Below are 115,343 nucleotides of genomic sequence, written 5' to 3'. Positions count from 1 at the left end.
GGTGCGTGCTGCTGCCAGTGTGGTGGGCGAGGACATCGATTTTTCGCGCATCCGTCGCATGCCCAATACCGGCAATGCCCACCGCTTGATGCAACGGGCCGGCAGCCTGCTCAGCGCGCCGCAGCAGGAAGCGTTGCTGGCGCAACTGTTCATTGCCTATTTCCACCAGGGCCGCGACCTGGGTGATACCCGCACATTGCTCGGCATCGCCCAGGGTTGCGGGCTTGAGCCCGGGCAGGTGATCGACTGTTTGCGTGACGATGGCAGCCCGTTCCTTGACGGTGCAGGGCGAGCGGGCAGCGCCGTACCACGCTATCGCTTCAACCAGGGCCCGCTGCTTGCCGGGGTGCGGCCAGCCGAGGCGCTGTTTGCCGCCATGAATGACGCCTTGCAAGCGGTGGTGCAGGCATGAACCGGCGTATCGCACTGAGCCCTCAGCAACTGCCGGAGCGCAATGGCCGGGTGCTGCTGGCCTGCGAGGGCCGCAGCGTGGCCTTGTTCAATGTCGCCGACACGCTATACGCCATCGACGACAGTTGCCCGCACCAGGGCGCGTCGTTGTGCGGTGGGCGCCTGGAAGGGCGGGTCATTCAGTGCTGTGCGCATGGTCTGCGCTTCGACCTGGCCAGCGGCTACCTGATCAACTCCAAGGCCTTGAAAGTCGCCAGCTACCCGATCGAGCAACAGGATGGGCAGGTCTTTATCGTGCTGGACGGCGAAGCGGCGTCTTGAACCGCCGCCAAGACCACCATGGGCTCATGGCTGCGGCGTGTGCTGAACCCGCCAAACAGCCGGTGGCATGCCGAACTGGGCGATGAACCAACGGGTGAACGAACTGGGCATCGAGTAACCGAGCATGTCGGCGATGCGCCCCAGCGAGTAGCCGGGGTTTTCCAGGTAGCGCATCACCAGGTCGCGGCGCACGTTGTTGATCAGGTCCTTGAACGTCAAACCATTTTCTTCCAGCCGCCGCTGCAATGTACGCACGTTCATGCCCTGGGTCTGCGCCACCTGCTCGATGGTGGCACGGCCCATGGGCAGCAGCAGGTAGATGGTTTTACGCAGTTCCAGTTCCAGCGACGGTACGCCGCTGGCCGGCAGCGTGTCGAGGTAGCGCCGTGCCAGGCGGGCCATGGCTTCGTTGGCCTGCGGGCTGGCGCTGTCGAGGTCGGCGGCGGGGCAGACGATACCGTTGAACTCGCTGCCGAACACCAGCGTGCAGCCGAAGATGCGCCGATGAATGGCGGGGTCGGCGGGGGCCGCATGCGTGAAGTTGGCACTGATCGGGTGCCAGTGGGCGCCCAGCAGTGCCGCGCACAAGCGCATCATCACGCCGATGGCCAACTCGGTGGCCTGGCGGCTGCAGGGCGCGCGTTCGTTGATCACCTCTTCGCGAATGATCACGGTCTTGCCGGCTTCTTCGATATGAATGGCCAGCGCGTCATTGAGCAGGTGGCGGTATTGCACGATCACCTGCAGCGCATCGCGCAGGTTGCGTTGGTGGCTGAGCAACAGGCTGATTTCGCCGAAGTCCGATAGCTGGCGCAGCTCGGCCATGCGCAACCCAAAACTCTCGCACTTCGTGGCGCTGGCGGAAGCTTCCAGCAAACTGATGACGCTGGCCACCGGGATACGCCGGTTGGGGTCGTCGAGCAAGGCGGCGTTAAGGCCGACCTGCGCAAGCAGTGCATGGGGGTTGAGGCCCAGATGGCGGGACACTTCCAGGTAGTTGGTCAAGCTGGCGGCACGAACGAGAGCAGGCATTTTTTATTGTTGTCCCTAAAGCCGGGGTTTGCAGGGCCACTGGTTTTATAGCCTGCGTGTCATCAATTGAAAAGCAAAGCCCTGTTTATGTGGTTGTCATCAAATGAAAAGCGCCTGACGCCCAATGTAAAGCACCCCGGTGGAGGCCTGTTTACTGTGAACTTCAAGCGCTAAACCGCACACGAGGTTCACCGTGGAAAAACTGCAAACCACAGCCACCGTGCTGATTGTCCCTGGCCTGCGCGGCCACGTGGCCGAACACTGGCAGACCCTGCTTGCCGGCCGCCTGGCAAAGGTGCGCAGCGTACCGCCGCTGGAAGTCGACGGCCTGTGCTGTAACGCCCGGGTCGAGGCAATCCAGCGCGAGCTGGAACAGGTCGATGGCCCGGTGCTGCTGGTGGCACACAGTGCCGGCACTTTGATGGTCGCCCACTGGGCGGCGCGCTACGGGCGGGCGATCAAGGGCGCATTGCTGGCGGCCCCACCTGACCTCGACGCCCACTGGCCCGAGCATTACCCAAGCCCGGCCAGCCTGGCCGAGATGGGCTGGTCGCCACTTCCACCTACGCCGCTGCCCTTTCCCAGCATTGTCGCGGCCAGCAGCAATGACCACCTCGCCAGCTACGCCGCTGCCGGTGAGCTGGCCCGGCGTTGGGGCAGCGAGCTGGTCAACCTGGGCGCCGTTGGCCACCTCAACCCGGCTTCCGGTTTCGGCCCTTGGCCGTTGGCCGAGGCGTTGATCCGCCGACTGGACGCCGCAAACCTGCAGTAACGCATGGACGCCCCAGCCACGCCCGCAACAGACGGGCGGCTAAAAAACAATAACAATACGTGGAGCCATCGTAATGCCAGAACACCGCATTCACCGTGCTGTGAAACCACAGCGCTGCCTGCTCGCCTGCGCCATCGGCCTGCTCACGCTGCCCGCCGCCCAGGCGTTCGAAGTCGATACCGGCCATGAAGACTGGGCCGTGCGCTTCGACAATACCGTCAAATACAACTACGGCGTGCGTACCGAGAGTGCCGACAAGCGCCTGCTGGGCACGCCCAACAGCAACGACGGCGACTACAACTTCCGCAAGGCCGGCACCAACATCACCAACCGGGTCGACCTGCTGACCGAGCTGGATGTGGTGTACCAGGGCAACAGCGGTTTTCGCGTCAGCACTGCCAGCTGGTACGACAAGGCCTATGACAACACCGGCTCCAACAGCAACCCATTCGTCAACGGTAACGGTGACCAATCGGGTATCAACCCCAGCCTCAATGGCCTGCCTGGGACCGGCATCCCGCTAGGCAGCCCACACCTGAGCAACTACGCCCAGCGTTACTACAGCGGCCCGTCTGGCGAAGTGCTGGATGCCTTCGTGTTCATGAGCCGTGACGTGGGCGAAGCGTCGCAGGTCAGCGCCAAGCTGGGCCAGCACAACCTGTTCTGGGGTGAAACCTTGCTCAACCCGGTGCATTCGCTGAGTTATGGCCAATCAGGCCTGGACCTGGCCAAGCTGGCGGCCTCGCCGGGCACCGAGGCCAAGGAGCTTTTCGTACCCCGCAACCAGCTGTCGACCGCGTTCCTGGTCAACTCCGAGCTCACCCTGGGTGCCCAGTACTTCTTCGACTGGGATGCCGCCCGGCTGCCTGAAGCCGGCACGTACTATGGCGGCTCTGATGTGGTGGGTGAGGGCGCGCAGAGCTTCCTGTTGGGCCACACCGGTACGCCGGGGTTGATCCCGGTGCGCGGTGCGCTCACCACCATTCGCCGCGGTCATGACCTGACCCCCGGCAAAAGCGGTGACTGGGGCATCATGGCCAAGTGGTCGCCAGAGTGGCTGGGCGGCACCCTCGGCTTCTACTACCGCAAGACGTCCGAGATCCTGCCCCAGGCCTGGCTCGATGCGCGCGGCATGACCGTGGCCAACGGCCCATTCGGCAACCCACCGGGCAGCCGCCAAGGCGCGATCGGCAACCTCTACAACTCGCTGCAAAGCACCACTTACCAGTTTGCCTACGCCGACAACATCGACATTTATGGGCTGAGCCTCTCCAAGGATGTGGCGGGCATCAGCGTCGGCAGCGACCTGAACATCCGCCACAACATGCCGCTGGCGAGCATTCCGGCAATCGTCAGCGCCCCCGGCCAAGGCGGCCTGGGCGGCGGCTTTGGCCTGCTGCCGGCACGGCTGCCCAGCAGCGGGGTGATCTACGACGTGCCCAAGGATGGCGACAGCCTGAGCGCCACCGGCGACACCTTGCACTTCACCCTCAACGGCCTGATGACGATTGGCGACACACCGCTGTTCGACTCGGCAACCCTGCTGGGCGAGCTGTTCTACAGCAACCTGCTCAAGCTCGATAGCCACAACGAAGCTTTGTACAAAGGCAAGAGCAGCTACCGCGGCATCGACAAGGCCACCCGCGACAACTGGGGCATCGCCGTCAATTTCACCCCTACCTGGTACCAGGTGTTTCCGGGCATGGACCTGAGCATGCCGCTTTCGGTCAACGTCGGCATCGACGGTGTATCGCCGGTGCAGGGTGGCGGTGCCGAGAACACTGGCAACTACGCGGTGGGTTTCAGCGCTGCGATCTACAACCAGTACTTCGTCGACCTCAAGTACGTCGACAGCTTCGGTGAGACCAAGGCCTGCAAGGACGGCCAGACCGACGGCAGCACCCCCAATGCCCTGGACGGCGAACAGGATTACACCTGCTACGGCGGCGGCTACGCCTCCTTCTCGGGGGGTGGTGCCACCACTGAAGACCGTGGCGCCCTGTACCTGACCGTCAAGACGACCTTCTGAGTCATGTTTCCTACCGCCTACACAGGAAGACAACCATCATGAATTTCGTACGTACCCTGCTTGCCTCGTGCCTGTCGCTGGCCGCGCTCAATGCCGCCCAGGCGGCCGTTTCCCCTGACCAGGCTGCACACCTGGGCAGCAACCTGACCGCCATCGGCGCCGAAAAGGCCGGCAATGCCGACGGCTCGATCCCGGCCTACCAGGGCGGCCTGCAAACGCCCCCGGCCAGCTACCAGAGCGGTGCCAGCATGCGGCCGGACCCGTTTGCCAGCGAGAAGCCGCTGCTGGTGATCGATGGCAAGAATGCCGATCAGTACAAGGCTCAGCTGACCGCCACCACCCTGGAACTGCTCAAGCGCTATCCCAGCTACCGCGTCGACGTGTACCCGACGCATCGCAGCGTAGCGCTGCCGCAGGCGGTGCTCGACAACACCCGCAAGAACGCCACCGCTGCCAAAAGCCAGGAGGGCGGCACTGCGGTAGACAACGTGCTGCCGGGTATCCCGTTCCCCATTCCGCAGAACGGCGCCGAAGCCATGTGGAACTTCCTGCTGCGTTACCAGGGCGTGAGCATGACCGCCAAGTACGACTCGTGGAACGTCGACGCCGCCGGCAAACCGTCGCTGTCGACCACTGGACAGGCCAACATCAGTTACCCGATTTACGAGGACATGGCCAAGCCGATCGGCGCCAAGGACACCTACTACCAGATGAAACTGGTGTACACCGGGCCCGCACGCCGTGCCGGTGAAGCGATGATGCTGCGCGACGCCGCAAACCCGCTGGTGCAGCCACGCAACGCCTGGCAATACCTGCCAGGCCAGCGCCGGGTGAAGCTGGCGCCCAACCTGGCCTACGACACGCCCAACCCGGGCACCTCCGGCTCTGGCACCTACGATGACGTGTTCGTCTTCAACGGCGCGCTGGACCGCTACGACTGGACCCTGGTGGGCAAGCAGGAAATGTACGTGCCGTACAACACCTACCAGCTGACCTACAACACCGACGTCAAGCAGGTGATCACGCCCAACCACCTGGCACCGCAGTTCGTGCGCTGGGAAAAACACCGCGTCTGGGTGGTGGAAGGCAAGCTCAAGGACGGCGCACGCCACATCTACCACAAGCGCCGCTTCTACCTTGACGAAGACAGCTGGATCGCCCTTGCCTCCGACCAGTACGACGCCCGTGGCCAGCTGTACCGGGGCTCGTTCGCCTTCCTGACCCAGAGCTACGACAAGCAGACCCCGGACGCCACGCCGTTCATGATCTACGACCTGATCGGCGGCACCTACAACCTCAACGGCGTGGTCGGTGCCTATGGTGGCATCCGCTACATCGAGCCGCTGTCGAAAACCCAGTGGTCGCCCGAGTCACTGGCCGGCAATGGCATTCGCTGAACCATGGAACAGAGGTTGCCAATGTCTGTCTTCAAACGATGCAGCGTGGTGATGTTGGCCCTGGCCGCGCTGCAGGGCGCGGCACAGGCGGCGCCATTCACCGATGTGCTGGATGTGCCCGCCATGCCCAGCACCCTGGCCAGCAGCAGCGCCCTGCGTGATGTGACCTTGGCCGGGCAGCGCCTGGTCGCGGTCGGCCCACGCGGGCATATCCTCTATTCCGACGACCACGGCGCGCACTGGCAGCAGGCCCAGGTGCCGGTCAGCGCCGACCTGAATGCGGTGAGCTTTGCCACGCCTGAACTGGGCTGGGCGGTCGGCCATGATGGTGTGGTACTGCACTCCCGTGATGCTGGCGTGCACTGGCAAAGGCAGCTGGATGGTCGAGCGTTGGCTGAACAGCTGCCCGGCGCTGGCACCGACAATGCCTTGCTCGATGTGTGGTTCAGCGATGCTCGTCATGGCTACGCGGTGGGCGTGTTCAACCTGCTGCTGCGCACCACGGACGGCGGCGAGCACTGGCAGCCCTGGCTCGACCACAGCGACAACCCGCAAGGCCTGCACCTGACCAGCCTGGCCGCAGTGGCTGACAACCTGTACATCACGGGCGAGCAGGGCTTGCTGTTGAAGTGGAACGGCGAGCGCTTCAGCCGCGTCGATACCCCCTACGCCGGCACTCTGTTCGGCGCCATCGGCAAGCCCGGTGTGCTGCTGATATACGGCCTGCGCGGCCACGCTTATCGCAGTACCGATGGCGGCGAGCAGTGGCAGCCGGTCGACACGGGCGTCAATACCAGCCTCACCGCCGCCGGTATCGATCGCGACGGGCAGCTGTGGCTGGCCAGCCAGGCCGGCGACCTGTTGCTCAGCCGCGACGACGGCGCCAGCTTCCGCCCGGTGCCACAAAGCGCCCGTGGCCCGGTGACCGCACTCGCCAGCGATGCCGACAACGGCCTGGTGCTGGTGGGCGAGCGGGGCGTGCGCAACCTGTTCGGTAACCCCACGCCGCACCCATAACAAGAGAAGACCCTGATGGCCGCTAACCGCCAAGATACCCTTCCGGTAATCCGCAACCTTGCCGATTTCGACACGCGCTCGGGCAATGGCCTGGAACGCCTGGTGTTCAACCACCGCCTGCCATTTCTGCTGTGCATGCTGTTGGCGACACTGGTGCTGGGCTTCATGGCGCTGACCCGCCTGGAGCTGCGCCCCAGCTTCGACAAGATGCTGCCGCAGAGCCACCCCTACATCCAGAACTACCTGGCCAACCGCACCTCGTTGCGCGGCCTGGGCAATGCGGTGCGGGTAGTGGTGGAAAACACCCAGGGCGATATCTTCGACCCCGGCTACCTGCAGACCCTGCGCCACATCAACGACGAGCTGTTTCTCAGCCAGGGCGTGGACCGGGCCTGGGTGAAGTCGCTGTGGAGCCCGGCGGTGCGCTGGACCGAGGTTACCGAGGAAGGTTTTCAAGGTGGCCCGGTCATGCCCGACGGCTATCAGGGCGCGGCTGGCGACATCGAACAGCTGCGGCAAAACATCGAGCGCGCCAACATCGTCGGCAGCCTGGTAGCGCGCGACTTCAAGTCGAGCATGCTGGTGGTGCCGCTGCTCGACCAGGACTCAGCCACCGGCAAAGGCCTGGACTACCATGCCTTTTCGCAAAAGCTCGAACAGTTGCGCAGCCAGTACCAGGCCAGCGGCCAGTACCGCATTCATGTGATCGGCTTTGCCAAGCTGATGGGCGACCTGATCGACGGATTGATCCAGGTGATGGCGTTCTTTGCCCTGGCGGTGCTCACCAGCCTGGTGATCATCTACTGCTACACCCGCTGTGTGCGCAGCACCTTGCTGGTGGTGCTGTGTTCGCTGACTGCTGTGGTATGGCAGCTGGGTATCGTCGCCTGGTTGGGTTATGCCATCGACCCGTACTCGATCCTGGTGCCGTTCCTGATCTTCGCCATCGGCGTGTCGCATGCCGCGCAAAAGATGAATGGCATCCTCCAGGACATAGGCCGTGGTACCCATCGGCAGATTGCCGCCCGTTATACGTTCCGCCGCCTGTTCGTGGCAGGTGTCACCGCATTGCTGGCCGATGCCGTGGGCTTTGCCGTGCTGATGCTGATCGACATTCCGGTGATACAGGACCTGGCAATTACCGCCAGCATTGGTGTGGCGGTGCTGATCTTCACCTCATTGCTGTTGATGCCCGTGGCACTGTCCTATGTCGGTGTGGGCCGCCAGGCTGCCGAGCGGGCGCTGCGCATCGATGCCCGCGCGGATCAACACCGTGGCTTCGGCCGGCTGTGGGACCTGCTTGACCGCTTCACGCAACGCAGGTGGGCCAGCGCTGCGCTGCTGGTTGCCCTGGCCTTGGCCGCCCTTGGTATCTGGGGCAGTCTGCAGTTGAAAATCGGCGACCTCGACAGCGGCGCCCCCGAGCTGCGCGCGGATTCGCGCTACAACCTCGACAACGCCTACATCACCCAGCATTACGCACTGTCCAGCGACACCTTCGCGGTCATGGTCAAGACCGCCCCCGAAGGCTGCCTGCAATACCAGACCTTGATCCTCGCTGATCGCCTGGCCTGGGAGCTGCAACAGTTGCCGGGTGTGCAGACCACCGTGTCGCTGGCCAACGCCGTGCGCCAGATCACCGCCGGTACCTATGAAGGCAACCCGCGCCTGAACAGCCTGCAGCGCAACCAGGACGTGCTCAACTACGCCGCGCAGCAAGCCTCGGTCAACGCACCGGAGCTGTTCAACAACGATTGCTCGCTGATGCCGGTGATCGCCTACCTCAAGGACCACCGCGCCGACACGCTGGCCCAGGTCGCCGCAGCGGCCGAGCGCTTCGCCCAGGCCAACGGCAGCGCCGAGCATCAGTTTCTGCTGGCGGCCGGCAGCGCCGGTATCGAAGCCGCCACCAACGTGGTGGTGCGCGAGGCCAACCACCGCATGCTGTTGCTGGTTTACCTGGCGGTGACGCTGTTCTGCCTGATCACCTTCCGCAGTTGGCGTGCCACGCTGGTGGCGATTCTGCCGTTGATGCTCACCTCGGTGTTGTGCGAGGCGCTGATGGTGGCCATGGGCATTGGTGTCAAAGTTGCCACCTTGCCGGTCATCGCCTTGGGCGTGGGTATTGGCGTGGATTACGCGCTGTACCTGCTTAGCGTGCAGCTGCATTACCAGCGCGCCGGCCTGAGCCTGGCCCAGGCTTATCAGAAAGCCGTGGCTTTCACTGGCCGGGTGGTAGGGCTGGTCGGTATCACCTTGGCGGCCGGCGTGGTCGGCTGGGCCTGGTCACCGATCAAGTTCCAGGCCGACATGGGCTTGCTGCTGACCTTCATGTTCCTGTGGAACATGCTCGGCGCGCTGGTGCTGATACCGGCGCTGTCGCACTTCCTTCTGCGCGGCGTGGGCCCCCAGGCAACTGCCGAAGCCCAGGCCAAAGCCCATTCGAAAACCCAAGAAAGCGAGTGTTCGCCTCATGTCTGATTACCTTCCGCCACTGCGTGACATGGATTTTCTGTTGAACGAAGTGTTCGACATCCCGACCTGGTGGGCGCAAACGCCCGCACTGGCCGAGGTGGTCGACGGCGACACGGCCCGGGCCATACTCGAACAGGCCGGCAAGCTGATCGCCGAGCGGGTAGCGCCGCTCAACCGCAGTGGCGACGAGCAGGGCTGCCGCTGGGAGGCTGGCCAGGTACGTACTCCCGATGGTTTCGCCGATGCCTATCGGGCATTCGCCACCGACGGCTGGGTAGGTGTGGCCGGGGCCCCGGAATACGGTGGCATGGGCATGCCGAAGGTGATCGGTGCTCAGCTCGAGGAGATGCTCAATGCCGCCAATCTATCGTTCGGCCTGTACCCAATGCTGACCGCCGGGGCCTGCCTGGCACTGCTCAACCATGCCAGCGAGCCGCTGAAGGCGCTGTACCTGCCGCCGATGTACCAAGGCCGCTGGACCGGCTCCATGTGCCTTACCGAACCGCACGCTGGCACCGACCTGGGGCTGATCCGCACCCGCGCGGAGCCCATCGCCGAAGGTTGCTACCGCCTCAGCGGCACGAAGATCTTCATCACTGGCGGCGAGCAGGACCTGACCGAAAACATCATCCACCTGGTGCTGGCGCGGCTGCCCGATGCGCCCGCCGGGCCCAAAGGTATCTCGCTGTTTTTGGTGCCCAAGGTGCTGGTCGACGCCGACGGTGCGCTGGGCGAGGCCAACGCGGTAAGTTGCGGCTCTATCGAGCACAAGATGGGCATCAAGGCCTCGGCCACCTGCGTGATGAACTTCGATGGCGCCACCGGCTACCTGGTCGGCGAGCCGAACAAGGGCCTCAATGCCATGTTCACCATGATGAACTACGAGCGCCTGGGCGTGGGCATCCAGGGCCTGGCCCTGGGCGAGCGCTCCTATCAGGGCGCCATCGCCTATGCCCGTGATCGCCTGCAAGGCCGCGCGCCGACAGGCGCCGAAGCACTGGCGCAGCATGCCGACCCGATTGTCGTCCACCCGGACGTACGCCGTATGTTGCTGACCATGAAAGCGCTGAACGAAGGTGGGCGGGCGTTTTCAACCTACGTGGCGTTGCAGCTGGACCTGGCCAAGTACAGCGATGACCCGGCTGCCTGCGCCAAGGCCGAAGCCAAGGTGGCGTTGCTTACACCGGTGGCCAAGGCCTTCCTCACCGACATGGGGCTGGAGACCACCGTGCACGGCCAGCAGGTACTGGGTGGCCACGGCTATATCCGTGAGTGGGGCCAGGAGCAGTTGATACGTGACTGCCGCATCACCCAGATCTACGAAGGTACCAACGGCATCCAGGCCCTCGACCTGGTCGGGCGCAAGCTGTTGGGTGATGGTGGCAAGGCTTACCTTGGCGTGTCTGACGAAATGGTCGCCTTTGCCGAGGCGCTGCCGGTGGAGCACGCCGAGTTCGCTGCGCCACTGCTGGCTGCCGTGCACAACGTCGACGAACTGAGCGCTTGGTTGCTCGACCGTGGCCAAGGCAACCCGCGCGAGCTTGGCGCGGCGGCGGTGGAGTACCTTCAGGTGTTTGGCTACACCCTCTACGCCTACCTGTGGGCGCGCATGGCTGTGGTGTGCCTGGCCCATGCGGCACCTGAGCCGTTCCACCTGAGCAAGCTCGGCACCGCGCGCTTCTACTTTGCCCGCCTGCTGCCACGCATCCACTCGCTCAGCGCCAGCGTGAGGGCCGGCAGCGATAGCCTGTACCTGCTCGAGCCGGGCAACTGTGAAGGCCACCCACATGATCACTACCCGCGTCATGCCCCCGGCCGAGCAGGCCTATGCGTACCCGCTGCTGATCAAGCGCCTGCTGTTGTCGGGTGTGCGCTACCAGCCCAACCAGGAAATCGTCTACGCCGACAAGCTGCGCTACACCTACACCACGTTGCTGGAGCGTATTCAACGGCTGGCCAACGTGCTGAGCGCTGCCGGGGTCCAGCCTGGCGACACCGTGGCCTTGCTCGACTGGGACAGCCACCGCGCATTGGAGTGTTTCTTCGCCGTACCCATGCTGGGCGCAGTGTTGCATACGGTAAACGTGCGGTTGTCCAGCGAGCAGGTGCGCTACACCATGAACCACGCCGAGGACCGGCTGGTGCTGGTGCACGACGACTTTCTGCCGTTGATGCAGCAGCTGCGCGCCGACCTGCCGACAGTGAAGGGCTTCATCCGCCTGAGTGACGGCGGTCACGCCGCGCAAGGCGTGCCTCTGCTGGGCGAGTACGAAACCATGCTGGCGGCTGCAGAACCGTACTTCGAATTCCCGGACTTCGACGAAAACTCGCTGGCCACGCTGTTCTATACCAGCGGTACCACCGGCAACCCCAAGGGTGTGTACTTCAGTCACCGGCAACTGGTGCTGCATACCCTGGTCGAGCAGGGCACTTTGGCCGCGTGCGGTGAGGTACCGCTGCTGCGCACCGGCGATGTGTACATGCCGATCACGCCCATGTTCCATGTGCATGCCTGGGGCGTGCCTTACGTGGCGACGGCACTTGGCATCAAGCAGGTCTACCCGGGGCGCTACGAGCCCAACCGCCTGGTGCGCCTGTTCCATGAGGAGGGGGTGACCTTCTCCCATTGCGTGCCAACGGTGCTGCAGATGATGCTCGACAGCGAGCAAGGGCGCCGCACCGACCTTGCCGGCTGGAAAATGCTGCTGGGCGGCAGCGCGCTGACCCTGGGCCTGGCCCAGCGCGCCAGCGAGCGCGGCATCAGCGTGCACTGTGGTTACGGCATGTCGGAAAGCTGCCCGCTGCTCAGCATCACCTACCTGAGTGCCGAGCTGCTGGCAAAGCCCATCGCGCAACAATTGCCGCTGCGCATCGATGCCGGTGTGCCGATTGCCATGGTGGACCTGCGTATCGTCGACAGCGAGGGCCGGGAGGTGCCGCACGACGGTGAAAGCCTGGGTGAAGTCGTGGTGCGCGCGCCTTGGCTGACCCAAGGCTACCTGCACGAACCGGAGCAAGGCGCAGCACTGTGGTTGGGGGGCTGGATGCACACCGGTGACCTGGCTTGTATCGATGCGGCGGGCGTGGTGCGTATCCGCGACCGGATCAAGGACGTGATCAAGACCGGTGGCGAGTGGGTCAGCTCGGTAGCGCTGGAAAACCTGATCAGCCAGCACCCGTTTGTCGCCTCGGTGGCTGTCGTCGGTGTTCCTGATCCACAGTGGGGGGAACAACCCTTGGCCCTGGTGGTCTGCTGTGAGGGTGTGCAACTGGACCAGCCGTCATTGGCCAGGCACCTGCAGCCGTTTGTCGACAGCGGGCACTTGAACAAGTGGGCGATACCACGGCAGTTGCGTTGTGTGGACGAGATCCCCCGGACCAGTGTCGGCAAGATCGACAAGAAACGTATCCGCCAGACGGAAGTCTAGCGTTGGCTTGCGTTTTTCTGGGGCTGCGCAGCGGCCCCAAAACCCCGCCAAACAAGGGATGGCGGTTGACTGATGTTCAGCTAGGTAAAGTTAGGTAAAAGCGGCCACGGCATATACACGGATCAGTATTGTGGTTTGTACTGTCCAGTTAAAGATGCCATTGATGAACACACTTCCGTCGCAGCCAAGCGCTGAACGCGGGGCGTTCTCCCATTTCGAGGCGTGTCGCAACACCCAGCAGGGCCCCGTGGTGATACTTGCCTCCGGTGCGTCTGCCAAGCATTTTCCATTGGGCGAATTCGCCCATTTGCCCATCATCGCCATGAACGGCTCGGTTGCCATGACCGCCGAACACGGTATCAAACCGTTCTTTTACGTGTGCACCGACAAAAGTTTTCGCCTGCAACAGCCGGCCTTGTTCGCCACGGCCTTGCGCGACAGCGAGCGCCTGGCACTTTGGCCCGAGCAGTATGCGGGTGCCAATGTGCCAGCGGATACCGAGTGTTATGCCTTGCACAAAGCCGACACGCCAGGCCTGCTGGACGGTTTGCGTGGCCACGGTGACAGCTGCGTGTGCAACCGCGCACTGTGGAGCAAACGTAGCCGTTCGATTGCCTTCAGCAAAGACCTGGCCCATGGTTTCTTCGATGCTCGCACAGTGGCGTACGTGGCCTTGCAGCTGGCTTACCACCTGGGCTTCGAAGAGGTGCTGCTGGTAGGGGTAGACCTCGATCAGAGCGTCGGGCGCTTCTACGAGAACGGCAACGGCGAGTGTTCGCCGTGCGGGCTGGACCAGCATTGGGACAGCCGCATTCTGCCGTCGTTGACACTGATGGCCAGAGAAGTGGTCAACGAACATTTTCATGTCTACAACCTGTCGGCGACTTCGCGTATTCCTGACGATCTGATCCCCAAGGTCAACCTCAGCCAGGCGCGGTGCATTGCCGGCTGCGCAATGACTTGAGCAAGAAAGCGGGTGCATCAGTAACTGTGGATGCGTACAGTAAGTTGATCGCAACCAGCAGGAGCCCGCTATGTCCAGCGCTTTCACTTTCATGCAATCGCCCGTCGGCACGCTGACCCTGGTGGCCCGTGGCGACAGCCTGGCAGCTGTGCTGTGGGAAGAGGAGCGGGAAAACCGCGTACGCCTGGGCGCCCTGCACCGTGATGACCAGTGCCCGGTACTGGTGGAAACCGCTCGCCAGCTCGGCGAGTACTTTGCCGGCAAGCGCCAGCGTTTCGAACTGGCGCTGGACTTTGCCGGCACCGAGTTCCAGCGGCAGGTGTGGGCCGCGCTGCTGGCGATACCGTTCGGCGAAACCCGCAGCTACGGCGATATCGCCCGGCAAATCGGCAACCCCAGCGCGGTGCGTGCCGTAGGCGCCGCCAATGGCCGCAACCCGATTTCGATCATCGCCCCGTGCCATCGGGTAATCGGCGCGTCGGGCAGCTTGACTGGCTTTGCCGGTGGCCTCGCGGCCAAGCAGTACCTGCTGGCGCTGGAGGGCCGGCAAAGCCTGGCGCTGGACTTCTAAGGCTTCAGCCGAACCAGCTGGCGACCAGGCAGACCAGTACGGCCAGCACCGAGCCGGCCATCAGGGTGTAGTGCCGATGCGCTCGACGCGCAAGGGGCTCGACCTCCCGCAGGTACTCGCCGGGCGTAGGTGCATCGGGCCGATGGCGCAAACCCTCGGCCACATCGGCAAGTTGGCCCTGAATCAGCAAGCCGACCAGGTAGTAGGTGCAGGCATAACTCAGCAACGCAAGAAACAGATAGATCATGCAGGGTGCGGGTCCAAAGGCAGCGCGCTTGCGCTGGCATTACGGGTGTCGAGTACGATCAGCCCTTCACTGTGCTCATCCAGGCTGGCCAGCAAGCGCCCCTGGCTGTCCCACGCAGCGGAGCCGCCGGCGCCGATGAAGGTGTCAGCCGGCCCCACGCAGTTGGCCATCAATACCGGCATGCCAAGCTCACGCGCCACTTCTGGGTAATGCGCGTGTCCCTCGCGGATGCCTTTGGCGGTTTTCGCCACGCTGACCAGGTACAGGTCGGCACCGTGCTCGCGGGCCATGGCCGCATGTGCCATGAACATCGATTCGTAACAGATTGCCGGCGCCACCCGGTGCTCCCCCATCTCCAGCAGCAAGGCCTGATCGCCTGGGGTGAAGTAGGGCAGTTCATCATCGTGCAAGCGCCGCTTGGCATAGGCCTGGCGGGGTGCCCCAGGGCTGAAGATCGGCATGCCGATGCGTATGCCGTCCGGCGTTGGCAGTGGTAGGCCCACGGCAATAGTGATGCCCAGGCGGTCACAAGCGGCTTGCAGCGGGTCCAGCCGTGTGGAGGCCACCGGCAGGGCGGCCTGGCGCGCCACACTCGGCTCGTAGCCGGTCAGCGACAGTTCGGGAAACACCACCAGTTCGGCACCCAGGGCCGAAGCCTGCTCGATGCAGGCCAGGTGACGCTGGAGGTTGCCTGGCAAATCGCCCTTGAGCGATGCCAGTTGTACGGCGCACAGTTTCATGAGAACCATTCCCTGGTACAGGTTGAAGGGCCGAGCATACTATCGGCACCAACACCTGTACCAGTGAAGGGTTTTTCAGGAAGCCGAGTGCGTCGCGAAGCGTTGGCGGAACCAGTCGCTGAGCATGGCCTTTTCGGCATACAGGCGGTCACTGCTGCTGGCGACCCGGCCCGGGCGGCTCAGGTACATCTTGTCGCTGACCCGCTCCTGCGCCTGCTGATCGGGTTTGCCAGGTTGGCTGAGGGTGTAGGTGAGGTCGATGGTCGGCCAGGTGATCTCGCGCATGAAGCGCACATCGTAGGCCTGGCTGTGCCAGGGCTCGAAGCGCCCGGCCAGGTCGATGTCGCGGATGTCGATGACCAGTTGCTGGCCCGGTTGCAGGTAGCGCTGGCCGAGCTGCTGCAGGTATTGGCTGAGGGTTTTCATGACATAGGCGTCGGCACCACGTTCATAACCGTGGCTGTCGAGGCTGGCATCGCGGAATTTTTCCGGGTGGTCGAAACGCACCTCGACCTGCGCGGCCGGGGCACCTTGTGCCATGCTGTCCAGTGACAGCGCCATGAGCACGGCACACACGAGGGCGGTACGCATGATGCACCTCCGGGGCAGATTGCGTGTGCTCCCATTTTACCCCTGGCGTGGCGCTACCAGCAGAGGAAGATTGTAATGGGACGGTTTCGGCGGCTGATCGCCAATATCCGGGGACGGGACCTGGCGGTCGGCGATATCCATGGTCACTTCCAGCGCCTGCAACAGTGCCTGGATGCGGTCGGGTTCGATCCAGCGGTGGACCGCCTGTTCAGCGTGGGTGACCTGGTCGACCGTGGGCCGCATAGCGAGGCAGCACTGGAGTGGTTGGCGCAGCCCTGGTTCCATGCCGTGCAAGGCAACCACGAGGCCCTGGCAATTACCCGCGTGCGCGGTGGGCGGCTGGACCTGGACATGTACCGCGCCGCTGGAGGTAGCTGGTTTCTCGACCTGCCACGGGGCGAGCAATTGCGCTTCGTGGAGCGCTTCGAGCAACTGCCGATTGCGATAGAAGTAGAAAGTGCGGCCGGGCTGGTGGGCCTGCTGCATGCCGACAGCCCGTTTGCCGACTGGGCAGTACTGCGCACCTGGCTGGAACTGGAGGACGACCCCAAGGTGCGGGAAGTGTGCCAGTGGTCGCGGCGGCGGCTGAAGGAAGGCGACACCCAGCCGGTGCAGGGCCTGCGTGCCTTGCTGGTCGGCCACACGCCGGTGCTGGAGGCCAAGCAGTTGGGCAATGTCTGGCACCTGGACACGGGCGGGTGGGCCAGTGGCCATTTCACCTTGATGGACATGCGTACCCTGAAACTGATCAGCCCCGCGCCAGGTGCAGCAACAACGCCCCCGCCAAAACCACCAGCATGACCCCCGAGGCCCGCTCCAGCCACGGCAGGCTGCGGGCGAAGCGCCGCAATACTCGCTGGTTGCCAATGGCCACGGCAACCGCTAGATCCCAGAGCAGTACGATGCTGAACATCCACGCGGCGTAGGCCGTTTTCCAGCCGACGCTGGCACTGGCGACCATGCTGGCCAGGCTGGCATAGAACAGCGCGTTCTTGGGGTTGAGGACGCCGGACAAGAAGCCCATGCCCACATTGCGCCACCAGCCTTGAGCCCGCTGGCTGCCAGCGACTGTGCCCAGGCTGGTTTGCCCGGCATGGCGCAGAAACAGCACGCCGATGTACAGCAGGTAGCTGGCGCCGGCCAGCTGCAGCGTGGTGAACAACAGGCTGCCTTCCTGCAGTACCGAAAGGCCGGTGAAGGCCATGGCGATGAATGCGCCGTTGGCCAGGGCGATGCCCAGGCAAGCACCGCTGGCAGTGCACCAGCCGCTGTTGATCGAGCTGCGCGCGACCAGGAAGAAGTCCGGGCCGGGAGAAAGCAGGGCGAGAAAGTGGGCGAGGGCGATGATCAGAAACTGTTGCATGGGTGGGGCTGCTCTGCGGAAAAAACCGCAGTCTGCTGCCCCGCGTGTTGGGCGTATTGAAGAATATTGCAAACCCCAAAAAGCCAACGCGGCCCCTTGGGGACCGCGCACGCCTTCAATCGCCTCGGTACTGCCCCGGTGTCACCCCCACATGGGCCTTGAACACCCGCTGGAAATGGCTTTGGTCGGCAAACCCAAGCTGGTAGGCCACCTCTGCCAGTGCCAGCCCTTTACTCAACAGCTTTCGGCCGCGATTGACCCGGGCATTGAGTAGATAAGCATGGGGCGTAAATCCGGTCGCTGCGCGAAATGCTCGGATCAGCTGATAGCGCCCAAGCCCAGCCTCCCGCGCCAGTGCTTCCAGGCTCAATCGCGCTGGGTTGAGGTGCTCGATACGCTCGAGCACCTCACTCAATGTCGCGGCTTCCAGGGCAGGGGCCGCTACCAGTGGTGGGTGCGCGGAAAAATCCAGGTCCCCCAGAAAGGCAACCAGCGCCGCATCCTTCTCACTGTTGCTGGCGCGGGAAAACAGCAAACTGTTCAGCTCGCAGAACTGCCGATAGACCTGCGGCGCCCGGCAAATGCGTGCTGGCTCGCCGGCCTCGGTGCCGCTCAGCCCCGACTCCAGGCGCAGCTGCGTCAGCCAGTCGGCATCCACATGCAGCATCTGGTAGCTCCAGGCCTGCCCAGGCTCGGGGTTGCAGGCATGCACACGGCGGGCCGGGACCAGTACCAACGTGCCGGGTGTCAGGCGCTCTTGCCCACCGGCAGCCCCGGTGAAATGGCTGTGGCCGGCATCCACCGCACCGATGGAAAACGTCGGGTGGCTGTGGGCCTTGTAACAGGCGCGGCTATTACAGGCGCGGCGGCTTTCGACATGCGCCAGGGCCGGGTCGCGCCACACGACGGCGTGGGAACGGGGCATTACAGGCTCCTCGGTAGTGTCGGCAGGGTAACAGCTGGCGCATACCCGTACAGTTTTTATCGCTGGCTGTAACTTGACCGCAAGGCGCGACACACGCCGAAATAGGCGCCTGTTGTCAGAGGAAAACAAGAATGGACCTTTCAAGCCTGCTGCTTTTCATCCCTGCCTGCTTCGCTCTGAACATGGCGCCGGGGCCGAACAACCTACTGTCGCTGCACAATGCCAGCCGGTACGGCCTGCGCACCGCCTGTGTGGCTGGTGGGGGGCGCATCCTCGCCTTCAGCGGCATGATCGCCCTGGCCGCCATGGGCCTGGCGGTGGTGCTGCATACCAGCGAATACCTGTTCCTGACCATCAAGGTAGTGGGCGCGGCGTACCTGTTCTACATCGCCTGGCAACTGTGGCGCGCACCGGTGGGCGAGGCCGTGGTGGCCAGCGATCACCCACGCGGCACCTGGCGCCTGGCGCGGCAGGAATTCTGGGTGGCGGCTGGCAACCCCAAGGCCATCCTGATATTCACCGCCTTTCTGCCGCAGTTCGTTTCGGTTGGCAGCACTACGCCTGTGAGCGAGCAGTTCCTTTGGCTGGGCGTATTGTTCCTGTTGCTGGAATGGGCGGCGATCGCCATCTACTCGGGCCTGGGCGCCTACATGCAGCGCTGGTTCAGCCAGCCCGGGCCACGGCGCATGTTCAACCGGGTCAGCGCCTCCCTGCTAGGTTGCGCTGGCCTCGGTTTGCTGGCGGCGCGGCGCTAGAACTGCCAGCGAACACCCAGGTTCACGCCGCTGGCTTCCTGCTGGCGGCTGTCCAGGTTGGCGGTGTACTGCACGCCGCCATGCAGGCTCAGTGCTTCGCTGACCTGCGCCACCACGCCACTTTCCAGTTGCACCGCGGTATAGCGGTAGTCGGTCTTGATCTTGTCTACCCCATCGAAGGTCAAGGTGTCGCGGCCACCGTCGCCGTGCCATAGGTTGACCTGCGCATAGGGCTGCAACAGGCGGCCGCTGCTTCCTGTGAACGCACCTTCCATACGCACACCCAGGCGGCCGGTCAGCTCAACCTGGGCGTCATGGCTAATGCGCGAGACGCTGTCTCTGGCGCTGTCGAGCGATACCTTTTGCGCGATCAACTGAGCTTGCGGCTCCACGGTCCAGCGTTCGGACAGGGCGATAGGGTAGCCAGACTCCAGCGAAGCGGTCCAGGCATGGCCATCGATGTTCAGCTTGTCGCCACGGTCGGAGCGCGCCCGGCCATCCAGGCGGGTGTACTGCAGCACCGTATCCAGGTATTCGCCTTGCGGCCCAACCAGCGTCCAGTAGGCGCCCACACTGTCGCCATCGAGCTTGAGGTCTCCCACCCGGCGGTCCTGCACGGCCAGGGCGAAACCTTTGACGTCGGCGTCCAGGCGGCTGTGGCTGACGTACAGGCCGACATGCTGGCGGTAGCCGTTGTCGCCCACCTTGGCATACAGGTCCTGGCCCACCTTGAAACCGTACAGGTCGCCATCCAGGCTCGGGTTGACCGTACCGCTCCATTGCTGGCGCAGTGCGCCGCCATAGGCCTGGCCCCAGCTGGCGGGCAGGGCGCCGTCAGCTTTGAGCAACTGCTGGTCACCCTGGCGCTGGTGGAATGTTCCTAATGCCTGACGGGCGATGATCGCGGCACCTCTTGGCGCCGCGGCATACACCGGGACTTCTGGGCGATACAGCGGCAGGCTTTCGCCCTGCACTGGAGCAGGCAGGTCGACCTGGCCGGGCGCTGGCGCAGCAACGGGTAGAGTGGCGGCTGGGGCGACCACCGGTGGCGTGCCCGGTTCGTTTGGCTGGCTGGGTTCGGTTGGCTGTGTAGGTTCGCCAGGTTCCGGCACGGGTTCCGGTAAAGTAGCCGGAGCAGGTGGCGCGACCAGGGTGGAGCGCAGGTACCAGCTGTTTTCGCTACCTGCCGTCACGCCCCCTTTGAACAACCGGTAGTCGAAGGCACCGGCCGAAAGCGTCTGGGTCTGCACGAATGCGGTGGCCGTGCTGGTAGCGCCATCGCGGGCTTCGACCACCTGGATGCCGTTTTGCGTGGTTGCCGCACCTGCACCCTTGAAGTTGTTGATGAACATCTGGGTGGAGCCACCAATGGCCCCCCGGCTGACCACCAGGCGGTCGGAAGCTGCGTCATCGCCTGCCAGCACGCTGTTCAGGCGCAGGGTGCCGTTGTTGCCGGTGTAGTCGCCCTGGAGGGTCAGGCGGCCCCGCGCGTCGTTGCCACTGCTCAGGTCGATGGTGCCGGCGTTCACGACCGATGCCTTGTTCTCAACTTGAATACTGACGATGCTGCCCTGGCGGCTGATCAGCGTGCTATTTGCATCGATTTGCAAGGTGCCGGTGCCCGTGGCGGGGATCACGCGTGGCTGGGTGGCGCCCACGTCTCCCAATGTCAGCGTGTCGTTGAGGGTAAGCTGGCTGCCTTGCTTGAGGGCGATGGACTCCCAGTTGACGTACAACGCACCTTTGCCGACCTGAGCCTGCTCGAACGTCAACGTGTCGGTACCGGTGCCGCCGTCCAGGGTAACTGTTGAGTTGCCGAGGTCCAGGGTGCGTACCGTGGCTGTGTCATTGCCGTTCTCCAAGATGATTCTTTTACCGACCTGTCCCCCCGTCCAGGTAAACACATCGTCATCGTTGCCAGTCCGTATTTCGCCTTTGAGCGTGCCGCCGCTGATGGTTATCTTGTCAACGCCGCTGCTGGTACTGATATCACCGCCGATGGTGCCGCCAGTCATAATGATCGTGTCGTTGCCAAGCCCGCTGACAACATTGCCAACAACGAGGGTTTCGACCCCGAGATCCTGGGATATTTCAAGGAAGTTGTCAGCGAGCTTGAGGTCTATTCGGCCAATGCTGCCGCCTTTGAAAAAGGCCGAGTCACCGTCTTCGAATGCGCCCGTGATGGTGCCGCCGGTCATGCTGAACGTGTCGAAGTCACCGCCTTGATTCAACGACCCTAGCGTGCCGCCAGACATGTTGAATGTGTCTTGGCCATTACCTTGCTGCAATGACTGAACCGTTCCGCCCGTGGGGTAAATTCATCAGCGGCATTCGTCTGCACAAGGGCGCCAAGGTTTTCACCGGCTGAAACCGTCAGGGATTGGGAGTGAGCCAACAAAGGCAACGTCAGTAGGGGCAATGCGACAGGCAGCAGCAAGCGGTGGCATCGCATACACAGGTCTCCGTGCCCATTGAAGGAGCCACAACCTGAAGCGACGCTTCGGCCCTGCCTGTGTTGTATGTAATGTGACGTGATGGCACAACTGGCAAAAATGCTAGGTGCCCGTTGCTGTCAATCGCGGTAGAAGGTTTGCACCAGGTGGTAGCCAAACTTGCTTTTGATTGGCCCGTGGACCACGCGTAAAGGCTTTTTGAAGATCACCTGGTCGATAGCGCCGACCATTTGCCCAGGGCGCACTTCGCCCAGGTCACCGCCGCGCTTGCCCGAAGGGCAGAGAGAGAACTTTTTCGCGAGCACATCGAAAGCCTCGCCATTGGCGATGCGCTGCTTGAGCTTTTCGGCTTCGTCAGCGGTCTTGACCAGAATGTGGCGGGCTTGGGCTTTCATGGGCTACCTGTGCATCGGAAAAAAGGACGGCATTATGCCTGCTCGCGCAATTCCACGCGATCACGAAACTGCTCCAGTGCCTCTGGGTTGGCCAGGGCATCGGTGTTCTTCACCGGCAACCCGTGCACCACGTTGCGTATCGCCAGCTCCACCAGCTTGCCGCTGATGGTGCGCGGTATGTCGCTGACCTGGGCGATCACCGCAGGTACGTGGCGGGGTGTGGTGTACTGACGTATCACCTGGCGAATGCGCTGGCGCAGGGCGTCATCCAGTTGCAGGCCTTGGTGCAGGCGCACGAACAGCACCACCCGCACATCCCCGTGCCAGTCCTGGCCGATGGCCACGCTTTCCATTACCTGCTCGACTTTCTCCACCTGGCGGTAGATTTCCGCCGTGCCAATGCGCACGCCGCCAGGGTTGAGCACGGCGTCGGAGCGACCGTGGATCACCACGCCCCCGCTGGCACGTTGCTCGGCATAGTCGCCCTGGGCCCACACCCCCGGAAACTGGCTGAAGTAGGTGTCGTGGTAACGGCTACCGTCCGGGTCATTCCAGAACCCCAGCGGCATGGAGGGAAAGTGGTGCGCGCACACCAGTTCGCCTTTTTCGTCCACCACGGCATGGCCTTGCTCGTTCCACACTTGCACCGCCATCCCCAGGCCCTTGCACTGAATTTCGCCACGGCGCACCGGCAAAGTCGGGTTGCCCAGCACGAAGCAGGAAACGATGTCGGTCCCACCCGACATGGACACCAGCCACAGGTCGGCCTTGATCTTGCCGTACACGTAGTCATAGCTGTGAGGTGACAACGGCGAACCGGTGGACAGCAGCAGCCGCAGGCTGCCCAGGCGGTGGCTGGCGGCAGGTTCAAGGCCCGCCTGCTCCAGTGCTGCCAGGTACTTGGCACTGGTGCCAAAGGCGTGGATGCCTTCGGCGTCGATCAGGTCCAGCAGGCGCTCGGGGCCAGGGTGGAACGGTGAGCCGTCGTACAGCACCAGCGTGGCCCCCACCGCCAGGCCGCTGGCCAGCCAGTTCCACATCATCCAGCCGCAGGTGGTGTAGTAGAACAGCACGTCATCGGCCTTCAGGTCATTGTGCAGGCCGTGTTCCTTGAGGTGCTGCAACAGCACGCCACCGGCACGATGGACAATGCACTTGGGCACGCCGGTGGTACCACTGGAGTAGAGAATGTACAGCGGGTGATCGAAAGGCAGCGGGGTGAAGCGGGGCTCGCCGCCGGGTTGGAAGAAGTCATCCCACAGGCTGACGTTGGTTGCCTGGAACTCGTCGGCGCGTGTACCGCTGCGGGTATGGGGCACCACGATCAGCTGCTCCAGGCCGGGCAACTGAGCGCACACCTGGTTGACCTTGGCTACTTGCTCGATGGCCTTGCCGGCGTATTGGTAACCGGCGCAGACAATCAGCAGCTTGGGTTCGATCTGGCCGAAACGGTCGATGATGCCGTGCACGCCAAACTCGGGCGAAGAGGTGGACCAGACCGCGCCAATGCTGCTGCAGGCGAGCATGGCGACCAGTGTTTGCCAGGTGTTGGGCATGACGGCGGCCACCCGGTCGCCGGGGGCGATACCAATGGCCTTGAGCGCCGTTTGCAGCCCGGCGACCTGTGCGGCCAGTTCAGCATGGGTGAACACTTCACGTTGGCCGTCTTCGCGCACGGCGACCACGGCCGGGCGGTCGTCACGGCGGCGCAGCAGGTGTTCGGCGAAGTTCAGGGTGGCATTGGCGAACCACTGTGCATCGGGCATCTGCGGCCCTTCGCTTAGCACTTGGCTCGGCGGAGTATGCCAATGAACGTGGAAATACTCGGCAAGGGTTTGCCAGAAGGCGGGCCGCTGCTCGATGCTCCAGCTGTGCAGCGCATGGTAGTCGTTCAGTTGCAGGTTGTAGCGCAGGTTGACCCGGCGGCGGAAGGCATCCATCCGGCTGGCCTCGATTTGCGCCGTAGAGGGGCGCCAGAGCACATCGTTCATGCCGAACCTCCTGAAGCCTGCAAAGCCCTCATCGCCGGATTGCCGGCGATGAGGGCACCCTCAAGATTTACTCTACGTTGGCCTTTTGCACATCCTGCGACGCCGACCACACGCGGTAGCGCACTTCGACATCCTTGGGCACATAGACCACCACCGGCAGCTTGCTGTTGTAGCGCAGCAGGAAGCCGTCACCGACCACCGGTACGAAGGCTTCGGTCTTTTTGCCATCTGGGCAGGCCATCAGCGTACTGGCCGGGCCGCTGACTTTGTCCAGGCGGTAGTAGTTGTAGCCCCAGCCTTCCAGGGTGCGTTCTTCCAGGCTGCCGCCCAGGCGCTGGCGATTGCAGTCGACCTTCAGCGTTTTGCCAGCGAGGATTTCGAGTTTATAGGCCGATTCATCGGCCTGGGCCGGCAGGTGGATGACCTGCCGGGTGAAGCCTTTTTCCGCTTCTGGGTAGGGGGCGACGTCCTTCAGGCTGGCAGCCATCGCAGGTGCGGCGGCAGCCAGGGTCAGGGCCAGAATCGCGGTCATCGGGGTTGGGCGCATAGGGCCTCCTTGCAGATAAACGAATGCGAGACCACCGCCAGGCCCAGGCCGCCCGTCACTGGGCCAACCAGCCACCATCGACGTTCCAGGCGGCGCCGCGAACCTGGCTACCGGCCTCGCTGCACAAGAATAGTACCAGTTCACCCAAGTGCTCGGGGGTAACGAAGGCCAGGGACGGTTGCTTTTCTGCCAATAGATCGTGTTGCGCTTGCAGTGGATCGCCACCGTTGGCGGCACGATCGTCGATCTGTTTCTGTACCAGCGGGGTCAATACCCAACCTGGGCAGATCGCGTTGCAGGTGACCTTGCTGGTGGCGGTTTCCAGGCCTACCACCTTGGTCAGCCCGACTACACCGTGCTTGGCCGCCACGTAGGCTGCCTTGCCGGTCGAACCCACCAAACCATGCACCGAAGCGATGTTGATGATGCGCCCCCAGTTGCGCATGCGCATGCCCGGCAGCGCCAAACGGGTGCCATGGAATACGGCCGACAGGTTCAGGGCAATGATCTTGTCCCAGCTTTCGGTGGGGAACTGCTCCACCGGCGCCACATGCTGAATACCGGCGTTGTTGACCAGAATGTCGACGCCGCCGAATTGGCCTTCTGCTAGGTTGAACAAGGCCTCGATCTGGGCCACGTCCGACAGGTCTGCCGGGTGATGGACCACCTTCACCCCGTGCCGGGCAATCTCGGCCATGGCCGGTGCCGGGTCGCCAAAGCCGTTGAGCACGAGGTTGGCACCCGCGCGGGCCAACACCTGGGCGATGCCCAGGCCGATGCCGCTGGTGGAACCGGTGACGAGTGCAGTCTTGCCGTTGAGGGTCATGCGAAGCTCCTTAAACGATGCCGGTGGCATAGAACGTGGCGATGACCACGAACACCGCCAGGGTCTTGATCAGAGTAATACCGAAAATGTCCTTGTAGGCCTCGCGGTGAGTCAGGCCGGTAACGGCCAGCAAGGTGATCACCGCGCCGTTGTGTGGCAGTGTGTCCATACCGCCACTGGCCATGGCGGCCACCCGGTGCAGCACTTCGAGCGGGATGTTGGCGGCATGTGCGGCGGCGATGAAGGTATCGCCCATGGCCGCCAGGGCGATGCTCATGCCGCCCGAAGCAGAGCCGGTGATGCCGGCCAGCAAGGTCACGGTGATGGCTTCATTGACCAGTGGGTTGGGGATGCCGCGCAGGGCATCGGCCAGTACCAGAAAGCCCGGCAGCGAGGCGATCACTGCGCCAAAACCGTATTCCGACGCGGTGTTCATCGCCGCCAGCAGCGCGCCGCTCACCGCGCTTTTGGTGCCTTCGGCCAGGCGTGTGCGAATGGCGCCGAAGGCGCACACCAGCACCATCAGGATGCCCACCAGCAACGCCGCCTGCACGGCCCAGATGGCGGTGAGCTTAGCCACGTCGCTTTGTACCGGCGCGCTCATGCCTGGCAGTTGCAGGCTGTGGCTGGGGCCGTACCACTGGGGGATCCAGTGGGTGAACAGCAGGTTCATCACCCCCACCAGTATCAGCGGCGAGAGTGCCAGCCAAGGGTTGGGCAGGGTCAGGTCGGCAGCGGTTTCTGGCTCGTTGCGCAAGTCGGTGCCATAACCTTCACCGGCGCGCTGGGCCTTGTTGCGTTGGCGCTGCAGGTAGGCCATGCCGGTAAAGAACACAAACAGCGTGCCGATCAGGCCCAGCCAGGGCGCAGCCCAGGCGGTGGTGTTGAAAAAGGTGCTGGGGATGATGTTCTGGATCTGTGGGGTGCCGGGCAGGGCGTCCATGGTGAACGAGAAGGCGCCCAGGGCGATGGTGGCCGGGATCAGGCGTTTGGGGATGTTGCTTTGGCGGAACATTTCGGCGGCGAACGGGTACACCGCGAACACCACCACGAACAGCGACACACCGCCGTAGGTGAGCAGGGCGCAAACCAGCACGATCACCAGCATCGCCTGGCGCGTGCCGAGCAGGCGGATGGCCGCCGCGACGATCGAGCGAGAGAAACCGGACAGCTCGATCAGCTTGCCGAACACCGCGCCCAGCAGGAATACCGGGAAATACAGTTTGATGAAACCGACCATTTTCTCCATGAACACCCCGGTGAATGCGGGGGCCACGGCGGATGGGTCGGTAAGCAGGACGGCGCCGAGGGCGGCGATGGGGGCGAACAGAATTACGCTGTAACCGCGGTAGGCAGCCAGCATCAGCAGGGCCAGAGCGGCGAGAGCGATGAGCACGGTCATCGGGGTGGGTCTCCTGGGTGAGTCTTGTTTTTATCGGTTTGCAGGAGGTAGCGGGAATCGTGCCAGTTTTTAAGTCATTGAAATATAAAGAAAAATTGTTTTTGTTGAGCGTTTTGTCTCTCTTTTGAGATTTTGAGGCCGCTTTGCGGCCCATCGCGACACAAGGCCGCTCCTACAGAAGGGCGCGTTTCCCTTGTAGGAGCGGCCTTGTGTCGCGATCGAGGGCGAAGCCCTCGCGACAATCTCAAAATTGAAACATAAATCTCCAATCAGAGACCGAGTGCCACCATTTTCTTGTACAGCGTTGACCGACCCAGCCCTAGCGCTGCCGCAGCTTGCGGCACAACGCCCCCATGCTCTGCCAATGCCTGGCCAATCAGCTGGCGTTCAAACGCTTCGCACGCCTCGCGGTAGGTCTGCCGCACAGGCGCAGGCGCATCCGCCAGCGGGCTCAAAGGCCCCAGCGCCGCCCGCAAATCCGCCGCTTCCAACCGGGGCTGATCCGCCAGCAATGTTGCGCGCTCCAGTACATTGCGCAGTTCGCGAATGTTCCCCGGCCACGCATGCATCGCCAGCAGGTGCTGCGCGTCTGCCTCCAGTTCGTACCGGCTACCCAGTTCACCCAGTATGGCCTCGCACAGCGCCGGCAGGTCCTCCAGCCGCAACCGCAGCGGCGGCACATCGATCGGCAGCACATTCAGTCGGTAATACAGGTCGGCCCGGAACGCCCCACGGGCCATGGCGGCCTGCAAGTCGATGGAGGTGGCGGCGATGATGCGCACGTCACTGCGCAGCATCTGGTTCGAGCCTACCGGCTCGTATTCCTTCTCCTGCAGCACCCGCAGCAGCTTGCTCTGCAGGGCCAGCGGCATGTCGCCGATCTCGTCGAGGAACAACGTGCCGCCCTCGGCCAACTGCAACTTGCCACTGCGGCCTTTGCGGTCGGCACCGGTAAATGCACCTGGCGCAGTGCCGAAGAATTCGGCTTCCAGCAGCGTTTCGGGGATTGCCGCGCTGTTGATACTGACAAAGGCTTTGTGTGCCCGCGCTGATGCGGCATGGATGGCGTGGGCCAGCAGCTCTTTGCCGGTGCCGGTTTCGCCCAGCAGCAACACCGGCGAATCGCTGGCCGCGCCACGCCGGGCGCGGCGCTTGGCTTCCAGGCAGGCAGCGCTGCTGCCAACGAACTGGGCGAAGCTGTACTTGGCCTGGCGGGCGCGCAGTTGCGAGCGGGTCGAGGCCAGTTCCTGCTGCATGCTGGAGTAGCGCTTGAGCAGCGGTGACAGGCTGCGCAGTTCGTCGAACAGGGCAAAGCCGATAGCGCCGATCAGCGTGCCTTGGTCATCGTGGATGGGCAGGCGCATTACCACCAGCGGCTCATTCGGGGTGTCGAGCATGTCCAGCAGAATCGGCCGGCCATTACTCACCACCTCGCGCATCAGGCTGCCGGGGATCACTGTTTCACACGGCTGGCCGATGGCACTGGCCGCGTCGGCCAGGCCAAAGCGTCGGGCGTAGCGCTCGTTCATCCAGACGATGCGTGCCTGGCGGTCGACGATCACCGTGCCTTCACTGGACTGCTCGATGATCTCGAACAGCGAGCGGATCGCCAGTTGCCGTACTTGTGGGTAGTCCTTGAGGCTGTCGCTGTCGTGCATGGGTAAAAATCCTGAAAAATCATCCTCGAGGATCGAACGCCTCGCGCAGGGCATCCCCGATAAACACCAGCAGCGACAAGATCACCGCCAGCGCAAAGAACGCGGTAAAGCCCAGCCATGGCGCCTCCAGGTGCTGCTTGCCCTGGGTCACCAGCTCACCCAGCGAGGCGCTGCCCGCCGGCATGCCAAAGCCAAGAAAGTCCAGCGCGGTCAGTGTGGTAATCGCCCCGGTCAGCATGAACGGCACATAAGTCAACGTGGCATTCATGGCATTGGGCAAGATATGCCGCAGCATCACCTGGCTGTCCGGCAGCCCCAGCGCCCGGGCGGCCTTTACATACTCAAGGTTGCGCCCACGCAGGAACTCGGCGCGCACCACGTCGACCAGGGTCAGCCAGGAAAACAACGCCATGATCCCCAGCAGCCACCAGAAATCCGGCTCGACAAAGCCGCTGAGGATGATTAGCAGGTACAACACCGGCAACCCCGACCATACCTCCAGCAAACGCTGGCCGAGCAGGTCGACCCAGCCGCCGTGGTAGCCCTGCAGAGCGCCGGCCACCACACCGATGAGCACGCTGACCACGGTCAGGGCGAAGGCGAACAGCAGCGATACCCGCGTGCCGTACAGCACCCGCGCCAGCACGTCACGGCCCTGGTCGTCGGTGCCCAACCAGTTGCTGGCACTGGGCGGGCTGGGGGTGGGTACCAGCAGGTCGTAGTTGGGGGTATCGGCGCTGAACGGGATAGGCGCGAACAGCATCCAGCCGCCCTGGCCTTCGATCAGTTGGCGCACATAGGCGCTGCGGTAATCGGGCTGAAACGGCAGTTGCCCGCCAAACTGCTGCTCGGTGTAGCGTTTGAGCGCCGGTACATACAGCTGGCCTTTGTAGCCCAGCAGCAGTGGCTTGTCGTTGGCCACAAGCTCCGCCCCCAGGCTCAACAGCAGAAGGCCGGCGAACAGCCACAGCGACACCCAGCCCAGGCGGTTGCGGCGAAAGCGTTGCAGGCGACGGCGCGATATGGGCGAGAGCATCAGTGCGCCCTCGTGTCGAAGTCGATGCGCGGGTCCAGCAGGGTGTACGACAGGTCCCCGATCAGGCGAATCAGCAGGCCAGCCAGGGTGAAGATGAACAGCGTGCCGAACACCACCGGGTAATCTCGCGACACGGCTGCTTCATAGCTCATGCGGCCCAGGCCATCGAGCGAGAAGATCACTTCGATCAGCAGCGAACCGGCGAAGAATACCGTGATCAATGCCTGCGGCAGGCCAGCCACCACCAGCAGCATGGCATTGCGCAGCACATGGCCATACAGCACACGGTGCTCGCTGAGGCCCTTGGCCCTGGCAGTCACCACATACTGGCGGGAAATCTCGTCGAGGAAGGCGTTCTTGGTCAGCAGCGTGAGGGTGGCGAAACCACCGATCACCAGGGCGCCGACCGGCAACACCAGGTGCCAGAAATAGTCCGCGACCTTGCCCAGCAGGCTGAGCTCGTCGAAATTGTCCGAGACCAGGCCACGCACCGGGAACCAGTTGAGCGAGGTGCCGCCGGCGAACAGCACGATCAGCAACAGGGCGAAGAGGAACGAGGGCAGGGCGTAGCCAATCACGATCAGCGCGCTGCTCCAGGCATCGAAACGGCTGCCGTGGCGCACTGCCTTGCGAATACCCAGCGGGATCGACACCAGGTAAGTGATCAGCGTGGCCCAGAAACCCAGCGACAAGGTAACCGGCAACTTGTCGAGGATCAGGTCGGTCACCTTCGCTCCGCGAAAGAAGCTGTTGCCAAAATCCAGCCGGGCATACTGACCCAGCATCAGCCACAGGCGTTCGGGGGCGGACTTGTCGAAACCGTACTGGCGCTTTATCTCATCGATCAGTTTTGGGTCCAGGCCACGGGTGGCGCGGGATTCACCATGCACAACCTCAGCCCGCGCGCCGGGTGCGCTGCCACCGAGGCCCTGCAGGCGCGCCACGGCCTGCTCCACCGGGCCACCCGGCGCGGCCTGGACGATGGCGAAATTGACCAGCAGGATTGCCAGCAGCGTCGGAATGATCAGCAACAGGCGGCGCAGCAGGTAGGCGGTCATGGCGAGGCCTTCCGGCGTTCGGCCATTTGCTCATTGGTCAGCGCGGTGGGGCTTGCCTCCCACCAGGTGTCCAGGCCTTCGTCATAGGCGGCCTGTACCTTGGGCAGGCCGAAGCGGTTCCACCAGGCGGTGGAGCTGCCCGGTGGGTAGTAGTTGGGGATCCAGTAGTAGTTCCATTGCAGTACCCGGTCCAGCGCATGGGCATGATGCAGCATGTCGGCCTGAGTTTCGGCCCGCACCAGGCCGTCGATCAGGCGGTCCACGGCGGGGTCCTGCAACACCATCAGGTTGTTCGAGCCAGGGTCGTGCGCGGCCGTCGAGCCGAAGTAGTTGTACAGCTCGGCACCCGGCGACAGGGTGACCGGGTAGCCGGTGACGATCATGTCGTAGTCGCGCGCCATCAGCCGGTTGACGTACTGGGCCGAATCGACGTTGCGGATGTTCAGGGTGACGCCGATCTGGGCCAGGTTGCGCTTCCACGGCAACAGCAGGCGCTCCATGCCCGACTGGCCGTTGAGGAAGGTAAACGCCAGCGGTGTGCCCTGGCTGTTCACCAGGCGGTCGCCTTCAGGGTGCCAGCCGGCTTGTTCGAGCAGGGCAAGGGCCTGCAACTGCTGCTGGCGGATGATGCCCGAACCATCGGTAACCGGGGCGGTGAACACGGTGGTGAAGACTTCGTCCGGCACCTTGCCGCGCAGTGGCTCAAGCAGCTTCAGCTCGCTGGCATCGGGCAGCTTGCGGGCAGCCAACGGGGTGTTGGAGAACACACTCTGTTGGCGGATGTACATATTGCGCATCATCTGCCGGTTGCTCCACTCATAGTCCCACAACATGCCCAGCGCCTGACGCACACGGCGGTCCTTGAACTGCGGCTGGTCGAGGTTGAACACGAAGCCTTGGGCCACCTGCGGCTTGGCCGGGCCCAGGTGAGCGCGTTGCAGACGGCCGTCGTCCAGTTGCACGCCGTTGTAGCCCAAGGTGTAGGCGGTGGCGGAGAACTCGCGGTTGTAGTCGTAGCCACCGCCTTTGAGCACTTGGCGCGCCACTTCGGTGTCGCCGAAGTACTCGATGCGCCACTTGTCGAAATTGTAGCGGCCTCGGCTGGCGGGCAGCTCACGCGCCCACCAGTTCGGGTCGCGCTCGAAGGTGATGCTGCGGCCATTGTCGATGCGCCCGATGCGGTACGGCCCGCTGCCGACCGGTTTGTCGAAGCCGGCACCGTTGGCGAAGTCGCGCTGTTGCCAGTCGTGCTCGGGCAGCACCGGCAGGCTGGCGAGGTCCAGCGCCAGGGTGCGGCCGTGCTTGGGTTTGAAGTCGAAACGCACGCTGCGCGGGCTTTCCACGGTAACGCCGGTGACGTCGGCGAACTGGGTGCGGTACTTGAGGCTGCCCTTGCTCATCAAGAGTTCGAAGGTGAAACGTACATCGTCGGCACGCACCGGCTTGCCATCGGCGAAGGTGGCGCGCGGGTCTATTTCGAAACGCAGCCAGACGTCATCGGGCCCGCGCTCCATGCGTCGGGCAATCAGGCCATACACGGTGTAGGGTTCATCGAACGAGCGCACGGCCAGAGGCGCGTAGAGCAAGCCATCGACTTCGCTGACGCCGATACCCTTGTCGATGTAGGGGAGGATGTGGTCGAACTGACCAATCTCGATGGCCGAGCGGCGCAGGATGCCACCTTTGGGGGCGTTGGGGTTTACATAGTCGAAATGCTGGAAGCTGGCGTTGTAGCGGGGGGCTTCACCGTAGACGGTGAGGGCGTGGGAGGGGGCGGCCTGCGTGTTGAATGCGAAACAAAGCAGGAACAGGCAACACAGAACCTGTAGGAGCGGGTTTACCCGCGAATGCGTCCATCCATGCAACCTTGTTGCCTGATCTGGCGCATTCGCGGGTAAACCCGCCCCCACAGGGGACATGAGCAGCTACTGGCTACTTAGTCCTGGCGGCTGGTCACTTCCAGCAGGTGGTAGCCGAACTGGGTCTTCACCGGGCCTTGCACGGTGTTGACCGGGGCGCTGAACACCACGGTGTCGAATTCCTTGACCATCTGGCCTGGGCCGAACGAGCCCAGGTCGCCGCCCTGGCGGCTGGACGGGCAGGTAGAGTTGGCTTTGGCGATTTCAGCGAAGTCGGCGCCTGCTTCGATCTGGGCTTTCAGTTCGTTGCATTTCTCTTCGCTGCTGACCAGGATGTGGCGGGCGGTTGCACGGGCCATGGGTACTGCTCCTTGGGGTAAAAAAGCAAGCCTAGCGCACTTGCTTGGGGTATGTCTCGCCAGGCTTGCAACCATCGGCCTAGAGTTTTTGTGCCGCCTCGCGCAACAGGGATTCGGTCGAAGCCCAGCCCAGGCAGCCATCGGTAATCGACACGCCGTATTTCAGTGCGCCCTTGCCCAGCGCCTGGCAACCCTCGAACAGGTGCCCCTCGATCATCACGCCGACCAGCGAACGGTCGCCGGCCAGACGCTGCGCCAAAACATCATTGAAGACGGCCGGCTGGCGCGCCGGGTCCTTGCCGCTGTTGGCGTGGCTGCAATCGACCATGATCCGTGCCTGCAGGCCGGCTTTGGCCAATGCCTGGCGGGCCATGGCGATACTGTCGGCATCGTAGTTCGGGCCTTTGTGGCCGCCACGCAGCACCAGGTGTGTGTCCGGATTGCCCAGGGTATCGATGATTGCCGGGTGGCCCTGCGCATCCATGCCGAAGTGGCGGTGCGAGTGGGCAGCGCTGCGCATGGCGTCGCTGGCGATGGCAATACCGCCGTCGGTGCCGTTCTTGAAGCCCACCGGCAGCTCCAGGCCACTGACCATTTCGCGGTGGATTTGCGATTCGGTGGTGCGTGCGCCAATCGCGGCCCAGGCCAGCAGGTCATCGAAGTAGCCGGCGGCCATCGGTTGCAACAGCTCGGTGGCGATGGGTAGGCCGCGCTCGATCATGCTCAGCATCAGCCCACGGGACAAGGCAAGCCCCGAGTGCATGTCGTCGCTGCCATCCAGGTGCGGGTCGTAGGCCAGGCCTTTCCAACCCACTGTGGTACGCGGTTTTTCGACGTAGGCGCGCATCACCAGCAGCAGCTTGTCATCGACTTCGCGGCTGAGGGCGGCCAGGCGGTCGGCGTATTCCAGGGCTGAGCGAGGGTCGTGAATCGAGCAGGGGCCGACGATGACCAGCAGGCGCTGATCGCGGCCTTCGAGGATGTTGCGGATAGCCTGGCGATGGGCCTGGACTTGCTGGGCCAGTTCGCTGGGCAGTGGCATCTGCTGCTTGAGCAGGTGCGGGCTGGGCAGGCGTTTGCTGACGGTGGTGTTGGCCGCTTGCGGCTGGGTCAGGGGCAGGGCGAGGTTGGAAGCTTGCATGGCGTTTTTCCCTGGGCGGACGGCGGGTTCAAGCCCGCGTGGTCGGCCCTATCGAGGTGTTCGACAGATCGTTGAATTCGTATTGGCTGCTGCATTGCCACCTGTAGAGGACCGATCGGAGGCGGCAGGCTGGCCCGAACGGGATTGGCTAAATCGCCAGGCATAGGTGTTTGCGTAGTAGTAAGTGGCGTAGTTCATGAATCTGTCCTCAATGTGAATCGGTGTTGTTCAAAGGCCTGAAAAGCAAAACCCCCGGTCGGGGAGCCGACCGGGGGTTTGAGTATTCTCATGTTCGGCGGCCCCTCGAAGGTGGGCGCCGTGTGGGTATCGGCGCCTAGTGGCTAAACCAATACCCAAAGTAATAGCTGGCAGGTGCCACGCAGCCGGCAACGGCAAGCACAGGGCGCAGGCTGCGACCGGTGTGGTTGGCGTGGTTGCGGGTGTGTTTCGGCATGTTGCTCTCCAGTGAATGACCCCGAGCTTACTTCAGTTGGTGCGGGCCATTCAATGGATAAATGCTATGGAGCTGATCATTTATTTTTGTACTGAATGGTTCAATGGCCGTAGCGCCCGACCAGGCTCTGCGCCCCCAGTGCGTGGCCTTGCAGCAGCTCCAGCAGGCCGTTGCGGTCCAGGTCTTCGGGCAATGTACCTAACGGCAGGTCGGTGGCGATCAGGGTCAATGCATAGTGGTGCGGGTTGTCGCCGGCGGGTGGGCAGGGGCCACGGTAGCTGCGGGTGTCCCTCGAGTTTCGGCCCACGGTCAGGTACTGCCCGCTCAGCCCGGCCATACCTTCCTTGAGCCCATCCTGTTCGGGGTCGATGTTGTAGGCAACCCAGTGCACTACGCCGACACCCTTGCCGCCGTCTGGGTCGAACATGATCAGGGCCAGCGATTGGGTGCCTTCGGGCAGGTTGTCCCAGCTCAGTTGCGGGGTGCGCTCCTCGCCGGCACCGCAGGCCGGGTCCAGGCCAACCTGCTGCAACGCAATCACGCCACCATCGGTGAACGACGAGGAGCTGATCGACAGCGCGCCTTGGTTGCTGCTGTTAGCCAAGGCCGCGCAAGGCATCAGGGCGGCGAGCAGCCAGGGTTTGAGGTTCATGGCAACTCCTTGGCAGGGCGTTGGAGCGCAGTGTAGCCCAGGCCCGCGTCAGTGGCTGTCCTGGTCCTCGGCGGTGCCACCGCTGTACCCGGCGCCGGAGCCCGTGGCTTCGCCAGTGCTGTTGGAACCGCCGCTGGCGCCGTCGGCGGCATCGGTATTGCTGCCGGTGTCGCTGCTGTCGTTGCTTTTGCCACTGCCGGGGCTGTTGACGCTGCTGTCATCACCGGCGGTCTTGCCGCCAGACTGGTCGGTTTGCGGGCGGCTGTCGGTATGGGTATCGGTGGCGGCGAACGTAGTGCCGGCGAGGCTGGTCAGGGCCAGCGCCAGACACAGGGAGAGCGGGCGAATGCGGATCATGGGACGTCTCCTTTGCGGATGATCTGTCATTCGTTTGGCTGGGGGTGTGAGGAGGGGTGCCTTCTGGGCGACGAGTGGTCGCAGGGGAGGGGCCGCTGTGCGGCCCCTGGGGTCAGTGCGTTTCGCTACGGGCAGCCTGCACGGGCTCCACTGGCTCCAGCGGCGGATGCTCCTGGGCCGCATGCATCAGGTCTTCGGTCACCCTCAGCTCGGCGCCGGTTGGCGAGAAGGTCGTCGAAGCGGTGAACGGGGCTGGGTGCTCCGCGGCCGGGCGCTTGCCACGGCGCCACATGAAGAAGCACACCATGGCCAGGTTGACCACGGCAAAGGCCCAGAACAGCCCGGCCTCGCCAAATTCGCTCATCATCGGCGAAATGGCCACCGGCGCCATGGCCGAACCCAGCGAGTTGATCAGCAGCAGGCCCTGAATCATCGGTACCAGCGCATCGGAAGGCGCGCGGTCGGCCGCGTGGCTGACCGCCACCGGGTACAGGGTGAACACGCCGCCACCGAGCAGGAACAGCATGGCCGGCAGCAGGAACGAGTCCGACGGCAGGAACACCGTGATCAGCGACAGCACCACGCACAGGGCAGCCAGGGCAATCAGCACATCTTGGCGGTCCTTGCGGTCGGACCAGCGCCCGACCGGGTATTGCAGCAGCATGGCACCCAGGATCACCCAGGCCATCATGTTGCCAACTTCCCCTACCTCCAGGCCGATGCGTTGCAGGTACAGCGGCAGCAGCGCATAAATACCGGCAATGGCCACGCCCGAGCCGAAGCAACCGACCAGGCCCGACGGCGCCACACCCAGCAATTGGCGGGGCTTGAGGGGTTCGACCTGGTCCAACAGCGGCGACACCCGCGGCAGGATCACGATTGGCAGCACCGACAGGGCGGCCAGCACGCCAGCCAGCATGAAGGGTGCGGTTTCGCCCAACTGGGTAATTTCGCCAAGGCCGGCCTGGGCGATTACCCCGGCACCATAGAAGGCGATCATGTACAGCGCCAGCAAGCGACCACGGATTTTCGCGTCACCGGCCAGCAGCAGCCAGCTTTCGATCACCAGGAACACGCCGACGGCCGCCCAGCCATTGATCAGGCGCAGCACAGACCACCAGGTGACGTCATAGAACAGCCCCTGCAGCAGGATGGTCACGGCGATCAGCGAGGCGAAGCTGGTATAGGCGCGGATGTGGCCGATGCGCAGGATCAGCCGGTCGTTGAAGATGGCACCAAGGGTCAGGCCGATGAAGTAGGTCGACGAGACGATACCAATGGTGGTGGCGGACTCACCGGCAGCGCCCAGGCGCAGGGTGGTCAGGGAAGACATGAAGCCGTTGCCCAGGGCGATGATGAACAGCCCGAGCAGGGGCGCCAGCGCCATGGCCAGCAAACGCGGAGACATACGTACCTCTAGTTGGATGAGCGGAATGAGCGCCTTCTCGGACGCGCACACCGGCTCAGCCCAACAAGGGGCGAGTGGCGACACGGATGCGACCTGGGCAAGACTCAACCGCTGGGCCTTTTGGGAAGGGGCCGGGCGGGGAGGGTTGAGCCTATTTCACATGTGCGTTCATGTGTTCAGGCGCTGACTCTGTCTTTGCTGCTGGTTGCCACCGTTCAAGGCGACGGGCGAAAAGGAAGCGGGATTCTACGGGCTTGGAAGCTTTTGCCCAAGGGGCAACGGTATGCGACGAGACGCCGCAGTCTGTGGGCGACATGAAAGTGTCTTTTACAGACAATCTTGAGGGCTGCTCCGGCAGGGGTGAGGTTATCTGGGCAATCTTGCAGACTGCTGCATAATGCTGAACCCACACCAAGGAAGGCCCCCATGTTCGCGTCGTTGTTTGCAGTCCTGGCCCCGGTATTCATCGTCGCCGGCATCGGCTATATCTGGGCCCGCAAGGGCCTGGACTACCCCACCGAGTTCATCGCTCGGGTGGTGATGACCGTTGGCACACCGTCATTGGTACTGTCCACCCTCAGCCGCACCGAGCTGGACCCCGCCGCCTTCACCAGCATGGCCATGGCCTGTCTGCTGTGCACCCTGGGCATGGCCATGGCCGCTTTGCTGGTGTGCCGCGTTTCGGGGATGCACTGGCGGGTACTGCTGCCGGCGTTCATGTTCCCCAACACCGGCAACATGGGGCTGCCGATCAGCCTGTACGCCTTTGGTGAACATGGCCTGGCCCTGGCCGTGGCGTTCTTTCTCACCCTCTCGATCGTGCAGTTCACTATTGGTATGGCCATTTCCGGCACTGCCGCTTCGCTCAAGGCTTTGCTGCGCAACCCCATCGTGATCAGCCTGGCCGGTGCCATGCCGATCATATTTCTGGACTTCGAGCTGCCGCGCTGGCTGGCCAATACCGCGGACTTGCTGGGTGGCATGACCATTCCGCTGATGCTGCTGACCCTCGGGGTATCGCTGGCCAGCATTCGCCTGCGCCATGTTGGCAGTGGCATGCTGCTGGGTGGTTTGCGCATTGGCCTGGGGGCCGGGGTGGGCTGGGCGGTGGGCGCAGCGCTGGGTATGGAGAGCCTGGAGCGTGCAGTGCTGGTGGTGCAGTCGGCGATGCCGGTAGCCGTGTTCAACTACCTGATGGCGGTACGGGCCAACCGTGAGCCGGAGCAGGTGGCAAACCTGGTGATGTGCTCGACAGTGCTGTCGTTTGCCTGGTTGCCGGTGGTGTTGGCCTGGTGGATGTAGGGCAGTGGCCACGACATCTTCCGGCCCTTTCGCAGCACAAGGCTGCTCCTACACGCACTGCCTCGTATTTGCAGGCGATGCCGTCGCTGTAGGAACAGCCCTGTGCCGCGAATGGCTCAGAAGTCTACACTGGCCGACAATCGCAGCACTCTCGGCGTACCTTGGGTCAAGTAGTTGTTGGAAGTCGACGCCGAAGCCCAGTACGCCTTGTTCGCCACGTTCTCCACGTTGGCGCGCAATGTCACTTGCTTGTCATCGACCTTGAAACGGTAGCGTGCGCCCAGGTCCACTCGGGTCCAGGCCGGAATGCTCAGGCTGTTGGCCGCATTCACATACTGGCCACCCGTGCGCAGCAAGCGGGCACTGAGCGCGGCGCCTTGAATGCCAGGCACGTCCCAGTCGGCACCCAGGTTGTACTGGAAGCGTGGCACGCCAGCGGCGCGGTTGCCGTCGTTGCTGCCATAGGCCGTGTGCTTCTGCTCGGTGTGCATGAATACCGCGCCTGTCAGCAGGCGCAAGCCGTCGACGGGCTCACCAAACAGGTTCAGTTCCACGCCTTTGTTGACCTGCTCGCCGTCCATGCTGAATGTGTCCAGCGCAGCGCCCGGAGCGCGGTAGGTGACGCTGTTGGGCTGTTCGATGCGGTACACGCCCAAGGTGGCGCCAAAACTGTTCCAGTCCAGTTTCACCCCAGCCTCGACCTGCTTGCTGCGCTTGGGCGGGAACACCTCGTTGGCATTGCTGACACTCGACGGTGCCGTCGGGCCCTGGGCCAAGCCCTCGATGCGGTTGGCATAGAACGACACATGCTCCCAAGGCTTGATCACCAAGCCATACACCGGTGTGGTGATCGACTCGTCGTACGGCGTGTTGCGCACCCCCGTGGCGGTCGCCCAGCTGTCGACGCTGATCGATTGCCGGCGCACACCCACGGTCAACAGGACGCGGTCATCAAGAAAACCCAGGGTGTCGGACAATGCGACGCTCTTGTTGCGGTTTTTGCCGACGATGCGCGGGTCGTGCAGGTCGCTGCCAAAGTAGGTGTCGGTGGGGCGCGGCACTTTCACCGGGTTGTACAGGTTGCTGTCATAACGCTTGCTGGCAGCCAGTGCCTCGTAGGCCGAACGCTGTTCACCCCACATGGCTGACAGGCCGAAATTGACCCGGTGGCTGACCGGGCCGGTGGCAAAGCGGCCATTGAGCCCGGCGACGGCGCTTTTGTTGTCCTCGTCGTGGGGCGAATACAGAAAACCGCCGCGCGCGGTGCCGTTCGCGTCGCTGACGTACAGCGAGGAGTATTCGCCGTTCTCACGCGTGTGCTTGGCGCCGGCGCCGGCATACAGCATCCAGTTGTCGTTCAGGTCGTACTCGGCGTTGAGCATGCCGTAGGTGTCTTCCAGCTGCGACCAGCTCCAGGCTTGCGAATAGTTGTCACGCGCTGAAGGCGCGTGGGGCACCTTGCTGCCGGTGGGGTAGATCACCGCGCGGCCCTGGTTGATGCGTTCCTTCTGGTAGCCCAGATCGGTGGACAAGCGCAGCCGCTCGCCACGGTAATCAAGGGCCACGGCAACCAGGGTGGAATGCTGGGCTTCGTCGTCCACGCCAGTGCCGCCGTCATGCTGGGCCAGGTTGATGCGGGCGCCGAAACGATTGTCCTCACCAAACCGCGTGCCCAGGTCGAGATGGCCGCCAATGTTGTCGCCAGTGGCATAGTCGAGGGTAACGTGCCGTGTGGGGGTATCTTCGGCGCGCTTGGGCACCAGGTTGATTGCACCCCCAATGCCGCTGCCTTGCGGTGCGACCCCATTGAGGAAGGCACTGGACCCTTTGAACACCTCGACTCGCTCGAGCGCTTCGGTGGTCACGATCTGCCGCGGCAGTACGCCGTAAAGGCCGTTGTAGCTGATGTCGTCGGTGTTCAGCGGCAAACCGCGAATGGTGAACACTTGCGAGAAGTTGCCGAAGCCCGCCGACTGGCGCACCGACGCGTCATTGAGCAACACGTCACCTAGGGTGCGGGCCTGCTGGTCGGCGATGGTCTTGGCGGTGTAGCTGGTAACGCTGAACGGCACGTCGCTGATGGCCTGGTCGCCGAGCACGCCCAGGCGCGCGCTGCGGGCTACCTGGCCACCTTGCCAGGTGTCGCTGCTGGCGGCCAGGTCGCTGTTGATGGTGGTCGCACCCAGTTCCAGGGCATTGCCCAGGTCGACCGTCGGCGCCAAGGTATAACCGCCGCTGTCGGTGGTGATCAGGCTGTAGCCACTGCCGGCCAGCAGGCGGGTGAAACCTTCCGGGACGCTGTAGTTACCCTGCAGGCCCTGGCTTTGTAGGCCGTTGAGCAGGGCCGGGTCGAACGACAATGGTACTCCGGCGCTGGCGGCGAAGCGCGCCAGCACGTCGGCCAGTGGGCCAGCGGCCAGGTGATAGGTGCGCGGGGTGGTGTCGGCGGCCATCGCCGTGGGGGCCAGGGCGGCCATGGCGATGGCAAGGCTCAGTGCCTTGAAGGGCAGGCGGTACGGCTGGCGGGGCGTCATGCAAGCATCCTGTGGGTGCAGAAAATGAAGGTTCTGCACTCATCACCGGACGACGCAGGTAAAGGTATCACTGACTTTTTCGCGGTCCCTGTAGGGGCGTGTCAGCTTAGGGGCTCCACCGTCACCCAGTAACGGGTCAAACCCTGGATTGATACAGGTAGGGTGTCACCCAGCAGCCGCAAGCTGGCGTCGGTGTCTGCCACTGGAAAGGCGCCCGATACCTTCAGCTCGCGCACTGCCGGGTGGCAGCGCAGCACGCCTGGGCGATAGCGACCTAACTCCAGCAACAGGTCGGCCAGGCGCATGTCGCGCGCCAGCAGCATGCCGTGCTCCCAGGCCAGGTCACCGGTTTCCAGCGCTGAGGCGGGCAGTACTCGGTCGGCATCGAAAGCGCTGCGCTCGCCAGCCTTGAGCAACAGGCTTGCGGCATGCAGCGGGCGTGTAGCCACTTCGCCTTCAAGTACGGCCACCCGGGTCAGCGCGCCATCGATACGCACGCTGAAGCGTGTGCCCAGCGCAGTCGCCTGACCATGCAGGGTGCGCACTAGCAGCGGCCGCGCCAGGGTGGCAGGGTCCTTGGCGCTGGTGAGCAGAATCTCGCCCGCCAGCAGGTCGATGCGGCGCTGTTGGGCGTCGAAGGTGATATCGATGGCTGTGTCGGTGTTCAGCAGCACCTGGCTACCGTCGGCAAGTGTCAATGCGCGTTGCTCACCGACCGCGGTGCGCGCATCGGCGGTCCATTGCTGCCAAGGCGTTTCACGCCAGGCCAGCCAGGCCGTGGGTGCTGCCAGCAGCCACAGCCCCAGGCGCTGCAGGGCCTGGCGACGGCTTACCGCCCCGTTGCGGCTCAGGCGGCGCAGGGTTTCACCGGTAACCGGGTTGGGCAGGCGGCGGAAATCACCGAGGATGGCTTCGGCACGCTGCCACGCCTGGGCGTGCTGGGCGCTGCGTTGGCACCAGGCCTGGACCGCACGGCGATCGTCCTCGGTGGCGTTGCCCGACTGCAGCTGCACCAGCCAGTCAGCGGCTTCGCCAAGGATCAGTGGGTCGATGCGCTGCACCATCAGTCGATGCTCAGGCAGGCAAGGAAAGCCGTGCGCATGTCGCGCTTGATGGTGATCAGCGAAACCTGCAGCTGTTCTGCAATTTGTGCGTAGGTCAGCCCGTCCAGCTGCGACAGCAGGAACACCTGACGTACACGGGCCGGCATGTCGCGCAGCATGGCGTCGATGCGGTACAGGGTTTCGAGGATCAGCCAGCGCGTTTCCGGCGAGGGCACCTCGGGTTGCGGCAAGTGTGCGATGGCTTCCAGGTAGGCGCGCTCGACTTCCTGGCGGCGCCAGCGGTCGATCACCAGGCCCTTTGCGATGTGGGTCAGCAAGGCCCGGGGTTCATTGCCGAAAAAGCTGTTGCCCTGCCGGCTGAGCAGGCGCACGAACGTGTCATGAGCCAGGTCGGCGGCATCGCAGGCATTGCCCAGTTTTCGCCCCAGCCAGCCCTGCAGCCAGCCATGGTGCTCGGTGTACAGCGTCTGGACTTGCAGGTTCAGGGTAGGGTCGGCGGGCGGCATGACGGGCGCGAGGCTCCGGGCGAAGGGTGCAATTAAGAATTGATCGCATTCTAAGCGCCATCCACGGAGCCTGGCAATGCGCAGGCACTACAAGGCTTTGGCCAGAAACGCCGCTGTACGGCTTTCGCTACAGCCAGCCACGACTTGCGGGATGCCGTTGACCACCACCTTGCCCCCGGCATCGCCAGCTCCCGGCCCAATATCGATCACCCAGTCGCTTTGCGCCACCACACGCATGTCGTGCTCGACCACTACCACGCTGTGCCCGCCCTCGACCAGGCGGTTCAACTGCACCAGCAGCCGGTCGATGTCCTGCGGGTGCAAACCGTTGGTGGGCTCATCCAGCACATACAGCGTTGCCCCGCGGGCGATGCGTTGCAGTTCGGTAGCCAGCTTGATCCGCTGCGCCTCGCCACCGGACAGCTCGGTGGCCGGTTGGCCCAGGCGCAGGTAGCCCAGGCCGATATCCTGCAGCACTTGCAGGCAACGTCGCACCGGTGGCTGTTCGGCAAATACCTGCAGGGCTTGGTCGACGGTCATCTGCAGCACTTGCGCGATGTTCATGCCTTGCCAACTCACCGCCAGGGTTTCGGGGTTGTAGCGGGCGCCATGGCAGGTTGGGCAGGGCGCGTAGACACTGGGCATGAACAGCAACTCGACGCTGACGAAACCTTCACCCTCGCAGTTGGCGCAGCGGCCCTTGGCAACGTTGAAAGAAAAACGCCCAGCGTCGAAACCCTGCGCCTTGGCCTGCTCGGTGGCGGCGAACAGCTTGCGTACATGGTCGAACAGGCCGGTATAGGTGGCCAGGTTGGAGCGCGGTGTGCGGCCGATTGGCTTCTGGTCGACCTGCACCAGGCGCTTGATGCTGCCAAGCCCCGCACTCACCTGGCCGCTACTGGCCTGATCAGGTTCGTCTTCCAGGCTGTGTTCTTCGGGCTCGCCACGTTGCTCGGCATGACCCAGGTGTGCCCCTACCAGTTCCAGCAGGGCCTGGCTGACCAGGCTGGACTTGCCAGAACCGGAAACACCGGTAACGGCGGTGAAGCAGCCCAGCGGGAAGGCAGCGCTGAGGTTATCGAGGTTGTTGCGCGTGATGCCTTCAAGCTTCAGCCAGTCGCAGGGCTGACGGGGGGCGCGTTTGGTCTGGGGCGGGGCGCTGAACAGGTAGGCACGGGTGCATGACTGCTCGACCTCGGCCAGGCCCGCAGGCGGCCCGCTGTAAAGAATGGTACCGCCATGCTCGCCGGCAGCCGGCCCTACATCCACCAGCCAGTCGGCGCGGCGCATGGTGTCCAGGTCGTGCTCCACCACATACACCGAATTGCCTGCATGCTTCAGGCGTTGCAAGGCTTCGAACAGCGCTTCGCTGTCGGCTGGGTGCAAACCGGCCGATGGCTCGTCGAGCACGTAGATCACGCCGAACAACTGTGAATTCAGTTGGGTAGCCAGGCGCAGGCGTTGCAGCTCGCCGGAGGACAACGTCGGGGTGCTGCGCTCAAGTGCCAGGTAACCAAGGCCCAGGCCGAGCAATGTGTCGATACGCTCCAGCAGTTCGTTGGCGATGCGTTGGGCGGCCAGGCGCTTTTCCAGCGTCAGCTCATCCTGCTGCAGTGTCAGGTAGTCTGCCGCCGCCACCTTGCGCAACACTTCGGCCAGCGCCTGCAACGGCAGGTGCGACAGCTCGGCGATGTCCAGGCCGGCGAAGGTCACGCCCAGCGCGTCGCGCTTCAGGCGCTTGCCCTGGCACAGCGGGCAGGGGCTGGGGCGCATGTACTGAGCCACGCGCTTGCGCATCTGCGCGCTTTGCGAGTGCATGAACGTATGCAGCACGTAACGCCGTGCACCCATGAACGTGCCTTGGTAGCTGGGCTCCAGTTTGCGCTTGAGTGCGTCGCGGGTCTGCGCTGGGGTCAAGCCGGCATACACGGGCGCGGTAGGCGTTTCTTCGGTGAACAGGATCCAGTCGCGTTGCGCCTGGGGCAGGTCGCGCCAGGGAATGTCCACGTCATAGCCCAGCGTCACCAGGATGTCGCGCTGGTTCTGCCCCTGCCAGGCCATCGGCCACGCGGCCACCGCCCGCTCGCGGATAGTCAGCGACGGGTCGGGGACCATGGTCGCTTCAGTCACTTGGTAAACCCGGCCCATGCCGTGGCACTCCGGGCAGGCGCCCTGAGGTGTGTTCGGTGAAAAGTCCTCGGCGTACAGCATTGCTTGCCCGGCCGGGTAGTGGCCCGCGCGCGAGTAGAGCATGCGGATCGAGCTGGACAGGGTGGTGACGCTGCCCACCGAAGAGCGGGCACTTGGCGTACCACGTTGCTGTTGCAGGGCCACTGCCGGCGGCAGGCCGTCGATGGCATCCACGTCGGGCACGCCAACCTGGTCGATCAGGCGCCGGGCATAGGGCGCTACCGATTCGAAATAGCGGCGCTGGGCCTCGGCATAAAGCGTGGAGAAGGCCAGCGATGACTTGCCCGAACCGGACACGCCGGTAAACACCACCAAGGCGTCGCGAGGGATATCGACATCGATGTTCTTCAGGTTGTGCTCGCGGGCGCCACGGACGCGGACGAAACCGGTGGGAGAGGGTGAGCGTGGCGGCATCTGAGCGGTCCTTGGCAGTTTGGAGCGCTCACGTTAGCAGCATTTGCCGAGGCTGTACTGGCCTGCGCCCTGGCAAGTCGGTGCGCGAAGAGGCCGGGTCGGCCCGAACGAGTATCAGGACCTTGGTTCGCGAGTGCCTAGCACATCACGAATGTTGTCCACCACGTTGCTGTCTTTGATCACATCGCTCAGCCAGCCCTCCAACGGCATGTTGCCCCACTTGATCGCACGTTCGATCAAGTAAGGTACCGGGCTCTGCGGCTCGCTTTGCTTGAAAAACTGGGCGATGCCCGCAAGCATGGTGAAAGCCTCGTCGCGGGTCAGTGGTGTCGTGCGCATAGGGGCAGGCGCAGAGGCCTGGACGGGCGTGTTCATCGGTTCACCTGCTGCGTCAGTAGAGACAAAGATGGCCTCGGGTTCTGCTACCGCCACCGCTGCGGGGTGCAGCTCGACGCCGCGATCCTTGAGCAGTTTCTCCGCCAGCTGGCTGGCGCGCGACAGCATGTCGGCAAGGCTGGCGAAGCTGGGCGCCTCGTGGCCGAACAGGCGGTCGGCGCTGGCCTGCAGGCGTTTGCACGCATTCAGGCTGGTGCCGATCTGCAGCGCCTTGGCACGCAGGTGATCAGTGTCGCTCAGCGCTACCGAGCGCTGGAAAATCTCGGCGTTGATCTTGCCTTCGTTCAGTGCTGTCTGCATTGCCTTGGGGTTCTGCAGGGCGAGGTTTTCGACGTGGCGTGACTCGTCATAGCGCAACACGCCAAAATGCTGCCCTTGGGTAATGGGCAAGCCACCGGCAATGTCGGTGAGCGTGGTCTTCAGCCAGGACAGCCGCGCCGCGCGCTCGTCCAGGCCGTCTTCAAGCGTTGGGAACAGGGTGTCCCAGAAGGTATCCAGAAGCTGTTCGGTCAGCTCTAGGCCAAAAGTGATGCCTTCGAAGTGCTCACGCTGGGCCAGGCCCTCGCTGAGCCAGGCCACCAGCATCAAGTCTTTGCTGTGCTGCGCCAACCCTTGAGCCGACAGGTTGATTACCTGCTCCCAGTCGGCAGTCTTCAAGTCGGTTTGCCAGTCGCCCTGGGTCAGGTAGTCAGGGTCCGCCCGGCGGGCTTCCTTGATCTGGTCGAACAAGGCAGAGAAGCTCAAGTCTTCGCCACTGCCACCTTCGATGGGTGCGGCCAGTGTGGCCAGCGAGAGGTCATTGAGGATTTCAGGCATATAACACTCTGGACATGGCTGATGAACAGCGTGCCAGAAAACCTGGCACGCCGCGCAGTACAGGCCGCCGAAGCGGCCCATGGCTTAGGCGAACACTTTGTTCGCGGTACGGTCCCAGCCACCGACGATGTTGCCGCCGGCCTGGCCGTCGGTGCGGTTCTGCTGGGTGTAGGTGGTCTTGATACGGGCAAAGTTGAAGCTGATTTCTTCTACAGGCAGGTCGCTGACCGCCTTGTCTTCACCGCCTTGGTTGCCACCGGCGATGAACTTGACCGACGACACCACGACTTCTTCCATGTCGATGGTCAGGTAGGTGACCTTGTCGCCACCGGCGCGGTTCACGTTCAGCTTCAGCTTGGCGATGTGCTTGCCGGTGCAGCAGTGCTCGAACAGTTTGGCCGAAGCCTTGTCGACGGCCTTGCGGATCTTGAAGTCGCTCAGGGCAACACGCTCGGAAGACGCACCACCCGAGGAGCTGGCGGTAGCCGAGGTTGCCTGGGTGGCGCCGTACTCGTAGCCCAGCACTTCGATCCAGTCCTTGTGTTTTTCATCCAGTACTTCGCCTGGGATGCCGTCGATTTGGATATACGCGTCAAATGCCATTGTGAAACTCTCCATTAACAACGTGTAAAGGGTTGCTCATGCGCCCCTTGGTTTTGACCTCGCCGGGCATACCGGCAGAGGTAGCTTGCCGCCACCCGGGCCTCCTCCTGTGAGGCCCGGGCGACCGGTTCTTGCGGCGTGGCTCAGTTCAGCCCACGCACTTCGATTTCCACCCGGCGGTTGGGCTCCAGGCACTTGATCAATTGCGCCCGCGGTTGTTGCATGTCGCAGTTGACCAGTGGTTTGCGGCTGCCTTCGCCTTGCGCGACCACCAGCTCGGCGGGCACGCCCTTGCCGACCAGGTAGGTGCGGATGGTTTGCGCCCGTTGCTTCGAAACCTGCAGGTTGCCCTGGCTGTCGCCGAGCTGGTCGGCGTGGCCAGAGATGACCACCTTGCCGATGTTCGGGGTGTTCAACAGCTTGCTGGCAATCGCGCTCAGTTGGTTCTGGCCTTCGTTCTTCAGGCTCTGGAAGTCGGCGCGGCCAAAGGCGAACAGGGTGTCGGATTCCAGCGTGATGGTCTCGATCGAGCGCAGCGACTGGGCCCGCAGGCTGTCGATGTAGTTGCGTGAGCTGGACATCAGGAAGGCGTTGTCGAGGATGCGTGGCACGTCCGGCTCACGGATCTGGTCGCTGTAGAAGGTGATCTGGCGGCTGGCGTACAGGTAGTCCTGGTCGCCGCTGGCGTCGCTACCGGCTGCGGCCATGCGCTTGCCGGTGTGGCGGGCGATGGCTGGGTACCAGTAGTCCGGTAGGTGCGCCTTGAGGAACGCAGGGTCAGCCTTCTCGCGCATTGCCTGCGAGAGCATCACGTAGGTGTCCAGGGTTGCTTTGCCGAAGTCGGCGATCGACTGAGCGCGGTTATCATGCGGCAGCGCCTCGGCCTCGACACTGTCGACGCCGCTTACCGGCTGCAGCTCGCGGGTGTTGCGTTGGTAGACCTTGAGCGTGGTCAACAGGTACAGGGTACGGGTCAGGTTATCGGCCGTGGGCTTGAGCATCACGTTCTGCAGCGTGGCGAAGTAGCGGCTGCGCAGCAGCGGCTCGACCGCATGGCCCTGGTACAAGCCCAGGCGCATGCCAAGCGGCACGCCCTGCTCGTGGTGTTGCTGATAGTAGTGCGCGGCCCAGAAGCGCAAGCGGTCAAGGCTTCTCCAGGCGGTGTACTGGCCGCTGCCAGCCTGGTCGTCGGCCTTGGCCTGAGCCAGCTCGCCGGCAATGCTGGCCAGGGTGGCGCGGTTGTTCAGGTACGACCAGCCCCACAGGCTGCAGAGCACCAGCGCTGCCAGGCCGGCGGCGCCAACCCAGCCGGCCTTGCGCCGGCGCTCGCGGTGGTTGCTGGTGTACAGCGCCACCAGGTGCTGGTCGGGAATGATGACCTTGCGGAACAGGCTGTTGATGAACAGGGGGGCTGGCTGGCTGCCGGCAGTGCCAGAACCTTCAACCTGCTCGAGTGCGAAGCGTTCGGCCACATGCTGGCCGTGGCTGCCCCACTGGGCCTCGTCGGCTTGCAGCGCAGCGGTGAAATAGAACCCGCGCAGCAACTCTGCATTCTGGTAGGGGTTGGCACGCAACAGGCTGTCGACGAATTGCTGCAGGCGCGGCTTGAGCGCGGCCAGCTCCAGCGGGAAGCGATAGGCCGCGTTGTTCTGCCGAGTGACCTGAATGTCCTGGTGTACCAGTTGTTGGCCAGCCACCTGTCGCCAGTAACTGGCCAGCTCGTCCATCGCGTTGCCAAAGCGCTGGCCCCAGTCGGCCTGCTCGTAACCCTTGTGCGAGAAGGTTTTGCCCATCACTTCACCACGCGCAGCGTCGTCCAGCTGGCGATAGAACGGCGTGAAACCGGGGATCAGATCGCACTTGGTGAAGACCAGATAGATGGGCAGGCGCACTTCGAGCAGTGCGCAGCTTTCCTGGATGCGTTCGCGCAGGCGTTTGGCCACGCGCTCCTGGTCCTCGGCCGAGCCATGCAGGATGTCGGCGATGCTGACGCTGACGATCAAACCGTTGAGCGGGCGGCGCTGGCGGTGCTGGCGCAGCAGTTGCAAGAAGCCACGCCACTTGCCGGCTTCTTCGGGGCTGTTCATGTAGCGCCCGGCGGTGTCCAGCAGCACCGCTTCGGAGCTGAAGAACCAGTCGCAGTTGCGCGTGCCGCCCAGGCCTGCGACCCGTGCGCCTTCGCGCTCGGCGTAGGGGAAGTTCAGGCCCGACTGCAGAATCATCGTGCTCTTGCCCGCGGCCGGCTGGCCGATCACCAGGTACCAGGGCAGGGCATACAGCGCGTCCTTGGCCGAGGCGCCGCGCGCTTTGTTGCTGTGCAGGCGCTCGATGCTCTGCAGCAGGCGCTCGCGCAACAGGCTGACCTCTTCCCGGTCGGCCGGGGTGGCGCTGAGTACGGCCTGGTCGGCGTCGTCGCGCAGCAAGCCTTCGAGGTTGTGGTGCTGGCCAGCACCGCGGTACAGCAACAGTACATAGCCCGCCGACAGCAGCAGAAACGCACCGATACCCGCTAGCAAGCTGTGCAGCGAGGCAAAGCCCAATGCACGGCCGATGGCCCAGACCAGGAAGATCGCCAGGAAGAACGCCACACCCAGCAGGTAGGGTTGGTAGCGCAGGCAGTAGTACTTGATCTTGTTCATACAGGCGTCGCATCCAGTGCATCGACGAACTGGTCGATGACGTGTTCAAGAGGTCGGTCGTAATTGTGCTGCCGTGGTGCGCCTGGTAGCGGGTTGAGCAGCTTCAGGTGCTGATGTGTGTCGGCGCATTCACTGAGCAGGCGGTAGGCGCTGTTGGCGTGGCGCGACGGGAAGCAGTACAGCCGCGGGTGCATGAAATCGTCGACCAGCAGGCTTACCGCCGGCACGTCGGGTTGCCGGCTCATGCGGGTGAGCCAGGTCAGCCAAAGGTCGGCCGTAGGGTTTTTAAGGCCACGTTCGGCCGGCAGCGGCAACTCGATACCGCCTGCAAAATCGCCATGCAGCGCGGCCCGGCTGATCTGCAGGTGGGCCAGGGCGGTGGCGCTGTCGAAATTTGGCCAGGAACCGTGTAGGGCTCGGGCGACATCAGTCAGGCTGTAATCGTGGAGAAACTTGGTGTGCACGCGGCGGAACAGGTCAAGGTCCTGGCCCTGTAGCGGGCGCAAGGCCTTGATCCGCTCGAACAGGCTGGCGCTGCCAGCGCCTTGCACGGCCTGGTGCAGCAATGGCTTGATCTGTGCGCTGAACAGCTCGCCAAGGGTGTACGGGTTGACCTGTGCAGTGCCTGCTTCACCCTTGAGCAACTGGAAGATGAAAAACGGGTAGCGCCGTTGACTGGCATCGCGCGAGCTGAGCAGGCCACCCAGCAGCCAGTTGCCGTTGCGTGCGCGGTAGTTGAAGAAACACACCGGCAGCGCGTCGAACAACGCCTGCCAGTCATCGCAGTGGCGCATGGCCGCCAGCGATGACTGCAACCAGGCGTCGAACTCGCAGACTTCCTCCGCCGCGCCATGCAGGCTGACGAAGTCCGCGCTCGACGGTAGCTTGCCGAAACAACCGATCATTGGCCGCCCCTGTCGTTCAGGGCGCTCAGCGCCTTGACGTCACCCAGGTCGGTCAGCTTGACCCCGCCAAAGTTGCGCACCACAAGGCTCACGCGACCACTGGCGGTGTTCCAGCTGAAGCGTTGCTGAATGCCATCCAGGTCGTCTACGCGGGCGCTTTCGTTCATACGCAGCAAGCCCCAGCGCCCCGGGAAGTCGAACACGGTCACCCGCGCACCGCTCAGGGTCACTACGTCCAGGCGTGCGCCAGGTGCGTTGTTGGTGCCCGGCCAGGCGAAGCGGTTCCAGCTGCTACGGCCGTTGCGGTAGTGCTGCTCCTGGCCGTCGAGGGTGAACACGATGTCGGTGAAGTTGGCCGACGGCTCCAGCATGATCTCGAAGCCGTTGTCACGGTCAGACAGGCTGGCGATCACCTGGCCCACCGAGCTGGCCTTGTCGATGCTGTTGAGCATGCCAGGGTTGACCAGCGCTGGCCCCTTGCTGTCGCCCACACCCAGGCCCTCACCGCCGGCCAGGTTGCCGATTTCGTTACGTTTGAAGGCGGGCAGCAGGCCGCTGTCCGGGTCGACGAAGCGTTGCAGGTCTTTCACCGACGCTTCATTGTTGCTGCCGCCGGCAATCGGGTAACGGTGCGCCATGACCTGTTCCCACGGTTTGGCAATCTGTTGCGCCCAGGCCTTGGCGATCTGCTGGCCGGCCGGGTCACGCAGGGTCGCCCAGGCGTACTGGATGGGCAGGCTGAACAGCCCCTGCAGTGAGCGGGACAAGCCGTCCTGGCTGGTGTCGACGCTGCTCTCCACATAGTTGCGTACGGTGGTGACTTCGCTTGGCTGGCCTTCCAAGGTTTCGCTGATCAGCTGCTTGCTGCTTTTGCCCACATCCTGCGAACGCTGGATGTTGTTCATGCGTACCTTGAGCTTGCGCAAGGCGGCCAGGTAGCGGTCCATGATGGTGCTGTCGGCGCCTTCGGCGTTGTTTTGCGCAAACACTCGCGCCACCGGCTCGAAACGTTTGGCCAGGCTGCCGTCGTCCACCGCCGGCAAGGCCGGGGCGACGCTGGTGGGCAGGGCGTTCTCGGTGTCGAACAAGCCTGTGACCTTGCTCCAGAAACCGTCATCGCGAGCGGCGCCAGGGGCCGGGATCGCGTGCTTGGTCGGCAGGTCCCACTGGGTGTTGTCATTGACCGCCGCCAGCAGGTTTTTCACAGGCGAGTTCTGCACGTCACTGAGCAGGCCCAGTTGCTCGGTGGCCGAGGCCAGGTCGGTGAAGTGGCGCACACCGACGCTGCTGACCATCTTGTACCAGGCCTGGGTGTAGTCGCGCTTGTAGCGGGTCATGAACTCGCGCACGAAGTTGGCTTTTTGCACGAGCGCGTCGCCGCCTTCACCGTCCAGCACCCAGTCCGACTCGTTGCGCAGGTTGCCCGACACCAGCTTGATCAGTTCGGGCTTGACGAAGGTGTCCCAGCCCTGGCGCGTGTAGATTGCTGGCACGCCAGCGGACCCGTACAGCAGCGCACGGCCCGGTTGCGGCACCAGGTCGTTGAGGCTCAACGTCGGGAACTGGCGGCTCGACTCAAGTTGCAGGCGCAGGTATTCACGATCGACCAGCGAGCTGGAGATCATGAATGCCTTGAGGTTCTGCCGGGTCTCGTCGATAAGTTGCTCGTTGCGCGGCAGTGCCGGCGCCTGGCCTTGCTCCAGCAACTGCACGTAAAGCGGTGCGTTTTCTTCGATTACCCCGGCGTCGGCCGGGGCCCCTTCAGCGGCTGCACCTGTCCAGGCCTGGGGCAGGCTGGCAGCGACGAAGGCCGGATCTGGATGTATCTGGGGCTCGGTCAGCAGCAGGTACAGCTTGAGCGTGTTGTAGGCGTCGATGATCGAGGCCACCTGCTGTTCGTCAAGTCGGCCGAGCATTTCTTCGGACAACGACAGGCCACCGGTGGTGGCGGACAGCTCGGCGGCATCGCTGGCGGTGGCCAGGTTGACCTTGGCGGCGTAGCCACCCAGGCGGGTGTTGGCTGCTGTGGCCTTGGCGGCCAAGGCAGGGGCGAGAGGCTTGCCGTTGCGTTTTTTAGGCAGCGGCGCTGGGGTGAACTCCAGTTCCTGGTTGATGCCGTTGGCGAATGTGTTGAACGCGCGCATCTGCACTTGCAGGCTGCGGGTGATCGGCTCAAGCGCCTGGCTGCGCAGTTGCGCCAGGTATGCGGCACTGCTCACCTGATGGACTGCTTCACCGTGGTAAAGGCCAGCAGCCAACGGCAGGGGGACGCCTTGCAGGCGATGGGCTTCGACTACCGCCATCTGTTCGCGCAGCACTTCCAGGCCCTTGCCTGCGGCCAGCAGTTGCTCGCGATCCTGCGCATGTTCGATCTGCGCCAGTTGCCCGCGCAAGCCATCGAGCCACTGCCGGTTGTTGATGAACGACAATGCCTGCCAGCCGATGAACAGGACACCCGTGGCAACGGCCAGGCCCAGTAACAGCGGGCTGAACGTGGCCTGCCGGCCCAGGCGTGACTGGTACAAGGTCAGGTCGCGGTCCGGGAATATCACCTGGCGGAAGGTGTCGGTGATGAAGTAGCTGCGGTTGCCCACGGGTTTGCCAGCACGTTCGGCAGGCTCATCGTAGGCCGCTTGCAAGGCGAACTCGTCGGCGATGACGTCTTCATAGACTTGTCCCAGCTGCTGCCCGGTCTGCAGCGCACTGGTGAAGTACAGGCCACGCAGCAGCAGCGGGGTCCCGCCGCGATGGCCACGCGTGAAGTGGTCGAGGAATTGCTCGAGTACATCGCTGAGTGCGGCGAAGTACTGCGGGAAGTTCAACAGCGCACTGTCGGCCTCGGCGCCGAGGGCGATCATCTGCGCATCGACGTGCTGGCGAACGTGACCCTGCAAGTTCTTCAGGCGCGTCTGCAGCACGGCGTGCAGGCCACTGTTGCGGATTTCCGACAGGCCAAAGGTCATGCCCAGCGGTTGCTGGCGCTCATGCAGGTCGAGGCCGTCGAATGCCTGGCTGAAGCCCGGTAACTGGTCGGTCTTGCTCAGCATCAGGTAGACCGGCGGGTTGGCGTCGAGGCATTCGGCGTATTCTTCTACCCGTGCCACCAGCTGCGCCGCCAGGGCATTGCGCTCATCGCTGTTGGCCGCCAGCAGCTCGGGCAGGCTGACCACCAGCACCAAGCCATTGATCGCCGCCTTGCCGCGTTGCTTGCGCAACATGCGCAGGAAGGCCGAGAACTCACTGGCTGACTGGTCGTCGCGCAAGTAGCGCCCGGCGGTGTCGATCATTACGGCGTCGGGGCTGAAGTACCAGTCACAATGCTGGGTACCGCTTTCACTGTCGTTGGCCGTGGCGATGCTGGCCGACAGACCGGAATGGGTCAGCAGCGAGGTCTTGCCGGCAGCGGACATGCCCACCACCAGGTACCAGGGCAGGTCGGACAGCGCCGCCTTGCCGCCGCCACCGGCTGAGCGATCGGTGCGCAGCATGGCGATGGCGTGCTTCAGGCGCTCGCGCAATACCTGTTGGTCTCGGAACTCACCCGTGGCGTTCCACGAGCGGTCGACTTCGATTTGCAGCAGGTTCTCCAGGTTGTGCTCGGCGCGGATGCGCTGGTACTGGCGCAGCACGATCACCAGCAGGAAGCAGGCACTGATGATGGCCAGCGCTTCAGGTACGTGATGACGCAGCCACGGCACCAGCGGCGCGACCAGCCAGCCAATCAACAGGCTCGCCAGCCACAGCAATGGCAGCAGCACCCAGAAACTCTTCAACAGACGCAGTAATGTTTTCATGTCTTCCTGACTCGGCTACCTGATGTGTGCTCAGGCACTGAACAGCTGGCGGATTTGTTCGGACAGGGCGGCAACGTCCTTGTCCAGCAACCAGTCAAGCGTCAGGTACACGGCGACGCAGACCAGCGCGATCAGCGCCAGATACACCCACAGCGGCACTTCATGGCGCAGCATCTGCGACACCTGGTCGGGCAGTGCCCAGTCCGGTGACAGCGCTTTGGGCGCCTTGCGGTAGCGGGCAATGTCCTGGCCCAGGGTATTGGCCAGGTAACGCAGCTGGTCTTTCTGGCCAAGGCTGAACTTGCCCTCGAAGCCCAGGGCCAGGCACAGGTGGTAGACCTCGAGCACATCGACGTTTTGCTTGGTGTCAGCACGCAGCGCTTGGACTTTTTCGAAGAAACCTTCCCCGGCCAGGTGCACACCGAAATAGCGGAACTGCAACGGCTGCAGCTCAAAATGCCGACGCAGCGCGTTGTCGCCTGAGCGCAGCACGCTTTCATCAAGGAACGCGCACAGCGCGTACTGAGTGTCCTTGACCTGCTCGACGCTGTAGTTGGCCGCGCGGGCATCCCGCTCCAGGTTGGCGAAGAAGCGTTCTACGCTGCCCTCGAAGGCCGGCACCGAGGTGACCTGGCGGCCGCGACGTACGATCAGCGCCATGCTGATGAAGTCCTGGACCAGGTCCTTGAGCGTCGGTTTGTCGTTGGCGGCCGCGACGGCGCCCTGTTGCAGTACGGCTTCGGTCATTTGAGCACCGCCATCAGTTCAAGCTTGAGGTTGGTAAAGGCGCTGGGCGCATAGAAGCAGATGGCCTGGGCATTGATCATTCGCTCATACACAGTGCCGTGCGGCTCGATGGCGAAATACTGGTTATCCAGGCGCACCGGAATCGCGTTCGGTAACCGCGCGGCATGATTGAGGGTGACGCCAGGCATGGCGCTGTTGACCACCACCTCGATGTCTTCCGGCGAGCCGACCTTGAACGCTCGGGGCACCAGTTCCAGCAGGCTGGCACCGGGCATGTCGGCGTGCACGGCAATATAGAAGTCGGCTTCGGCCAGGCGTGGGTCGTGCAGCTGGCCTTGCCAATGGGACGGTTTGGTCTGGGTCAGGTTGATGACGATGCACTGGTTGGGCACCACGTTGTCGAGCATTACGCGGATCATTTCGTCCAGTTTCACCAGCGATGCCGCAGGGTCCTGGTGGTCGTACTCGGGGATGTCGCTGAGCTGGGTGTCCAGGGTGAAGGTCAGGAGCCCGCCGGCCAGGTCGACGAGGAACAGGTACAGGCGCTCCGGGTGCAGGCGCGGATGGGCCAGCAGATGCGCCAATTGCGGGTGGGCACGGTTGACCGTGTTCAACAGCCAGAACAAGGTGACGTCGCTGGAGCCGAACTCGGCGATCTGGTCGGCGCGCTCGCGGCGTCGGCCGGACAGCGCCTTGCTCTTGGCCTGCAGGGCACCGAGCAGGCGTTTGCCGAGGCTGGCGATGGTTTCGTGGCTGCCCAGGTGCAGGGTAGGGTGGACGAAATGCGGGTCGAGGTTGAAGCCGCCCATGCTGTTGCGTGTCAGCTTCGCCAGCGGGCAGTAGCTGTAGCCATCGAGGCTGTCGCCGTCGACCAGCATGACCACGTTCAGGCGCAGGCTGGTGATCTCGTTCTCCAGCTCACCTTCATTAAGGTCGGGCAGGGTGTCGAACTGCTTGCGAAAGCGCCGTGCGGCCTTGTGCTCGTGGCCATCCTCGACGTAATTGAGGCCGAATGGCTCGGGCAGCTTGAGCGCGGCATAAACCTTCAGGTCGTTGGCCTTGAGCAGGTCCTTGAGGTCACGCGCGGCCGGCAGCGGATCGTGCTGCGGAGCGTCGTACAGGCTGCCATCAGGGAACACCAGCTTCAGGCGCTTGAGCTGCAGCGAACCGTTGGCCAGGGCGTCTTCGTCCACCTGCAGCGCCTGTACACCCCAATGGAAAGGAGTACTGCGCAGGGTCGCCTCAGCCAACTGGTGCTGGTGGAACTCGTCCTGGTACTGGAAGTGCTGGGGCAGCAGGAACATGCCTTCCGACCACATCACCCGGCTCTGCTTGCTCATTTGACGCTATCCACTAAAGAGTTGAAGGTTGAATCCATGGCGTTGCTGGCCGACTGGCTGGCGGCGTCGCTGGCTTTTTGGATGACCGCGTCCTGCACCTTGTCGGTGAGCGTCGGGGCGGCATCCTTGGCCTTCTGCGCCGCCGCGAGCTGGTCGGCAGTCGGGGGTTTGTTCAGCACATCCACGCCCCGCATGGCACTGATTTCGGTTTTATCCACCAGTACCCGCAGCCCGTCGGATGAGAACCAGATGCCGTCCTTGCGCAGCGAGTTTGCGTCGAAGGCGACTTTCCAGCGTGCGCCTTGTTCATCACGGAAGAACGCCGCCACGCCGACGTAGCGAGCGCTATTGGCCAGAGGCCACTGGTCGATCTGGCCAATGCCCGGTAGCAGGGTGATCTCGCGGGCTTCCACCAGGGTATTGCCCAGTGCCTTTTCCGGGGTATCCCACAGGGTTTCGGCATCGGTTGCGGCGAAGCGCTCAAGGTCGGTCAGCTGGTACACGCGCATCACCACCGACAGCGGCTTGCCCTCGGTATCGGGGTTGAGCTGGTTGCCGCCGTCGGAGGTCAGGATGACCTTCTCGCTGTCAGCCAGCATGTCGGCCGCCCAGCTGTCCTCCATGCGTTTGCCGATACGGTCGGTGACCCCGCAGCCCGCCAGCGCCAGCAGCAGGGCGGCGGTGGTCAGGCGCTTGAAGGCGATGTGCTTGTGTTGCATGACGGCTAAACCTCCGGGTACTGGTCAGGCCAGGCGATAGGCGAAATCGCCATCGCTGCCCAGTTCGATCACAAGGCGCTCGATCGGTGTGTCCTGGGCCATGCGTTCGAGCACACGCTGGGCGAGCTCGGGCATCAGGGTTTGCGACAGGATGTTGTCGATGTTGCGTGCGCCGCTGTCGACCTCGGTGCAACGGGCGGCGATGGCTTTGACCAGCGCCTCGTCGTAGCCCAACTCGGCCTGGTGGTTGCGGGCGAAGCGCTTGGCGATACGCTCGAGCTTGAGGGCGACGATGCGCTCGAGGATCTGGTCCTGCACCGGGTAGAACGGCACGATGTTCAGGCGGCCGAGAAACGCCGGCTTGAACACTTGGTTGAGCTCGTTGCGCAGGCCTTCGACGATGGCCTCTGGCGTTGGCAGCTCGGTGGCATTCAGGCAGGTTTGCATGATGCGTTCGGTGCCGGTGTTGGAGGTGAGGATGATCACTGTGTTGCGGAAGTTGATCTCGCGGCCTTCACCGTCGTCCAGCACGCCCTTGTCGAAGACCTGGAAAAACAGTTCGAGTACGTCGGGGTGGGCTTTTTCCACCTCGTCCAGCAGCACCACGCTGTAGGGTTTGCGGCGTACCGCCTCGGTCAGCACGCCGCCTTCGCCGTAACCGACGTAGCCGGGGGGCGAGCCTTTGAGGCTCGACACGGTGTGGGCCTCCTGGTACTCGGACATGTTGATGGTGATCAGGTTGCGCTCGCCGCCGTACAGCGTATCGGCCAGGGCCAGGGCAGTTTCGGTCTTGCCGACGCCGCTGGGGCCGAGCAGCAGGAACACGCCGATGGGTTTGTTGGGGTCTTCCATGCGCGCACGGGAAATCTTGATGCGTTTGCCGATTTCCTGCAGGGCATGGTCCTGGCCCAGTACGCGCTCGCCCAGCAGGGCCGGCAGGCGCTGTACGGTATCGATTTCGTCGCGCAGCATCTTGCCCAGCGGGATGCCGGTCCAGCCGCTGATGACCTGGGCAATGGCGCCGCTGTCGACCAGGGCGTGGACCAGTGGCTGGTCACCTTGCACACGGGCCAGTTCGGCGCGCAGGGTATTGAGCTGCTCGGCGTCGGTGTCGTTGGCGGCATCCAGTGCCTTGAGTTGCTCGACCAGTTCCAGCTCCTGTTGCCACTGCGCGATGAGCTGCTGCTCGCGCTGCTGTTCGGTCTGCAACGCGGCCTGCAGCTCGCCTAGGCGACGGGCATGGTCATGGCCTTTGCCCGCTTCGTGGCCAAGAACGGCGATTTCTGCCTGCAGGTTGTCGATCTGCCGACGGCAGTCTTCCAGCAAGCCTGGCTGCGACGACTGCGCCAGGGCGATGCGGGCGCAGGCGGTGTCGAGCACGCTAACGGCTTTGTCGGGCAGCTGGCGGCCGGTGATGTAGCGGTTGGACAGGCGCACCGCTTGTACCAGCGCTTCGTCCATCACCGCCACCTTGTGGTGCTCGCGCATCTTGCCCAGTAGCCCGCGCAGCATGTGAATGGCTTTGTCTTCATCAGGTTCTTCGACCTTTACTACCTGGAAGCGGCGGGCGAGGGCGGCGTCTTTCTCGAAGTACTTCTTGTATTCGGCCCAGGTGGTGGCGGCGATGGTACGCAGTTCGCCACGGGCAAGGGCCGGCTTGAGCAGGTTGGCGGCATCGTTCTGCCCGGCCTGGCCGCCAGAACCGATCAGGGTGTGGGCTTCGTCGATGAACAGGATGACCGGGTGCAGGCTGCGCTTGACCTCTTCGATGACCGCTTTCAGGCGGTTTTCGAACTCGCCCTTTACCCCGGCGCCCGCCTGCAGCAGGCCCAGGTCAAGGGTGTGCAGGGCCACATCCTTGAGCACCGCTGGTACATCGCCCTGGGCGATTCTCAGGGCCAGGCCCTCGACCACGGCGGTTTTGCCGACCCCGGCTTCACCGGTGAGAATCGGGTTGTTTTGCCGGCGACGGGTGAGGATGTCGACCATTTGCCGCACTTCGAACTCGCGGCCCAAGACTGGGTCAATGCGGCCTTCGCGGGCACTTTGGGTAAGGTTGACGGTGTACTGGTCCAGCGCTGGGGTCTTGCCCCCAGCTTTAGTGCTGCTGGCGACTGGCGCCGCGGGGCTGGCCTGCCGCGACTCGGCGCTACCTTCGACCAGTGCGGCAAGGTTCAGGCGCAGGTCATTGGCATTGATCTTTTCCAGCTCCGGTGCCGAAGCCATCACCACTCGGCGCAGTTCGGCATCATCAAGCAGGGCTTGCAGCAAGTGGCCGCTGCGTACTTGGCCAACGCCATACTCGATCGATGCCAGCAACCAGGCCTGCTCGATCATGCGGGTGATGTGCGGCGACAGCGCTGGGGTACGGGTATTGCCTTTCTTGAAGGTGCCCAGGGCGGTGACCAGTTGCGCCTGCAGGCGCTCGGTGACGACCTCATAGTGGCGCAGGATCGGTGCCAGGTCATTGTCACTGCTGTCGAGCAGTTGCAGCAGCAGGTGCTCAACCTCGACATCGTAGTGATGCTCCGACAGGCACAGGGCCGCCGCGCTTTCGGTGGCCGTGCGGCTGGTTTCGTTTAGCTTGGCGAACAGAGACTTCAGGTTCACAAGGCGACCCCATCGTAAGGAATGTGGAAAACGGCGCAACGCGAAGGCTCCGCGTCACGGCCAGGGCGTTTGAGCCAGCCCATCCAGCCCAAGGCGACATTGCCTTTGCGGCCGAGCTGGGCGCGTGGCACTGCCTCGCGCTTGAGGCGCGGGGCGATTTCGAAGTCCAGCCCGGCACCTATATAGAAGCGCACCAACTCGACCAGCTTGCGATAGCACTCGGTGCCCGGCTGAAAACGCTGGTAATCGGCCAGGCTCAGTGGGCTCAGCTCGATGCGAATGCACGATTGGTAATCCCAGGTTCGCTTGCCCGCTACGGCGCTTTGGCCGAGCTGGGCGTTGCGCCGCCCAAGCTGGGTGCGCTGTTCAGGCGGCAGGTGCAACCAACGACCGGCGAACTGCTTGACGTGGATCGGCAACGAGAAATAGAAGCCGAGCATCCGTTCGAGGTTCAGCGCATTGCGCGGCTTCTGGCTGAGCAGGCCGGCAAAATAGCTGAACAGCTCACGACGCAATACTGACGGTTGTTCTTCGAACTTCAGTTTTTGCGCGCGCGGCCCGAAGCCCGCCAGGTTGAGCAGGTAGCCATCGAAACCCGAGGTGCCATTGCGCTCGTGCTCGATATGGAACTTGTATTTTTGCCAGGCCTCGTAGAACAGCGTGGTCATACGGTGCGAGAAGATGTCGAGAAACGCATGGGCGGCATCGTCGCGGTATTGCACATGGCGCTCGAGCAGCAACTCGGTATACGGGCGCGGCAGCACGCCCGACGGCCCGACCAGGCCCATGAAGGTAACCTGCACTTCCGACAGTGGCAGGCCAGCCGGCGATAGCTTGCCTTCGCGCTCAAAGTGCAGGTCGCTGACCTCGCTGGCCGGAAATGCCAGCGACAACTGGGTGCGGAAACGCAGCGGGTCTTCATGGGGCCGGGTTGCCAGGTCCATGCGACCGGTGCGGCTGTAGTGCAGGCGGAGCAGGCGCACCAATTGAAAGAATTCGAATCGGTGCGGCTCGGCTCGGGCCTGATCGATCAGACCAGGGGCTGATCGCCAGTGCGTGCTGGCCATTGGACGACTCTCTTTTCTCGTTGTTGGGTACGCAGGGTCAGTTGGGTGAAGCTGTTCATCGAGCAGTACTGGCCGAAGAAGTGGTCCAGCACCATGCCGAACAGGAACACGCCGCTGCCGGTGTATTGGTGCTCGTCGAGGGTGAGGGTAATGCCTACGCCCCGCACAAAATTCGGCCGCGGATGGCCGATGCGCGCAACCACTGGCTCGCTGCTGATGGCCTTGATGCCATTGATCTGTTTGCGGATGGCCGACACGTTGCGGTAGTTGTAGAGCGACAGCAGTTCCAGCAGCACTTCGCGGCCTTGGCTGACCAGCGACATATGGTTCAGCGACAGGTGCGCGATCAGCCGCCAGATCAAGCCTTTTCCCAAGGGCACGCGCACGGTGGCAGTGGGCTTGCGCAGGCAGCGGATGTCCTTGATTACCGAGTTGGCGGGAATGTTGAAATCGCCACGCTCGCCACCGAACGGCAGCATCAGCGGCACATCGCGGTTGCTGCAGGTGAGGCCGATGCTGAGGGTGTCGCTGCTGGCGCCGATCAGCTCCAGGTCACGGTCGACCACGCGGATGCTCATGGCCGTGGCGTCACCCTGATTGCGCCGACGGGCGACCCAGAAGCTGCTGTGCGGGTCCTGTTCGCCACGGGGCTCGAAAAACGGCAGGCAGGTGGTGACCTGGTCGATGCCGCCAAGTTTGCGCACCCGGCGCACGCGGTCGATCGACACCACTTCGGCAGCGTTGTGCAGCCGGGTATCAGGCGTGACCGGGTACTCGTGCTGGGTGTGGGTCAGCTTGATCGGCTCGGCCTGCTGGCGGAACAGATTGATGATTGGCGTGCAGTTGAGCTTGAAATTGTTGCGCCCGATGTTCTGCGTCAGCCGCGCCAGGCGCTCGCTGAGGTCGTAGTCGGAAAAATAGAAATTGATCTCGACCTGCTCGATAGCCTTGCCTTGCAGGATGCGTGCAAAACCACTGAGGTCGAAGAACATGAATTTGTCGGGGAAGGTGAAATACTCGTGCAGCAGCCGGTAGCCCAGGAACGAGCGCTCGGAGTAATCCACCAGGCCTTCGTCACGGGTAAAACCCACGGCATTTAGCGCACCGGCTGGCAGCGCGACTTCACGGCTGCGGCCCTCGTCGTGGAAGCTCAGGGTGGCCTTGGCCAGGTTGTTGAACAGCAACTCATATAGATGCAGCATCAGCGTGGCTTCGCCGTCGAGGAAAAACCGCAGGCGGTCCATTTCCATCTGCCCGAACAGGGCATCACCTGTGGCGGTCAGGCGGATACGCAGGCGTGCGACCAGGTCGGCGCTGTGGCCGTTGAATGCCGAGCGTTCCATTTCGGCGAACGAGGCCTGCTGCACGGCAATCGGCCACAGCTCTACGGGGTAACAGGTGCGGAACTTGCACACCACGCCCTCGACGGCATTGGCATGCATTTCGGTATGGCGCGCCACGTGGTATGCCTCGGTGACTTTCTCATGCCTGCCCAGGCTCAACTCGGCAATCGACATGGACGGGGTCGGGCGCAGGTAATGCGGGTACAGCACCTCGAGGAAGGATTCGACGATTTCCGGGAACTCGTCATCGAGCTTCTTGTGCACCCGCGCAGAAAGGAACGAGAACGCCTCGATCAGGCGCTCGGTATGCGGGTCCTCGCAGTTGTCGCCCTCGATCAGCAAACGAGAAGCGATTTTCGGGTACTGCGCAGCAAACTCCTGGCCGAGGAAGCGCAGGTGCGACAGTTCCTTTTCGTAGTAGGGCAGCAGTTCGTCGAGCATCAGTTGAGGTTCTGCACTTTGTATTCCTGGGTGTTGACCTGCAGCACGGCGTCGAACGACACCTGGCGGCTGATGTCCTGCAGACGCAACACGGCGTCCACGCGGAAGGTCAACATGCGGTGGCCGTCCTGCTGGGCCAAGAGCTGCACACGGACCCGGCGAAAGCGCCGGTCGCCGGTGCTTATCGCACGCTCCAGTTGCTGCTGAATAAGGCGACGATCGTGTGGGTCGAGCACGCTGCGGCTGATGAAGTCAGGCATGCCGTATTCAAGGATGGAACCACCGAGTTGGCTGAAACCGTCGAGCGCCTCGGCGACCAGCGATTGGCGGGTATTCACCAGCACTTCCAGGTCGCGGACGATGCTGGCCTTGTACTCGGCCAGCGAGCAGGTACGCTGCGCGGCCGGCTCGGCCGACTGATAGGGACGGTCGTCCAGCAGTCGGTCGAGCAGCGAGGGCAGCAGGCGGGCCTGGTTACTCATGTGTCATCCCTGTACACAGCGGGCTGTCAGCCGCGCGCGCCTTGTGGCAGCTCGGCGACCAGCCGCAGCGAGGCGGTCAGTTCGTCCAGTTGGTAGTGCGGGCGCAGGTACGTGACGGCCTTGTACACGCCTGGCTTGCCTGGCACCTCGAACACCTCGGCGCGGGCCTCACGCAGCGGGAACTTGGCCTTGGCTTCCTGGCTGGCGGTATCGTCGAGCAGCACATAGCTGGCCAGCCACTGGTTGAGGAAGCGCTCCACGTCCATGCGCGAGGCGAAACTGCCGATCTTGTCGCGCATGATCGCCTTCATGTAGTGGGCGATACGCGAGGTGGCGAAGATGTATTGCAGTTGGGCCGACAGGCGTGCGTTGGCATTGGCGATGTCGGTGTTGTACTGCTTTTGCTTCTGCGCCGACTGGGTGCCGAAGAATGCGGCATAATCGGTGCCCTTGCAGTGCACCAGGGGGATGAAGCCCAGGTCCGACAGCTCTTTTTCGCGGCGGTCGGTAATGGCGATTTCGGTCGGGCACTTGAGGGCGATTTCGCCATCGTCGGTGTTGAAGGTGTGGGTCGGCAGGCCTTCGACCAGGCCGCCCCCTTCCACGCCGCGGATGGCTACGCACCAGCCGTAGCGGGCGAAGGCATCGGTGACGCGGGTGCCAAGGGCATAGGCGGCGTTCATCCACAGGTATTTGTTGTGGTCACGGCCGTCGACGCTTTCGACGAAGTTGAATTCCTCCACCGGCGTGGTATCGGGGCCATACGGCAGGCGGCCAAGCACATGGGGCAGGGTGAGGCCGACGTAGCGAGAGTCTTCCGATGCGCGGAACGATTTCCACTTGGCGTATTCGACGGTGTCGAAGATCTTCGCCAGGTCTCGCGGGCCGGACATCTCGGTGAACGAGTCCCAGCCGAACAGTTCAGGGGAGGCGGCGGAGATGAACGGCGCGTGCGCCGCTGCGGCCACGTGCGAGATCTCTTCCAGCAGGTACATGTCTTCGGGGTTGCGGTTGAATTCGTAGTCGCCGATCAGCATGCCGAACGGCGCGCCACCGAAAGTGCCGTACTCTTCTTCGTAGACTTTCTTGAACAGTGCGCTCTGGTCGAATTCGCTGGCAGCCTTCAGATCACGTACCAGGTCTTTCTTGGAGGCATTGAGCAGGTGAATTTTCAGCGTGGTGCTGGTTTCGGTCTGGTCTACCTGGTACTTCAGGCCACGCCAGGAGGCTTCCAGCTGCTGGAACTCGCGAGCGTGCATGATTTCGTTCATCTGCTCGGAGAGCATCGCGTCGATTTCGGCGATACGCGAGTCGAGCACGGCGATCAGGTCCTTGCTCGGGGTCATCTCGCCTTCGAGCATCTGGTTCACCAGTTCGCCGATCAGGTCGCGGGTGCGGTTGCGTTCGGTGTCGGAACGGGCCACGCGGCTTTGCGAAATGATGCTGTCCAGCAGCGAGGGCTGTGGGGCGAAGTTTTCCACTTCGACCAGTTCGCCGGCCTGTTGCGGTGCGGTTTGCTTGTCGGTCATGTTAAGGCTCCTGCTCAGGCGCGATCGCTGCTGGATGGGTCTTTCACTTCGGCTTCACGGCCGAATTCCTTGCCCAGGGTCTTGAGCTTTTCGGTGTTTTGCAGCACGTCCATCAGCAGCTCTTCGAGCTTGTCGTTGCCGCCCATCTTGTTGCGCAGGTCGGCCAGCTTGTTGCGCACTTCCAGCAGCTTGCGCAGTGGTTCCACCTGCTTGACCACGTTCTGTGGCTCGAAGTCTTCGAGGCTGTTGAAGTTCAGCTCCACGCCCAGCTGGGTGCCGTTCTTGGCCAGGGTGTTGTCGACGCGGTAGGTCAGGCGTGGCTTGATGCCCTTGAGCACACCGTTGAAATTGTCGCGGTCGATGAAGACGAACTTGCGGTCCTTGAGCTTGGGCAGCGGCTCCAGCGGGTTGCCGGAAAAGTCGCCCAGTACGCCGACGACGAAGGGCAGCTCCTTTTTCTCGATGGCATCGCCGATGTCCACGTCGTAGGTGATATGGACCCGAGGCGCGCGGACGCGGTCGAGTTTGTGCTGAGTGCTTTCCTTCTTCGCCATCGTGTTCTCCAGTGCGAGCAGTTCGCTGCGAATCATTGCGCGGCCCGGTAAGGGGCGTTGCGGGTTACAGGCCTTCGATCGTCAGCAGCAGGCGCTGACGGATGTCGTCGTTCATTTCCAGAATGTTGTCGCGGCCCACCAGCTCTTCGAAGCTGGTGTTGCCGGCAATTTGCGTGCTGCTACGGATGACCGAATCGTCGGGAAGTTCCGAACGCACCGGCGAGCTGATGACGCAGAACGGCAAGTCACCAAAGCCCTTGAGGCGCTCGAAGCTCAGGCTGTAGCGCAGGCCTTCGAACAGCCGGCCAAGGCCTGGCGACTTGCTCAGGCAGTAGAACAGCACCAGGTAGTGCACCACGAAGCGGTACAGCTCGGCGCTGCTGCGGTTGGGGTCTTTGATGACGTTGCGAAACCGCGCCAGTTCGAAGGTGTGGAAGCCCACCACCCAGCGTGTCGGGCTGGTGATGCGGATGACCTGGCCGCTCTGTGCGAGGGCCTTGTCGTACTCCAGCGGGAACAGTTCGGGGGTGGTGCTGATCAGGTTCAGCGGCACTTCCAATTCGCTGACCAATTGGAATGGCGCGGCCGAGCCGATGCGATCGTAGAGTTCGATCAGGGACTGGAAATGGCCCTGGGTTTCGCGCCCGCTGCTGCGTTGGGCGCCTTGCAGGTATTCGCCAAACAGGGTTTGCGGACGGATCAGCGGCGCCACGGTGGCAAGGTAATCCGCCGCCTGCGCCTTCAGCGCATCGGAGATCGCCCGCGTCTGGCTACGCAGCTTGATCAGTGCTTCGACATCGAATGTCTGGGTCATCGGTGCATCGTCCATGTGCCTGCTTGATCGTCCTGAAACGCCAATGGCGCGGACCTGAAATAGAGCCTTCGGCGGCGGTAAATTTGAGTGCTGGCACATGAATATTGTGTTGCCAGCAATGCCGAGTAGGGCACCTCACTGCGGAAGAAGTTCCGGCGAAGGGGGCGATTTATTACTCGTATTGTGACGCGGCGCAATAATGGCGCTGTGATATTGGCGATGGGGCCGGGGCGCGGGGAACGGCGGCTCAAGCCCTAAATTTGGGGGGCGAGTAGGGCCGGAGATCGATGAAAATTATCGGCAAAAATATCTTTCAAAAAGTGAATCAGGTCCCATTTTTTGCGGCGACCGAGTGCTTGGCGGGGTGATGACAAGGCAAGGTGGAATGATGGCAGTGCGACGGAATATGGCGTGGCTAGAGGCACCTGTGAAGGGATGCTATCGCCCGTCAACCTGTTGAACTAGAGGCGAGAGGCGTTCATAGCTGTCGAGGCTGTGCGGCGACATTCAATCGGGGCGTTGGATCTTCACGCCGCGACCGGACTGAATGGCCACGTAATACGCGTTCTCCAACCCAACGGACACAATCCGACTTACTTAATCGCGGACGCGTCTACTGCTCCAACAACCCGTAATACGCCATTTGGTAAAGGCATTTTGACGTTAGCTCCATGGCCCTATAGCGCAAGGCCATCATTTGACAGCCTCTGTCAAGCACGTTTTCATTGGGCGATTTCCAGCTTGATGCAGGATGCATTGACATGATTACGGACGCCCTCGAATCGGTGCTCACGCGGCAGACTTCGCGTAGCAGGCATACGCTATCAGTTGGCTCAGTTGTGTTTCCTTCAGGCTCGCCAAGGTGTGTGTCAATTACGCCATTCTTCAACGGACTGTGATCTAGAAAATGGACCTTTTAGCTAACGTCCCTAGCTGGAGTGACATCGAGCGCAGCCTCGATCAGAAATTCAGCGCGGTGAACCAGAGCATCCACCAGGGGCTGCAGAGCGCCAATGACAGCTGGCACGGTTTCTCTCGGCGCGTTAGTGATGGCGCCGGCCAAGCCTATGGCTACCTGGGTGGCCATCGCATCGACAATGTGCAACAGGCACTGGCGATGTCGTATCCGATCTTCCAGGAAGACCTCAAGCGCAAATGGGCTTCGATCGGTATCGAACAGATTTTGCCGGTGCTGCTGCAACTGGTGAAGGAAGTGTCGATGATCCTCGGTGGGAGTATTGCCGTGGGCTCTGCTGCAGGCGGTGCGATCGGTGCTTTGGCCTTTGGCGTCGGCGCGGCGCCCGGCGCCGTGGCAGGGGCGGGCATCGGTCTGGAGGTCGGTAACCTGATCCTTCTTGCGTTGGGCCTGTCGGCGATCGCCGAATACTTCATCAAAGGGCTGCCGGTTTGCCTGGCCACTCTTCAGGAGGGTATCGCTACGGCCTGGAATGCCGAAGAAGGCGTCAAGCCTGCCGGGCTGGACCCTACTGGAGGGTCGGTGGCCGTTATCCAGGAGCGAACCGAACGCGCCGCGCGGCAGCTGGCCCGCGGGCAGGAACAGCTGGTGTTGTTGTTACTGATGGCCATCGTCACCTACCTGCTGCGTGGACAGATGAAGGCCGGCATCATGGGCAGCATGGAGAACATTGCCACGCGCAGTGCCAAGCTGCAGGCCGACATTGCCAACAAGCAGTTTGGTGCCTGGCTTGCCAAGAACGAAGCCAAGCTGCTGGCTCACCCAGACCTGCAGATCAAGGGCCCCACCCCCGTCAAGAAACCTGAGCCGCTGCAGCCCGCTCGTCAACCGGAAAAAGCCTCGGCACCGAAGCCTGTAGCAAAACCGGCAGTCATGTCTTTGCGAGAAGCCGTGGGTAGTCAGACTGCAGACCGCTGGATATCCACGGGCAGGCGCATCGCCGACTTCACCGACCCTAAGCGTTCAGCCTTGCTCACGGACGATCAGATCGGCGCGCTGCATGGCTACACCACCAACGAAGGCTATCAGTGGATCAACCCGGCGCTGCGCGGGCAGACCCCGCTTAGCCCGCAGATGGAGGCCTTCGTCACGCATGCCAACGAAGGCCTCGCAAAGCTACCGTCCTACACGTTGGGGGATACCTTCCGCGGTACTACGTTGCCGGAGGATGTCATGTCGAGGATGCAAGTCGGTCTGCCAACCAGTGATGCAGCGTTCCTGAGTACTTCTGCAGACCGTGCCCTGGCATTCAACGGTAATGTGAAGATGACCTTGCAGGGCGTGACTGGCAAAGATATCAGCTTTCTGTCTGGCCACAGGGAAGCTGAGGTATTGTTTGGGCCAGGCACGCGCTTCAATGTTGTCGACAGGGTCGACAATGGCTCCGTCACTCAATTTATTCTCAAAGAAATCCCATGATCGATCTAAGAAGCCCAAACGCATTGCTGTCCGACTACGTCGAGCGCTACGCGCACCTGTCGCCGGAGCCCTCCCGGCAGCTGCAGCAGAGGATGGACTACAACGTGCGGGCAGACGCCCCAGCAGAGCCGGCGAGCAAGCCGCGCTGGTTGCAGTCCAGGGCCTGTACCTTGACGCCAGAACAGGCACTGGACCGCGCCAAAGGCGCGTTGCTGGGCCTGGCCATTGGCGATGCGGTAGGCACCACGCTCGAGTTCCTGCCGCGCGACCGGGAGCATGTGAACGACATGGTCGGTGGCGGGCCATTCAGGCTTGCTGCCGGCGAGTGGACCGATGACACTAGCATGGCGCTTTGCTTGGCGGATACGTATGTAAGCCAGGGCAAGTTCGACTACGCCACCTACGCAAATGCCTTGGTGCGCTGGTATCGACACGGGGAAAACAGTGTCAATGGCCGTTGTTTCGACATCGGCAACGCTACACGTAACGCGCTTGAAGGCTGGTTGCGCGAAGGCATCGGTTGGCAAGGCAACTACGACCCGTCCACTGCAGGTAATGGCTCGATCATACGCCTCGCGCCCACGGCCATCTTTCGTCGACATTCACTGTCTGCGAGTTGGTGGGAAAGCGTCACGCAGAGCAGCGTGACCCATAACGCCGATGAAGCGGTGAACTGTTGCCAGTTGCTCGCCGCACAACTGCATCTGGCACTGAACGGTGCAGACAAGGAAGAAACCCTTGCACCTGCGGTGCGCTCGCTGCGTCCGCGCCCGATGATCATCAATGCTGGCGAGTACAAACAGAAGAGCCGCGATCAGATCCGCTCTTCTGGTTATGTGGTCGACACGCTGGAGGCAGCCCTGTGGGCTGTATGGAACAGCAACAACTTCCATGACGCGATTCTTCTGGCCGCCAACCTTGCCGATGATGCTGACAGCGTCGCGGCCACAGCCGGCCAGCTGGCTGGCGCGCTGTACGGTGTGTCAGGCATGCCACCGGAGTGGGTGGAGAAGGTCGCCTGGTCGCAGCATATCCAGAAGCTGGCACAGGAACTGTTCGACCGCGCACCGCAGGTGGATGAACTGGATGCACTGTTGTACGGGAAGCGATAACGGCAGGCTCAGGAAATTGCCCTGACGTGCAAAAGCGTGACAGTTGTCGCGTTTCTGTCAACGCGCCGCGGCACTTTTTCGGGTGCTGTCGGTCGCATGAAATCGCGGTGCGCCTGCCTGGCATCCCGCATGAACAAAGTTGTAGCTAAGCATCGCAAGCGCGTGCTGGCCCTGTTTTCAAGGAGATTTCGCATGATCATGGAACTGGCCTCCGCGCTGCTATCGCCGCAGAACCGCCGGCTGTTCAAGTTTCACAACCTGGCCAACCCTGAGCAGGAACTGTTGCTGGAAACCTTCAAGGGCGTCGAGGGCCTTTCGCGGGCGTTCAACTACGAACTGCTGCTGATCTGCGAAGACTCTGGCGTGCCGCTTAAATCCATGATGGGCCAGCACGTGAGCATCGAGATCGAGTTGGCCGAAGGTGCTCCACGCCACATCACCGGTTACCTTACGCGCTTTGCCAGCATTGGCAGCGATGGCGGCATGGCCCGTTACACCGCCACCCTCAACCCCTGGTTTTCGATGCTGAAGAACCGCTTCGACACGCGGATCTTCCAAGGCAACACGGTCGAGGAAGTGGTCACCGAAGTATTCGCCCTGTGTCCGGCTTTCTCCCGCCACGAGTTCCGCCTGACCCGCCCGCAGAAGCGCTACACCTACATTACCCAGTACCGCGAAACCGACTTCAATTTCGTCCAGCGCCTGCTGGAGGAAGAGGGGATGTTCTATTACTTCGAGCACACCGCAGAAGGCCACACCATGATCATCTGCGATGACTCCAGCACACTGGTGGACATCCCCGAGCAGCCGCAAATCCGTTTCCACAGCGCCTCGGTTACCGAGACCGCCGACTCCATCACCCAGTGGAGCGGCAACCGCCAGCTGCAGTCCGGCAAGATGGCCACGCAGACCTTCGATTACCGCCAGCCCAACAACCGCCTGCCGGTGGCGCTGAACAGCGTGAACAAGCAGGGCGATGTCGAGAACTTCGAGATCTACGACTTCCCCGGTCAGTACACCCACGGCACCTACGATGAAGGCGAAACCCTGCTGCGCTTACGTATCGAAGCGCTGGAGCTGCGCGGCAAAAAGTTCGAAGGCGCCAGTAATTGCCGCGCCATGAAGCCCGGCTATACCTTCGAACTGCTGCAGCACTACAGCCACGATCAAGGCGCCGTAGAGGACCGACAGTTCCTGCTGATGAGCGTGGAAAGCGAAGGCCACAACAACTACCTCAGCGGCCAACAGGCGAGCTATTTCAACACGTTCAGTTGCGTGCGCAAGAAGATCCCGTTCCGCCCGCAACTGAGCACTCCCCGGCCGACCATCGCCGGCCCGCAGACTGCCATCATCGTTGGCCCACCCGGCGAAGAGATATTCACCGACGAACTGGGCCGGGTGAAAATCCAGTTTCACTGGGACCGTAAAGGCCAGCACAACGACCACAGTTCGTGCTGGGTACGCGTCGCCCAATCCGGCGCCAGTGGCGGCTTCGGCAGCATCCAGATCCCGCGCGTGGGCGATGAAGTGGTGGTGGTGTTCCTCGACGGCAACCCGGACCGCCCGTTGATCATGGGCAGCCTGTACAACAGCAGCAACACCCCGCCGTGGGCACTGCCGGCGAACAAGACCCAGAGTGGGTTCCTGACGCGCTCTACCAAAGGCAAAGGGTCGAATGCCAACTTCTTCCGCTTCGAAGACAAGGCCGGCGCCGAGCAAATCATCATGCATGCTGAGCGCAACCTGGATACCGAGGTTGAGGCAGATGAGAGTCTCAAGGTGGGTGGCAATCGAACGATCAATGTCGAAGGTAAGCATTCCGAGACGATCAAGCTGGAAACCAGCATTGCGGTGGAAGAGGGGTCGTACTTTGTGACCGTGGATCAAGGGGCGGTGAAAATTAAGGCGGCAACGTCTATTACGCTTGAGGTCGGAAACAGCAAGCTGGAGATGAAGTCGGATGGCACGATTACCCTGTCAGGTATCACTGTGGACGTTGCAGGCAGCACGATAATTAATCTGAACAAGTCTTGATTAGCGACAAGGAAAGGTCCCATGCGCGGTAATATCTACGACCGATTAGCTGAGCGACGCGAGCGCGAAGAGCGCGTTGAACGTGAGCGTCTGGAAGAGGGCGCTCTCAATGTAGAACCTCCTCCGCCGGAGCGCTTTCTTACAAATGAATTGAGCTTCGTTCGTCCAGAGAACTTAAAAGACAAGACTTTTCATGTTTTTACATTGACGGATATAGGGCCAAGCCCGTTCTCGCTCGTTGTTGGGCGTTCGCCTGCGGAGCAGGATGCAGACTTGGAGACGCTTGCACAACAACTGCTGGGTGAATTGAAAAAGACGTTGTCCCATGTTCAGTGGATCGAGCCGGTTACCCCGGTAGAGGTGGCTGGGTTGGAGGCGCGGCGTGTAGAGTTTCGCTGGCGGCAACAAGGCCAACCGGTTCATCAAGTACAGCTGATTTTTCTGCATCACGATGAGCACAAGCGCCCTTTGCTCATGCAGATTACCGGTACGAGTAACAATGCCAAAGGCATGACAGAAGATGAGCGTAGTGCTTTCAATACTTTAGTTGATAGTCTTCAATTGCGCCTTCCGCCTGCGAGAGAGGGGGATGCGCAACAGGTCGAGTCGGCATGACTGCGGCTGCCGCGAGATTAGACGATCCAATCGAGCACTCTAGCGCCTTAGGCGGATTACTTGCTGGTTTGGCGATTGGTGCAGGTGCAGTGCTCATCGGTATTGCTGTGGTTGGCACCGGCGGGCTTGGGGCGGTAGCCCTCGCTGCGATGGTGGGCGCGGGAGCCGCTACTGGTGCTGGAATTGGTCAACTGATTGGTAGCTTATCGTTCGCCTGTAGTGAAACGGGACAAATACGATCAGGGTCGGGCAACGTTTATATAAATGGGAAACCTGCTGCGAGGGCGCATCTGGATAATGCCGAGTGCTCTGATCATCCCGGGATCCCTAAGATATTAGCTCAGGGCAGCGATTCGGTATATATAAATGGTCAGCCTGCGGCTCGAGTAGGTGACAGAACAGTTTGCGATGCGAAAATAAGTGCGGGCTCTCCCAATGTATATATAGGTGGGGGCACCGAGACGACGGATGCCATTGACCCGGAGGTCCCTGTCTGGCTGGAGCGTGCAGTGATGGGGGTGGGACTGGCAAGTGCATTTGTGCTGGCAAGTCCTGTTTTGGTGGTGGCAGGGTTGGTGGGTGGTATAGCGGGTGGAATGGCAGGGCATTGGGCCGGCGGCGAGTTGTTTGGAGAGGGCTCCGACGGCCAGAAGTTGATGGCGTTTGGTGGTGCTCTGCTTGGAGGGGGGATCGGCGCCAAGGGCGGGAAGGCGTTTGATGCTCGCTATGAAATTAAAGTGCAGGGACTTGGTTCTAATCTCGGTAATCTAAAACTTGTAAGGAAACCGGTTCTCCCCCCAAAAACTGATAAAATTTCACCTGAATTGTATGGTGAACTGAGGAAAAAGACCCCCAGCGCTTCAATACGGAAAGCTGTTAATAAAGATGTCGTCCTTCCCATGAAAGATCCCGCGCTTCCAGGGCTTCAGGTTACGAGGGCCTTGCACGCGGACCATATTGTTCCCATGAAGAAAATTACAGAAATGGAAGGGTTCTCTCGGTTGACTTTCGAAGATCAAGTAAAGGTGCTAAACTACGAGCCAAACTTCCAGGGGTTGAGTGAAATTGCAAATACCTCAAAGGGGGCAAGGTCTTTTGCTGAATGGGAACTATACAAGAAAGGAGATATTCCTGTTGATCCAGCATTCCGGTCTGCCATGATGGATAAGGCTGCTAAGTTGGAGCCAGAGCTTCAGCAATATATTAATGGTTTGCTTTCAGGGTATTAAGGGGGTGAGAATGAATTGGTCTGAGTCTTTAAAGCAGCGTATTGTGACTGAGTTAAATGGCTATGATGTGTATTTCGCATCTTGTGACGTGCCCCTTGAAGTAAAATTCCCCAAGCAGTGGCTTGGCTTTGGTTTTTTAGATGATGAAAAAAAATATATCCCGGCGGAGTGGGTCGATTTTTCTGAAAAGTTACCATGGGTAAGCTCGTGGCTTGATAAGTGCGTGCTAGGCACTGTTTTGGCCGTAAGTGATAAGCCGTATCTTATGTATGTTTACGTCGATGGTGGTGATTTGTGCTTCTATATGGGGGGCGCTCCAGCAGGTATTGAAAGTTCGAGTTTAGATTACTGTCCTGACCTGCCTGCGGATTTTAAGCAGTTTTACTCAAAGCTGCATAATGGCTTTGGTTTTTACATCGGTTGTACCATGGGTCCATCGAGACTAGAGGATTTCGTTCAAATAAAGGACCTATGTGACGAAGAGTATCCAGCGCTTCCCGATATGTTAGGCGTATTTTCTAGCGGGGCTGGTGATTACTTGGCTATAGGTGAGGGGGCATTTAAGGGTGAGGCGTTTATTTGGTGGCATGAAAAGCCAGATACTCCTACGAAAGGAATCGATGTTTGGGATGTAATGGATTCGTGGATGTCAATATTTTTGGAGAATTCAGAGTCAAACGAGAACTTTCGGGCGTAATTTTTAGTTATTTTGCGAAAATACTTAGTGCGAGCCATGAACCACACCTACTCAAGGTGGAACCCAAGGTTAAGCGCTACCGGCGGCCTCCGTGCGCACCTGCATTATGACAACCCGCAGGGGCGCCTGACCGACATCAAACGGCTGGTCAACAATGAGGCGGTCGAGACACTCGCGCAGTATCTCTACTACGAACACGGCCAGCTGACCGCCGTACCTGAACAGCGACGACGGCCTGCCGCACACCATCCTCGATGCAACAGACAAGTCCAAGCACCTGTGGTGGAATACCCTGGCCCAGGTGGAGCGTTACCAGGACTACTCGGGCAAGAGCACCTATTACCGCTACGGCGAGCGTCAGCACCTGGTCGCGGTGACCGACGCGTTGAGCCAGACCACTACCCTGTCAGGGGTCACACTGGACGTAGCAGGCAGCACAATAATTAATCTGAATAAGTCTTGATTAGCGACAGGGAAAGGTCCCATACGCGGCAATTTTCACACGGATTAGCTGAGCGGCGTGAGCGCGAAGAGCGCCTTGAACATGAGCGTCTGAAAGAGGCCGCATCTTAATGCAGAGCCTCCTTCACCGGAGCGTTTTCTTACAATTGAACTGAGCTTCGCCAATAGCTCCGAGGGTGCAAAAATGGGAGCTAGCGGGGCTAGATATAGACAAGATACTGGTCCGAACTACGAGTGAGGCATGTTGCAATGATATCATGAAATGATCTGCTTGAAGAATACGACTCCGTTAGAGATCTTGTTGGCGGCGTTCACTTTTTCCAGGATGTAATGCGGGATTATACATACAATTATTGGTTAAGGCCGTCCAGTGATCTGGATTTGATTGTAGTTTCTCAAGGTGAGATAAAAGACTCGCTGGCGCTGGATATTTTAAATTCTGTTGCGCCGGAGGTGAGTCGAGTACATCCTTCGATATTTGTGCTGAACTCATCCGAAAGAGGCTTCACTCATGTGTTTGTTATTCCCAGTAATTTCCATGGTTACCTGAAGGGCAATGGCGGGGTGGTTAGGGATAAACTTTTTTATGTTTGCCAATCTTCAGGTGTGAGTTTTCCGGGCGCGAGACTACCGAAGAGTTTAAAGAGTTGCGTTTGCATTACGTCCCGACACTAGATGGGCAGAGACAGGCTTGCCCTAAGCTTCGGGTTTATTTTGATAATCCCCAAACCGGTGGTGGCACCGATGGCGCGGGGGTATTCCTCAAGTGGGCAGATTTATTAAGGGAGATTGACGCGCTTGACGGTATTTCAAATGGATTTATTGAAGTGGCCAATTGGCGCGATGAAGTCATTGAGATTACCTCTCCTGGCGAAGGTGAGTATATTTTGATTAGGAACAGAAAGGATGAGCAGGCACTGTCAGTTGAAGGCCTGTTTGATGAAATTAAAATTTTCGCTTTCGCTTGATCAGTGTTGAAGTTCGATTTGGCCGAATTCCGGGGTGGGTATTCCCACTCTAGTTGACTCGTTTGCTTTAAGTCCGATGCGATCTCTGCTGGGGCAATTACCAAGGTCTCACCCAACGTTGTCATCAACAGCCGAAAACTCGCCAACGCCTTGGGCCTGATCGCACTGGTCAACTCGACGGCAAGGGCCAGACGACCCGCCTGGTGCGCACGGCCCGTGGCCTGCCGAGCAGCCGCCAGGATGCCAAGGGGCAGCGGGTGCGCTACGAGTACGACAAGGCCGTCCGCCTCATCCCTAAAGCTTTGCCTACGACGTGTCGGACCGGCTAAGCGAAGAGGTGCGGGTGGATAACTTGACCCGGCGTTTCAGCTACTAAGCCCCGGAAATTTGACCACTCCCTTGCTCGCACCACTTCCCGCCTCCGCGACTGGTTCCGCTGGGTGGAACCACATTCGTTTGTTATCCCTCGTCACTCGCGCTTATCTGTCAGCCAAGCACGACCTGCCTTACGTGTCGTGACCTCAAGGCGAACAACAAGAACGGGAAACCACCCGCGCGAGGAGACTCTACATGTCCCGACATCAGCACATTCTGGCCTGGCTGAACGATGTGGCCAGCGACCTGCACGCGATCCGTCACGATATCCATGCCCACCCGGAACTGGGGTTCGAAGAAAGCCGCACTTCGGCGCTGGTCGCCCGGCTGCTCCTGGAATGGGGCTATGAAGTACACACCGGCATCGGCAAAACCGGTGTGGTCGGCGTGCTGCGCAATGGCAGCAGCCCACGCCGCCTGGGCCTGCGCGCCGACATGGACGCGTTGCCCATCCACGAAGCAACGGGCGCGGCCTACAGCAGCCAGCATCAAGGCTGCATGCACGCCTGTGGCCATGACGGGCACACCACCATGCTGCTGGGCGCGGCGCGCTACCTGGCGGCGACCCGGCAGTTCGACGGCACGCTGACGCTGATCTTCCAGCCGGCCGAAGAGGGCCAGGGTGGCGCCGAGGCAATGCTGGCCGACGGCCTGCTGGAACGCTTCCCCTGCGATGCACTGTTCGGCATGCACAACATGCCTGGGCTGCCGGCCGGGCACCTTGGCTTTCGCGAGGGGCCGATGATGGCCTCGCAAGACCTGCTCACGGTGACCCTCGACGGGGTGGGCGGCCATGGCTCGATGCCGCACCTGACCGTCGACCCGCTGGTGGCAGCGGCCAGTGTGGTGATGGCGCTGCAAACCGTGGTGGCGCGCAATATCGATGCGCAGGAGGCGGCGGTGGTCACCGTCGGTGCGTTGCAGGCTGGCGAAGCGGCCAACGTGATCCCGCAACAGGCGCTACTGCGCCTGAGCCTGCGCGCGCTGAACGCCGAAGTACGGGCGCAGACCCTGGAACGGGTGCGGGCGATCATCGTCAGCCAGGCCGAAAGCTTTGGCTGCCGCGCCAGCATCGAACACCGCCCGGCTTACCCGGTGCTGGTCAACCATGCAGCGGAAAATGCCTTCGCCACGCAGGTAGGGGTAGAGCTGCTCGGTGCCGAGGCGGTGGATGGCAACACCCGCAAGCTGATGGGCAGTGAAGACTTCGCCTGGATGCTGCAGCGCTGCCCGGGCGCCTACCTGTTCATTGGCAATGGGGTATCGCGGCCGATGGTGCACAACCCGGCCTATGACTTCAACGACGACATCCTGCTGACCGGCGCCGCCTACTGGGGCGCGCTGGCAGAGCGCTGGCTCGCGCCCGCCTGATCGGCCTTTTTTGGACGACTGCCGCTGGAACCTGGGCGCGCCCGCGCCTGGGCGTTCACCCAATCATTGTGTGGAGTGTTCCCTATGCAGACTTCGAGCACTGGCGTGTCGCGTACCCGGCAAGTGGTCGCCGCCGTTATCGGCAATGCCCTGGAATGGTATGACTTTATCGTGTACGGCTTTTTGGCCAGCATCATTGCCCGGCAGTTTTTCCCGTCCGACGATGAATACGCTTCGCTGCTGATGGCCTTGGCCACCTTCGGCGTCGGCTTTTTCATGCGCCCGGTGGGTGGCGTGTTGTTGGGCATGTATTCCGATCGCAAGGGCCGCAAGGCGGCCATGCAGATGATCATCCGCCTGATGACCGTGTCGATCGCGATGATCGCCTTTGCCCCCGACTACCTGGCCATCGGCATGGCGGCGCCGCTGTTGATCGTGGTCGCGCGCATGCTGCAGGGCTTTGCCACGGGTGGCGAGTATGCCAGCGCTACGGCGTTTCTGGTGGAAAGCGCGCCGGCCCACCGCAAGGGGCTATATGGCTCGTGGCAATTGGTAGGGCAGTGCCTGGCGGTGTTCTCCGGCGCGGCCATGGTGGCCCTGGTTACTCACCTGTGCACGCCTGAAGCGCTGGACAGCTGGGGCTGGCGTATTCCCTTCGTGCTGGGCCTGCTGATCGGCCCGGTGGGGCTGTGGATTCGCAAGCATATGGAAGAGCCCGAAGAGTTCGTCGAGGCGCGCCGCCAGGCCAAGGGACAGTCGCCCAGCCTGTGGCAGGTACTGCGTGAACATCGGCGTAGCCTGCTGGTGTCGATGGGCCTGGCCTGTGGCGCGACGGTGTCGTTTTACGTCGTGTTGGTGAACATGCCGACCTTCGCCCACAAGAACCTTGGGCTGCCGCTGGACCAGGTGCTGCTGGTACAGATGCTCGCGGTCGGGCTGATGACCGTGGTGATTCCGTTGTCTGGCGCGCTGTCTGACCGGTTGGGTCGGCGCCCGGTGCTGATGGCCTTCACCCTGGCGTTCTTCGTGATGGTCTACCCGCTGTATGTGTGGGTGGCCGCCGCGCCCTCCGTGGAGCGGCTGCTGGTCATGCAACTGCTGCTGTGCACCGCCATTGGCGGCTTCTTTGGCCCGGCACCTACCGCCTTGGCCGAGCAGTTCCCGGTCGAGGTGCGTTCCACTGGCGTGTCGGTGGCCTATAACGTAGCGGTAATGGTGTTCGGCGGCTTTGCCCCGTTGATCGTGACCTGGCTGAGCAAAGTGCTGGGTACCCCGGTGGCGCCATCGTTCTACGTGCTGTTCGCCTGCCTGCTGACGCTGTTGGCTACCTACTGCCTGAAAGAAGCACCCCGGGCGGGCCAGCCTGCCACTTTCAACCTTGGAGTAAAACCGTGAAGCCGCTAGCCATCGACCCCATCGTTGCCCTCGATGCAGAGGCATTGTCCCAGGCCATTCATGGCGGCCAGCTGTCGTGCCGGGAGGTGATGCAGGCTTACCTTGCGCATATCGAACGCTTCAACCCGCAGGTCAATGCGCTGGTGTCGCTGCGCCCGGCCGAGGTGCTGCTGGCCGAGGCCGACGAGCGCGACCGCGAACTTGCCCGTGGCCATTCGCGCGGCTGGATGCATGGCATGCCGCAGGCGATCAAGGACCTGGCCGCCACCGCCGGGCTGCGCACCACCCTGGGTTCGCCGCTGTTCGCCGAGCAGGTGCCCGAGCAGGATGCGATCAGCGTGGCGCGGGTGCGGGCTAGCGGGGCGCTGATCGTGGGCAAGAGCAACGTGCCTGAGTTCGGCCTCGGCTCGCAAACCTACAACAGCCTGTTTGGCACCACTACCAATGCCTACGACTCAGGGCGGGTGGCCGGTGGCAGCAGCGGCGGGGCGGCTGCGGCACTGGCCATGCGCTTGCTGCCGGTGGCCGACGGCAGCGACATGATGGGCTCGCTGCGCAACCCGGCGGCGTTCAACAACGTGTTCGGCCTGCGCCCGTCACAAGGCCGGGTGCCGCATGGGCCGGCGCCGGAGTTGTTCGTGCAGCAGCTGGCCACCGAGGGGCCGATGGGCCGCAGTGTGGTCGATGTGGCGCGGTTGTTGTCGATACAGGCTGGCGTCGACGCACGGGTGCCGCTGTCGTTAAGCGAAGGCCGGCGCGATTTCACCGACGCCTTGCAGCGCGACTTCCGAGGTGTGCGGGTCGGCTGGCTGGGCGACTACAACGGTTACCTGCCGATGGATGACGGGGTGATGAGCCTGTGCGAGTCGGCGCTGGCCGACTTTGCCGAACTGGGCTGCCAGGTCGAGGCCTGCCAGCCGGCATTCGACCTGGCACGCTTGTGGCAATGCTGGCTGAGCCATCGCCACTTCCTGGTGCACGGCAACCTCGGCGCGGCCTATGCCGACCCAGCCAAGCGCGCACTGCTCAAGCCCGAAGCCCAGTGGGAGGTGGAAGGTGGCTTGCAGATGAGTGCGGCGGCGCTGTACCAGGCCTCGTTGGACCGCAGCGATTGGTACCGCGCCTTGGCCAAGCTGTTCGAACGTTACGATTTCCTGCTGTTGCCCTCGGCCCAGGTGTTCCCTTTCGATGCACGCCAGCCATGGCCGACGGCGGTCGGCGGGCGGGCGATGGACACCTATCACCGTTGGATGGAGGTGGTGATCGGGCCAACCCTGGCCGGCTTGCCGAGCATCAGCGTGCCGGTCGGGTTCAATGCTGGCGGCCTGCCCATGGGCCTGCAGATCATAGGCCCGGCGCAGGCGGACCATGCCGTGTTGCAGCTGGCGTATGCCCATGAGCAGCTCACCCGCTGGGTGGAGCGTTGCCCGCCACAATGCCTGCAGGGTTCATGAAAGCACTGGGCAGGCGCGGTTCTTGCTGGCTATCCTGACCATCCCGCTACAAGGAGGTCATACCCATGGGCATCACGGCAGACAGCGGCGGCGTGCGTTCGGTGGAGCGGGCGCTGGCCATTGTCGACCTGCTGGGCGAACACCAGGCACTGGGCCTGGAAGAACTGCATTACCTGACGGCGCTGCCCAAGGCCACGGTGTCGCGCATGCTTGCCACCCTGCAGGAGCAAGGCTGGGTGTACCGTGGCCTGAGCGACAGGCGCTACCGGCTGTGCGCGCGGCGGCTGTTCGGTGACCGCCAGTTGCGCTTCAAGCGGCGCCTGGTGGAAAGCGCCGCGCCCATGCTGCTGGAGCTGAGTGAACGCACTGGGCTGGTAGCGGACCTGTCGTGCTTCGACGGCCAGCGGCTGGAAGTGATGGAAAGCGCCATTCCCCAGGTGTTGCGCAAGCGTTACCCGCACACCTGCCAGATCGTCGGGCACCATGCCAGCCTGTTCCATTCGGCGATGGGGCGGGCCTGCCTGGGTGAGCTGGCGGAGGACGAAGTGCAGCGCCTGGCGGCCCATGCGCGGCTGGGTGACGACACGTTGCTGCGCGATATCGAAGAAGAAGCCCACAAGGGCTTTGGTCAGCGGACCGAGGGGCACTGGGAGTACCCGGTGCGCCTGCCGTTCCTGATCCGCGCCATTGCCTTGCCGGTGCATGCCGAAGGGCGCCTTGCCGGGAGCATTGCCTTGCACTGGCCGCTGGACCAGGCGCCGGTGGAGCGGGTATTGAATTTACACTTGAGCAGCCTGGCGACCACCGTCGGCGAGGTGCAGCGGGCCTTGGCTGTTTGATCGTTCCTGCACCGCCCCTGCAGGTGTCAATGGCCTTCACGGAAAGCACTCGGGCTCACCCCAGCCTGCTTGCGAAAGAACCGGCTGAAATACCCCACATCGGCAAACCCCAGTTCATGGGCGATCTCTTTCACACTAAGGCTCGAATGCCCAAGCATGCGCTTGGCCTCCAGCACCTGGCGGGCATTGATCACGTTCATGGGTGTCATGCCCAGGTGCTCCTGGCATAACCGCCCCAACGTCGCCAGGGTCATGCCCAGTTCGGCGGCGTAGTCTGCCAGTGGCCTGTGCGCGCGGTAGTGCATGTCTACCAGCTCGCGAAAAGCGGTCAACTGCTGGCTGCGCCTGGATACCGGTCGCTGTTCCCCCTGGGGCAGGTGCGGCTCATGGCGCAGCACCTGGATCATCAGCGTCAGCAATAGCGCCATGCTGCTGGCCACATGCTCGCGGGCGCGGTTGTGGTATTCCTCGCGCAGGGCCCGGCACAGTGGCAGCAACGGGTCCTCATCAGCGGCCCATTTCGGCAGGGCGACCACCTGCGGTTTGCGAAGTTGCACCAGCAGGTTGGGCGCCAGCACCTGGGCGATGCTCTCCAGCGGGTGTTGCGCGGCAGTGATCACCTGGCCCTCGACCTGGCCGGCCCAATGAAAGCCATGCACCACTTGCGCCGGCACATACACCACGCAAGGCGCATGAACCTGCAACCGGTCACTGTCGAACAGCACTTCACCGCCACCGCTTTGCAGGTACAGCAGCTGCAGCAAGCCTTCGTGACGGTGTGCGGCGATTTCCCAGTTGTGCGCGCCAGAGCGCTGGGAAATCTGCTCCACGTGCAGGGCTTCGTGCCACACCGGCTGTGCGGTTTCACCGTACAGGGCGTAATTGGGGATTTTGTTCATGTTGTTGTAATTGTTCTGTTCGGTACCTGATCACTGTGCCACAGCTGTACGCAGGCTTCAGGGCACAAAGGAAAAAATGACGGGAATGTGGGGCTGGTTGCAGGTTTTGTCCATTCTGCCGATGGGCCTGCCGGCCATAGGCTGTTGTCCAGAACAAGCGACACTCTGGAGAACAGCATGAACAACAATAAGATTGCCTCTCAGTGGCTGGGCCTGGACTCGGCCGTATGCGTGGTAACCGGCGCCGCCGGCGGCATTGGTGCCGCGCTGGCCGCAGCCTTGGTGGAGCAGCAGGCCCACGTGGTGCTGCTGGACCGCGACCTGGACAAATGCCGCGAACTGGCGGCCACCTTGGGTGAGCACAGCACGGGCGAAGTCAGCGCCCTGGCCTGTGACATTGCCGACCCGGCCAGCGTGGAGCAAGCGGCTGCCCAGGTGCAGGCACTGCATGGGCGCTGCGATGTGCTGGTCAACAATGCCAGCGTGCTGCGCCCCGGCGCGCTGGACACGCTGAGCCTGGAGCAATGGAACCAGGTGCTGGCGGTCAACCTCAGCGGCTACCTGTTGTGTGCCCAGGCCTTCGGCCGCTCGATGCTGGCTCGCGGCCAGGGCCGCATCGTGCATGTAGCCTCGATTGCCGCCCATTACCCGCAACCCAACAGCGGTGCCTACAGCGCGGCCAAGGCTGGCGTGAGCATGCTGTCGCGGCAGCTTGCCGTGGAGTGGGGGCCGCGGGGTGTGCGCAGCAACGCCGTGTGCCCGGGCTTGATCCGCACGCCCTTGTCGGCGGCGTTCTATGCCGACCCGCAGGTGGAACGCCAGCGTAGCGCCATGACCGCCAACCGTCGCATTGGTGAGCCGCAGGATATCGCCGAGGCCGTGCTGTTTCTGGCCAGCCGCCGCGCCGACTATATCAACGGCGCCGAGCTGACCGTGGATGGCGGGCTGGAGTGCATGCCCATGGCATTGATCCCGCGCCCGGGCTTCGAGGGGGCTGGCCAATGAATACGCGTAGCTGCGATGTACTGGTAATCGGCGCGGGGGCTGGCGGCCTGGCGACAGCCATCACGGCGAAAAAGCTTGGCCTGGATGTCATCGTCATTGAAAAGGACGACTGCTTTGGTGGCACCACGGCGTTTTCCGGTGGCGTGTTGTGGGTGCCGGGCAACCCGCACGGGGCCGAGGACAGCCATGCAGCGGCCATGACCTACCTGCGCAACGAAGCCGGTGCCTGTTTCGATGCGGCGGGGGTGGAAGCCTTCTTGCGCTACGCGCCGCAGATGGTGGCGTTTTTCGAGCGCGAAACGGCGGTCAAGTTCGTGCCCACGCTGTACCCCGATTACCACCCACAGGTGGAGGGTGGTGTCGATGTGGGCCGCTCGATACTGGCCGCTCCTTACGACATTCGTGGCCTGGGGCCGGACATGGCGCGCCTGCGCCCGCCGCTGAAGACCATCACGTTCATTGGCATGATGTTCAATTCGTCGAATGCCGACCTCAAGCATTTCTTCAATGTCACCCGCTCGCTGACTTCGTTCGTGTATGTGGCCAAGCGCCTGATAACCCATTTGAAGGAGCTTGCCCTGTACCGACGTGGCACCCAGGTCACCAGCGGCAATGCCCTGGCAGCGCGGCTGGTACGCTCGGCACTGGACCTGGGCATCCCGATTCTCACAGGTACACCGGCGCGGCAACTGCTGCATGAAGAGGGTCGAGTGACAGGGGCATTGGTCGGGCAGGCTGACAGCGAGCAGCGCATTCAGGCCCGGCGTGGGGTGGTACTGGCTTGTGGCGGTTTCTCCCATGATTTGCAACGGCTGCGCCAGGCCTACCCGCATGTGCGGCGTGGCGGCGAGCACTTTTCGCCGGTGCCGGCGGGCAATACCGGTGACGGTGCGCGCATGGCCGAGGCGTTGGGGGCCAAGGTCGATATCCGCCTGCAGGCAGCCGCCGCCTGGATGCCGGTATCGAAGGTGCCAGTGGCTGGCGGGCGGCACATTGCCTTTCCGCATTTGCTCGACCGCTACAAGCCAGGTGTGATCGGCGTGCTGCGTTCGGGGCAGCGTTTCACCAACGAGTCGAACTCTTACCATGACGTGGGCGCAGCATTGATCGAAGCCTGCGCCGGTCAGGCAGAAACCGCCATGTGGCTGGTGTGCGACCGCCGCACCCTGGCCAAGTATGGCCTGGGCTTTGCCAAGCCTGCACCGATGCCGTTGGGGCCCTTGTTGCGTAATGGTTACCTGCTCAAGGGCAAGACCCTGGCCGAGCTGGCGGGCAAGGCCGGTATCGACGCGCAAGGGCTGCAGCAGACCGTGCGCGAATACAACCTTGGCGCGGTGCAGGGCGAAGACCGCCAGTTCGGTCGCGGCAGCACCAGCTTCAACCGCTACCTGGCCGACCCGCAGCAACAGCCCAACCCGTGCGTGGCGCCGGTGGGCGAAGGGCCGTACTTTGCCGTGAAGGTGATCATGGGCGACCTGGGCACCTTCGACGGGCTACGCACCAGCGTGGTCGGTGAAGTATTGGCGGCCGATGGGCAGGCCATCGACGGCCTGTACGCGGTGGGTAATGACCGCGCCAGCATCATGGGTGGCAACTACCCCGGCGCGGGCATCACCCTGGGGCCGATCATGACCTTTGGCTACATCACTGGCCGTCACTTGGCAGGTGTCGAGCAGGGGCTGGCGGCGGCGGGCAATGCACGGGAGGTGGCGTGATGGACAAGCCTGTGGTCGACCACCGTATCTACACCATTCGCCCACGCTGCATGGCGGCGTTTCTCGAAGCCTTTGACCAGTTGGCGATGCCGATCTTGCTGCGCCACCTCGGCGCACCCCTGGCGTTCTACACCAGCAGCATCGGCCCGTTGAACCAGGTGGTGCACTTGTGGGGCTATGACAGCCTCGATGATTTTGAAAAGCGCAGCGCGGCGCGGGATGCCGACCCGGACTTTGCTGCCTATCTGCATGCCACCCGCGACCTTGTGGTAGCGCAGGAGACACGGATCATAAGGCCTGTGCGCTTGCCCAGCCTGGGCTGAAACACCGTCATAAAAACAACAACAGGTGATACCCATGAACAACACGCTCGACGTGCGCCAACTGATCGACCAGCAACCCATCGGCCGCTACCAGAAATGGGTGGTGTTCCTCGGCTTTCTCATCATTGCGCTGGACGGCCTGGACGTCGCCATCATCGGCTTCATTGCCCCACAACTGAAAAGCGATTGGCACCTGGGTGCGCAAAGCCTGGGCCCGGTTTTGAGCGCCGCGCTGATCGGCCTGGCGCTTGGCGCGCTGATTGCCGGGCCCCTGGCGGACCGCTACGGGCGCAAGGCGGTGCTGCTGTACAGCGTGCTGCTGTTCGGCATCTGGACCTTGGCCTCGGCCTTTTCACCCAACTTGGACACCTTGGTTGCGCTGCGCTTTCTCACGGGCCTGGGCCTGGGGGCGGCCATGCCCAATGCCAGCACCTTGGTCAGTGAATACGCCCCAGCACGCAGCCGCTCACTGCTGATTACCCTGGCGTTCTGCGGGTTCTCCCTGGGGGCGGCGATGGGTGGGTTCGTCAGCGCCTGGATGATCCCCAACCTGGGGTGGCGCAGTGTTCTGGTGCTGGGTGGGGTGTTGCCGCTGCTGGTCCTGCCGCTGCTGTATTGGCGCCTGCCGGAATCGGTAACGTTCCTGGTCAGCAAAGGTGCAGAGCGCAAGCGCATTATGGCCATTGTCCGCCGCTTGGCACCTGAGCATGTCAACGCCGACACCACCTTTGTCATGCCCGGCAACGCCCCGGCTGCAGGTGGAGCCATCGGCACCATCCTCTCACCGCGCTATCGCTTTGGTACCTGCATGCTCTGGGCGGGCTATGTGTTGGCGCTGTTTCTGGTCTATCTGTTCAGCGGCTGGCTGCCGACGCTGGTGAAGGAGGGCGGTGGTTTTTCGGTCTCGGAAGCGGCCATTGTCACGGCCTGTTTCCAGATAGGCGGCCCGGTGGGGGCGATTTCAGTGGGTTGGGCCATGGACCGTTGCAATCCGCAGCGGGTGTTGATGCTGACGTTTCTGTTCAGTGGCGCGGTTATCTTCACGATTGGCCAAGTGGTGGGGGATTTCGCCTGGCTGTGCGCCATAGCCTGCGCTGTGGGCTTTGGGCTGAACGGCGCGAGTGTTGGCATGAATGCATTGGCGGCGGCCTTTTACCCTACGCAAGCGCGGGCGACCGGGGCCAGCTGGATGAGCGGCATTGGGCGCATCGGCGCCGTGCTCAGCGCCTTCGCCGGGGCTCAGATGCTGGCGTTGGGCTGGAGTTTTGCACAAGTGTTTGCATCATTACTGGTCCCTGCCGGGTTGGCGGCTTTGGCCGTATTGCTGCAAGGGTGGCATGTGAGCAGGGCTTCATCCGTCACTAATGCGACGTATTACCAATAGTATTTACTTCCCATTACCTTTACTCCAGACTCCGCTCCGCCTGCAGGGAGGAACGTGCAGGCATACGGCAAATAACAACAGCAATCTGTCGAAGGAGCGGGGCGTGGACGTCAAGAAAAGTACACTGGCACTGGCAGTGGGCTCGGCCCTGTGCCTGGCAAACAATGCCTGGGCAGCAGCACCGGTTGGGGCGGTGGAGCTGGAACAGATCACGGTGACCGGGGAAAAGATCAACCGCACCCTGGAGCAGACCCAGTCGAGTGTAGTCGTGATCACCGACAAGCAACTGCGCGAGAAGGAAGACCACAACCTGGTCGATGTGTTTGCGCGCACGCCCGGTGTGTACAACCAGTCTGGCAATGAAAACTGGGGGATCCGCGGCGTACCCGTATCCGGCTTCGAAGACCAGGGCCCTGCCACGCTCAACGGTGCGGTGTCGGTGTTTGTCGACGGCGCTGTACAACCCAACCGCGCCTTGACCTTGAGCCCCATGCCGCTATGGGATACCGAGCAGGTTGAAGTGTTTCTCGGCCCGCAATCCACGACCCAGGGCCGCAACTCCTTGGCGGGTGCGGTGGTGATCCAGACCCGTAACCCGACCTTCGACCCCAGCTTTTCGGCGCAGACCAACATGGGGAATTACGGCGAACGCGGGGCGGCCGTGGCCGGTGGCGGTGCGTTGGTCGACAACAAGGTCGCTGGCCGCATTGCCGTGGACTATCAGGAAGGCGATGGCTACATCGACAACACCACCCTGCATGACGATGCCAACCCCACCCGTACCGCCAATGCCCGTGGCAAGTTGCTGATCCTGCCCAGCGACGACCTCGACATCCTGCTGACCTACGCCCACGGTGAAAGCCGCAAGGGGGATAACACGGTCATGCGGCAAAACGGCAAGGTTCGCTATTACAAGATGACCTCCGACACCAAGGCCTTCGACAAGCTGCAGCAGGACACGGTCAGCGCCAAGGTCGACTATCGGTTGGACGATTACTGGTCGCTGACCAGTCTTACCGCCAACACAAGCTCGGACTACGACGCACGCCTGGACTTCGACCAGTCGGCCGACGCCAACCAGGTGGTGTTGCGTCAGCAGGACGGCAACCTGTTCAGCCAGGAACTGCGCCTGAACTACAACGGCGACACCTTGAAGAGCTTCGTCGGGGCCTACTACGGGCACAACACCAACGATTTCCATGATCGCCTGCTCTTCGACAACCAGCTGTTCGGCACTGCCAAGGGCGATACCACAATTGAAAACCAGGCGCTGTTCGGCGAGATCAACTGGACCTTCGTACCGAGCTGGACACTGATCACTGGTTTGCGATACGACCACGAAACCAATGACACTGACATTGACCAGGACGACTTCTCCAGCCCCGGAAAGGTCAGAAAATCGTTTGATGCGGTTCTGCCCAAGCTTGGCCTGGACTATGAATTGGCCGATGGGCAGTACCTGGGCTTCATGGTGCAGAAGGGTTATCGCGGTGGCGGTGTGAACATGCGTGCCGGTGGCGGTCACGAGGCCTACGACCCGGAATACACCACAAACTACGAGTTGTCTTACCGGGGCTCGTTACTTGACGATACGCTGCGCACCCGCGCCAACCTGTACTACACCGACTGGAAAGACCAGCAGGTCAGCGTGCTGGACCCCAACATCGAGTTCGTCCATGTGTTCAATGCCGGCCGCAGCGATATCAAGGGCCTGGAAGTGTCGGTCGAGAAAGACCTGGGCCAGCAGTTGACCCTCAACGGTGCAGCCTCGGTAACCGTTGGCAAGTACAAGGACTTCGTGACCGGCGATGGTCGCGACATGAGTGGCGAAGACTTCCTCTACTCGCCCAAATACAAGATGTCGCTGGGCGCGACCTACCGTTGGAACGAGCGCCTCACCCTCAACACCGACCTCGTCTACCAGAGCACGTCGCCCTCCGAGTACGAGTTTGATGACGCCGGGCAGGTCACCGACGAGCGTCGCAGCGACAATTATTGGCTGGTCAACTTCAATACCGAGTACAAGATTACCCGCAACATTGCCGTGTCCGGTTTTGTGAAAAACGCCTTCGACAAGGAATACATCACCAACAATCGCAGCGGCGACATCCTCGATGTGGGCGCCCCGCGCACGGTAGGCCTGGCGTTGCGTTACGACCTTTGACCCCATGAACCTGCGCTGGCCGTTGCTGGCGCAGGTTCAGTTATCTCGGCTGTACATTCGGCACTCTGCCAACAACGCCAACAAGTTTGGCTCCCGCTCGCGCGCCTTCAGAAACACCACGCCAATGTGCTGCTGCAGGCGATATTGCGGCTTCAAGGCAATCAACCTGACGCGGTTCTCGTACACCGCCGCGATGCGCCCAGGCAGCAGGGCGAAGCCCACGCCTGAACTGACCATGCTCAGCAGGGTGAAGATATCGTTCACCTGCATGGCCACCTTCGGCTCGAACCCGGCCTGCTGGAACACCCGGGCGCCATCGCGGTGTGTGGCGAAGCCCTGGGTCAGGGTAATGAAAGTGGAGTCGGCGAGGTCGGCCAGGTCTACCTCGGCCTGCCCGGCGAAGGGCGAATCAGTAGGTACGGCAAGGAAAATGTCGTCGGAGAACAGCGGCAGTTGCTCGCAGGCCGGGTCGCTGGCGCTTTCGTCGAGGGAGACGAGGATGGCCTCCAGTTCGTGGTTCTTCAGGCGCTGCAGCAGGTCGACGTTGGAGCCCAGGGTCAGGTCGATGTTCAGTTCGCTGCGGCGCAGCTTGAGGCCCATGACCAGCTTTGGCACGGTTTTCACGGTCAGCGAGTAGAGTGCGCCGAGGCGGAAACGTTCGGCGTAGAAACCGGCGGCTTCGCGGGTTTGACGCACCATCTGCTCGGCATCCTGGATCAGCTGCCGGGCTTTCTTTTCCAGCACGTAGGCGCTTTCCAGCGGGATCAGCTGGCGGCCTTCGTGCTTGAACAAAGGGCAGCGCAGCGCGCTTTCCAGCGAATGGATGGCACGGTGCACGCTGACTGCGCTGGTCGACAGCTCGGCGGCGGCGCGGCCGAGGTTGCCGGTGCGCATGAAGGCGAGGAAGGTTTCCAGCTTTTTAAGGGTCAGTTCTTCGTCGATCAGCATGGGGGCCCCAGATGCTTACTGCATGGACTCGATCAGGGCCCACAGTGCAGGGTCGTTGAAGTCATCTATCACCAGCTGTGCACCCGCCGCCAGCAAACGTTCAGCGGTCTGCGTCGTTGCCACGCCCACGGTAAAGATCCCCGCGCCACTGGCAGCGGTCACCCCCGGCAATGAGTCCTCGAAAGCCAGCGCCTGCCTGGCCTCGGCACCCAGCTGCTGCAGCCCGGTGAGGTAAGGCAGCGGGTCTGGCTTGGGCCGCGCCAGTTCCTCGGCCACCAACACATGTTCAAAGCGCTGGCCAAGGCCCATGGCGTTCAGCATGTGCTCGGCGTTCAGTCGCGGTGCGTTGGTCACCACACACATGCCGATGGCATGGGCCTGGGCGTGCTCCAACAGGCGCAGCAGGCCTGGCATGGGTTCAAGTGACGGCGACAGGTCGCGGAACAATGCCTCCTTGCGGTCGGCCAACGCCTGGCACTGTTCGACACTGGCGCCGTTGAACAGCTCGGCGAACAGTTCACCATTGGCGCGGCCACTGACCTGAGCATCGAACTGCGCCTGGCTCAGCTCACGGCCGTCGTGCTCACGCAGCAGTTGGCGAAAGGCCTGCAGGTGCAGGGGGTCGGTGTCGGTAAGGGTTCCGTCGAGGTCGAACAGCAGGGCGGTCAGCATGGGATATCCAGATCAAAAAAACACAAGCCAAGGGATCATAACCAAAGTGGACGACAAAGGGGGCTGGTCAGCGCGCCACGAAAAGAGTACAAATGTGCTCCATGGACAATCTTACCCCCAAGCGCCGCGCCATTTTCGAATTCATCCGCGAGCGCATTGCCGAGCACAGCCAGCCGCCAAGCCTGGCCGATATCGCCACGCGCTTCGGTTTTGCTTCGCGCAGCGTCGCCCGCAAGCACATTACCGCCCTGTGCCAAGCCGGTTACATCGATGTCACGCCTAACCAGGCGCGGGGCATTCGCCTGGCCGAACCGTTGCGCCGGCCGGAGATTCTCGAAATCCCGGTGCTGGGCCAGGTAGCGGCAGGCGCCCCCATAGGCCCGGACCTCGATATCCACGAACAGTTGCTGCTCGACCCCAGCATGTTCCGCCGCACCCCTGACTACCTGCTTAAAGTGCGTGGCGACTCGATGATCGACGACGGCATCTTCGACGGTGACCTGGTCGGCATCCTGCAACAGGCCGACGCCCGTGACGGGCAGATCGTGGTGGCGCGCCTGGACGGCGAAGTGACCATCAAGCGCCTGCAACGCCAGGGCGGCAATTACCGGCTGTTGCCCCGTAACCCGGCCTATGCGCCCATCGATGTGCAGCCAGAACAGGAATTCTTCATCGAAGGCGTATTCTGCGGCCTGCTGAGGCGCGACTGATGGGCGCGGTGGTCGACCTCGACAGGCTGCTCGACCAGCGCCGTATCTGGCGCGGTCGGCAGGCCGAGGCGCGGCCACTCGGGTTGCAGCCAACCGGCCATGCGGCCCTCGACGCCCGCTTGCCCGAAGGCGGCTGGCCGGCGGCAGCACTGAGCGAGCTGTTGCTGGCCAGCCCCGGCTGTGGCGAGTTGCACTTGCTGTGGCCAACCCTGGCCCGGCTGAGTGCAGATGCCAACCGCGTAGTGCTGGTGGCACCGCCCTTCATTCCTTACGCACCGGCCTGGCAGGCAGCAGGTGTGGACCTGCGCTGGCTGGTACAAGTGGACGCCGAACCTGCCGATGCCCTGTGGGCCGCCGAGCAGTGCCTGCGCTCGGGCAGTTGTGCGGCGGTGCTGTGCTGGCCGGAGCGCGCCGATGACCGCGCCCTGCGGCGCTTGCAGGTGGCCGCCGAAACCGGTCAGGCGTTGGCATTCGCCTGCAGGCCGCAGCAGGCGGCGCACAACCCTTCACCGGCAGCACTGCGCATTGCCGTCGACACTCGGCCGGCACAATGGCGCGTGCTGAAAAGCCGTGGTGGCATGCCTCCAGCGCTGCCCATTGCCTGCCCAGGGCGGGGCTGATGCGCCATGCTCTGGGCTTGCATTCTGCTCCCCCAGCTTGCGCTGGATACCGTGCTGCGTGAGCGTGACGACCTTGATACCCCCTTGGTACTCATTGGCGGGCCGACTCAGCGACGTGTGTTGCAGTCGGTCAACATGGCCGCCGCTGCACTGGGCCTGCGAGCCGGGCAAACCCTGACTGCAGCGCGTGCCCTGGCGGATGGCTTCACCTGCGTCGAAGTCGACCCAAAACGCATCGACCAGGTGCAGCAACTGCTGGCAGCCTGGGCTTACCGCTTCAGTGCCCAGGTCAGCCTGCATTACCCTCGGGCGCTGTTGCTGGAAGTAGGCTCCAGCCTGCAACTGTTCGGCCCCTGGCCTTTGTTCGAGGCGCGCCTGCGCCAGGAGTTGGCAGAACTGGGCCTGCGCCAACGCATCGTTCTGGCTAGCAACCCGGTGGCGGCTCGCATGCTTGCCAATGGGCACGATGGCTTGGCCGTGAGCGATGCCGAGGCCACCCGTGCAGCGCTGTTGAGCATGCCCATCACACGTGTCGGCTTGCCGGCAGAAGCCGCCGAAGCTTTTGCCCGCATGGGCCTGCGCCAGCTGGGCCAGGTAGTGGCCTTGCCGCGCGACACGTTGGCCAGACGCTTTTCTGCCCAGGTGCAGTTGCACCTCGACCAGCTGCTAGGCCTGCGCAACCTGGGGCTGGACTTCTATCGGCCACCGGACCGCTTTGAAACCCGTCTCGAACTGAACTTCGACGTCGAATCGCACCAGGCGCTGTTGTTCCCACTGCGGCGCATGCTCAACGACCTTGCTGCCTTTCTGGCCGGGCGCGACTGCGGGGTGCAGCGCTTTTGCCTGTATCTGGAGCATGCCGAGGGGCCAGACACGGTGCTCAAGGTTGGCCTGCTGGCGGCCGAACGCGATGCGTCGATGTTGTTCGAATTGGCCCGTGGCCGCCTGGAGCCGCTACGCATACCCGCACCGGTGCGCAACCTGCGGCTGGTGGCCGAAGACTTGCCACCGTTCGTGCCACAGCATCAGGCGTTGTTCGACCCTCGGGCGCAACAGGCGCAACCCTGGGAGCAATTGCGTGAGCGGCTGCGCGCGCGCCTGGGGGATGAGGCCGTCAAGGGGCTAAGCGCGGCAGCCGATCACCGCCCCGAATGCGCCTGGCAACTGGCAGAGCAGGGCGCTCAAGGCCACATGCCGGTTGCCCCAGGCAGTCGCCCAGGCTGGCTGCTGCCGGCACCGATGGCGCTGGATGGCGCCGGCTATCAGGTGCAGGGTTACGCTGAACGCATCGAATCCGGTTGGTGGGATGGCGGCGATGTGCGACGCGATTACTACCATATCGAAACCCGTGACGGCCTGCGCGGCTGGGCCTACCGCGACTTGAGCCAGGCCGGCCCACTGTGGTTGCAGGGCTGGTTCGCATGAGCACGCCGGGTTATGCCGAGCTGCATTGCCTGTCCAACTTCAGCTTCCAGCGCGGTGCGTCGAGTGCCGATGAGCTGTTCCGGCGCGCGCGCGAACAAGGCTACCAGGCCTTGGCGATTACTGACGAATGCACGTTGGCCGGTATCGTGCGCGCCTGGCAGGCCGCCAAGGCGCATCAGCTGCGGCTCATCGTCGGCAGCGAGGTGCAGTTGCACGACGGGCCCAAGCTGGTGCTGTTGGTCGAGAACCTGACCGGCTACCAGAACCTGTGCGCACTGATCACCCGTGCCCGGCGGCGGACAGAGAAGGGTGAGTACCAGTTGTTTCGTGACGACCTGCAGCAGCACCATCAAGGCCTGCTGGCCTTGTGGGTGGCCGACGACAGTGTTGATAAAGCCACCGGTGAATGGCTGTGCAGTGTATTCGCCGAGCGTCTGTGGCTGGCCGTGCACCTGCACCGGGGCTGTGACGATGCCATGCGCCTGCAGCGTCTGCAGGCACTGGCGGCTGATGTGGGCGTGCGCGCCGTGGCCTGTGGCGACGTACATATGCATGTGCGAGGCCGCCGTGCCTTGCAGGACTGCATGACTGCCATCCGCCAGCATTGCCAGGTAAACGAGGCCGGGCGCTTTCTGTTTGCCAACGGCGAGCGGCACCTGCGCAGCCAAGCGCAACTGGGGGAACTGTACCCGGCCAACTTGCTGGCAGAGACCTTGACCATTGCCCAGCGCTGTCAATTCGACCTCAGCGAATTGAAATACCAGTACCCGTGCGAACTGGTGCCCGAGGGCCACACCCCGGCCAGCTGGTTGCGTGATCTGTGCGAGCAGGGCTTGCCGTTGCGCTGGCCAAACGGGCCAAGTGAAAAGGTGCGCGATGTGCTGGCCAAGGAACTGGCGTTGATCGAAGAGCTTGGTTACGAAAGCTATTTCTTGACCGTGCACGACATTGTCGCTTTCGCCCGCAGCCAGCGCATTCTGTGCCAGGGCCGTGGCTCGGCAGCCAACTCGGTAGTGTGTTTCGTGCTGGGCATCACCGAACTCGACCCTATGGAGCATCACCTGCTGTTCGAGCGATTTCTGTCTCGCGAACGCAACGAGCCGCCCGATATCGATGTGGATTTCGAGCATGACCGACGCGAAGAAGTGATCCAGTACGTGTTCCGCCGCTATGGCCGGCACCGTGCAGCACTGACGGCGGTGGTCAACACCTATCATGCCGCCGGAGCTGTGCGGGATGTGGCGAGGGTGCTGGGGCTGCCTGCCGACCAGGTGGATGCATTGGCCAAGTGCTGTGGCCGCTGGAGCGACCGTATACCCGATGAGCAGCGCCTGGCCGAGGCCGGTTTTGAGGCCGGCAGCCCTTCGCTGCGGCGGGTGCTGGTACTTGCTGGTGAACTGATCGGCTTCCCCCGGCACCTGTCGCAACACCCAGGTGGCTTCGTCATCTCCCAGCAACCGCTCGACCAGTTGGTGCCAGTGGAGAATGCGGCCATGGCGCAGCGTACGGTGATCCAGTGGGACAAGGACGACCTGGACATGGTCGGCTTGCTCAAGGTCGACGTGCTGGCGCTGGGCATGCTCAGTGCCTTGCGCCGTTGCTTCGACCTGCTGCAGCGCCACCGTGGCCGGCAGCTGACCCTGGCGACCATCCCCAGCGAAGACCCAGCCACCTACGCCATGATCAGCCGCGCCGAGACCATGGGTGTGTTCCAGATCGAGTCACGCGCGCAAATGGCCATGTTGCCCAGGCTGCGGCCCACCACGTTCTACGATCTGGTCATCGAAGTGGCCATCGTCCGCCCCGGTCCGATCCAGGGCGACATGGTTCATCCGTACCTGCGCCGGCGCCTGAAACAGGAGCCGGTGACGTACCCGTCCGCGCAACTCAAGGCAGTCTTCGAACGTACGTTGGGTGTACCGCTATTCCAGGAGCAGGTGATGGAACTGGCCATGGTCGCAGCCGACTATACGCCGGGCGAGGCTGACCAGTTGCGCCGCAGCATGGCGGCCTGGAAGCGCCATGGGGGCCTGGAACCGCACCGCGAGCGGCTGGTACAGGGCATGCTGCGCAACGGTTACGAGCTGGCGTTTGCCCAGCGCATCTTCGAGCAAATCAAGGGCTTTGGCAGCTATGGCTTCCCTGAATCGCATGCGGCCAGTTTTGCCCTGCTGTGCTACGCCAGCAGTTGGTTGAAGTGCCATGAGCCGGCGATCTTCACGTGTGCGTTGGTCAACAGCTGGCCGATGGGCTTCTACAGCCCTGACCAGTTGCTGCAGGAGGCTCGCCGCCAGGGTATCGAGGTGCGGCCCGTAGACGTTTGCCACAGTGAATGGGACTGTACCCTCGAGCCTGATGAGCATGGCACGTTGGCCATTCGCATGGGCTTGCGCCTTGTGCGTGGCCTGGCCGAAGCCGATGCCAGGCGTTTGCAGCAGGCAAGGGCGCAACGGCCATGGCGCGACGTCGAAGACCTGTGCCTGCGTGCCGGGCTCGACTCACGGGCCCGAGCCCGCCTGGCCGATGCCGGAGCGCTGCGGGCCTTGGCCAGCGATCGGCATCAGGCACGCTGGCAGGTGGCAGCGGTGCAGCCGCAGCTGCCGTTGTTCGCCGACGTGCAAGCCTTGCCGGAAGTGGCGGTGGCTTTGCCTGCACCTACCGTGGACGAGGACCTGGTAGCCGATTATCAAACCCTCGGTACTACGCTTGGCCCGCATCCACTGGCCCTGCTGCGCTCACGCCTGAGGGCGCTGGGGTGTCGTAGCTCGAGTGAGCTGCAAGGTGTCGAGCATGGCGACACCATTGCCGTGGCCGGGCTGGTAGTAGGCCGCCAACGGCCCCAGACCGCGAGTGGAGTGACCTTCGTTACCCTGGAGGATGAGCACGGGATGGTCAACGTGGTGGTGTGGCGGGATATTGCCGAACGGCAGCGGCGAGCCTTGGTGGGGTCTCAGCTGCTCAAGGTCAGTGGGCGGCTGGAGCAGGAGAATGGTGTGCGGCACTTGATTGCACGGCGGCTGGAGGATGTGAGCCCGCTGTTGCAAGGGCTGGATGTGCGTAGCCGGGATTTTCATTAACCGTACGCTAATTGTATGAGCGGCCCAAGGCCGCTCATACAATTAGCAGTGCTACCACTCAGACCATCGCTAACCGCTGCTTGCGCGTGGGTGCCGGGAACGCCCGATCAATCGCTCGCAGGTCTTCGCGGGTCAAGGTCAGCGCACCCGCAGCCGCATTCAGCCGCACATGCTCGGGCGTCACCGCCTTGGGGATGGCAACCACCCCGTCATCACGGGTCACCCAGGCCAGGCTAACCTGGGCCGGTGTGGCGCCATGGCGCTCGGCGATTTCTGCCAGTACCGGGTGTTGCAACAAGCGCCCGCCTTGGGCCAGCGGGCAGTAGGCCATGGTCGGTAATGCACGCTTTTCGCACCACGGCAGCAAGTCGAATTCGATGCCACGTTGGGCCGGGTTGTACAGCACCTGGTTGGTGGCACAGTCAGGGTTGTGCAGTTCGCGCAGGTCATCGACGTCGAAGTTGGACACGCCCCAGCGCTTGATCTTGCCTTGCTCGCGCAAGCGTTCGAAGGCTTCGACGGTTTCCTCCAGCGGGTGCTGGCCTCGCCAGTGCAACAGGTAAAGATCGATGCAGTCGGTGCCCAAGCGCGTGAGGCTACGTTCGCAGGCGGCCGACATGTTGCGGCGGCCGGCATTGTGCGGGTAGACCTTGCTGACCAGAAACACCTGCTCGCGGCGCCCGGCAATGGCCTGGCCAACGACTTCTTCCGCCCCCCCTTCGGCATACATCTCGGCGGTGTCGATCAGGTTCAGGCCCAGCTCGATACCCTGTTGCAGGGCCGCCACTTCGTCAGCCTTGCGCGCAGGGTCTTCCCCCATGTACCAAGTGCCCTGGCCGATGGCCGGGACCTGCGTACCTGCCAGTTTCACATAACGCATGTCACCTCCGGGATGCGGGTATTGGAAAGCAGAACTTCAAGCAGCGCTTGCGCTGCGGTGGAAAGCTGGTGCTCGCTGAGCGCAATCACGCCAATGCGCCGCTCGACGACAGGCTCGACCAAGGTCACGCAACGGGCGCCCAGCTCCTGCATCTGGTTGATGCACAGCGCCGGCACTGCACTGACCCCCAGGCCGCTGGCGACCATGCGGCCAATGGTTGTCAGCTGGTGGCTCTCGAAGGCCACTGCCAGCTTGCCGTGTTGGGCCGCCACATTCTGCTCCATCAGCAGGCGCACCGCCGAAGGGCGTTGCAGGGCCACGAAATCTTCGGCCATCAGCTGTGCCCAGCTGACCTGGGGCAGCAGTGCCAAGGGTGAGTCGGCGGGCAGCACTGCAACGAAGCGGTCCATGTACAGCGGGTGAAAGTCCAGCCCATCGATGTTATCCGGCTCGAAGCCGATGCCCAGTTCGACGCGGCGATGGCGAACCAGTTCCTGTACCTGTTCGTTGATCACGTCATGCACGGTGACGTTGACCTTGGGGTAGCGTTGGCGAAACACCTTGAGCGAATGGGGCAGCAAATTGCCGGCGAAGGCCGGCATGGCCGCCACCGACACGCGGCCCAGTTGCAGGGTGAAGCGCTGGCGCAGCATCTCCTCGGTGTCGTCCCAGTCGGCCAGCAGGCGCCGTGCCAGTGGCAGTAGCACTTCGCCTTCGGCGGTCAGGCTGACGCTGCGCGTGGTGCGGCTGAGCAGGGCGCCGCCAAGGTTTTCTTCCAGGGCCTTGATGGTCAGGCTCAAGGCCGGTTGCGAAACATGCAGGTGTTCACCGGCCTGGGCGAAGCTCTGGTACTTGGCCACGGCGACAAAGGCGCGCAGTTGCTTGACGTTCATGTCGGGCCTATTGTTTGTTTTGTAAAAGTTATCAATCGATGACGAAAACAAAATTAACAAATCAGTCGCTTGCGGTGAAGATGTCTGCACACGCTCACCGACAGCCTCGTCGGTTCAACAACTACAAAAGGCGGATCAGCATGGCCGGACTGGACAAGCGCGTTGCAACCTATGAACAGGCCCTCGAAGGCCTGACCGACAACATGACGGTACTGGCCGGTGGCTTTGGCCTGTGCGGCATCCCGGAAAACCTTATCAGCGAAATCAAGCGGCGTGGCGTCAAGGGCCTGACGGTGGTCTCCAACAACTGCGGCGTCGACGGCTTCGGCCTGGGTGTGCTGCTGGAAGACCGGCAGATCCGCAAGATGATCGCCTCCTACGTGGGCGAAAACGCCGAGTTCGAGCGCCAGCTGCTCAGCGGCGAACTGGAAGTGGAACTGACCCCGCAGGGCACCCTCGCCGAAAAAATGCGCGCAGGAGGGGCCGGCATCCCGGCGTTCTACACTGCCACCGGCTACGGCACACCGGTAGCCGACGGCAAGGAAGTGCGCGAGTTCAAGGGCCGCAAGTACATCCTCGAAGAATCCATCACCGGTGACTTCGCCATCGTCAAGGGCTGGAAGGCCGACCACTACGGTAACGTGGTGTACCGCAACACCGCGCAAAACTTCAACCCGCTGGCGGCCACCGCCGGCAAGATCACCGTGGTCGAAGTGGAAGAAATCGTCGAGCCGGGCGTGCTGCTGCCCAGCGAAATCCACACCCCGGGCATCTACGTGGACCGTGTCATCGTCGGCACCTTCGAAAAGCGTATCGAAAAGCGCACCGTCAAGGCCTGAGCGCCATCACCAGAACAACAAAGAGATCCTGACCATGGCACTGACCCGCGAACAGATGGCACAACGCGTCGCCCGTGAACTGAAGGACGGCTACTACGTCAACCTGGGCATCGGCATTCCGACCCTGGTGGCCAACTATGTACCGGCCGATATGGATGTGATGCTGCAGTCGGAAAACGGCCTGCTCGGCATGGGCGAATTCCCGACCGAAAGCACTATCGATGCCGACATGATCAATGCCGGCAAGCAAACCGTCACCGCCCGCCGCGGTGCCTCGATCTTCGATTCGGCACAATCGTTCGCCATGATCCGTGGTGGCCACGTCGACCTGACCGTGCTGGGTGCTTTCGAGGTGGACGTGCAGGGCAACATCGCCTCGTGGATGATCCCGGGCAAGCTGGTCAAGGGCATGGGTGGCGCCATGGACCTGGTGGCTGGCGCCGACAACATCATCGTCACCATGACCCACGCCTCCAAGGATGGCGAGTCCAAGCTTTTGCCCCAGTGCAGCTTACCGCTGACCGGTGCCGGTTGCATCCGCAAGGTGCTCACCGACCTGGCCTACCTGGAAATCGAAGACGGCGCGTTCATCCTGCGCGAGACTGCGCCGGGGGTGAGCGTCGAGGAAATCATCGAGAAAACCGCCGGCAAGCTGATCGTGCCGGATGATGTGAAGGAAATGACCTTCTAAGGCATTACACGATCCTACCCTGTGGGAGCGGGCGTGCCCGCGAATGCTGCGGTGAATTTACCGATGCATTCGCGGGCATGGCTGTTCCCACAGGGTTTTGTGTTTTCTGGCAACACGTGTCACCTCATAAAACCAATAAAAGGAATTCAACTGTGGCCGCTGAAATTCAAGACAGCCGTTCCGCGCGCTTTGCCTTGCGCTGCTCCAACTGGGCCGAACGCTGGTTCCCCGATTCCTGGGTGTTCGCCGCCTTGGCGGTGCTGCTGGTGTGCATTGGCGCACTGGCCATGGGGGCCAAGCCGACCGACACCGCCAAAGCGTTTGGCGACGGTTTCTGGAGCTTGATCCCGTTCACCATGCAGATGGCCTTCGTGGTCATTGGTGGCTATGTGGTTGCCAGTTCGCCGCCCGCCGCGCGTCTGATCGATCGCCTGGCGCGCATCCCCGGCAACGGTCGCTCGGCCGTGTGCTGGGTAGCGCTGATATCGATGCTGGCCTCCTTGCTCAACTGGGGCCTGTCGCTGGTGTTCGGTGGTTTGCTGGTACGCGCCCTGGCGCGGCGCACCGACCTGAAAATGGACTACCGCGCCGCCGGTGCGGCTGCCTACCTGGGCTTGGGCGCGGTGTGGGCGCTGGGCCTGTCATCGTCGGCGGCGCAGCTACAAGCCAACCCGGCCAGCCTGCCACCCTCGATCCTGTCGATTACTGGGGTGATCCCGTTCACCGAAACCATTTTCCTCTGGCAGTCCGGCGTGATGTTGGCGGCGCTGGTGGTGGTCTCGCTGGTGATCGCCTACGCCACCGCCCCGGGCCCGAACAGTGCACGCAGCGCTGAAGACTGTGGTGTCGACCCCACCTTCACGGCGCCGCCCGCACCGCAACGTACCCGCCCAGGTGAGTGGCTGGAGCACAGCCCCATCCTGATTCTGCTGCTGGTGGCCCTGGCCGCTGGCTGGCTGTACCAGGAGTTCGCCACCAAGCCGGCGATTACCGCTATCTCCGGGCTGAACACCTACAACCTGTTGTTCATCATGCTCGGTGCCTTGCTGCACTGGCGCCCGCGCAGTTTCCTTGACGCGGTGGCGCGTGCCGTGCCGACCACCACGGGGGTGCTGATCCAGTTCCCGCTGTACGGTTCGATCGCCGCCATCCTCACCCAGGTGAAGGGTGTCGACGAACAGACCCTGGCCCACCATATTTCGTTGTTCTTCACCCAGATTGCCACCCATGACACCTATGCCGTGCTGATGGGGGTGTATTCGGCGGTGCTGGGCTTCTTCATCCCCTCGGGCGGTGGCAAGTGGATCATCGAGGCCCCCTACGTGATGCTGGTGGCGAATGACCTGCAGTACCACCTGGGCTGGGCGGTGCAGATCTACAACGCCGCCGAAGCTTTGCCGAACCTGATCAACCCGTTCTACATGCTGCCGCTGCTGGGCGTACTGGGGCTCAAGGCGCGCGACCTGATCGGCTTCTCGTTCGTGCAGTTGCTGGTGCATGTGCCGTTGGTGCTGGTGTTGCTGTGGGCACTGGGTACGACGTTGCAGTACGTACCGCCAGTGATGCCTTGATTGAAGGCCATCCCTGCAGGCTTGGCGTCAGCTTTCAGACGCGTATCATGGCTGCCTCAGCCTGGGAAACACGCGTTACATGTCTATTCGATTGAAACTGCTGCGTAAGAAACTGGGGATGACCCTGGAAATGCTCGCCGAAAAGACCGGCATGACCAAAAGCTACCTGTCCAAGGTCGAGCGCGGCCTCAACACGCCCTCGATCGCGGCGGCGCTGAAACTGGCACGGGCGCTGAACGTCAATGTCGAAGAGCTGTTCGCCGAAGAACAGGCTGGGCAGAGCCGCTACAGCCTGGTGCGCCATGGCCAGCGCCAGGCGTTGGTAGGCGATGGGCAAGGGCCGGGATACGCGGCCCTCACCAGCCAGGTCGGCCAACGCAGCCTGCTGCCGTTCCTGATTCAGCCACCCTCCGAATTCAGTGACCCCACGTTCAAGGAACACCAGGGCGAGGAGTTCCTGTTCGTGCATGCTGGCCAGGTGGAAGTGGACTTCATGAACGAACGGGTGCTGCTGGAACAGGGCGATGCCCTTCATTTCAACGCCCAGACGCCGCACCGGCTACGCTCGGTAGGTGTCACGCCGGCGCAGTTGCTGGTCGTGGTTCACCACGCAGACGAGTGAAACCTCTGGGGGCAGGGCATGCCCCCTATGCGTTCTCAGCCGTGAAACGCAGCCTCCGCCCTGATAGCGCGCCCTTGCATAAATTGCATGTCGATATTTTGACGAAAGCCCCCATCGCCCATTGAATTTTATTATGGTGTCGGATCATTGACGTAATGTCATTGTGCCCATAAGCTCAAGTCAACAAAGAAACAACTCCCGCCACACCGCGCTAATAACTATTTGATTTTTCCTGTTTTCTGGAGGGGTGTATGCGCACGACTCTGATTATCAAATCGATGTTTTTGCTGGTAATGCTGAGTGGCGCTGCGCGCGCGGCAGATTCGTATATAAATCAGAACAGTATCATTCCTGTTTCAACTGCCGGCTGGTTCTTTGCCTTTGCCGTCATCGGCTTTGTAGCCGTTGCCAACCGCAGAAAGATCTGAACCGCATGCCTGGCATGTGAAGGGATGCATGCCGCAAGCGCAAGACCTGGCTTGTGAATTCTTCAACCGTTGCTATATTCCCAGTAGCCTGTATAGGCCCATGTCTGCAGGGTGTTGCAGCCCACGTCTACAGCGTCAAGGTAAGGGCCTCCAGGAAGGTCGAGGCCATCGCGGCAGCGGTACGTCGCGAAGCGGAGCGAGAGTTGGTGTGTTGTTCTCATTCAGTGCTCTTTGTCGGGCCATTTGGCCGGAGGGACCCTCATGGTGCGTTCAATGTTTGCCGCGTTCTGCCTGCTGACGGTGTGGTCTGGCGCCGGTAACGCCGACCAGAGCAGTGCTGCCTATCTGCTCAGCCCCGGCGATGTGGTGATGGTTTCGGTGTGGCAGGAAGACAGCCTGCGTCAAGAAGCCACCGTTCTTCCCGATGGCAGTATCACCTTCCCCCTGGCCGGGCGCATCAATGTCGCCGGCCTGGATGTGACGGCAGTCGAAAAACAGGTGGCTGCCAAACTCGAAAAGTTCCTTCCCGACCCTAACGTCAGCGTTGTCGTCAAGAGCATCGCCGGCAACATGGTCTACGTACAAGGCAAAGTGATCAAGCCTGGGCCGGTGCAAATGGCAGGCCCTACGGCGGTGCTTCAAGCTTTGAGCATGTCGGGTGGCCTGGACAAGTTTGCTGACGAAAGCGAAATCAAGGTGGTCCGTGGCGCAGGCGCTTCCCAAAAGATCCTGCCCGTGCGATATAAGGACCTGGTGTCTGGGCGGGACATGTCCACCAACATCCAACTTCAGGCTGGCGATACGCTGGTCGTTCCTTGATCTTGCCTTTTAATAAGAACATTTAATGCCTCTTCTTAGAACAACTAGCATTGCAACGGCAATCTTGGCCTTGCCGTTTACGGACGCGGTCCTGGCGGCAAATTGGCAGTCTACGGTGGCGGTACCGACATCCGTCGAATATGACAGCAACCCTTTGTTGCTGACCTCGGGGGAGAAGGGCATAACGCGCACGATCATTGCGCCTGATTACACCCTGATCGGTACGTTCGACCGTGACGAATTGAGGTTGGGGCTGGGCATGCATGTGTTGCGCTCGTCCGACACGGATATAGTCGATGACCGTGAAGATCCCGATATCAGCCTGGGCTGGCAGCGCACCACCGAGCGTGGGCGGTTCGGCCTGGTGGCGCGCTACAACGAAAGCTCGACGCTGTCGGGGACAGTGCTGGACACCGGGGTGATCACCACCGACGGTACGCAAAAGCTCTACACCCTGACGGGCAACTGGAGCCAGGCGGTAACTGAACGCAGCACCTTGAGCAACGAAACCACTTACAACCGTGCCCGTTATGACATCAGTACGCTGACGGGCTACGAGGAGCTGGCGAACGTATTTACCTGGACTTACGCCTGGAGCGAGCGGGCCGATGTGTACACCCGCTTTGGCGCACGACGCTATGAGCCTGAGCAGGACCTTACCGCGACCGCCTCCAACAGCTACACCCCTGCAGTCGGCGTCAAGTACCAGCTTGCCGAAGGTTTGAGCGCCGATGCCCACATTGGCGTCAACCAGGTGTCTGGTGACGACGGCGGCCGGCGTGGGGAGGGTGGGGTTGCGTTGCTGTACACCGGCCCGCGTGCCGATGCCAGCTTTACCGCCGAACGCAGCACGGTGGCCAGCGCCGAAGGCGGTTTCGCCGAGCTGGACCAGGTACGTGGTGTATGGAGCTACGCGGTGGCCGAACTGACTCGGGTGGGCGCCGACGCGGCCTGGCAAGACAGCAAAGGGCAGTCGCCCAACACGCTGCAGACTTACAGCGTATGGGCCAGCCGCCAGTTTTCGCCTTACTGGGACCTGCGCCTGTCACTGATGTACAAGGAACGGCAACAGGACCATGTACCGGATGCGACCGCAACGATCGTTGGTTTGACGTTGACGTACAGGTACCCCGACATCTGAACCGCAGGCAGGTGGCCCCATGAAGTCTGACTACGAGCTCTCCCTCAGAGATTACATCGCCATTATCAAGGACAGAGCCCTGGTGCTAGGGGTGAGTGCCGCAGTCATTCTTGTCGCGACCGTCGCCGTCGCCTTGATGGTGCCGCCGATCTACCAATCGACCGGCACCATTCTGGTGGAGTCGCAGCAGATTTCGCCCGAGCTGGTGTCGACCAACAACACCAGCTTTGCCGATGAGCGCATCGAGGTGATCCGCCAGCGGGTGATGACCCGTGAAAACCTGCTGCGCATCATCGGCAAGTACGACCTGTTCGCCGACAAACGCCTCAGTGAAAGCGACAAGATCGACCAGATGCGCAACGCCATCGTGGTCGAAACCCTCACCACCTTTGTCCGTGGCCGTGGTGAAGCGACCGTGGCGTTCAATGTGTCGTTCGAGCACAAGCAAGCGCAAGTGGCCAAGGAAGTCGCCGACGAGTTGGTGACGCTGTTCCTCAACGAAAACCTCAAGCAGCGCACCGAGCGGGCCAACGAAACCACCGAGTTTCTTACCCAGGAAGCCAACAAACTGGGCGCCGAACTGGCCAGCCTGGAAAACCAGCTGGCCGATTTCAAGCAGGCTCATGCCAATGCGTTGCCCGAGCACCAGACCCTGCGCATGAACATGCTGTCGCGTTCGGAGCTGGAGTTCCGCGAAGTCGACCGTGACTACAAGGCTGCCCAGGAAGAGCTGCGCTACCTGGAGCTGGAACTGTCCGCGGCCAATGCCGGCCTGGCGACCAAAACGACTGAGGGCACCAGGCCAGCCTCTGCCGACCAACCCCAGGACCTGCCAAGCCTGAAGGCCGAGTATGCCCGGCTGCTGACCCGCTACAAGGACGCCCACCCGGATGTGGTGGCGATCAAACGCAAGATCCAGGCGCTCGAAGCCAGTGGCGATCGTACGGCGGCAGCGTCCACGGTCAGCCTCGACGTGGCCCGTGTGCGCGCCAAGATGAGCGCTGCCCAGGAGCGGATTGCCTCACTGTCCGAGCAGAAGCGTGAGCTGACCAAGAAGATGGAAGGCTATGAAGCCGAGATCCTCGAAGCACCGCAGGTCGAGCGCGGGTTGGTGACCTTGATGCGTGACCACGACAACGCACGTAAAAAGTATGAAGAAATCCGCGCCAAGGAAATGGGCGCGAAGATTACCGAAAGCCTCGAGCAGGAAAACAAGGCCGAACGCTTCGTGCTACTGGAGCCCCCTCTGCTGCCTGAGAAGCCGATCAAGCCAAACCGCAAGAAAATCGCGGCGCTTGGCCTGGTGCTGGCACCTGCTGGCGGCGGTGCGCTGGTGATGCTGATGGAAATGCTCAATCAGCGCGTGCGCGGTGTTGGCGCCCTGGAAAACCTGCTGGGTAAACGGGTTTTGGTTGCGGTGCCCTATATCGATACCAGGGCCGACGTGGCCAGGCGCAAGCGCTGGCGCAACCGGCTGATCCTGGCGGCACTGGCGTTGGCGGCTATCATGGTAGTGTTGGTGCACATGTTCTACATGCCACTGGATGTGCTGTTGTTCAAAGTCATGTCTCGGTTTGTATAGGGAAAGCAGTGATGGACAGGACCAAGCCGGCTGTTGGCAATAATCTTCATCAGGTTACCCCAGGCACACCCCAGGCACTGTCTCCCGCCCCCGGTACGGCGCTGGCAGAAGTGCCGGGGCAGTTCGACTACGTGAATACCAAGGTGGTGCCCCTGCGTGCGGACCACCTGGAGCGCCACCGCATCGTGGCGTACAACAAGAACTCCAACATGAACGGGCCGATCGACCTGCTGCGCACGCAGGTGCTCAGGGCCATGGAGGAAAACGGCTGGCGCACGCTGGCGATCACCTCGCCAACGCCTGAAGCGGGCAAGACGGTGCTGGCGATCAACCTGGCCATGAGTATTGCCCACCACACCACCAAGACGGCGTTGCTGGTGGACTTCGACCTGCGCCGGCCCAAGGTTGGCAGCACCCTGGGCCTGCCCATGGAGCAGGCGTTGAACGAGTTCCTGACGGACAAGGCCGAGTTGCAGGAATGCCTGGTCAACCCGACCTTGCCGCGCTTTGTGGTGCTGCCAACGCGGGTGCCAGTCCCGCTGTCCACCGAGATGCTGTCGTCGCCCAAGGTGAACAACCTGATCAGCGATTTGCGCAACCGCTACGAGTCGCGTATTTGCATTTTCGATTTGCCACCACTGCTCAGCTCGGACGATGCGATCACCGTGATACCCAAGTTCGATTGTGTGTTGCTGGTGGTGGCCAACGGGATGAACAACAAAAAGGAAATCGAGGATTGCCTGCATCACCTGGCCACGGTGAACCTGATTGGGACGGTGTTGAACAAGGCGGACGAGCAACCGCGGACCTATTACTGATTGTCGGGCTGCTTTGCAGCCCATCGCGACACAAGGCCGCTCCCACAGGTGCAGCGCAAAAATCGACCATTTGCGCTGCACCTGTGGGAGCGGCCTTGTGTCGCGATGGGGCGCAAAGCGCCCCCAAGATCCTCAGCCCTGCTGCACAGTCCAGGGATACTGCAACTCCCACTGCCAGGCATGCCGCACAATCTGCTCCAGCGAGGCAAACTCTGGCCGCCAGCCCAATACCTGTATCGCCTTGCTCGCATCAGCCACCAGCCGTGGCGGGTCGCCAGCGCGGCGCGGCGCATCGAGGGCATTGATCTGCCGCCCGGTCACCGTCCGCGCCGTATCGATCACCTGCTGCACCGAAAAGCCCAAGCCGTTGCCCAGGTTGAACGCGGTACGCTCGCCACCTGCCAGCAAATAGTCCACTGCCAACGCATGGGCCGCCGCCAGGTCTGCAACATGCACGTAGTCACGTATGCAGGTGCCATCCGGCGTATCGTAGTCGCGGCCAAACACGGTCACCGCCTCCCGCCGGCCAGATGCCGCCTGCAGGATCAATGGAATCAGGTGGGTTTCCGGGTCGTGACGTTCCCCCAGTTGCCCTTCGGGGTCAGCGCCTGCGGCATTGAAATAGCGCAGGCAAACCGACTTCAAGCCATAGGCACGGTCGAAGTCCTCAAGAATCTGCTCGACCATCCATTTACTCAGCCCATATGGGTTGATCGGCCCCTTGGTGTGCGCTTCATCGATCGGCACGTACTGTGGGTTGCCATAAACGGCGGCACTCGAAGAAAACACCAGGTGCTTGATGCCGGCATTCACCATGGCCTGCAGCAGGGCAAGGGTGGCTGCGACGTTGTTCTGGTAGTACTTGCCGGGCGCGCTGACCGACTCGCCCACTTGAATGAACGAGGCAAAATGGAACACCGCATCGAAGCGACAGACGCCAAACAGCACATCCAGTGCGGCCTCGTCGGCAATGTCGAGCTTGGCCCACTGGATGCCCGGGCCAGGCCAGACCAGGTCTGCCACCACCACTTCGTGGCCCACAGCAAGCAGGTGCTTGACCATGTGCGAGCCAATGTAACCCGCGCCACCCACCACCAGAAATTTCATCCCTACCTCCTGGAAACTGCTGTTTACAGACGCAGCGAACCCTCCCTGAAACGTGCAGGTGGGATGATCAGCGACAGATGACCTGAGCGTAGATGGCCATATGCTCTATTTCAAGAACAGCCAGTTGGACATGTAGTGACCGTCGAAGGTAAGGGTGTATTGCCCATCCTTGTACGCCGCCGGCAGTGGCTTCAGTTGTGCCTGCGCATCGCGGGCGAACAGTTTCAGGCCAGCGGGCGCTTTGAGGGTCAGGCTGCCTTCAAGGGGTTCGACATTGAAGGGTGTCTTGTCATCGGCCTTGGGCATGGCACGGGTGCCCAGAGAAAGCAGCAGCTCACGCGACTGGCCCAAGGGTTTACCGTCCAGGCTCTGCACCACGACGCTGGCATAAGGTGTTTTCGAATTAACCTCAATGGCCCCCAGGCTGATCGAGCGGCCGCCCAGCCAGCCGGTGGCGGCCTGGGTCAACGGCGTGTCGATGGTGTAGAGGCCTTGTTGCCAGTTGCGTTTGAGCTCGCCAGTGTCGGTTACCGACTCGGTGGCATCGGCGGGCAGCAGCGATTGCCCTGGGTCCTGCAGTACCTGTGCGCCTGCCGGGATAGCCGCAGGCTTCAGCCAAGGCAGTTCCGGTGTTTGTGGCAGCGCGATCTGCAACTGGCCCTTTTCCATGGCCGTGCGCAACAGCACTGAATTGCGTGGAGTGATTTCCTGATCGTAGAGGGTGGCAGGTGTTGGTGCGAACACGTAGCGAGTGGTGGCTGGCTTGACGTCCGCACGGCGGTAGAGCAGGGCGGCGGCGGGTAGCGTGGCGATCATCGCCGGGTCGTTGTAGGCGTGCCAGTTGTCCGCGGTGCGCCAGCCGGGGTTGAACCCCTGTTGGCTGTAGGCGTATTGCATCATCGCGTCCCAGCCCTGATGGCTGGCGGTACCGGCCACGTATAGCGGCAGTGAGTGACGGTCGGGCAGCGGGAAGGGTTCAGCGTTCCACTCGGTGACAGTAAGTGGTTTGCCGACCACTTGGGCGGCGCCTATCCAGTCGATCATGCCGTCGCTGGTCAGTGGGTTCTTCTCCAGCTGGCCATTGGCACCGTAGCTATGGGCATCGATGACATCCCCTGCGGTAAGCGCCGGCAACGCGCTCAAACCGTTGCCGCCCCAGGTGCTGGTGGTCGCGATCGGTACTTTTACACCGAGGCCGCGCAAGTGGGCGATCATGTCGGCATTGAAGCGCTGCTCCAGGTCATTGAGAAACAGCTTGGACGGGCCATGCTCCCAGGCACGCCAGGTGAGGTCGGCGGGCAGGTCATGTTGCCTGGCGAAGGCCTTGGCGGCCGACATGTAGCGTTCGCTGTGGCGTGGTACATCCTTGTCTGGCAACAGGGCGTTGCCGTAGTGCTGGGTGAGGTCGTTCTCGTTGGTGATCAGCACGGCGGCGATGGCCGGGTCGTCCTTGTACGCCAGCCCAGTGTACTCGTTCACATGGGTCATGTACTGCTCGGCAAAGCGCTTCATCGCTTTCTGGATACTGTCGTTCACGTAGGCGTAACCCTTCAGGTCAACGCGACCTTCCTTCTCGGGCAACTCCTTGAAGTCTTCAATGTTGTCGTTGGCGGTAAATGCACGCTGCACATGCATGTCCAACCAGATGTAGATGCCTTCGTCCTTGAGCGCTTTGATCCACAGGTCTAGTTTGCGTAACGATTCGGCGCTGAGCTGCTGGGTATCGCGCACCAGGGTGCCGTCGCCGAACACGTTGGGGCTGACCCAGGGCGAGTCGTGGTGATGCAGGCGCACCAGGTTGAAACCCAGGGCCGACAGGCGCTTGGCCTGTTGGCGGATTTCTTCGTCCGGGCTTTTGAACAGCGAGTAGGCAGACAAGTTGGTGCCCCAGAAGCGCACCGGGGTGTTGTCGGCGAACATCAACTGGTCACCGACCGCCTTGACGAAGCCGCGCTTGCCGGCGGGCTTTTCTGCGGCGTTGAGGAATGCCAGGTCCACCGGTGAGGTGCGCCAATCCAGTTGGTCATCGGGCCAGCTGGCAGGGTCGGCCAGCCCGAAGCGCTCGTTGGGGGTGGGGCCCAGGTCGATGTCGCCGGTCACGTTGAGCACGGCCTTGAGCTGTTGGCGGCCGGCGGCGATCGGGTCCTTGTAGAGGAATGCACGCAGCTCGGACGGGTTGCCGCGCTCGAAGTAGACCTTGGCCAGTGGCGGGTCGAAGCGCATCTCGATGCGCCGGCCCTGGTCGGCCTTGCCCCACGTCCAGCCGCGGTTGTCGGGCAGCAGCTGCGGGGCGCCCATGTCGCCGGCGATTTGCGCCGGGTCGAACTGGAACACCATGCCGCCTCCCATTACACCGCGCTGCTGGCTGTGGGCGTCGAGGTCGAAGGCCCAGCTCAGGGTTTGCGCCTGTTCCTTGCGGATATCTGCCTGCAGGTCGAAGTCCAGTTCCTTGTTCTTGCCCTTCAGCGTGTAGTGGTAGGGGCCATTGACCTTGAAGTCGGTATAAAAGCCAGTCCAGCTCCAGTTGGCGGCCCAGAAATCGAACTTGGCCTTCATCACCGGGCCGCCACCGCGTGTCACGGTAGGCAGGCCATTCTGCTCATCGACACTGACCTGCCAGTCTGAGCCCCAGCCGGCCAACGGTAACAGGGCCAGGCCGGCAAGGGCCGAAAGGCGCACGAAATGACGCAAGGTAAGCACGTTCATGAAATTACCTGGGTAGTAGGCCGGGTTCGGCCAGTTCCATGGCCTGGCTGTTGTGCAGCCGGCGCACCATCTGGATGTAGGCCACGCCCAGCCCGGCGACTGACCAGTACACCACCGGGATGAAGGTGATGCTGCTGACGGTGAAGATGATCACCAGAATGCCGATCAGCGTCGCCAGCAACACCCGGCCGAGCTGTCTTCGCTCGTCATCCTTGTCGGGGAAGCTGAGCATGGCTCTGCGGATGCCCCTCAGCACCACGGCAAAGAACGCCACGAACAGGCCGAGCCCGACCAGCCCGACCCTCAGTGCCAGGTTGATGTAGGTGTTGACGATGTCGATGATGCCTTCGCCCTGGATCATCGACTGCATTTCCGGGGTGTTGCGGAAGTCGAACGAGCCGAACAGCGGGTTGCGCTGGATGACGATCCAGGAGTTGTCCATCAGTCGCTCGCGGTAGGTGATGTTCTCTTTTTCGATGTTGCCGATGTACGGCAGCAGGTCCAGCACCTTGTCACCGCCAGGCACGACGGTCAGCAGCGGCAACGCCAGCATGCCGGCCGCGCCTAGCAGCGCCAGACGCTTGACGGCGCCTTTGCCCAAGGCAATGAACACCACCACGATGACCACTACGCCGATCCACGGGCCACGCGATAACGGCGCGAACAGCCCGGCGGCCAGTAGCAGGGCGCCCATGGCCCTGTGCAGCGGGCGCTGCACATAACCCTGGACGAACAAGAACAACCCAATCGCCACGCTCATCACATAACCCAGGGCAATCGCCTGGCCGGTGGTGACGCTGGCCCGCAGCGCGCCGCCGCGGCTCAGGTAACCGGACATGCTCCATGGCACGCCCATGGCGTCGACCAGGGCGCTGTACAGCAGCCAGTGGCGCACATATTCAGCCACGGCAATCAGCGCCATGACGAAGGCGGTGAGCACGAAGGCCAGCAAGGTGTCCTTGAAGTCGCTGATCTGGCGCAGGCCACGGCTGGCCACGTAGTACGGCAGGAACACATCGACATACAGGTACAGCGCCTGGCGCAGGGTGTCGGTGGGCGTGGTTTCGCGCAAATACAGCACGCTCATCAGCACCAGGCCGGCCGCCAGCAGCTTGTCGGCCCAGGTGCGGCCAAAGCGCAGCGTGTCAGGTTGGCGGCGTAGTTGCAGCGCGGCCGGCAATAGCACACACAGGGTCAGCAGGCGGATGTGGTTGAGGTCGACCAGGTAATTGACCACGCCAAACCCCGGCACCTGCACCGACGCTGGCGGGATCAGGAACAGCAGCATGTAGAACAGCGCCATGGGGTTGTGCTCGCGGCGCCCGGCAAGCAGCAAAATGACCGCGCCCGCCCCCAGGTACAGCCAGAAGCTGTGAGAGGCAAAGGCCAGCACGGTCAGCAGGAACCACAGATTGCGCCGGCGCTTGTAGTCGCCAAGCGGAATCAGGTCGGTGGCAGGCCGCCGCGCCAGCAGGAAGACCACGCTCGCCAAAAACAGGATGACGATCAACGCACGAAAATGTTCAGGCATCGGCTATGTACACCTTTCCTTCGGTGGGCAACGGCTAGCATCGTGGCTAATTGAAACTATAGTGACTTTTAGCCAATCAGTCAGAGAATGAAGTCATGCCGTCGATTGATGCGTCAGCCACTGCGAGCCTGCGCAAGCGGGCCCTGAACGCCGGGTCGTGGAACCTGGTCTCGCAGGTGGCTTCTCAGGTGATGCGCCTGGGCGGCAATCTGATCATGGCCCGCTTGCTGCTGCCGGAAATGTTCGGGGTGATGGTCATTGCCACCACCGTTTCGGTACTTCTGCATCTGCTTTCCGATGTCGGCCTGCGGCAGAACATCATCCAGAGTCACCGCGGTGACGACCCGGATTTTCTCAACACCGCCTGGACCGTGCAGATCATTCGCGGTTTCCTGCTGTTCGCCCTGACCCTGCTGCTGGCACTGGGCGCCTGGTTGGCTCAACTGGCCGAGCTGTGGCCAGCGGACTCTACCTATGCCGCCCCGGTGCTGCCGATGGTACTGGCGATAACCGGGCTGTCGGCGGCCATCTGGGGGTTCCAGTCCACCAAGATAGATGTGGCTGTACGAACTTTCCAACAAAAGCGCGTGGTGCTGGTCGACCTGGCCTCGCAAGTAGCCGGCCTGGTGGTGATGCTGGTGCTGGGCTTGCTGACCCACTCGATCTGGGCACTGGTGGTCTCGGGCCTGGTGTCGGCGGTGGCCTGGACCGTGCTGGGCCATACCGCCCTGGAGGGGCCGAACAACCACCTGCGCTGGGACCGCACGGCGCTGACCGAACTGATCGTGTTTGGCCGCTGGATCCTGTTGTCGTCGATGGTCGGCGTGCTGGCCATGTACGGTGACCGCATCTGGTTTGGCGCCAGCATGTCGGCGGCGCAACTGGGGGTGTATTCGATTGCGGTGCTGATCCTTGGCGCGGTGCAGACAGCGCTGATGAAAATAGTGGGCGCCGTGGCGCTGCCGGCGTTCAGTGAAGCGGCCCGGGCCGACGACAAGGAACGCCTGAAAGCGCTGTATCACCGCTTCCGCCTGCTGGTCGACCTGCTGGTGCTGTTTATTTGCGGTGGTTTTCTGACCGCCAGCCCGCTACTGATCGGCTGGATGTACGATGATCGCTACCGTGAAGCTGGCCCGATGCTGGCAATTCTTTCGCTGTCGTTCATCGTTATGCGCTATACATTGGCTCATCAGGTGTGGATTGCCTTGGGCCTGACCAAGTATCAGGCCATGGACAACATCATTCGCCTGGTTTCGCTGTGGGGGCTGCTACCGCTGTTGCTGGCGATTGGTGGTGTGGAGTGGGCGATCTGGGGGGTTGCCCTGCATGCCGTGCCAACGCTGGTGCTGGTTGTGTATGTGAACTGCAAACTGGATATGTTCAGCCTCAAACGTGAGCTGGTGGTGCTGCCGATGTTGCTGGTCGGGGCGCTCTGCGGGGCGTTGCTGACGGCCTTTTTCGACTGGCTGTAAAGCGGCGCGCTGGGTGTAACTTTCATGGGTACAGGTCACGGGATCATGGGGAAGCTCACTTTTTGTACTGCGCAATTGGGCCGTAGAGGCTTTCTCCAAAGTTGTGTCTTGCTCGGTGTGGGTGGCGCGGTGTTTGGCGCCTCGGCGGCCGTTGCTGGCAAGCCGCTCGAAAAGCCTGGGTTCGTGGTCATCAACGGTTGGGTATTGCCGTCCCGTTATTTCCGGAACGAGCCAGCATGATCAAGGACTATCAGCAGCAGAAGGCGCTGCGCGACAACTACGATTTCTGCATCATCGGTGCCGGGCCGGCGGGCATTACCCTGGGCTTACGCCTGGCCGCCGCTGGCTGGAACGTGATGCTCGCCGAAGGCGGTGGGCGCGAATATGCGCCGCATTCGCAAAGCCTGTACGCCTGCGCATCCACGGGCCTGGAGCTGTATCCCGAGGAAACTCGCCTGCGCTATCTGGGAGGCACGTCCAACCACTGGGCAGGGCGCTGTCGGCCGTTCACCCCTTCGGACTTTACCATCGCCCCTCCGGGTGATTTACCGGGTTGGCCTATTCCTTATTCGGAGATCGAAGGTTACCTGCCGGCAGCCATGGATATCGTCGACCTGCCTGCCGGCTCGGATTTTCGCGCCATGAACACCGGCCTGACGGGTGGTGACTTCGAGGCAGATCGGTTTCTGCTCAGCACGCCGACACGCTTTGCGCAAAAGTACGCCACGGCACTGGAGCAGACCAAAGGCCTGGACGTGTTCATCAACTGCAACTGCGTGGACCTTGAGTTCGACAAAGCTTCCGGCCACCTGGCGGCGGTGGTGTTGTCCGACTATGAACGCAATCGTCAGCGCCTGGTGGCCAGAAACTTCATTCTGGCCACGGGGGCCATCGAGAATGCCCGGCAGTTGCTTAACAGCGAGACGCTGGTGGCGGCCGGTGTGGTGAACAAGGAAGGGCTGGCCGGCGGGTGTTTCATGGAACACCTGAACATCGACCTGGGCACCTTCATCCTCAAGTCCGGGCAGGACCCGGAGCCCCGCCAGTACTACACCACCGATGCCTTCGTCGACGAGTACAAGGCCGGTAAAGGCAATGTCACCGCCGCTTTGCTGGCGGATGTGCAAACCTATGGCCGTACTGCCGAGGTCAAGCACTTTCTGGAGAACCTGGCCTGCGACATGGGGGTTGCCAGCAAGGTCGCCTTCGTCGCCAAGTTCAGCTGCCCTGGTGACGGCGTGATCAGCACGATGATCGAGCAGTTCCCCAACCTGCACAGCCGCATCTCGCTGCTGGAGGAAAAGGACGCACTGGGCGTAGCCAAGGTCAATGTCAACTGGGCGCTCAGCGCCGATGACCGGCATACCATCAAGTGCATTGGCAGCGAACTGGCCAAGCAGTTCGCCGACATGGACCTGGGCTTCGTCAAGCTGAACGACTTCGTTTATGACACCTCGATTCCGCTGAAAATGGCGCCCCATGCCCACCACATGGGCACCACGCGCATGGCCGCTTCGCCGCAGTTCGGTGTTGTCGATGCCAATTGCAAAGTGTTCGGCACCGAAAACCTGTATGTCGCCGGCAGCAGCATCTTCGCCAAGGGCGGCGCTTCCAACCCGACCATGCCGCTGTTGCAATTTGCAGTGCGGCTGGCCGACCACCTCGATAGCAAGATGAGAGCGGCCAGCGGCGCCGCTGCGTGATGCAGGTTGTACATGGGTTGAGTGCGCTGCGGTCAGCACCTAGAAGAACGAGACCGGAACGCCTCAGGACACTCCAGATTGTTCGAATCGCGAGGCCAGGCAGTATGAAGGGATGGATACGCAAGGCAGTGGCGCACTATGCCCATGCAACGGGGCGAGGGGGCAGGTTCTACAGGAGGTTCTGCAACCCTTCCGGGCTTGAGTGGGGCGCCTACCTCGCCAAGTGGGGTAATTTTCACTCGGTCGGCAGCAACTTCTTCGTCAACACAGGCTGCAAGTTTCTTGACCCTTCGCTGGTACGCATCGGTAACAGCGTGGGGTTGTCCGACTGCACGTTGATCGGTCATGACGGGGTGGTATTGCTGATCGAGCACCGCTTCGGCAAGCACCTCGATTCGGTTGGCTTCATCGATATCAAGGACAACTGCTTCATCGGCCATGGTGCGATCGTGATGCCCCGCGTGACCATCGGGCCAGAGTCCATCGTAGCCGCAGGGGCGGTGGTGACCAAGGATGTGCCGCCAGGCACCGTCTATGGTGGTAACCCGGCCGTGTTTATCTGCACGACCGAGCAGTTGATTCAACGGGTCGAGGCACGTTGCGAATCCTACCCGTGGATCGACCTGGTGAAGCAGCGCAAGGGAGCCTACGACCCGGAAGTTGAACCGTTGTTGATGGCGCAGAGGCGCCAGTATTTCTTCGGGGACAGCAAGAATGGGTAGCAAACCCGTGGACGTCATGGTGGTCAACTTCAATACTGCCGGGCTGCTGCAGCCGATGTTCGATGCGCTGCGCCGGGCCGATAGTGAACGGCTGGCCAGTTACCTGGTGGTGGACAATGCCTCGCGCGATGACTCGGTGCAGCGCATGGCCCAGGTGTGCCCCGAGGCACTGCTGCTGAGCAACAAGCAAAACGTGGGTTTTGGCCGGGCCAACAACCAGCTGCTGGCGCACCTCAAGGGCAAGTACGCCTTGCTGCTCAATACCGATGCCTTCGTTGCCGCCGACTCCCTGCAAAAAACCCTCGACTACATGGATGCTCACCCGGAATGCGGCGTGTTGGGGGTGCGTCTGGAGGGGCGCGATGGTGATTTGCAGCCCAGTTGCCGTTACTTCCCCACGCCGCTCAATGTGTTTGTCGGGCGTACCGGGCTGGGCCGCTTCTTCCCTGGCTTGAAGATGGTCGACGAAATGAACTGGGACCATGCT

Annotated in this window: 94 protein-coding genes and 3 pseudogenes (2 of these 97 cut by a window edge); 49 read left to right on the top strand and 48 right to left on the bottom strand. The window is 62.5% G+C overall.

Annotated features, from left to right (window positions below):
* Both ACNQP3_RS14815 and ACNQP3_RS14810 read left to right on the top strand, forming a co-directional pair.
* Nucleotides 1–412: the 3' portion of a DsbA family protein gene (locus ACNQP3_RS14815; RefSeq protein ID WP_264316136.1), read on the top strand. Its footprint begins 242 nt before the window's first position; the window shows 412 of its 654 coding nt (coding positions 243–654); the start codon falls outside the window, past its left edge; the stop codon is at nt 410–412.
* Nucleotides 409–732, top strand: coding sequence for a Rieske (2Fe-2S) protein (locus tag ACNQP3_RS14810; protein ID WP_012272447.1), 324 nt, complete (start codon nt 409–411; stop codon nt 730–732). Before ACNQP3_RS14815 ends, ACNQP3_RS14810 begins: the two co-directional genes overlap by 4 nt.
* Nucleotides 733–756: 24 nt before the next feature.
* Here ACNQP3_RS14810 and ACNQP3_RS14805 read toward each other — a convergent pair whose 3' ends face one another.
* A complete protein-coding gene (locus ACNQP3_RS14805) occupies nt 757–1,764 on the bottom strand; it encodes an AraC family transcriptional regulator (RefSeq protein ID WP_179027634.1) in 1,008 nt (335 codons plus the stop codon).
* Between the two features lie 193 nt (nt 1,765–1,957).
* On the opposite strand from ACNQP3_RS14805, the gene ACNQP3_RS14800 reads away from it, so the two are divergent.
* The 9 genes and pseudogenes from ACNQP3_RS14800 (at nt 1,958) to ACNQP3_RS14760 (ending at nt 14,417) form a co-directional block, all read left to right on the top strand.
* Nucleotides 1,958–2,536 carry an RBBP9/YdeN family alpha/beta hydrolase gene (locus ACNQP3_RS14800; protein ID WP_060493090.1) on the top strand — a complete coding sequence of 193 codons (579 nt, stop codon included), beginning with the start codon at nt 1,958–1,960 and terminating at the stop codon, nt 2,534–2,536.
* A gap of 73 nt (nt 2,537–2,609) precedes the next feature.
* The gene (locus tag ACNQP3_RS14795; RefSeq protein WP_012272444.1) at nt 2,610–4,565 is read left to right on the top strand and encodes a DUF1302 domain-containing protein; all 1,956 of its coding nucleotides are present in this window, start codon (nt 2,610–2,612) and stop codon (nt 4,563–4,565) included.
* Between the two features lie 38 nt (nt 4,566–4,603).
* On the top strand, nt 4,604–5,962 hold the full coding sequence (locus ACNQP3_RS14790) for a DUF1329 domain-containing protein (protein ID WP_012272443.1): 1,359 nt from the start codon (nt 4,604–4,606) through the stop codon (nt 5,960–5,962).
* 21 nt (nt 5,963–5,983) lie between these two features.
* Nucleotides 5,984–6,979, top strand: coding sequence for a WD40/YVTN/BNR-like repeat-containing protein (locus ACNQP3_RS14785; RefSeq protein ID WP_060514550.1), 996 nt, complete (start codon nt 5,984–5,986; stop codon nt 6,977–6,979).
* Between the two features lie 15 nt (nt 6,980–6,994).
* The gene (locus ACNQP3_RS14780) at nt 6,995–9,460 is read left to right on the top strand and encodes an efflux RND transporter permease subunit (protein WP_264316135.1); all 2,466 of its coding nucleotides are present in this window, start codon (nt 6,995–6,997) and stop codon (nt 9,458–9,460) included.
* Nucleotides 9,453–11,204: pseudogene (locus ACNQP3_RS14775) on the top strand (acyl-CoA dehydrogenase C-terminal domain-containing protein); the annotation flags it as partial. The gene ACNQP3_RS14780 and the pseudogene ACNQP3_RS14775, both read left to right, overlap by 8 nt.
* A 37-nt stretch (nt 11,205–11,241) precedes the next feature.
* Nucleotides 11,242–12,882, top strand: a complete 1,641-nt coding sequence (locus tag ACNQP3_RS14770; RefSeq protein ID WP_264316134.1) for a fatty acid--CoA ligase — start codon at nt 11,242–11,244, stop codon at nt 12,880–12,882.
* A 163-nt stretch (nt 12,883–13,045) separates the two neighbouring features.
* The gene (locus ACNQP3_RS14765; RefSeq protein WP_060493093.1) at nt 13,046–13,846 is read left to right on the top strand and encodes a hypothetical protein; all 801 of its coding nucleotides are present in this window, start codon (nt 13,046–13,048) and stop codon (nt 13,844–13,846) included.
* Between the two features lie 70 nt (nt 13,847–13,916).
* Complete coding sequence (locus tag ACNQP3_RS14760) at nt 13,917–14,417, top strand: methylated-DNA--[protein]-cysteine S-methyltransferase (RefSeq protein WP_012272437.1); 501 nt, start codon at nt 13,917–13,919, stop codon at nt 14,415–14,417.
* 4 nt (nt 14,418–14,421) lie between these two features.
* Here ACNQP3_RS14760 and ACNQP3_RS14755 read toward each other — a convergent pair whose 3' ends face one another.
* From ACNQP3_RS14755 to ACNQP3_RS14745, 3 genes are all read right to left on the bottom strand, one after another.
* Complete coding sequence (locus tag ACNQP3_RS14755) at nt 14,422–14,664, bottom strand: hypothetical protein (RefSeq protein WP_012272436.1); 243 nt, start codon at nt 14,662–14,664, stop codon at nt 14,422–14,424.
* Nucleotides 14,661–15,404, bottom strand: coding sequence for a carbon-nitrogen hydrolase family protein (locus ACNQP3_RS14750; RefSeq protein ID WP_264316133.1), 744 nt, complete (start codon nt 15,402–15,404; stop codon nt 14,661–14,663). The genes ACNQP3_RS14755 and ACNQP3_RS14750 overlap by 4 nt, the downstream gene beginning before the upstream one ends.
* Before the next feature lie 75 nt (nt 15,405–15,479).
* Nucleotides 15,480–15,995 carry a DUF3016 domain-containing protein gene (locus ACNQP3_RS14745; protein ID WP_012272434.1) on the bottom strand — a complete coding sequence of 172 codons (516 nt, stop codon included), beginning with the start codon at nt 15,993–15,995 and terminating at the stop codon, nt 15,480–15,482.
* A gap of 75 nt (nt 15,996–16,070) precedes the next feature.
* Between ACNQP3_RS14745 and ACNQP3_RS14740 the strand changes: the two genes are divergently transcribed.
* Nucleotides 16,071–16,796, top strand: coding sequence for a metallophosphoesterase (locus ACNQP3_RS14740; protein ID WP_012272433.1), 726 nt, complete (start codon nt 16,071–16,073; stop codon nt 16,794–16,796).
* Here ACNQP3_RS14740 and ACNQP3_RS14735 read toward each other — a convergent pair.
* Nucleotides 16,744–17,358, bottom strand: a complete 615-nt coding sequence (locus ACNQP3_RS14735; protein ID WP_264316132.1) for a LysE family translocator — start codon at nt 17,356–17,358, stop codon at nt 16,744–16,746. The genes ACNQP3_RS14740 and ACNQP3_RS14735 overlap by 53 nt on opposite strands.
* Nucleotides 17,359–17,473: 115 nt before the next feature.
* Entirely contained in the window at nt 17,474–18,283 is an 810-nt protein-coding gene (locus ACNQP3_RS14730) for a helix-turn-helix transcriptional regulator (RefSeq protein WP_264316131.1), read from the bottom strand.
* 131 nt (nt 18,284–18,414) lie between these two features.
* On the opposite strand from ACNQP3_RS14730, the gene ACNQP3_RS14725 reads away from it, so the two are divergent.
* Entirely contained in the window at nt 18,415–19,038 is a 624-nt protein-coding gene (locus ACNQP3_RS14725; protein ID WP_060493096.1) for a LysE family translocator, read from the top strand.
* On the opposite strand, the gene ACNQP3_RS14720 is transcribed toward ACNQP3_RS14725, so the two are convergent.
* The 15 genes from ACNQP3_RS14720 to ACNQP3_RS14650 all read right to left on the bottom strand — a co-directional run bounded on the left by ACNQP3_RS14720 (nt 19,035) and on the right by ACNQP3_RS14650 (nt 36,634).
* Nucleotides 19,035–21,293 carry an autotransporter outer membrane beta-barrel domain-containing protein gene (locus ACNQP3_RS14720; RefSeq protein ID WP_319026123.1) on the bottom strand — a complete coding sequence of 753 codons (2,259 nt, stop codon included), beginning with the start codon at nt 21,291–21,293 and terminating at the stop codon, nt 19,035–19,037. The two genes, ACNQP3_RS14725 and ACNQP3_RS14720, sit on opposite strands and share 4 nt — an antisense overlap.
* Before the next feature lie 317 nt (nt 21,294–21,610).
* On the bottom strand, nt 21,611–21,886 hold the full coding sequence (locus ACNQP3_RS14715) for a peptidylprolyl isomerase (RefSeq protein ID WP_012272428.1): 276 nt from the start codon (nt 21,884–21,886) through the stop codon (nt 21,611–21,613).
* A 32-nt stretch (nt 21,887–21,918) separates the two neighbouring features.
* Nucleotides 21,919–23,877, bottom strand: a complete 1,959-nt coding sequence (locus tag ACNQP3_RS14710) for an acetoacetate--CoA ligase (RefSeq protein ID WP_264316130.1) — start codon at nt 23,875–23,877, stop codon at nt 21,919–21,921.
* A gap of 67 nt (nt 23,878–23,944) precedes the next feature.
* Nucleotides 23,945–24,424, bottom strand: a complete 480-nt coding sequence (gene eco / locus ACNQP3_RS14705; RefSeq protein WP_012272426.1) for a serine protease inhibitor ecotin — start codon at nt 24,422–24,424, stop codon at nt 23,945–23,947.
* Between the two features lie 55 nt (nt 24,425–24,479).
* Entirely contained in the window at nt 24,480–25,250 is a 771-nt protein-coding gene (gene hbdH / locus ACNQP3_RS14700; protein ID WP_264316129.1) for a 3-hydroxybutyrate dehydrogenase, read from the bottom strand.
* A gap of 10 nt (nt 25,251–25,260) precedes the next feature.
* Nucleotides 25,261–26,652: a GntP family permease gene (locus ACNQP3_RS14695; protein WP_060514557.1), complete on the bottom strand. Its 1,392-nt coding sequence runs from the start codon at nt 26,650–26,652 to the stop codon at nt 25,261–25,263.
* Nucleotides 26,653–26,921: 269 nt separating this feature from the next.
* The gene (locus ACNQP3_RS14690) at nt 26,922–28,310 is read right to left on the bottom strand and encodes a sigma-54 interaction domain-containing protein (RefSeq protein WP_012272423.1); all 1,389 of its coding nucleotides are present in this window, start codon (nt 28,308–28,310) and stop codon (nt 26,922–26,924) included.
* Nucleotides 28,311–28,329: 19 nt separating this feature from the next.
* Complete coding sequence (locus ACNQP3_RS14685; protein ID WP_012272422.1) at nt 28,330–29,346, bottom strand: ABC transporter permease; 1,017 nt, start codon at nt 29,344–29,346, stop codon at nt 28,330–28,332.
* Nucleotides 29,346–30,404, bottom strand: a complete 1,059-nt coding sequence (locus ACNQP3_RS14680) for a microcin C ABC transporter permease YejB (RefSeq protein WP_264316128.1) — start codon at nt 30,402–30,404, stop codon at nt 29,346–29,348. The genes ACNQP3_RS14685 and ACNQP3_RS14680 overlap by 1 nt, the downstream gene beginning before the upstream one ends.
* Nucleotides 30,401–32,329: an extracellular solute-binding protein gene (locus ACNQP3_RS14675; RefSeq protein WP_060493103.1), complete on the bottom strand. Its 1,929-nt coding sequence runs from the start codon at nt 32,327–32,329 to the stop codon at nt 30,401–30,403. Before ACNQP3_RS14675 ends, ACNQP3_RS14680 begins: the two co-directional genes overlap by 4 nt.
* Before the next feature lie 11 nt (nt 32,330–32,340).
* Complete coding sequence (locus tag ACNQP3_RS14670) at nt 32,341–32,622, bottom strand: peptidylprolyl isomerase (protein ID WP_003258780.1); 282 nt, start codon at nt 32,620–32,622, stop codon at nt 32,341–32,343.
* 79 nt (nt 32,623–32,701) lie between these two features.
* A complete protein-coding gene (locus ACNQP3_RS14665; RefSeq protein ID WP_069942579.1) occupies nt 32,702–33,763 on the bottom strand; it encodes a 3-deoxy-7-phosphoheptulonate synthase in 1,062 nt (353 codons plus the stop codon).
* 554 nt (nt 33,764–34,317) lie between these two features.
* Entirely contained in the window at nt 34,318–34,869 is a 552-nt protein-coding gene (locus tag ACNQP3_RS14660; RefSeq protein ID WP_264316127.1) for a YbhB/YbcL family Raf kinase inhibitor-like protein, read from the bottom strand.
* A 48-nt stretch (nt 34,870–34,917) separates the two neighbouring features.
* Nucleotides 34,918–35,226, bottom strand: coding sequence for a hypothetical protein (locus tag ACNQP3_RS14655; protein ID WP_012272417.1), 309 nt, complete (start codon nt 35,224–35,226; stop codon nt 34,918–34,920).
* A 112-nt stretch (nt 35,227–35,338) separates the two neighbouring features.
* On the bottom strand, nt 35,339–36,634 hold the full coding sequence (locus ACNQP3_RS14650; RefSeq protein WP_012272416.1) for an MFS transporter: 1,296 nt from the start codon (nt 36,632–36,634) through the stop codon (nt 35,339–35,341).
* A gap of 426 nt (nt 36,635–37,060) precedes the next feature.
* Between ACNQP3_RS14650 and ACNQP3_RS14645 the strand changes: the two genes are divergently transcribed.
* Complete coding sequence (locus ACNQP3_RS14645; RefSeq protein ID WP_060493105.1) at nt 37,061–37,936, top strand: AEC family transporter; 876 nt, start codon at nt 37,061–37,063, stop codon at nt 37,934–37,936.
* A 116-nt stretch (nt 37,937–38,052) separates the two neighbouring features.
* Here ACNQP3_RS14645 and ACNQP3_RS14640 read toward each other — a convergent pair whose 3' ends face one another.
* From ACNQP3_RS14640 to ACNQP3_RS14550, 19 genes are all read right to left on the bottom strand, one after another.
* Nucleotides 38,053–40,470 carry a TonB-dependent receptor gene (locus tag ACNQP3_RS14640; protein ID WP_264316126.1) on the bottom strand — a complete coding sequence of 806 codons (2,418 nt, stop codon included), beginning with the start codon at nt 40,468–40,470 and terminating at the stop codon, nt 38,053–38,055.
* A gap of 101 nt (nt 40,471–40,571) precedes the next feature.
* Nucleotides 40,572–41,534 carry a FecR domain-containing protein gene (locus ACNQP3_RS14635; RefSeq protein WP_264316125.1) on the bottom strand — a complete coding sequence of 321 codons (963 nt, stop codon included), beginning with the start codon at nt 41,532–41,534 and terminating at the stop codon, nt 40,572–40,574.
* On the bottom strand, nt 41,534–42,040 hold the full coding sequence (locus ACNQP3_RS14630) for a sigma-70 family RNA polymerase sigma factor (RefSeq protein WP_012272412.1): 507 nt from the start codon (nt 42,038–42,040) through the stop codon (nt 41,534–41,536). The genes ACNQP3_RS14635 and ACNQP3_RS14630 overlap by 1 nt, the downstream gene beginning before the upstream one ends.
* Before the next feature lie 87 nt (nt 42,041–42,127).
* Nucleotides 42,128–44,644 (bottom strand): excinuclease ABC subunit UvrA, encoded by a 2,517-nt coding sequence (locus ACNQP3_RS14625; RefSeq protein ID WP_012272411.1) that lies wholly within the window; start codon nt 44,642–44,644, stop codon nt 42,128–42,130.
* Between the two features lie 114 nt (nt 44,645–44,758).
* The gene (gene tssA, locus ACNQP3_RS14620; RefSeq protein WP_264316124.1) at nt 44,759–45,856 is read right to left on the bottom strand and encodes a type VI secretion system protein TssA; all 1,098 of its coding nucleotides are present in this window, start codon (nt 45,854–45,856) and stop codon (nt 44,759–44,761) included.
* 84 nt (nt 45,857–45,940) lie between these two features.
* Nucleotides 45,941–46,459, bottom strand: coding sequence for an Hcp family type VI secretion system effector (locus ACNQP3_RS14615; protein WP_012272409.1), 519 nt, complete (start codon nt 46,457–46,459; stop codon nt 45,941–45,943).
* 143 nt (nt 46,460–46,602) lie between these two features.
* Nucleotides 46,603–49,098, bottom strand: a complete 2,496-nt coding sequence (gene tssM / locus ACNQP3_RS14610; protein ID WP_012272408.1) for a type VI secretion system membrane subunit TssM — start codon at nt 49,096–49,098, stop codon at nt 46,603–46,605.
* Nucleotides 49,095–50,003 carry a type VI secretion system-associated protein TagF gene (gene tagF / locus ACNQP3_RS14605; protein ID WP_060493111.1) on the bottom strand — a complete coding sequence of 303 codons (909 nt, stop codon included), beginning with the start codon at nt 50,001–50,003 and terminating at the stop codon, nt 49,095–49,097. Before tagF ends, tssM begins: the two co-directional genes overlap by 4 nt.
* Entirely contained in the window at nt 50,000–53,797 is a 3,798-nt protein-coding gene (locus ACNQP3_RS14600) for a type VI secretion protein IcmF/TssM N-terminal domain-containing protein (protein ID WP_060493112.1), read from the bottom strand. Before ACNQP3_RS14600 ends, tagF begins: the two co-directional genes overlap by 4 nt.
* A 30-nt stretch (nt 53,798–53,827) precedes the next feature.
* Nucleotides 53,828–54,544: a type IVB secretion system protein IcmH/DotU gene (gene icmH, locus ACNQP3_RS14595; protein WP_012272405.1), complete on the bottom strand. Its 717-nt coding sequence runs from the start codon at nt 54,542–54,544 to the stop codon at nt 53,828–53,830.
* Nucleotides 54,541–55,884 (bottom strand): type VI secretion system baseplate subunit TssK, encoded by a 1,344-nt coding sequence (tssK, locus tag ACNQP3_RS14590; RefSeq protein ID WP_060514564.1) that lies wholly within the window; start codon nt 55,882–55,884, stop codon nt 54,541–54,543. Before tssK ends, icmH begins: the two co-directional genes overlap by 4 nt.
* Complete coding sequence (tssJ, locus tag ACNQP3_RS14585) at nt 55,881–56,603, bottom strand: type VI secretion system lipoprotein TssJ (RefSeq protein WP_012272403.1); 723 nt, start codon at nt 56,601–56,603, stop codon at nt 55,881–55,883. The genes tssK and tssJ overlap by 4 nt, the downstream gene beginning before the upstream one ends.
* A 24-nt stretch (nt 56,604–56,627) precedes the next feature.
* The gene (gene tssH / locus ACNQP3_RS14580) at nt 56,628–59,213 is read right to left on the bottom strand and encodes a type VI secretion system ATPase TssH (protein WP_264316123.1); all 2,586 of its coding nucleotides are present in this window, start codon (nt 59,211–59,213) and stop codon (nt 56,628–56,630) included.
* On the bottom strand, nt 59,210–60,280 hold the full coding sequence (gene tssG / locus ACNQP3_RS14575; protein WP_264316122.1) for a type VI secretion system baseplate subunit TssG: 1,071 nt from the start codon (nt 60,278–60,280) through the stop codon (nt 59,210–59,212). Before tssG ends, tssH begins: the two co-directional genes overlap by 4 nt.
* Entirely contained in the window at nt 60,244–62,064 is a 1,821-nt protein-coding gene (gene tssF, locus ACNQP3_RS14570; RefSeq protein WP_264316121.1) for a type VI secretion system baseplate subunit TssF, read from the bottom strand. The genes tssG and tssF overlap by 37 nt, the downstream gene beginning before the upstream one ends.
* The gene (gene tssE, locus ACNQP3_RS14565) at nt 62,064–62,546 is read right to left on the bottom strand and encodes a type VI secretion system baseplate subunit TssE (RefSeq protein WP_012272399.1); all 483 of its coding nucleotides are present in this window, start codon (nt 62,544–62,546) and stop codon (nt 62,064–62,066) included. Before tssE ends, tssF begins: the two co-directional genes overlap by 1 nt.
* Nucleotides 62,547–62,572: 26 nt before the next feature.
* Nucleotides 62,573–64,075, bottom strand: a complete 1,503-nt coding sequence (gene tssC, locus ACNQP3_RS14560; protein WP_264316120.1) for a type VI secretion system contractile sheath large subunit — start codon at nt 64,073–64,075, stop codon at nt 62,573–62,575.
* 14 nt (nt 64,076–64,089) lie between these two features.
* Nucleotides 64,090–64,629 (bottom strand): type VI secretion system contractile sheath small subunit, encoded by a 540-nt coding sequence (gene tssB / locus ACNQP3_RS14555; protein ID WP_012272397.1) that lies wholly within the window; start codon nt 64,627–64,629, stop codon nt 64,090–64,092.
* Nucleotides 64,630–64,693: 64 nt separating this feature from the next.
* Nucleotides 64,694–65,443, bottom strand: a complete 750-nt coding sequence (locus tag ACNQP3_RS14550; RefSeq protein WP_060514580.1) for a hypothetical protein — start codon at nt 65,441–65,443, stop codon at nt 64,694–64,696.
* A gap of 907 nt (nt 65,444–66,350) precedes the next feature.
* On the opposite strand from ACNQP3_RS14550, the gene tre1 reads away from it, so the two are divergent.
* From tre1 to ACNQP3_RS14485, 13 genes and pseudogenes are all read left to right on the top strand, one after another.
* Nucleotides 66,351–67,838 (top strand): NAD(+)--protein-arginine ADP-ribosyltransferase Tre1, encoded by a 1,488-nt coding sequence (gene tre1 / locus ACNQP3_RS14545; RefSeq protein ID WP_264317279.1) that lies wholly within the window; start codon nt 66,351–66,353, stop codon nt 67,836–67,838.
* Nucleotides 67,835–68,950 carry an ADP-ribosylarginine hydrolase Tri1 gene (tri1, locus tag ACNQP3_RS14540; RefSeq protein WP_012272394.1) on the top strand — a complete coding sequence of 372 codons (1,116 nt, stop codon included), beginning with the start codon at nt 67,835–67,837 and terminating at the stop codon, nt 68,948–68,950. Before tre1 ends, tri1 begins: the two co-directional genes overlap by 4 nt.
* A 192-nt stretch (nt 68,951–69,142) precedes the next feature.
* Nucleotides 69,143–70,984: a type VI secretion system tip protein VgrG gene (gene tssI / locus ACNQP3_RS14535; protein WP_012272393.1), complete on the top strand. Its 1,842-nt coding sequence runs from the start codon at nt 69,143–69,145 to the stop codon at nt 70,982–70,984.
* A 21-nt stretch (nt 70,985–71,005) separates the two neighbouring features.
* Nucleotides 71,006–71,599 (top strand): DcrB-related protein, encoded by a 594-nt coding sequence (locus ACNQP3_RS14530; protein ID WP_012272392.1) that lies wholly within the window; start codon nt 71,006–71,008, stop codon nt 71,597–71,599.
* Complete coding sequence (locus tag ACNQP3_RS14525; protein ID WP_264317278.1) at nt 71,596–72,828, top strand: PAAR domain-containing protein; 1,233 nt, start codon at nt 71,596–71,598, stop codon at nt 72,826–72,828. Before ACNQP3_RS14530 ends, ACNQP3_RS14525 begins: the two co-directional genes overlap by 4 nt.
* 10 nt (nt 72,829–72,838) lie before the next feature.
* Nucleotides 72,839–73,525: a hypothetical protein gene (locus ACNQP3_RS14520; RefSeq protein ID WP_264317277.1), complete on the top strand. Its 687-nt coding sequence runs from the start codon at nt 72,839–72,841 to the stop codon at nt 73,523–73,525.
* Nucleotides 73,526–73,739: 214 nt separating this feature from the next.
* Nucleotides 73,740–73,931 (top strand): annotated as a pseudogene (locus tag ACNQP3_RS14515) (hypothetical protein); the annotation flags it as partial.
* 709 nt (nt 73,932–74,640) lie between these two features.
* A complete protein-coding gene (locus ACNQP3_RS14510; protein ID WP_264317276.1) occupies nt 74,641–74,955 on the top strand; it encodes a hypothetical protein in 315 nt (104 codons plus the stop codon).
* A 176-nt stretch (nt 74,956–75,131) separates the two neighbouring features.
* A pseudogene (locus tag ACNQP3_RS14505) lies at nt 75,132–75,328 on the top strand (hypothetical protein); the annotation flags it as partial.
* Between the two features lie 197 nt (nt 75,329–75,525).
* Nucleotides 75,526–76,701, top strand: coding sequence for a M20 aminoacylase family protein (locus ACNQP3_RS14500; RefSeq protein ID WP_012272389.1), 1,176 nt, complete (start codon nt 75,526–75,528; stop codon nt 76,699–76,701).
* 84 nt (nt 76,702–76,785) lie between these two features.
* Entirely contained in the window at nt 76,786–78,096 is a 1,311-nt protein-coding gene (locus ACNQP3_RS14495; RefSeq protein WP_012272388.1) for a citrate-proton symporter, read from the top strand.
* The gene (locus ACNQP3_RS14490) at nt 78,093–79,550 is read left to right on the top strand and encodes an amidase (RefSeq protein WP_069942600.1); all 1,458 of its coding nucleotides are present in this window, start codon (nt 78,093–78,095) and stop codon (nt 79,548–79,550) included. Before ACNQP3_RS14495 ends, ACNQP3_RS14490 begins: the two co-directional genes overlap by 4 nt.
* Before the next feature lie 65 nt (nt 79,551–79,615).
* Complete coding sequence (locus ACNQP3_RS14485) at nt 79,616–80,389, top strand: IclR family transcriptional regulator (protein WP_012272386.1); 774 nt, start codon at nt 79,616–79,618, stop codon at nt 80,387–80,389.
* A gap of 26 nt (nt 80,390–80,415) precedes the next feature.
* Here the strand turns inward: ACNQP3_RS14485 and ACNQP3_RS14480 are convergent, their stop codons facing one another.
* The gene (locus tag ACNQP3_RS14480; protein ID WP_264317275.1) at nt 80,416–81,288 is read right to left on the bottom strand and encodes a helix-turn-helix domain-containing protein; all 873 of its coding nucleotides are present in this window, start codon (nt 81,286–81,288) and stop codon (nt 80,416–80,418) included.
* 177 nt (nt 81,289–81,465) lie between these two features.
* Here ACNQP3_RS14480 and ACNQP3_RS14475 point away from each other — a divergent pair, with 177 nt between their 5' ends.
* From ACNQP3_RS14475 to ACNQP3_RS14455, 5 genes are all read left to right on the top strand, one after another.
* Nucleotides 81,466–82,293: an SDR family NAD(P)-dependent oxidoreductase gene (locus tag ACNQP3_RS14475; protein WP_179027610.1), complete on the top strand. Its 828-nt coding sequence runs from the start codon at nt 81,466–81,468 to the stop codon at nt 82,291–82,293.
* Nucleotides 82,290–84,008, top strand: coding sequence for an FAD-dependent oxidoreductase (locus ACNQP3_RS14470; RefSeq protein ID WP_264317274.1), 1,719 nt, complete (start codon nt 82,290–82,292; stop codon nt 84,006–84,008). The genes ACNQP3_RS14475 and ACNQP3_RS14470 overlap by 4 nt, the downstream gene beginning before the upstream one ends.
* Nucleotides 84,008–84,331 carry an NIPSNAP family protein gene (locus ACNQP3_RS14465; RefSeq protein WP_012272382.1) on the top strand — a complete coding sequence of 108 codons (324 nt, stop codon included), beginning with the start codon at nt 84,008–84,010 and terminating at the stop codon, nt 84,329–84,331. The genes ACNQP3_RS14470 and ACNQP3_RS14465 overlap by 1 nt, the downstream gene beginning before the upstream one ends.
* A 34-nt stretch (nt 84,332–84,365) precedes the next feature.
* Nucleotides 84,366–85,715: an MFS transporter gene (locus ACNQP3_RS14460; RefSeq protein ID WP_264317273.1), complete on the top strand. Its 1,350-nt coding sequence runs from the start codon at nt 84,366–84,368 to the stop codon at nt 85,713–85,715.
* Between the two features lie 103 nt (nt 85,716–85,818).
* Entirely contained in the window at nt 85,819–87,879 is a 2,061-nt protein-coding gene (locus ACNQP3_RS14455) for a TonB-dependent receptor (RefSeq protein ID WP_264317272.1), read from the top strand.
* A gap of 36 nt (nt 87,880–87,915) precedes the next feature.
* Here ACNQP3_RS14455 and ACNQP3_RS14450 read toward each other — a convergent pair whose 3' ends face one another.
* Together ACNQP3_RS14450 and ACNQP3_RS14445 are read right to left on the bottom strand one after the other, a co-directional pair.
* The gene (locus ACNQP3_RS14450) at nt 87,916–88,827 is read right to left on the bottom strand and encodes a LysR substrate-binding domain-containing protein (RefSeq protein WP_012272379.1); all 912 of its coding nucleotides are present in this window, start codon (nt 88,825–88,827) and stop codon (nt 87,916–87,918) included.
* A gap of 15 nt (nt 88,828–88,842) precedes the next feature.
* Nucleotides 88,843–89,499: an HAD family hydrolase gene (locus ACNQP3_RS14445; RefSeq protein WP_264317271.1), complete on the bottom strand. Its 657-nt coding sequence runs from the start codon at nt 89,497–89,499 to the stop codon at nt 88,843–88,845.
* Between the two features lie 92 nt (nt 89,500–89,591).
* Here ACNQP3_RS14445 and lexA point away from each other — a divergent pair, with 92 nt between their 5' ends.
* From lexA to ACNQP3_RS14425, 4 genes are read left to right on the top strand one after another with little or no spacing between them, the layout of a single operon-like run.
* On the top strand, nt 89,592–90,209 hold the full coding sequence (gene lexA, locus ACNQP3_RS14440; protein ID WP_012272377.1) for a transcriptional repressor LexA: 618 nt from the start codon (nt 89,592–89,594) through the stop codon (nt 90,207–90,209).
* The gene (imuA, locus tag ACNQP3_RS14435; protein ID WP_012272376.1) at nt 90,209–90,829 is read left to right on the top strand and encodes a translesion DNA synthesis-associated protein ImuA; all 621 of its coding nucleotides are present in this window, start codon (nt 90,209–90,211) and stop codon (nt 90,827–90,829) included. Before lexA ends, imuA begins: the two co-directional genes overlap by 1 nt.
* Before the next feature lie 6 nt (nt 90,830–90,835).
* Nucleotides 90,836–92,254 (top strand): Y-family DNA polymerase, encoded by a 1,419-nt coding sequence (locus tag ACNQP3_RS14430; protein WP_179027606.1) that lies wholly within the window; start codon nt 90,836–90,838, stop codon nt 92,252–92,254.
* Nucleotides 92,251–95,331 (top strand): error-prone DNA polymerase, encoded by a 3,081-nt coding sequence (locus ACNQP3_RS14425; protein WP_264317270.1) that lies wholly within the window; start codon nt 92,251–92,253, stop codon nt 95,329–95,331. Before ACNQP3_RS14430 ends, ACNQP3_RS14425 begins: the two co-directional genes overlap by 4 nt.
* Before the next feature lie 58 nt (nt 95,332–95,389).
* Here ACNQP3_RS14425 and ACNQP3_RS14420 read toward each other — a convergent pair whose 3' ends face one another.
* Nucleotides 95,390–96,211, bottom strand: coding sequence for an aldo/keto reductase (locus tag ACNQP3_RS14420; protein ID WP_012272373.1), 822 nt, complete (start codon nt 96,209–96,211; stop codon nt 95,390–95,392).
* Nucleotides 96,199–97,104, bottom strand: coding sequence for a LysR family transcriptional regulator (locus tag ACNQP3_RS14415; protein WP_069942606.1), 906 nt, complete (start codon nt 97,102–97,104; stop codon nt 96,199–96,201). The genes ACNQP3_RS14420 and ACNQP3_RS14415 overlap by 13 nt, the downstream gene beginning before the upstream one ends.
* A gap of 140 nt (nt 97,105–97,244) precedes the next feature.
* Here ACNQP3_RS14415 and ACNQP3_RS14410 point away from each other — a divergent pair, with 140 nt between their 5' ends.
* The 9 genes from ACNQP3_RS14410 (at nt 97,245) to ACNQP3_RS14370 (ending at nt 105,615) form a co-directional block, all read left to right on the top strand.
* Nucleotides 97,245–97,943: a CoA transferase subunit A gene (locus ACNQP3_RS14410; protein WP_004374230.1), complete on the top strand. Its 699-nt coding sequence runs from the start codon at nt 97,245–97,247 to the stop codon at nt 97,941–97,943.
* A gap of 34 nt (nt 97,944–97,977) precedes the next feature.
* Nucleotides 97,978–98,634 (top strand): CoA transferase subunit B, encoded by a 657-nt coding sequence (locus tag ACNQP3_RS14405; protein WP_012272371.1) that lies wholly within the window; start codon nt 97,978–97,980, stop codon nt 98,632–98,634.
* A 152-nt stretch (nt 98,635–98,786) separates the two neighbouring features.
* The gene (locus ACNQP3_RS14400; protein WP_012272370.1) at nt 98,787–100,205 is read left to right on the top strand and encodes a short-chain fatty acid transporter; all 1,419 of its coding nucleotides are present in this window, start codon (nt 98,787–98,789) and stop codon (nt 100,203–100,205) included.
* A 79-nt stretch (nt 100,206–100,284) separates the two neighbouring features.
* A complete protein-coding gene (locus ACNQP3_RS14395; RefSeq protein ID WP_012272369.1) occupies nt 100,285–100,827 on the top strand; it encodes a helix-turn-helix domain-containing protein in 543 nt (180 codons plus the stop codon).
* A gap of 251 nt (nt 100,828–101,078) precedes the next feature.
* Nucleotides 101,079–101,255, top strand: a complete 177-nt coding sequence (gene eppA / locus ACNQP3_RS14390) for an EPS-associated small membrane protein EppA (RefSeq protein ID WP_012272368.1) — start codon at nt 101,079–101,081, stop codon at nt 101,253–101,255.
* A 261-nt stretch (nt 101,256–101,516) separates the two neighbouring features.
* A complete protein-coding gene (locus ACNQP3_RS14385; RefSeq protein ID WP_012272367.1) occupies nt 101,517–102,074 on the top strand; it encodes a polysaccharide biosynthesis/export family protein in 558 nt (185 codons plus the stop codon).
* Between the two features lie 25 nt (nt 102,075–102,099).
* Complete coding sequence (locus ACNQP3_RS14380) at nt 102,100–103,215, top strand: hypothetical protein (protein WP_012272366.1); 1,116 nt, start codon at nt 102,100–102,102, stop codon at nt 103,213–103,215.
* A 19-nt stretch (nt 103,216–103,234) separates the two neighbouring features.
* The gene (locus ACNQP3_RS14375; RefSeq protein WP_012272365.1) at nt 103,235–104,797 is read left to right on the top strand and encodes a GumC family protein; all 1,563 of its coding nucleotides are present in this window, start codon (nt 103,235–103,237) and stop codon (nt 104,795–104,797) included.
* Nucleotides 104,798–104,808: 11 nt separating this feature from the next.
* Nucleotides 104,809–105,615, top strand: a complete 807-nt coding sequence (locus ACNQP3_RS14370) for a CpsD/CapB family tyrosine-protein kinase (RefSeq protein ID WP_012272364.1) — start codon at nt 104,809–104,811, stop codon at nt 105,613–105,615.
* Nucleotides 105,616–105,747: 132 nt separating this feature from the next.
* Here the strand turns inward: ACNQP3_RS14370 and galE are convergent, their stop codons facing one another.
* The 3 genes from galE to ACNQP3_RS14355 all read right to left on the bottom strand — a co-directional run bounded on the left by galE (nt 105,748) and on the right by ACNQP3_RS14355 (nt 110,959).
* Nucleotides 105,748–106,722 carry a UDP-glucose 4-epimerase GalE gene (gene galE / locus ACNQP3_RS14365; protein ID WP_012272363.1) on the bottom strand — a complete coding sequence of 325 codons (975 nt, stop codon included), beginning with the start codon at nt 106,720–106,722 and terminating at the stop codon, nt 105,748–105,750.
* 105 nt (nt 106,723–106,827) lie between these two features.
* Nucleotides 106,828–109,428 (bottom strand): cellulase family glycosylhydrolase, encoded by a 2,601-nt coding sequence (locus ACNQP3_RS14360; protein ID WP_264317269.1) that lies wholly within the window; start codon nt 109,426–109,428, stop codon nt 106,828–106,830.
* 4 nt (nt 109,429–109,432) lie between these two features.
* Complete coding sequence (locus ACNQP3_RS14355) at nt 109,433–110,959, bottom strand: O-antigen ligase family protein (RefSeq protein ID WP_012272361.1); 1,527 nt, start codon at nt 110,957–110,959, stop codon at nt 109,433–109,435.
* A 95-nt stretch (nt 110,960–111,054) separates the two neighbouring features.
* Here ACNQP3_RS14355 and ACNQP3_RS14350 point away from each other — a divergent pair, with 95 nt between their 5' ends.
* The 4 genes from ACNQP3_RS14350 to ACNQP3_RS14335 all read left to right on the top strand — a co-directional run.
* Entirely contained in the window at nt 111,055–112,431 is a 1,377-nt protein-coding gene (locus ACNQP3_RS14350; RefSeq protein ID WP_012272360.1) for an oligosaccharide flippase family protein, read from the top strand.
* 236 nt (nt 112,432–112,667) lie between these two features.
* Nucleotides 112,668–114,134 carry a GMC oxidoreductase gene (locus tag ACNQP3_RS14345; RefSeq protein WP_012272359.1) on the top strand — a complete coding sequence of 489 codons (1,467 nt, stop codon included), beginning with the start codon at nt 112,668–112,670 and terminating at the stop codon, nt 114,132–114,134.
* A gap of 104 nt (nt 114,135–114,238) precedes the next feature.
* Nucleotides 114,239–114,856: an acyltransferase gene (locus tag ACNQP3_RS14340; RefSeq protein ID WP_012272358.1), complete on the top strand. Its 618-nt coding sequence runs from the start codon at nt 114,239–114,241 to the stop codon at nt 114,854–114,856.
* Nucleotides 114,849–115,343 carry the 5' portion of a glycosyltransferase family 2 protein gene (locus ACNQP3_RS14335; protein ID WP_012272357.1) on the top strand. Its footprint extends 462 nt past the window's final position, so only the first 495 of its 957 coding nucleotides appear in the window; its start codon is at nt 114,849–114,851; its stop codon lies off the right edge, out of view. Before ACNQP3_RS14340 ends, ACNQP3_RS14335 begins: the two co-directional genes overlap by 8 nt.

Source organism: Pseudomonas sp. LFS074, from assembly GCF_047978165.1.
In the GTDB taxonomy this organism is placed as follows: Bacteria; Pseudomonadota; Gammaproteobacteria; order Pseudomonadales; family Pseudomonadaceae; genus Aquipseudomonas; species Aquipseudomonas putida_P.
Note: the sequence above shows the minus strand (reverse complement) of the source record. Positions and strands in the feature narration are given on the sequence as shown.

Coding starts and splice junctions, on each gene's coding strand:
- ACNQP3_RS14810 (WP_012272447.1), top strand. CDS start 409: ATGAACCGGCGTATCGCACTGAGCCCTCAGCAACTGCCGGAGCGCAAT.
- ACNQP3_RS14805 (WP_179027634.1), bottom strand. CDS start 1,764: ATGCCTGCTCTCGTTCGTGCCGCCAGCTTGACCAACTACCTGGAAGTG.
- ACNQP3_RS14795 (WP_012272444.1), top strand. CDS start 2,610: ATGCCAGAACACCGCATTCACCGTGCTGTGAAACCACAGCGCTGCCTG.
- ACNQP3_RS14790 (WP_012272443.1), top strand. CDS start 4,604: ATGAATTTCGTACGTACCCTGCTTGCCTCGTGCCTGTCGCTGGCCGCG.
- ACNQP3_RS14785 (WP_060514550.1), top strand. CDS start 5,984: ATGTCTGTCTTCAAACGATGCAGCGTGGTGATGTTGGCCCTGGCCGCG.
- ACNQP3_RS14780 (WP_264316135.1), top strand. CDS start 6,995: ATGGCCGCTAACCGCCAAGATACCCTTCCGGTAATCCGCAACCTTGCC.
- ACNQP3_RS14770 (WP_264316134.1), top strand. CDS start 11,242: ATGATCACTACCCGCGTCATGCCCCCGGCCGAGCAGGCCTATGCGTAC.
- ACNQP3_RS14765 (WP_060493093.1), top strand. CDS start 13,046: ATGAACACACTTCCGTCGCAGCCAAGCGCTGAACGCGGGGCGTTCTCC.
- ACNQP3_RS14760 (WP_012272437.1), top strand. CDS start 13,917: ATGTCCAGCGCTTTCACTTTCATGCAATCGCCCGTCGGCACGCTGACC.
- ACNQP3_RS14755 (WP_012272436.1), bottom strand. CDS start 14,664: ATGATCTATCTGTTTCTTGCGTTGCTGAGTTATGCCTGCACCTACTAC.
- ACNQP3_RS14750 (WP_264316133.1), bottom strand. CDS start 15,404: ATGAAACTGTGCGCCGTACAACTGGCATCGCTCAAGGGCGATTTGCCA.
- ACNQP3_RS14745 (WP_012272434.1), bottom strand. CDS start 15,995: ATGCGTACCGCCCTCGTGTGTGCCGTGCTCATGGCGCTGTCACTGGAC.
- ACNQP3_RS14740 (WP_012272433.1), top strand. CDS start 16,071: ATGGGACGGTTTCGGCGGCTGATCGCCAATATCCGGGGACGGGACCTG.
- ACNQP3_RS14735 (WP_264316132.1), bottom strand. CDS start 17,358: ATGCAACAGTTTCTGATCATCGCCCTCGCCCACTTTCTCGCCCTGCTT.
- ACNQP3_RS14730 (WP_264316131.1), bottom strand. CDS start 18,283: ATGCCCCGTTCCCACGCCGTCGTGTGGCGCGACCCGGCCCTGGCGCAT.
- ACNQP3_RS14725 (WP_060493096.1), top strand. CDS start 18,415: ATGGACCTTTCAAGCCTGCTGCTTTTCATCCCTGCCTGCTTCGCTCTG.
- ACNQP3_RS14720 (WP_319026123.1), bottom strand. CDS start 21,293: ATGTCTGGCGGCACGCTAGGGTCGTTGAATCAAGGCGGTGACTTCGAC.
- ACNQP3_RS14715 (WP_012272428.1), bottom strand. CDS start 21,886: ATGAAAGCCCAAGCCCGCCACATTCTGGTCAAGACCGCTGACGAAGCC.
- ACNQP3_RS14710 (WP_264316130.1), bottom strand. CDS start 23,877: ATGAACGATGTGCTCTGGCGCCCCTCTACGGCGCAAATCGAGGCCAGC.
- eco (WP_012272426.1), bottom strand. CDS start 24,424: ATGCGCCCAACCCCGATGACCGCGATTCTGGCCCTGACCCTGGCTGCC.
- hbdH (WP_264316129.1), bottom strand. CDS start 25,250: ATGACCCTCAACGGCAAGACTGCACTCGTCACCGGTTCCACCAGCGGC.
- ACNQP3_RS14695 (WP_060514557.1), bottom strand. CDS start 26,652: ATGACCGTGCTCATCGCTCTCGCCGCTCTGGCCCTGCTGATGCTGGCT.
- ACNQP3_RS14690 (WP_012272423.1), bottom strand. CDS start 28,310: ATGCACGACAGCGACAGCCTCAAGGACTACCCACAAGTACGGCAACTG.
- ACNQP3_RS14685 (WP_012272422.1), bottom strand. CDS start 29,346: ATGCTCTCGCCCATATCGCGCCGTCGCCTGCAACGCTTTCGCCGCAAC.
- ACNQP3_RS14680 (WP_264316128.1), bottom strand. CDS start 30,404: ATGACCGCCTACCTGCTGCGCCGCCTGTTGCTGATCATTCCGACGCTG.
- ACNQP3_RS14670 (WP_003258780.1), bottom strand. CDS start 32,622: ATGGCCCGTGCAACCGCCCGCCACATCCTGGTCAGCAGCGAAGAGAAA.
- ACNQP3_RS14665 (WP_069942579.1), bottom strand. CDS start 33,763: ATGCAAGCTTCCAACCTCGCCCTGCCCCTGACCCAGCCGCAAGCGGCC.
- ACNQP3_RS14660 (WP_264316127.1), bottom strand. CDS start 34,869: ATGAACCTCAAACCCTGGCTGCTCGCCGCCCTGATGCCTTGCGCGGCC.
- ACNQP3_RS14655 (WP_012272417.1), bottom strand. CDS start 35,226: ATGATCCGCATTCGCCCGCTCTCCCTGTGTCTGGCGCTGGCCCTGACC.
- ACNQP3_RS14650 (WP_012272416.1), bottom strand. CDS start 36,634: ATGTCTCCGCGTTTGCTGGCCATGGCGCTGGCGCCCCTGCTCGGGCTG.
- ACNQP3_RS14645 (WP_060493105.1), top strand. CDS start 37,061: ATGTTCGCGTCGTTGTTTGCAGTCCTGGCCCCGGTATTCATCGTCGCC.
- ACNQP3_RS14640 (WP_264316126.1), bottom strand. CDS start 40,470: ATGACGCCCCGCCAGCCGTACCGCCTGCCCTTCAAGGCACTGAGCCTT.
- ACNQP3_RS14635 (WP_264316125.1), bottom strand. CDS start 41,534: ATGGTGCAGCGCATCGACCCACTGATCCTTGGCGAAGCCGCTGACTGG.
- ACNQP3_RS14630 (WP_012272412.1), bottom strand. CDS start 42,040: ATGCCGCCCGCCGACCCTACCCTGAACCTGCAAGTCCAGACGCTGTAC.
- ACNQP3_RS14625 (WP_012272411.1), bottom strand. CDS start 44,644: ATGCCGCCACGCTCACCCTCTCCCACCGGTTTCGTCCGCGTCCGTGGC.
- tssA (WP_264316124.1), bottom strand. CDS start 45,856: ATGCCTGAAATCCTCAATGACCTCTCGCTGGCCACACTGGCCGCACCC.
- ACNQP3_RS14615 (WP_012272409.1), bottom strand. CDS start 46,459: ATGGCATTTGACGCGTATATCCAAATCGACGGCATCCCAGGCGAAGTA.
- tssM (WP_012272408.1), bottom strand. CDS start 49,098: ATGAACAAGATCAAGTACTACTGCCTGCGCTACCAACCCTACCTGCTG.
- tagF (WP_060493111.1), bottom strand. CDS start 50,003: ATGATCGGTTGTTTCGGCAAGCTACCGTCGAGCGCGGACTTCGTCAGC.
- ACNQP3_RS14600 (WP_060493112.1), bottom strand. CDS start 53,797: ATGAAAACATTACTGCGTCTGTTGAAGAGTTTCTGGGTGCTGCTGCCA.
- icmH (WP_012272405.1), bottom strand. CDS start 54,544: ATGACCGAAGCCGTACTGCAACAGGGCGCCGTCGCGGCCGCCAACGAC.
- tssK (WP_060514564.1), bottom strand. CDS start 55,884: ATGAGCAAGCAGAGCCGGGTGATGTGGTCGGAAGGCATGTTCCTGCTG.
- tssJ (WP_012272403.1), bottom strand. CDS start 56,603: ATGCAACACAAGCACATCGCCTTCAAGCGCCTGACCACCGCCGCCCTG.
- tssG (WP_264316122.1), bottom strand. CDS start 60,280: ATGGCCAGCACGCACTGGCGATCAGCCCCTGGTCTGATCGATCAGGCC.
- tssF (WP_264316121.1), bottom strand. CDS start 62,064: ATGCTCGACGAACTGCTGCCCTACTACGAAAAGGAACTGTCGCACCTG.
- tssE (WP_012272399.1), bottom strand. CDS start 62,546: ATGAGTAACCAGGCCCGCCTGCTGCCCTCGCTGCTCGACCGACTGCTG.
- tssC (WP_264316120.1), bottom strand. CDS start 64,075: ATGACCGACAAGCAAACCGCACCGCAACAGGCCGGCGAACTGGTCGAA.
- tssB (WP_012272397.1), bottom strand. CDS start 64,629: ATGGCGAAGAAGGAAAGCACTCAGCACAAACTCGACCGCGTCCGCGCG.
- ACNQP3_RS14550 (WP_060514580.1), bottom strand. CDS start 65,443: ATGACCCAGACATTCGATGTCGAAGCACTGATCAAGCTGCGTAGCCAG.
- tre1 (WP_264317279.1), top strand. CDS start 66,351: ATGGACCTTTTAGCTAACGTCCCTAGCTGGAGTGACATCGAGCGCAGC.
- tri1 (WP_012272394.1), top strand. CDS start 67,835: ATGATCGATCTAAGAAGCCCAAACGCATTGCTGTCCGACTACGTCGAG.
- tssI (WP_012272393.1), top strand. CDS start 69,143: ATGATCATGGAACTGGCCTCCGCGCTGCTATCGCCGCAGAACCGCCGG.
- ACNQP3_RS14530 (WP_012272392.1), top strand. CDS start 71,006: ATGCGCGGTAATATCTACGACCGATTAGCTGAGCGACGCGAGCGCGAA.
- ACNQP3_RS14525 (WP_264317278.1), top strand. CDS start 71,596: ATGACTGCGGCTGCCGCGAGATTAGACGATCCAATCGAGCACTCTAGC.
- ACNQP3_RS14520 (WP_264317277.1), top strand. CDS start 72,839: ATGAATTGGTCTGAGTCTTTAAAGCAGCGTATTGTGACTGAGTTAAAT.
- ACNQP3_RS14500 (WP_012272389.1), top strand. CDS start 75,526: ATGTCCCGACATCAGCACATTCTGGCCTGGCTGAACGATGTGGCCAGC.
- ACNQP3_RS14495 (WP_012272388.1), top strand. CDS start 76,786: ATGCAGACTTCGAGCACTGGCGTGTCGCGTACCCGGCAAGTGGTCGCC.
- ACNQP3_RS14485 (WP_012272386.1), top strand. CDS start 79,616: ATGGGCATCACGGCAGACAGCGGCGGCGTGCGTTCGGTGGAGCGGGCG.
- ACNQP3_RS14480 (WP_264317275.1), bottom strand. CDS start 81,288: ATGAACAAAATCCCCAATTACGCCCTGTACGGTGAAACCGCACAGCCG.
- ACNQP3_RS14475 (WP_179027610.1), top strand. CDS start 81,466: ATGAACAACAATAAGATTGCCTCTCAGTGGCTGGGCCTGGACTCGGCC.
- ACNQP3_RS14470 (WP_264317274.1), top strand. CDS start 82,290: ATGAATACGCGTAGCTGCGATGTACTGGTAATCGGCGCGGGGGCTGGC.
- ACNQP3_RS14465 (WP_012272382.1), top strand. CDS start 84,008: ATGGACAAGCCTGTGGTCGACCACCGTATCTACACCATTCGCCCACGC.
- ACNQP3_RS14460 (WP_264317273.1), top strand. CDS start 84,366: ATGAACAACACGCTCGACGTGCGCCAACTGATCGACCAGCAACCCATC.
- ACNQP3_RS14450 (WP_012272379.1), bottom strand. CDS start 88,827: ATGCTGATCGACGAAGAACTGACCCTTAAAAAGCTGGAAACCTTCCTC.
- ACNQP3_RS14445 (WP_264317271.1), bottom strand. CDS start 89,499: ATGCTGACCGCCCTGCTGTTCGACCTCGACGGAACCCTTACCGACACC.
- lexA (WP_012272377.1), top strand. CDS start 89,592: ATGTGCTCCATGGACAATCTTACCCCCAAGCGCCGCGCCATTTTCGAA.
- imuA (WP_012272376.1), top strand. CDS start 90,209: ATGGGCGCGGTGGTCGACCTCGACAGGCTGCTCGACCAGCGCCGTATC.
- ACNQP3_RS14430 (WP_179027606.1), top strand. CDS start 90,836: ATGCTCTGGGCTTGCATTCTGCTCCCCCAGCTTGCGCTGGATACCGTG.
- ACNQP3_RS14425 (WP_264317270.1), top strand. CDS start 92,251: ATGAGCACGCCGGGTTATGCCGAGCTGCATTGCCTGTCCAACTTCAGC.
- ACNQP3_RS14420 (WP_012272373.1), bottom strand. CDS start 96,211: ATGCGTTATGTGAAACTGGCAGGTACGCAGGTCCCGGCCATCGGCCAG.
- ACNQP3_RS14415 (WP_069942606.1), bottom strand. CDS start 97,104: ATGAACGTCAAGCAACTGCGCGCCTTTGTCGCCGTGGCCAAGTACCAG.
- ACNQP3_RS14410 (WP_004374230.1), top strand. CDS start 97,245: ATGGCCGGACTGGACAAGCGCGTTGCAACCTATGAACAGGCCCTCGAA.
- ACNQP3_RS14405 (WP_012272371.1), top strand. CDS start 97,978: ATGGCACTGACCCGCGAACAGATGGCACAACGCGTCGCCCGTGAACTG.
- ACNQP3_RS14395 (WP_012272369.1), top strand. CDS start 100,285: ATGTCTATTCGATTGAAACTGCTGCGTAAGAAACTGGGGATGACCCTG.
- eppA (WP_012272368.1), top strand. CDS start 101,079: ATGCGCACGACTCTGATTATCAAATCGATGTTTTTGCTGGTAATGCTG.
- ACNQP3_RS14385 (WP_012272367.1), top strand. CDS start 101,517: ATGGTGCGTTCAATGTTTGCCGCGTTCTGCCTGCTGACGGTGTGGTCT.
- ACNQP3_RS14380 (WP_012272366.1), top strand. CDS start 102,100: ATGCCTCTTCTTAGAACAACTAGCATTGCAACGGCAATCTTGGCCTTG.
- ACNQP3_RS14375 (WP_012272365.1), top strand. CDS start 103,235: ATGAAGTCTGACTACGAGCTCTCCCTCAGAGATTACATCGCCATTATC.
- ACNQP3_RS14370 (WP_012272364.1), top strand. CDS start 104,809: ATGGACAGGACCAAGCCGGCTGTTGGCAATAATCTTCATCAGGTTACC.
- galE (WP_012272363.1), bottom strand. CDS start 106,722: ATGAAATTTCTGGTGGTGGGTGGCGCGGGTTACATTGGCTCGCACATG.
- ACNQP3_RS14360 (WP_264317269.1), bottom strand. CDS start 109,428: ATGAACGTGCTTACCTTGCGTCATTTCGTGCGCCTTTCGGCCCTTGCC.
- ACNQP3_RS14355 (WP_012272361.1), bottom strand. CDS start 110,959: ATGCCTGAACATTTTCGTGCGTTGATCGTCATCCTGTTTTTGGCGAGC.
- ACNQP3_RS14350 (WP_012272360.1), top strand. CDS start 111,055: ATGCCGTCGATTGATGCGTCAGCCACTGCGAGCCTGCGCAAGCGGGCC.
- ACNQP3_RS14345 (WP_012272359.1), top strand. CDS start 112,668: ATGATCAAGGACTATCAGCAGCAGAAGGCGCTGCGCGACAACTACGAT.
- ACNQP3_RS14340 (WP_012272358.1), top strand. CDS start 114,239: ATGAAGGGATGGATACGCAAGGCAGTGGCGCACTATGCCCATGCAACG.